The 115,343-nt window shown below is 48.2% G+C and carries 100 protein-coding genes and 1 pseudogene (2 of these 101 running past the window's edge); 46 read left to right on the top strand and 55 right to left on the bottom strand.

Annotation, left to right across the window (positions count from 1 at the left end; all coding sequences use genetic code 11):
* The 5 genes in view from PRUTH_RS17230 to galU are tightly spaced (at most 36 nt apart) and all read right to left on the bottom strand, a layout consistent with a single transcriptional unit that may run on beyond the window.
* On the bottom strand, nucleotides 1–717 hold the 5' portion of the coding sequence (locus tag PRUTH_RS17230) for a VpsD family glycosyltransferase (RefSeq protein WP_151174016.1). Its footprint begins 435 nt before the window's first position; the window shows 717 of its 1,152 coding nt (coding positions 1–717); it begins with the start codon at nucleotides 715–717; its stop codon lies beyond the left edge, outside the window.
* Nucleotides 714–1,259: a serine O-acetyltransferase gene (locus tag PRUTH_RS17225; RefSeq protein WP_138542793.1), complete on the bottom strand. Its 546-nt coding sequence runs from the start codon at nucleotides 1,257–1,259 to the stop codon at nucleotides 714–716. Before PRUTH_RS17225 ends, PRUTH_RS17230 begins: the two co-directional genes overlap by 4 nt.
* Entirely contained in the window at nucleotides 1,259–2,512 is a 1,254-nt protein-coding gene (gene wecC, locus PRUTH_RS17220) for a UDP-N-acetyl-D-mannosamine dehydrogenase (RefSeq protein WP_151174015.1), read from the bottom strand. Before wecC ends, PRUTH_RS17225 begins: the two co-directional genes overlap by 1 nt.
* 11 nt (nucleotides 2,513–2,523) lie before the next feature.
* The gene (gene wecB, locus PRUTH_RS17215) at nucleotides 2,524–3,657 is read right to left on the bottom strand and encodes a non-hydrolyzing UDP-N-acetylglucosamine 2-epimerase (RefSeq protein WP_151174014.1); all 1,134 of its coding nucleotides are present in this window, start codon (nucleotides 3,655–3,657) and stop codon (nucleotides 2,524–2,526) included.
* Between the two features lie 36 nt (nucleotides 3,658–3,693).
* Nucleotides 3,694–4,620: a UTP--glucose-1-phosphate uridylyltransferase GalU gene (galU, locus tag PRUTH_RS17210; protein ID WP_045978959.1), complete on the bottom strand. Its 927-nt coding sequence runs from the start codon at nucleotides 4,618–4,620 to the stop codon at nucleotides 3,694–3,696.
* Between the two features lie 292 nt (nucleotides 4,621–4,912).
* On the opposite strand from galU, the gene PRUTH_RS17205 reads away from it, so the two are divergent.
* From PRUTH_RS17205 to PRUTH_RS17185, 5 genes are all read left to right on the top strand, one after another.
* Complete coding sequence (locus tag PRUTH_RS17205; protein WP_022945834.1) at nucleotides 4,913–5,515, top strand: transglutaminase-like cysteine peptidase; 603 nt, start codon at nucleotides 4,913–4,915, stop codon at nucleotides 5,513–5,515.
* Nucleotides 5,516–5,537: 22 nt separating this feature from the next.
* A complete protein-coding gene (locus PRUTH_RS17200) occupies nucleotides 5,538–7,499 on the top strand; it encodes a bifunctional diguanylate cyclase/phosphodiesterase (protein WP_170269012.1) in 1,962 nt (653 codons plus the stop codon).
* Between the two features lie 17 nt (nucleotides 7,500–7,516).
* On the top strand, nucleotides 7,517–8,005 hold the full coding sequence (locus tag PRUTH_RS17195; RefSeq protein ID WP_151174012.1) for a hypothetical protein: 489 nt from the start codon (nucleotides 7,517–7,519) through the stop codon (nucleotides 8,003–8,005).
* A gap of 14 nt (nucleotides 8,006–8,019) precedes the next feature.
* The gene (locus PRUTH_RS17190) at nucleotides 8,020–9,369 is read left to right on the top strand and encodes an O-antigen ligase family protein (RefSeq protein WP_022945831.1); all 1,350 of its coding nucleotides are present in this window, start codon (nucleotides 8,020–8,022) and stop codon (nucleotides 9,367–9,369) included.
* Nucleotides 9,370–9,515: 146 nt separating this feature from the next.
* Nucleotides 9,516–11,009 (top strand): FG-GAP repeat domain-containing protein, encoded by a 1,494-nt coding sequence (locus PRUTH_RS17185; protein ID WP_170269010.1) that lies wholly within the window; start codon nucleotides 9,516–9,518, stop codon nucleotides 11,007–11,009.
* Between the two features lie 57 nt (nucleotides 11,010–11,066).
* Here PRUTH_RS17185 and PRUTH_RS17180 read toward each other — a convergent pair whose 3' ends face one another.
* The 6 genes from PRUTH_RS17180 to PRUTH_RS17155 form a co-directional block, all read right to left on the bottom strand.
* Nucleotides 11,067–12,515 carry an SLC13 family permease gene (locus PRUTH_RS17180; protein ID WP_151174010.1) on the bottom strand — a complete coding sequence of 483 codons (1,449 nt, stop codon included), beginning with the start codon at nucleotides 12,513–12,515 and terminating at the stop codon, nucleotides 11,067–11,069.
* A gap of 11 nt (nucleotides 12,516–12,526) precedes the next feature.
* A complete protein-coding gene (locus PRUTH_RS17175) occupies nucleotides 12,527–13,474 on the bottom strand; it encodes a porin (protein ID WP_138548839.1) in 948 nt (315 codons plus the stop codon).
* Nucleotides 13,475–13,634: 160 nt separating this feature from the next.
* The gene (locus PRUTH_RS17170; protein ID WP_022945827.1) at nucleotides 13,635–14,990 is read right to left on the bottom strand and encodes a sigma-54-dependent transcriptional regulator; all 1,356 of its coding nucleotides are present in this window, start codon (nucleotides 14,988–14,990) and stop codon (nucleotides 13,635–13,637) included.
* A complete protein-coding gene (locus tag PRUTH_RS17165; RefSeq protein WP_151174009.1) occupies nucleotides 14,987–16,705 on the bottom strand; it encodes a sensor histidine kinase in 1,719 nt (572 codons plus the stop codon). The genes PRUTH_RS17170 and PRUTH_RS17165 overlap by 4 nt, the downstream gene beginning before the upstream one ends.
* 164 nt (nucleotides 16,706–16,869) lie before the next feature.
* Nucleotides 16,870–18,972, bottom strand: a complete 2,103-nt coding sequence (locus tag PRUTH_RS17160; RefSeq protein ID WP_257221086.1) for a YncE family protein — start codon at nucleotides 18,970–18,972, stop codon at nucleotides 16,870–16,872.
* 215 nt (nucleotides 18,973–19,187) lie between these two features.
* A complete protein-coding gene (locus PRUTH_RS17155; RefSeq protein WP_151174008.1) occupies nucleotides 19,188–19,622 on the bottom strand; it encodes an organic hydroperoxide resistance protein in 435 nt (144 codons plus the stop codon).
* A 203-nt stretch (nucleotides 19,623–19,825) separates the two neighbouring features.
* Here PRUTH_RS17155 and PRUTH_RS17150 point away from each other — a divergent pair, with 203 nt between their 5' ends.
* Both PRUTH_RS17150 and PRUTH_RS17145 read left to right on the top strand, forming a co-directional pair.
* Nucleotides 19,826–20,686: an EamA family transporter gene (locus PRUTH_RS17150; protein WP_138589068.1), complete on the top strand. Its 861-nt coding sequence runs from the start codon at nucleotides 19,826–19,828 to the stop codon at nucleotides 20,684–20,686.
* 143 nt (nucleotides 20,687–20,829) lie between these two features.
* Nucleotides 20,830–23,106, top strand: coding sequence for a CHRD domain-containing protein (locus PRUTH_RS17145; protein WP_151174007.1), 2,277 nt, complete (start codon nucleotides 20,830–20,832; stop codon nucleotides 23,104–23,106).
* Between the two features lie 55 nt (nucleotides 23,107–23,161).
* Here the strand turns inward: PRUTH_RS17145 and PRUTH_RS17140 are convergent, their stop codons facing one another.
* Nucleotides 23,162–24,130 (bottom strand): YihY/virulence factor BrkB family protein, encoded by a 969-nt coding sequence (locus PRUTH_RS17140; RefSeq protein ID WP_151174006.1) that lies wholly within the window; start codon nucleotides 24,128–24,130, stop codon nucleotides 23,162–23,164.
* 189 nt (nucleotides 24,131–24,319) lie between these two features.
* Here PRUTH_RS17140 and PRUTH_RS17135 point away from each other — a divergent pair, with 189 nt between their 5' ends.
* Nucleotides 24,320–25,327, top strand: coding sequence for a mechanosensitive ion channel family protein (locus tag PRUTH_RS17135; RefSeq protein ID WP_239408490.1), 1,008 nt, complete (start codon nucleotides 24,320–24,322; stop codon nucleotides 25,325–25,327).
* Here the strand turns inward: PRUTH_RS17135 and PRUTH_RS17130 are convergent.
* Both PRUTH_RS17130 and PRUTH_RS17125 read right to left on the bottom strand, forming a co-directional pair.
* Nucleotides 25,324–25,770: a MarR family winged helix-turn-helix transcriptional regulator gene (locus PRUTH_RS17130; RefSeq protein WP_022945819.1), complete on the bottom strand. Its 447-nt coding sequence runs from the start codon at nucleotides 25,768–25,770 to the stop codon at nucleotides 25,324–25,326. The two genes, PRUTH_RS17135 and PRUTH_RS17130, sit on opposite strands and share 4 nt — an antisense overlap.
* Nucleotides 25,771–26,253 (bottom strand): glutathione peroxidase, encoded by a 483-nt coding sequence (locus PRUTH_RS17125; protein WP_151174004.1) that lies wholly within the window; start codon nucleotides 26,251–26,253, stop codon nucleotides 25,771–25,773.
* A gap of 125 nt (nucleotides 26,254–26,378) precedes the next feature.
* On the opposite strand from PRUTH_RS17125, the gene PRUTH_RS17120 reads away from it, so the two are divergent.
* The gene (locus tag PRUTH_RS17120) at nucleotides 26,379–28,079 is read left to right on the top strand and encodes a collagenase (protein WP_151174003.1); all 1,701 of its coding nucleotides are present in this window, start codon (nucleotides 26,379–26,381) and stop codon (nucleotides 28,077–28,079) included.
* 107 nt (nucleotides 28,080–28,186) lie between these two features.
* Entirely contained in the window at nucleotides 28,187–29,509 is a 1,323-nt protein-coding gene (locus PRUTH_RS17115; RefSeq protein WP_257221085.1) for an iron-containing alcohol dehydrogenase, read from the top strand.
* Between the two features lie 205 nt (nucleotides 29,510–29,714).
* On the opposite strand, the gene lhpI is transcribed toward PRUTH_RS17115, so the two are convergent.
* From lhpI to PRUTH_RS17095, 4 genes and pseudogenes are all read right to left on the bottom strand, one after another.
* Entirely contained in the window at nucleotides 29,715–30,662 is a 948-nt protein-coding gene (gene lhpI, locus PRUTH_RS17110; protein ID WP_151174001.1) for a bifunctional Delta(1)-pyrroline-2-carboxylate/Delta(1)-piperideine-2-carboxylate reductase, read from the bottom strand.
* Complete coding sequence (locus PRUTH_RS17105; RefSeq protein WP_171035467.1) at nucleotides 30,649–31,755, bottom strand: M24 family metallopeptidase; 1,107 nt, start codon at nucleotides 31,753–31,755, stop codon at nucleotides 30,649–30,651. The genes lhpI and PRUTH_RS17105 overlap by 14 nt, the downstream gene beginning before the upstream one ends.
* Before the next feature lie 127 nt (nucleotides 31,756–31,882).
* Nucleotides 31,883–34,854, bottom strand: a pseudogene (locus PRUTH_RS17100) (TonB-dependent receptor).
* Nucleotides 34,855–35,052: 198 nt separating this feature from the next.
* Nucleotides 35,053–35,940 (bottom strand): LysR family transcriptional regulator, encoded by an 888-nt coding sequence (locus tag PRUTH_RS17095; protein ID WP_022945812.1) that lies wholly within the window; start codon nucleotides 35,938–35,940, stop codon nucleotides 35,053–35,055.
* Nucleotides 35,941–36,037: 97 nt separating this feature from the next.
* Between PRUTH_RS17095 and PRUTH_RS17090 the strand changes: the two genes are divergently transcribed.
* The 7 genes from PRUTH_RS17090 (at nucleotide 36,038) to PRUTH_RS17060 (ending at nucleotide 44,450) form a co-directional block, all read left to right on the top strand.
* A complete protein-coding gene (locus PRUTH_RS17090; RefSeq protein ID WP_151174000.1) occupies nucleotides 36,038–37,606 on the top strand; it encodes an NADH-quinone oxidoreductase subunit L in 1,569 nt (522 codons plus the stop codon).
* The gene (locus tag PRUTH_RS17085; RefSeq protein ID WP_151173999.1) at nucleotides 37,606–40,011 is read left to right on the top strand and encodes a YbcC family protein; all 2,406 of its coding nucleotides are present in this window, start codon (nucleotides 37,606–37,608) and stop codon (nucleotides 40,009–40,011) included. The genes PRUTH_RS17090 and PRUTH_RS17085 overlap by 1 nt, the downstream gene beginning before the upstream one ends.
* 419 nt (nucleotides 40,012–40,430) lie before the next feature.
* Nucleotides 40,431–40,928: a zinc-ribbon domain containing protein gene (locus PRUTH_RS17080; protein WP_151173998.1), complete on the top strand. Its 498-nt coding sequence runs from the start codon at nucleotides 40,431–40,433 to the stop codon at nucleotides 40,926–40,928.
* Nucleotides 40,929–41,064: 136 nt separating this feature from the next.
* Complete coding sequence (locus PRUTH_RS17075; RefSeq protein WP_238319644.1) at nucleotides 41,065–41,958, top strand: acyl-CoA desaturase; 894 nt, start codon at nucleotides 41,065–41,067, stop codon at nucleotides 41,956–41,958.
* Nucleotides 41,959–42,205: 247 nt separating this feature from the next.
* Nucleotides 42,206–42,661 carry an energy transducer TonB gene (locus PRUTH_RS17070; RefSeq protein ID WP_151173996.1) on the top strand — a complete coding sequence of 152 codons (456 nt, stop codon included), beginning with the start codon at nucleotides 42,206–42,208 and terminating at the stop codon, nucleotides 42,659–42,661.
* 107 nt (nucleotides 42,662–42,768) lie between these two features.
* Nucleotides 42,769–43,374, top strand: coding sequence for a hypothetical protein (locus PRUTH_RS17065; protein ID WP_151173995.1), 606 nt, complete (start codon nucleotides 42,769–42,771; stop codon nucleotides 43,372–43,374).
* 164 nt (nucleotides 43,375–43,538) lie between these two features.
* A complete protein-coding gene (locus PRUTH_RS17060; protein ID WP_151173994.1) occupies nucleotides 43,539–44,450 on the top strand; it encodes a hypothetical protein in 912 nt (303 codons plus the stop codon).
* On the opposite strand, the gene PRUTH_RS17055 is transcribed toward PRUTH_RS17060, so the two are convergent.
* Nucleotides 44,447–45,555, bottom strand: a protein-coding gene (locus tag PRUTH_RS17055; RefSeq protein ID WP_151172498.1) for an IS3 family transposase whose coding sequence is annotated in 2 segments (ribosomal slippage) — nucleotides 44,447–45,306 and nucleotides 45,306–45,555 — 1,110 coding nt in all. Because the reading frame shifts where the segments join, the coding sequence is not laid out codon by codon here. The genes PRUTH_RS17060 and PRUTH_RS17055 overlap by 4 nt on opposite strands.
* Before the next feature lie 249 nt (nucleotides 45,556–45,804).
* Here PRUTH_RS17055 and PRUTH_RS17050 point away from each other — a divergent pair.
* Nucleotides 45,805–46,284 carry a hypothetical protein gene (locus PRUTH_RS17050; RefSeq protein WP_151173993.1) on the top strand — a complete coding sequence of 160 codons (480 nt, stop codon included), beginning with the start codon at nucleotides 45,805–45,807 and terminating at the stop codon, nucleotides 46,282–46,284.
* A gap of 203 nt (nucleotides 46,285–46,487) precedes the next feature.
* Here PRUTH_RS17050 and PRUTH_RS17045 read toward each other — a convergent pair whose 3' ends face one another.
* Nucleotides 46,488–46,946 carry a lysozyme inhibitor LprI family protein gene (locus PRUTH_RS17045; RefSeq protein WP_151173992.1) on the bottom strand — a complete coding sequence of 153 codons (459 nt, stop codon included), beginning with the start codon at nucleotides 46,944–46,946 and terminating at the stop codon, nucleotides 46,488–46,490.
* Nucleotides 46,947–47,215: 269 nt separating this feature from the next.
* Between PRUTH_RS17045 and PRUTH_RS17040 the strand changes: the two genes are divergently transcribed.
* Nucleotides 47,216–49,405 (top strand): DUF5916 domain-containing protein, encoded by a 2,190-nt coding sequence (locus PRUTH_RS17040; protein ID WP_151173991.1) that lies wholly within the window; start codon nucleotides 47,216–47,218, stop codon nucleotides 49,403–49,405.
* Between the two features lie 46 nt (nucleotides 49,406–49,451).
* On the opposite strand, the gene PRUTH_RS17035 is transcribed toward PRUTH_RS17040, so the two are convergent.
* From PRUTH_RS17035 to PRUTH_RS17025, 3 genes are all read right to left on the bottom strand, one after another.
* The gene (locus tag PRUTH_RS17035) at nucleotides 49,452–49,826 is read right to left on the bottom strand and encodes a hypothetical protein (RefSeq protein WP_151173990.1); all 375 of its coding nucleotides are present in this window, start codon (nucleotides 49,824–49,826) and stop codon (nucleotides 49,452–49,454) included.
* Between the two features lie 3 nt (nucleotides 49,827–49,829).
* Complete coding sequence (locus PRUTH_RS17030; protein ID WP_151173989.1) at nucleotides 49,830–51,515, bottom strand: winged helix-turn-helix domain-containing protein; 1,686 nt, start codon at nucleotides 51,513–51,515, stop codon at nucleotides 49,830–49,832.
* Between the two features lie 346 nt (nucleotides 51,516–51,861).
* On the bottom strand, nucleotides 51,862–52,269 hold the full coding sequence (locus tag PRUTH_RS17025; RefSeq protein WP_151173988.1) for a hypothetical protein: 408 nt from the start codon (nucleotides 52,267–52,269) through the stop codon (nucleotides 51,862–51,864).
* Nucleotides 52,270–52,500: 231 nt separating this feature from the next.
* Between PRUTH_RS17025 and PRUTH_RS17020 the strand changes: the two genes are divergently transcribed.
* Complete coding sequence (locus tag PRUTH_RS17020) at nucleotides 52,501–52,974, top strand: hypothetical protein (RefSeq protein WP_151173987.1); 474 nt, start codon at nucleotides 52,501–52,503, stop codon at nucleotides 52,972–52,974.
* A gap of 36 nt (nucleotides 52,975–53,010) precedes the next feature.
* Here the strand turns inward: PRUTH_RS17020 and PRUTH_RS17015 are convergent, their stop codons facing one another.
* The 8 genes from PRUTH_RS17015 to PRUTH_RS16980 form a co-directional block, all read right to left on the bottom strand.
* Nucleotides 53,011–53,514, bottom strand: a complete 504-nt coding sequence (locus PRUTH_RS17015) for an ASCH domain-containing protein (protein ID WP_151173986.1) — start codon at nucleotides 53,512–53,514, stop codon at nucleotides 53,011–53,013.
* 9 nt (nucleotides 53,515–53,523) lie between these two features.
* Entirely contained in the window at nucleotides 53,524–53,994 is a 471-nt protein-coding gene (locus PRUTH_RS17010; protein ID WP_151173985.1) for an OsmC family protein, read from the bottom strand.
* A gap of 14 nt (nucleotides 53,995–54,008) precedes the next feature.
* Entirely contained in the window at nucleotides 54,009–54,419 is a 411-nt protein-coding gene (locus tag PRUTH_RS17005) for an RDD family protein (RefSeq protein WP_151173984.1), read from the bottom strand.
* A 25-nt stretch (nucleotides 54,420–54,444) separates the two neighbouring features.
* On the bottom strand, nucleotides 54,445–55,275 hold the full coding sequence (locus PRUTH_RS17000; protein ID WP_151173983.1) for an alpha/beta fold hydrolase: 831 nt from the start codon (nucleotides 55,273–55,275) through the stop codon (nucleotides 54,445–54,447).
* Between the two features lie 26 nt (nucleotides 55,276–55,301).
* Entirely contained in the window at nucleotides 55,302–55,967 is a 666-nt protein-coding gene (locus PRUTH_RS16995) for a GntR family transcriptional regulator (protein ID WP_045978931.1), read from the bottom strand.
* Nucleotides 55,968–56,124: 157 nt separating this feature from the next.
* Entirely contained in the window at nucleotides 56,125–57,621 is a 1,497-nt protein-coding gene (locus PRUTH_RS16990; RefSeq protein ID WP_151173982.1) for an aldehyde dehydrogenase (NADP(+)), read from the bottom strand.
* A gap of 10 nt (nucleotides 57,622–57,631) precedes the next feature.
* Nucleotides 57,632–58,633: a 4-hydroxyproline epimerase gene (locus tag PRUTH_RS16985; RefSeq protein WP_151173981.1), complete on the bottom strand. Its 1,002-nt coding sequence runs from the start codon at nucleotides 58,631–58,633 to the stop codon at nucleotides 57,632–57,634.
* A 3-nt stretch (nucleotides 58,634–58,636) separates the two neighbouring features.
* Nucleotides 58,637–59,551 (bottom strand): dihydrodipicolinate synthase family protein, encoded by a 915-nt coding sequence (locus tag PRUTH_RS16980; protein ID WP_151173980.1) that lies wholly within the window; start codon nucleotides 59,549–59,551, stop codon nucleotides 58,637–58,639.
* Between the two features lie 179 nt (nucleotides 59,552–59,730).
* Between PRUTH_RS16980 and PRUTH_RS16975 the strand changes: the two genes are divergently transcribed.
* Both PRUTH_RS16975 and PRUTH_RS16970 read left to right on the top strand, forming a co-directional pair.
* Entirely contained in the window at nucleotides 59,731–61,014 is a 1,284-nt protein-coding gene (locus PRUTH_RS16975) for an NAD(P)/FAD-dependent oxidoreductase (protein ID WP_151173979.1), read from the top strand.
* Nucleotides 61,011–62,219, top strand: coding sequence for a M24 family metallopeptidase (locus tag PRUTH_RS16970; protein ID WP_151173978.1), 1,209 nt, complete (start codon nucleotides 61,011–61,013; stop codon nucleotides 62,217–62,219). The genes PRUTH_RS16975 and PRUTH_RS16970 overlap by 4 nt, the downstream gene beginning before the upstream one ends.
* Nucleotides 62,220–62,275: 56 nt before the next feature.
* Here PRUTH_RS16970 and PRUTH_RS16965 read toward each other — a convergent pair whose 3' ends face one another.
* From PRUTH_RS16965 to PRUTH_RS16955, 3 genes are read right to left on the bottom strand one after another with little or no spacing between them, the layout of a single operon-like run.
* Nucleotides 62,276–62,638 (bottom strand): cupin domain-containing protein, encoded by a 363-nt coding sequence (locus tag PRUTH_RS16965; protein WP_138510519.1) that lies wholly within the window; start codon nucleotides 62,636–62,638, stop codon nucleotides 62,276–62,278.
* Nucleotides 62,639–63,187, bottom strand: coding sequence for a redoxin domain-containing protein (locus PRUTH_RS16960; protein ID WP_151173977.1), 549 nt, complete (start codon nucleotides 63,185–63,187; stop codon nucleotides 62,639–62,641).
* Nucleotides 63,188–63,197: 10 nt separating this feature from the next.
* Nucleotides 63,198–63,779 (bottom strand): NAD(P)H-dependent oxidoreductase, encoded by a 582-nt coding sequence (locus PRUTH_RS16955; protein WP_151173976.1) that lies wholly within the window; start codon nucleotides 63,777–63,779, stop codon nucleotides 63,198–63,200.
* A gap of 117 nt (nucleotides 63,780–63,896) precedes the next feature.
* Between PRUTH_RS16955 and PRUTH_RS16950 the strand changes: the two genes are divergently transcribed.
* Nucleotides 63,897–64,259 carry a winged helix-turn-helix transcriptional regulator gene (locus tag PRUTH_RS16950; protein ID WP_022945478.1) on the top strand — a complete coding sequence of 121 codons (363 nt, stop codon included), beginning with the start codon at nucleotides 63,897–63,899 and terminating at the stop codon, nucleotides 64,257–64,259.
* Here PRUTH_RS16950 and PRUTH_RS16945 read toward each other — a convergent pair.
* From PRUTH_RS16945 to PRUTH_RS16930, 4 genes are all read right to left on the bottom strand, one after another.
* On the bottom strand, nucleotides 64,256–64,648 hold the full coding sequence (locus tag PRUTH_RS16945; RefSeq protein WP_151173975.1) for an STAS/SEC14 domain-containing protein: 393 nt from the start codon (nucleotides 64,646–64,648) through the stop codon (nucleotides 64,256–64,258). The genes PRUTH_RS16950 and PRUTH_RS16945 overlap by 4 nt on opposite strands.
* A 190-nt stretch (nucleotides 64,649–64,838) precedes the next feature.
* Nucleotides 64,839–66,569, bottom strand: a complete 1,731-nt coding sequence (locus tag PRUTH_RS16940; protein WP_151173974.1) for an MFS transporter — start codon at nucleotides 66,567–66,569, stop codon at nucleotides 64,839–64,841.
* 177 nt (nucleotides 66,570–66,746) lie between these two features.
* The gene (locus PRUTH_RS16935; protein WP_151173973.1) at nucleotides 66,747–69,188 is read right to left on the bottom strand and encodes an alpha/beta hydrolase family protein; all 2,442 of its coding nucleotides are present in this window, start codon (nucleotides 69,186–69,188) and stop codon (nucleotides 66,747–66,749) included.
* A 94-nt stretch (nucleotides 69,189–69,282) separates the two neighbouring features.
* The gene (locus PRUTH_RS16930; protein ID WP_151173972.1) at nucleotides 69,283–69,975 is read right to left on the bottom strand and encodes an SDR family oxidoreductase; all 693 of its coding nucleotides are present in this window, start codon (nucleotides 69,973–69,975) and stop codon (nucleotides 69,283–69,285) included.
* Nucleotides 69,976–70,096: 121 nt separating this feature from the next.
* On the opposite strand from PRUTH_RS16930, the gene PRUTH_RS16925 reads away from it, so the two are divergent.
* From PRUTH_RS16925 to PRUTH_RS16915, 3 genes are all read left to right on the top strand, one after another.
* Nucleotides 70,097–71,110 (top strand): LacI family DNA-binding transcriptional regulator, encoded by a 1,014-nt coding sequence (locus PRUTH_RS16925; RefSeq protein ID WP_151174285.1) that lies wholly within the window; start codon nucleotides 70,097–70,099, stop codon nucleotides 71,108–71,110.
* Nucleotides 71,107–72,336, top strand: coding sequence for a glycosyltransferase (locus PRUTH_RS16920; protein WP_151173971.1), 1,230 nt, complete (start codon nucleotides 71,107–71,109; stop codon nucleotides 72,334–72,336). Before PRUTH_RS16925 ends, PRUTH_RS16920 begins: the two co-directional genes overlap by 4 nt.
* A gap of 94 nt (nucleotides 72,337–72,430) precedes the next feature.
* Complete coding sequence (locus PRUTH_RS16915; protein WP_022946616.1) at nucleotides 72,431–73,657, top strand: threonine/serine exporter family protein; 1,227 nt, start codon at nucleotides 72,431–72,433, stop codon at nucleotides 73,655–73,657.
* 132 nt (nucleotides 73,658–73,789) lie between these two features.
* Here the strand turns inward: PRUTH_RS16915 and PRUTH_RS16910 are convergent, their stop codons facing one another.
* Complete coding sequence (locus PRUTH_RS16910) at nucleotides 73,790–76,567, bottom strand: hypothetical protein (RefSeq protein ID WP_151173970.1); 2,778 nt, start codon at nucleotides 76,565–76,567, stop codon at nucleotides 73,790–73,792.
* Nucleotides 76,568–77,055: 488 nt separating this feature from the next.
* Between PRUTH_RS16910 and PRUTH_RS16905 the strand changes: the two genes are divergently transcribed.
* The 4 genes from PRUTH_RS16905 (at nucleotide 77,056) to PRUTH_RS16890 (ending at nucleotide 79,491) form a co-directional block, all read left to right on the top strand.
* Nucleotides 77,056–78,084, top strand: a complete 1,029-nt coding sequence (locus tag PRUTH_RS16905) for a hypothetical protein (RefSeq protein WP_151173969.1) — start codon at nucleotides 77,056–77,058, stop codon at nucleotides 78,082–78,084.
* Nucleotides 78,084–78,425, top strand: coding sequence for a hypothetical protein (locus PRUTH_RS16900; RefSeq protein ID WP_045978916.1), 342 nt, complete (start codon nucleotides 78,084–78,086; stop codon nucleotides 78,423–78,425). Before PRUTH_RS16905 ends, PRUTH_RS16900 begins: the two co-directional genes overlap by 1 nt.
* A gap of 220 nt (nucleotides 78,426–78,645) precedes the next feature.
* Entirely contained in the window at nucleotides 78,646–78,966 is a 321-nt protein-coding gene (locus PRUTH_RS16895) for a hypothetical protein (protein WP_045978915.1), read from the top strand.
* A gap of 180 nt (nucleotides 78,967–79,146) precedes the next feature.
* Nucleotides 79,147–79,491 carry a hypothetical protein gene (locus PRUTH_RS16890; RefSeq protein WP_045978914.1) on the top strand — a complete coding sequence of 115 codons (345 nt, stop codon included), beginning with the start codon at nucleotides 79,147–79,149 and terminating at the stop codon, nucleotides 79,489–79,491.
* 172 nt (nucleotides 79,492–79,663) lie between these two features.
* Here PRUTH_RS16890 and PRUTH_RS16885 read toward each other — a convergent pair whose 3' ends face one another.
* Complete coding sequence (locus tag PRUTH_RS16885) at nucleotides 79,664–80,185, bottom strand: hypothetical protein (protein WP_138542784.1); 522 nt, start codon at nucleotides 80,183–80,185, stop codon at nucleotides 79,664–79,666.
* A gap of 404 nt (nucleotides 80,186–80,589) precedes the next feature.
* A complete protein-coding gene (locus PRUTH_RS16880) occupies nucleotides 80,590–81,111 on the bottom strand; it encodes a hypothetical protein (protein WP_151173968.1) in 522 nt (173 codons plus the stop codon).
* 513 nt (nucleotides 81,112–81,624) lie between these two features.
* Here PRUTH_RS16880 and PRUTH_RS16875 point away from each other — a divergent pair.
* The gene (locus PRUTH_RS16875) at nucleotides 81,625–81,906 is read left to right on the top strand and encodes a hypothetical protein (protein ID WP_138548441.1); all 282 of its coding nucleotides are present in this window, start codon (nucleotides 81,625–81,627) and stop codon (nucleotides 81,904–81,906) included.
* Nucleotides 81,907–81,980: 74 nt separating this feature from the next.
* On the opposite strand, the gene PRUTH_RS16870 is transcribed toward PRUTH_RS16875, so the two are convergent.
* On the bottom strand, nucleotides 81,981–82,376 hold the full coding sequence (locus PRUTH_RS16870; RefSeq protein ID WP_022946614.1) for a VOC family protein: 396 nt from the start codon (nucleotides 82,374–82,376) through the stop codon (nucleotides 81,981–81,983).
* A 20-nt stretch (nucleotides 82,377–82,396) separates the two neighbouring features.
* Here PRUTH_RS16870 and PRUTH_RS16865 point away from each other — a divergent pair, with 20 nt between their 5' ends.
* Nucleotides 82,397–82,666 carry a ribbon-helix-helix domain-containing protein gene (locus PRUTH_RS16865; RefSeq protein WP_053909659.1) on the top strand — a complete coding sequence of 90 codons (270 nt, stop codon included), beginning with the start codon at nucleotides 82,397–82,399 and terminating at the stop codon, nucleotides 82,664–82,666.
* A 108-nt stretch (nucleotides 82,667–82,774) separates the two neighbouring features.
* Here PRUTH_RS16865 and PRUTH_RS16860 read toward each other — a convergent pair whose 3' ends face one another.
* Entirely contained in the window at nucleotides 82,775–83,197 is a 423-nt protein-coding gene (locus PRUTH_RS16860) for an MlaC/ttg2D family ABC transporter substrate-binding protein (RefSeq protein ID WP_306669458.1), read from the bottom strand.
* Nucleotides 83,194–83,373 carry a hypothetical protein gene (locus tag PRUTH_RS19370; protein ID WP_306669457.1) on the bottom strand — a complete coding sequence of 60 codons (180 nt, stop codon included), beginning with the start codon at nucleotides 83,371–83,373 and terminating at the stop codon, nucleotides 83,194–83,196. Before PRUTH_RS19370 ends, PRUTH_RS16860 begins: the two co-directional genes overlap by 4 nt.
* Before the next feature lie 234 nt (nucleotides 83,374–83,607).
* Between PRUTH_RS19370 and PRUTH_RS16855 the strand changes: the two genes are divergently transcribed.
* Nucleotides 83,608–84,138 (top strand): acyloxyacyl hydrolase, encoded by a 531-nt coding sequence (locus tag PRUTH_RS16855; protein WP_138548439.1) that lies wholly within the window; start codon nucleotides 83,608–83,610, stop codon nucleotides 84,136–84,138.
* Nucleotides 84,139–84,190: 52 nt separating this feature from the next.
* On the opposite strand, the gene PRUTH_RS16850 is transcribed toward PRUTH_RS16855, so the two are convergent.
* Genes PRUTH_RS16850 through PRUTH_RS16835 form a run of 4 tightly spaced genes read right to left on the bottom strand, consistent with a single transcriptional unit; the run spans nucleotide 84,191 to nucleotide 90,991 of the window.
* Complete coding sequence (locus PRUTH_RS16850) at nucleotides 84,191–85,195, bottom strand: zinc-binding dehydrogenase (RefSeq protein WP_151173967.1); 1,005 nt, start codon at nucleotides 85,193–85,195, stop codon at nucleotides 84,191–84,193.
* 42 nt (nucleotides 85,196–85,237) lie between these two features.
* Nucleotides 85,238–86,662, bottom strand: a complete 1,425-nt coding sequence (locus PRUTH_RS16845; protein ID WP_151173966.1) for a TolC family protein — start codon at nucleotides 86,660–86,662, stop codon at nucleotides 85,238–85,240.
* A complete protein-coding gene (locus PRUTH_RS16840) occupies nucleotides 86,649–89,798 on the bottom strand; it encodes an efflux RND transporter permease subunit (RefSeq protein WP_138588491.1) in 3,150 nt (1,049 codons plus the stop codon). The genes PRUTH_RS16845 and PRUTH_RS16840 overlap by 14 nt, the downstream gene beginning before the upstream one ends.
* Before the next feature lie 8 nt (nucleotides 89,799–89,806).
* Nucleotides 89,807–90,991 (bottom strand): efflux RND transporter periplasmic adaptor subunit, encoded by a 1,185-nt coding sequence (locus PRUTH_RS16835; protein ID WP_022943684.1) that lies wholly within the window; start codon nucleotides 90,989–90,991, stop codon nucleotides 89,807–89,809.
* A 130-nt stretch (nucleotides 90,992–91,121) separates the two neighbouring features.
* Between PRUTH_RS16835 and PRUTH_RS16830 the strand changes: the two genes are divergently transcribed.
* Nucleotides 91,122–92,069 (top strand): LysR family transcriptional regulator, encoded by a 948-nt coding sequence (locus PRUTH_RS16830; RefSeq protein ID WP_022943685.1) that lies wholly within the window; start codon nucleotides 91,122–91,124, stop codon nucleotides 92,067–92,069.
* On the opposite strand, the gene PRUTH_RS16825 is transcribed toward PRUTH_RS16830, so the two are convergent.
* Complete coding sequence (locus tag PRUTH_RS16825; protein ID WP_151173965.1) at nucleotides 92,066–94,069, bottom strand: GAF domain-containing hybrid sensor histidine kinase/response regulator; 2,004 nt, start codon at nucleotides 94,067–94,069, stop codon at nucleotides 92,066–92,068. The genes PRUTH_RS16830 and PRUTH_RS16825 overlap by 4 nt on opposite strands.
* A 428-nt stretch (nucleotides 94,070–94,497) precedes the next feature.
* Here PRUTH_RS16825 and PRUTH_RS16820 point away from each other — a divergent pair, with 428 nt between their 5' ends.
* Nucleotides 94,498–97,053, top strand: coding sequence for a TonB-dependent receptor (locus PRUTH_RS16820; protein WP_151173964.1), 2,556 nt, complete (start codon nucleotides 94,498–94,500; stop codon nucleotides 97,051–97,053).
* 269 nt (nucleotides 97,054–97,322) lie between these two features.
* Entirely contained in the window at nucleotides 97,323–98,651 is a 1,329-nt protein-coding gene (locus PRUTH_RS16815) for a TonB family protein (RefSeq protein WP_151173963.1), read from the top strand.
* Here PRUTH_RS16815 and PRUTH_RS16810 read toward each other — a convergent pair.
* Both PRUTH_RS16810 and PRUTH_RS16805 read right to left on the bottom strand, forming a co-directional pair.
* Entirely contained in the window at nucleotides 98,648–99,214 is a 567-nt protein-coding gene (locus tag PRUTH_RS16810; RefSeq protein WP_151173962.1) for a hypothetical protein, read from the bottom strand. The two genes, PRUTH_RS16815 and PRUTH_RS16810, sit on opposite strands and share 4 nt — an antisense overlap.
* Before the next feature lie 32 nt (nucleotides 99,215–99,246).
* Entirely contained in the window at nucleotides 99,247–100,668 is a 1,422-nt protein-coding gene (locus PRUTH_RS16805) for a winged helix-turn-helix domain-containing protein (protein ID WP_151173961.1), read from the bottom strand.
* Nucleotides 100,669–100,796: 128 nt separating this feature from the next.
* Between PRUTH_RS16805 and PRUTH_RS16800 the strand changes: the two genes are divergently transcribed.
* The 3 genes from PRUTH_RS16800 to PRUTH_RS16790 all read left to right on the top strand — a co-directional run bounded on the left by PRUTH_RS16800 (nucleotide 100,797) and on the right by PRUTH_RS16790 (nucleotide 106,513).
* The gene (locus tag PRUTH_RS16800) at nucleotides 100,797–103,508 is read left to right on the top strand and encodes a TonB-dependent receptor (RefSeq protein ID WP_170269008.1); all 2,712 of its coding nucleotides are present in this window, start codon (nucleotides 100,797–100,799) and stop codon (nucleotides 103,506–103,508) included.
* Nucleotides 103,509–103,783: 275 nt separating this feature from the next.
* Nucleotides 103,784–105,847, top strand: a complete 2,064-nt coding sequence (locus tag PRUTH_RS16795) for an alpha/beta hydrolase family protein (protein ID WP_045978903.1) — start codon at nucleotides 103,784–103,786, stop codon at nucleotides 105,845–105,847.
* 240 nt (nucleotides 105,848–106,087) lie between these two features.
* Nucleotides 106,088–106,513, top strand: coding sequence for a hemerythrin domain-containing protein (locus PRUTH_RS16790; RefSeq protein WP_138509268.1), 426 nt, complete (start codon nucleotides 106,088–106,090; stop codon nucleotides 106,511–106,513).
* Between the two features lie 82 nt (nucleotides 106,514–106,595).
* Here PRUTH_RS16790 and PRUTH_RS16785 read toward each other — a convergent pair whose 3' ends face one another.
* Together PRUTH_RS16785 and PRUTH_RS16780 are read right to left on the bottom strand one after the other, a co-directional pair.
* Complete coding sequence (locus PRUTH_RS16785; RefSeq protein WP_151173959.1) at nucleotides 106,596–107,018, bottom strand: GNAT family N-acetyltransferase; 423 nt, start codon at nucleotides 107,016–107,018, stop codon at nucleotides 106,596–106,598.
* A gap of 112 nt (nucleotides 107,019–107,130) precedes the next feature.
* Entirely contained in the window at nucleotides 107,131–107,340 is a 210-nt protein-coding gene (locus tag PRUTH_RS16780) for a hypothetical protein (RefSeq protein ID WP_151173958.1), read from the bottom strand.
* A 407-nt stretch (nucleotides 107,341–107,747) separates the two neighbouring features.
* Between PRUTH_RS16780 and PRUTH_RS16775 the strand changes: the two genes are divergently transcribed.
* The 4 genes from PRUTH_RS16775 (at nucleotide 107,748) to PRUTH_RS19185 (ending at nucleotide 110,655) form a co-directional block, all read left to right on the top strand.
* Nucleotides 107,748–108,263 carry a hypothetical protein gene (locus tag PRUTH_RS16775; protein WP_151173957.1) on the top strand — a complete coding sequence of 172 codons (516 nt, stop codon included), beginning with the start codon at nucleotides 107,748–107,750 and terminating at the stop codon, nucleotides 108,261–108,263.
* 189 nt (nucleotides 108,264–108,452) lie between these two features.
* The gene (locus PRUTH_RS16770; protein WP_151173956.1) at nucleotides 108,453–109,256 is read left to right on the top strand and encodes a PhzF family phenazine biosynthesis protein; all 804 of its coding nucleotides are present in this window, start codon (nucleotides 108,453–108,455) and stop codon (nucleotides 109,254–109,256) included.
* Nucleotides 109,257–109,294: 38 nt separating this feature from the next.
* Complete coding sequence (locus PRUTH_RS16765) at nucleotides 109,295–110,356, top strand: hypothetical protein (protein ID WP_238319643.1); 1,062 nt, start codon at nucleotides 109,295–109,297, stop codon at nucleotides 110,354–110,356.
* 122 nt (nucleotides 110,357–110,478) lie between these two features.
* Nucleotides 110,479–110,655 carry a hypothetical protein gene (locus PRUTH_RS19185; protein ID WP_170269007.1) on the top strand — a complete coding sequence of 59 codons (177 nt, stop codon included), beginning with the start codon at nucleotides 110,479–110,481 and terminating at the stop codon, nucleotides 110,653–110,655.
* Here the strand turns inward: PRUTH_RS19185 and PRUTH_RS16760 are convergent.
* Both PRUTH_RS16760 and PRUTH_RS16755 read right to left on the bottom strand, forming a co-directional pair.
* Nucleotides 110,643–111,110 (bottom strand): hypothetical protein, encoded by a 468-nt coding sequence (locus PRUTH_RS16760; protein ID WP_151173955.1) that lies wholly within the window; start codon nucleotides 111,108–111,110, stop codon nucleotides 110,643–110,645. The genes PRUTH_RS19185 and PRUTH_RS16760 overlap by 13 nt on opposite strands.
* Nucleotides 111,100–111,825 carry a hypothetical protein gene (locus tag PRUTH_RS16755; protein WP_151173954.1) on the bottom strand — a complete coding sequence of 242 codons (726 nt, stop codon included), beginning with the start codon at nucleotides 111,823–111,825 and terminating at the stop codon, nucleotides 111,100–111,102. The genes PRUTH_RS16760 and PRUTH_RS16755 overlap by 11 nt, the downstream gene beginning before the upstream one ends.
* A gap of 256 nt (nucleotides 111,826–112,081) precedes the next feature.
* Between PRUTH_RS16755 and PRUTH_RS16750 the strand changes: the two genes are divergently transcribed.
* The 3 genes from PRUTH_RS16750 to PRUTH_RS16740 all read left to right on the top strand — a co-directional run.
* On the top strand, nucleotides 112,082–112,369 hold the full coding sequence (locus tag PRUTH_RS16750) for a hypothetical protein (protein WP_022945058.1): 288 nt from the start codon (nucleotides 112,082–112,084) through the stop codon (nucleotides 112,367–112,369).
* 322 nt (nucleotides 112,370–112,691) lie between these two features.
* A complete protein-coding gene (locus PRUTH_RS16745; protein WP_218939714.1) occupies nucleotides 112,692–114,239 on the top strand; it encodes a pyridoxal phosphate-dependent decarboxylase family protein in 1,548 nt (515 codons plus the stop codon).
* Nucleotides 114,232–115,343: the 5' portion of a lysine N(6)-hydroxylase/L-ornithine N(5)-oxygenase family protein gene (locus PRUTH_RS16740; RefSeq protein WP_151173953.1), read on the top strand. 181 nt of this gene lie beyond the right edge of the window; only the first 1,112 of its 1,293 coding nucleotides appear in the window; it begins with the start codon at nucleotides 114,232–114,234; the stop codon falls past the right edge of the window. Before PRUTH_RS16745 ends, PRUTH_RS16740 begins: the two co-directional genes overlap by 8 nt.

Here is a 115,343-nt window from a genome sequence, read left to right as displayed (position 1 = left end):
AATGCACAAATTCACCTCACGGCTTTGATTTAGCTTCGCCACAATATCTATAGCGACATGAATGCCTTTTTTCCGGTGGATCATTGCACAGGTCACTAAGGTGGGGGTGTTAAACTTCTCTACCGACGCTGTATTTACGGCAAAAAAAGTGGGATTAATGGGGTTTGCAACGACCTCTGCATTTATTCCTGTTTGCTGGGCAATACACTGTCGCAGCTGCTCGCCTACACAGGTAACTTTATTCGCCCTATGGCGTGACAAGCTCGGCAGAATACGCTCATAGAGCAAGTCATTGAGCATCGACACTGACTTACGCCCTAACTTTCCAAACGAATGCACTGTCACCATTTTCGCAATGTGTTTGGGCACGCCAAGCAACAGCGACCAATAGTGACTGTGCACCACATCCGCACGGTGCGCCCGGCAAAACTTGCGCACTTGCCAGCACTGATGAATCACGCCAGGTACTGGCACTCCCGCGATCTTGCCCTTGCTAGGTACAAAGGTCACATGCACTTGTTCGCTTAAGCGATAACGCGTGAAATACTCTGCTGAAGACTGACCAACTTTCAACGCGAGCACTTCATACTGACACCCGGGCGTTGGCGTCGTTATGAGTGCTTGCAATAACTGCTGGCACACACTATCGACGCCCCCGGCGTTATCGCTGCCCCAGTCAATGGTGCTTAACGGTGCAACAATCACTACTTGGGTCATGAATTAACCTGCACTGGATTTGCAATATAGGTTGCCTCACCATGTTCGCGCACCACTTTAGCCGGGTTTCCGACTACGGTGGCATGCGCAGGTACATCCTTGATCACCACAGCTCCCGCGCCTACCTGAGCACCATCGCCAATGTGTACGTGTTCAACCACACTGGTGTGTGGTCCTATGTATACATTGTCACCAATATGCGCTGCGTGACCATGGTTTGAACCAATCACGGTATAAGGGCTTAAATTACAGTTAGCGCCAATTTTAGCGCTGGCATTAACAATAATGCCGGTGCCATGACCTAAGTACAGCCCAGGCCCGACCTGCACTTCCTTGGGCAACTGAATCTGATACCGTACTGATAAATGTTTATGCATCAACCGCGCAAAGCCGCGCACCAGGGTACTGCGAGCACGACACAAGCGAAACCAAAACACATAGTTGAACGAGGGGTTCACTAATAAATGCTTGATCAGTAACACCCTAGAAACCCGCCCGGTTTGCCGATATAAATCGGCCTTAATGAGCTGCTTAGGTGTCATCACGCTAACACACCTCGGGTATCAATCACCACTTTACGGGCAAACTCGGTTTTGTCGGCATTTTTAAATTGCTTATGATCAACCAGTACAACGACGATATTTGCAAGCTCTAGCGCCTGCTCCAGGGAGGTCAGTTCAACCCCTTGGGCACCAAGGTGACTAGGAAGCTCATCGATGTTCGGTTCAACAGCCAAAACGGCACCGATTTGCTGTTGCGCTAAGTCACTGACAATGTCTAAAGCGGGGCTTTCACGTAAATCGTCTATATCAGCCTTAAATGACAGACCAAGGCAAGCAATAACCGGGCGCTTAAACTCATCCGCCGCTTGCTTTATTTGCTCAACCACATAGCTTGGCTTGCCGTCATTGACCAAGCGCGCTTGTTTAATCAGCTTTGCCTGCTCGGGAGCACTGCTAACAATAAACCAAGGGTCGACTGCGATGCAGTGACCCCCCACCCCTGGACCGGGATTAAGGATATTGACGCGGGGGTGGCGATTGGCCAAGCGAATGAGTTCCCACACGTTGATTTTTAGCTTGTCACAGATCAACGATAATTCGTTGGCAAAGGCGATATTCACATCGCGGAAAGAGTTTTCGGTTAACTTAGCCATTTCTGCGGTGCGTGCATTAGTGATAATACACTCGCCGCGAACAAAGTTTTCATACAGCTCAACCGCGCGTTTTGAGCATGCTTGCGACATACCACCAATGACGCGGTCATTGGAAACTAGCTCCTGTAGTACATAGCCAGGTAGTACACGCTCTGGACAATGGGCGATTTTAATATCTGCGTTGTCACCCACTTGCTGTGGAAAGCTCAAATCTGGACGCGCTTCGCTTAACCAAGCAGCGAGTTGTTCGGTGGCCCCAACCGGGGAGGTCGATTCAAGAACCACTAGATTGCCTTTTTCCAACACCGGCGCAATCGCTTTGGCCGCACTTTGGATATAACTTAAATCGGCCTCCACTGGTCCACTGTCATTATCTTTAAAGGGAGTGGGCACCGCGACCATAAACCCATCCGCTCGCTGAGCTTCGGTCGTCGCACGCAGGTTGCCGGTGGCAACCACACCGCGTACCACAATGTCTAAATCAGGCTCAACGATGTGGATTTTTCCCTCATTGATGGTATCCACTGCTTGCTGATTTACATCAACGCCAATGACATTAATGCCACGCGAGGCGACAACGGCGGCGGTAGGCAGGCCAATATAGCCCAAGCCGATAACTGAAACTGTTTCAAAATTCATAGTAACTATCCTTATTGGGCATGAAAGTGAGCGCCGATGGCATCGGCAATACGTTGACTGGCTTGACCATCACCGTAGGGGTTATGAGCACGGCTCATGCGCTGGTAGGCCTGCTCATCAGTCATTAAACGTTCAACGGCAGTGAAAATGGTTTGCTCGTCAGTGCCTACCAGCTCGACTGTGCCCGCCGCCACCGCTTCTGGGCGTTCAGTGGTATCACGCATAACTAATACAGGTTTCCCGAGGCTTGGAGCCTCTTCTTGAACGCCGCCAGAGTCAGTTACAATAAGGTGCGCACGATTCATTAAATAAACAAAGGGAAGGTAATCCAATGGCTCAATAAGTGAGATATTTTCCAAGCCTTGGAGCAGACGATTAACCGGCTCACGCACTTGCGGATTCATGTGCATAGGATAAACAATCCGGCTTTGTGGAAAGCGCTTAGCGATACGCGCCAATGCCTGACAAATACGCTCGAAGCCGCCACCGAAACTTTCTCGGCGATGCCCGGTCACTAAAATCACTTTCTCATCTGCGGCCAATGCCAATTGCTGCTGCAACTGTTCGCTAAGACTTGGCTCGGTATTGACCTTATCGACAACATCCAGCAACGCATCAATCACCGTATTACCGGTTACGTGCACGTTGCTCGGGTCAATATTTTCCTTCAGTAAGTTGTTCTTTGAAGTGTCTGTTGGCGCAAAGTGCAGCTGCGCCAAAGCGCCTGTAAGCTTACGGTTCGCCTCCTCAGGCCACGGCGAATATAAATTCCCGGTGCGCAGCCCGGCCTCTACATGGCCGACGGGAATTTGCTGATAGAACGCCGCCAAACTCGCCGCAAAGGTGGTGGCGGTATCACCATGCACTAAGACGATATCGGGTTTAAATTCATCAAGCACAGGAGCTAAGCCCTGCAAAATGCGACATGTCACATCATTGAGTGACTGCCCTTTTTGCATAATGTCGAGATCATAGTCGGCTTTAATGGCAAAAAGAGCCATAACTTGATCGAGCATTTCTCGGTGTTGTGCCGTGATACACACGCGCGCTTCAAAGCGAGAGTCATTCGCCAAGGTTTTCACTACCGGCGCCATTTTGATTGCCTCAGGACGTGTACCAAATACACTCAGTACCTTAGTGGCCATATAAATCCTCTAATTTTTTAATTCGCTTAACAGGTGTTATGCCGATGCGCTGGCACTGTGCTTGGCTTGCTCGATAGCTAACATGCTTTCCAGTGCAGCTTGAAATTCGCTGCCAAACTGTTGGCTGCGCATGGCATAGTGCACATTGGCAATCATGTATCCGAGTTTAGAGCCACAGTCATGAGAGCGACCCTTCAAATGGAATGCCTCCACGGTTTGAAGTTGGCGAAGCTGATGGAGGGCATCGGTTAATTGGATTTCGCCACCGGCTCCTGGGGGCGTGTGTTCGAGCAGATCCCACGTTTGCGCACTGAGCACATAACGGCCGGTTATCGCCAAACGGCTTGGCGCTTGTTGCTGTGAGGGTTTCTCTACCATGTCACGAATAACAGCGCTGTCACCCGCGTGAATAGTCTTACCGTCAATGTCAACGATGCCATATTTGTCAACATCAGTGGCTGCTACAGGCTCAACCATGATTTGCGAATGCTCACTGTGCTCATAACGTGCAATCATCTGCGCAAGGTTTTCGCTGCGCAAATTACACGCAAACTCATCAATAATCACATCAGGCAGTAACACCGCGAACGGGTTTTCACCAACGATCGGACGCGCTGCTAATACCGCATGGCCTAATCCTAGCGGCTTGGCTTGGCGTACTGAAATGATAGTGACATCGTCTGGCACAATGCTGCGCACCTCTTCGAGCAAGCTACGTTTGACTCGTTTTTCCAACGTTGCTTCGAGCTCAAAGCTGGTATCAAAGTGATTCTCTACTGAATTTTTTGAGGAATGAGTCACCAGCACAATTTCCTTGATCCCCGCCTCAACGGCTTCACGGACCACATGCTGGATAAGAGGTTTGTCCACTAATGGGAGCATCTCTTTAGGGATGGCTTTGGTCGCTGGGAGCATACGTGTTCCGAGACCGGCGACCGGTAATACCGCCTTTTGCACTTTCATATATATTTCCTTTGAAAACGGTGTGAGTGGCAAAACACTCAGTGAGCCCACTCCGTCCTTGGCACTGCACATCTAGTCGATAAGTACTAAACATTGTACTTGTTAACAAATAGATTTCAATAACTAGCACCAAAGAATTAGATTAAGTTTTTATTTCGCGTGTACCTGCTGTACATTTAAGTGATATCATTCTGGGAATGAACGCAAACTTATAAGGGACTGCAAAATTGTAACCGGAATCAAAACAGCAGTAAGATTTGCTGTCGCAGTCGCCTTAAGTTGCACGGCTGCATTGACCTACGGACAATTGTTGCAGCCGCAGCAGCTCGTTGAGTACGTGCAAAATAAAGGGAACATTAGCGCATCAAGGCGGGCCCAACACTGGCTAGAGATGCTTGTTATGCAGCAACATGCAGATGCATGGCGCCAGCTGCAGAGCGTCAACCAGTTCTTTAATGACGTGGTGGCCTACCAAAGTGACGAAACGCTGTGGCATCAAAGTGACTATTGGGCCACACCGGCTCAACTGCTGATCCAAGGTGCCGGTGATTGCGAAGATTACGCCATCGCCAAGTTTTTTACCTTGGTTAGTTTAGGCATCCCCGATGAGCAGCTACGCTTAATGTATGTGCGCCATTTAACGCTTGATCAACCACATATGGTAGTGCTGTATTTTGATGGTCAAGATGATGAGCCTTACGTACTTGATAATTTTGATAATCGTATTGTCAAAGCCAGTGAACGCGAAGATTTAAAACCGATTTATAGTTTCAATGGCCAAGGATTATGGTTGGCTAAAGCGCAAAACCTCAGTGGCCAAGCCACTGGCAGTCGAGTGTCTGCTTGGGAGGAGTTGATTAAGCAGATCGAACAGGAATCAGCGAACAAGGAGTGAAAAGTCAATGAACAAACCAAGGATGAGTTTACAAACTCAAGTCTACGCCCTCATCGTGTTACTGGGAATAATCACTTTTGCAGTGAAGTTAAAGCTTAGTAGCGAACAAACCCAAGCCTTTTATCAGCAACAAATGGCGACTCACGCTCGTGATACCGCGACCAGTTTAGGTCTGGCTATTTCACCCTATTTAAATGAGCGCGATATGATGGTGGCACGCACCATGGTTCAAGCTATTTTTGACTCTGGTTACTATGCTCAGATAGAGCTTAAGGATGATCAAAGTAAGTCGCTTGTTAACCTCAATCACAACCCCGAAATACACGGGGTGCCATCATGGTTTATGCGCCTATTTCAGCTCACAGCACCGACCTACACCAAGGAGCTCAATAGTGGTTGGAAAGTGGGTGGCTTTTTAAGTGTCACCACGCATCCAGGCGCTGCATACATCGAGCTTTGGCAGCAGGTGAAACAAGCGGCAATCAGCTCAGCAATGATTTTAGTGATTGCCCTGAGTCTTGCTTATTTGGTGCTGCGCTCGGTATTCAGGCCACTGCGAAAAGTAGAACAGCAGGCACAGCGCATTGGCCAGAAACAGTTTGTTCAAAACAACGCGAGTCCGAAATCTCGAGAGCTGTTCTCAGTCACAAAAGCGATGAATGACATGGTGACAAGTATTCAGCGTACCTTTGATGCATTAACCAAACAAAGCGATGCCTACTACCGCCAAGCGTATCGTGATGAGTTAACTGGATTGGGGAATCGTCGCGCCTTTGATAATCAACTTAGCGCAGTGACTGAACAGCTGCAAGATGAGCATACCCACAGCGTGGCAATGGTCACCTTGCCTAGCCTGCAATTAATTAATGAACATCATGATTACCGTCAAGGTGACGCCTACGTGCTCGCGGTGTTGGAAGTCATCAAACGCTACCTCGCCCACCTAGGTGACTACCATATCTATCGCATTAGCGGTGGTACATTCACTATTCATATGCCCTACCCTTGCGACTTTGTTGCTGAAACATTATCGCGCTTGCACCACAGCCTTCAAAAAGAGCAACACCATCGTTATGAGAAGGGCTTTGCACATCTGAGTATCGCCTCCGTTAACAGCTGCAGTACCGTGGGCATTATACTTAGTGAACTGGATACCGCCATTTCAACAGCAAGCCCTGACAAGCCGGCAATGTGTCAAACACACAATTTAGTGCAATCGCAAAGCCAGTGGCGAGAGACCATTGTGAGAATTATCGAGCAAGGTAATTTTAGTTACTCATTTCAACCCGTTCGCAAACAACAACAGCAGCAAGCTCATTATTTTGAGACCTTTGTGCGCATTAGCGACCAAGGGAAGTCTATTGATAACCAACAACTATTCGCCATGGCTGAGCGCCTCGGCTTGGCGTGTGAGTTAGAGAAAAAGCTATTCCAAGCTTTTATTAACTTTCGTAATACTCATACGGAGTTAGCCCTTGCAGTAAACCTAAGTAAAGAGGCGTTTTACAATGAAGATTTTATTACTTGGGTGTGTCGTCAGGCTCATCATTACGGGTGCTTACGCCACAACACGGTGTTAGAAATAGGTGAAGCCACCCTATTGGCCGATATCGCCATGGCCAAGAATGTGTTGGCGCGACTGAAAGCATTCAATATTAAAGTGTGTATAGAGCACTTTGGTTCCAGCCTTACCTCATTTAGGTATCTGCGTGACCTCAATATAGATTACGTGAAGGTGGATGCAGCCTATACCAAGGACTTACAGCAGAACGATGATGCACTTGCTTTGTTACGTTCCATTGTCACCACTTGCACAGGAATTGGAATAAAAACAATTGCCTGTCATATCGAAAACGCGGTGAGCTTTGACAAAGCTATGCAGCTGCAGTTTGACGGTCTGCAAGGAAACTACATAAAGCCGCCAATGCAATTAGAAGAAGGCCCCGAACAGGCTATCTTCAACTTTCAAACACGAACATTATAGCGATAAAGGAGTAGATCATGAAAAAGACCGGTTTAGTGCTGTGCATAGGGATGATATGCGCCATGATGATAGGCAATGCGCACGCTGTCGAAGCGACCGCTAAAAGCGATGCGATTATTACTGAGGCTATCGACCAAGGGCAGCCACTCAGTGAACAAATTACCGCACTTATGAGCCGCTACCCAGCATTAAATGCGGCTTTGGTTAATTCTGCTATCACTGCTGTTGGGGCTGATACCCGCGCAGCCAATGAGCTATTTTCCCGAGCCCTAGTCCACGTGGGCGTGACCTCAGATGAGGCCATGAACATCGTTGCAGCGGCGCTCAGTGCGGGCATGAACCCTGATAATGTGACCGCGTTAGCTATTGCCAACAATATGGACGCAACCTTAGTGTCACAAGCAACTGCAGCAGGGCCGGCAACTGCCCCAAACTTCGCACCATCCCCCATCGTCGGTCTCGGTGGTTCAGGCGGGGATGGCGGAATTTCTGAGTCGAACCAATAAGCGTTGATTCTTCAGTGTTAAGCCTGTCTCTGAAGACATCCGAAAGCTCGGATAATCGCCTTAAAGCGCATGGTTCACGTGCTATCTTTGCGCTGCTACTCATCATCTTATTTATAGCCCCCTTTGTATTAGGGGGCTTTCGTCTTTGGGCCAGTGCATTATTGTGCCTAGCTATCGCTGTAGTCAGCGCTTTGCATTGTGCTTATGCTGTGACGACTCAACAACCGCTATGGAATATAAATAAGACGCACCGCTGGCTTATCATCCCCATGCTAAGTTGTGTGTTTGTAGTGGCTATGCAGGATGTACTAAAGTTGAGCGCCAGCCCCGGTGCGACCAGGCATGCTTTGCTGGTCACGGTAGCACTGACCCTCTACGCCGTTTTGCTGCTTACTTACTGCACTAGCTATCAACGATTGCGGGCACTGGTCGTGTTATTGGTGATAACTGGGTTGGTGCAGGCAAGTTATGCCTGTATTTTGGTGTTAAGCCCTGACTTACCTAGCCTAGTCTTACAGTGGCAGCGCAACGATAAAGCCTTCGGTAGTTTCACCTACCAGAACTTTTTAGCTAATTACCTTGGTTTGGTTTTAAGTTTAGGCGTTGGGCTCATCATAGCTCAGCTAAGCACTGGGCAAAATCCTCTCAGCTTTAAACGTCTGATCCAAGTATGGTTAAGCCCCAAATTAATGATTCGCTTAGCATTAATGGTTATGGTTATCGCGCTTATCCTGACCCGCTCCCGCATGGGCAATGCTGCTTTTTTCATTGCCTTGGCCTTAGCCTGTTTATTAGCACTGTTTTTCTACCGCAAGCCCTCAAAGCAATTTAAATGGTTAATTTTTAGTTTTTTCGTGCTTGATTTCATTCTTATTGGCGCACTGTTCGGGGTTTCCCAAGTGAAGGAACGTTTGAGTAACACCGCTTTGCTTTTCGAAAGCCGTGATGAAGTGCTTCGTGACGCATGGACACTGCTGTTCGAACACCCTTTTTTAGGTCATGGTGCGGGGAGTTTCTACACTGTATTTCCAAGTGTCCAACAAGGGCCCTACTCAGGCTATTACGATAACGCCCACAATGACTATCTGCAGTTTTTAATTGAGCTTGGTTGGCCTGCTAGCATTGCCTTGGCAGTGGCGATTGGTGGTTGCTTATGGGTCTCGGTACAAGTAATGAAAAAGCGCAGAACGCGGCTTTATCAGGGGCTCGCATTCGGAGCAATCGCCGCCATTATATTTATGTTATTGCACGCAAGTGTAGATTATTCTCTGCAAGCCATGGCCAATGCGCTCACTTTTATTACCGTGTTATGTATTGGGCTATTATGCAAAACCTTATCACCGCCCGTGCTTGCCCGTAATTAGCGTTTATACACTTACTTACATTTGAATGTTGGCGAGGCATTAAAAGTTATGTCACTGTAAAGAAGTCATCTTGGGCCTGTACTTGCGTGAGTCGCTGGCCCCAAGGTAAATACCAGTGACAATACATAACAATAATGAGGTTTAACGTGACAGGAAGACACTTGCCAATTAAAAGTGCCATCGCCGCACTGCTTTTGCTAAGCAAACCAGTATGGGCTGACGCTTTTAGTGAACACCATCTTGATGTTGACTTTAACATTACTCAGGCCCCTATTAGCGCCGATATTTCGCCTCATCCGGGTAAAGAGATAATCGCTATCGGCCGCAGCAGCGCCAAAGCACAGCAAGTGGCCGTTCTGGCGTTGGTTGACGGGACACTAACCCAGGTGGACCGCTTTGCCATTGGTGAGCAGTATTTTGCCTATGACATTGGCAACGACCCGCAGGGCAAACAGACCCTGTATTTCCTCGCCAAAGACCATGTTGGTCGTTATCAGTATCCACAAGGCCCTTCAGAGCCAAGGTTATTGTCCTATCTCGAAGTCAGCTCCGTATTCCAAATTCAACGCAGTAACTTTATGCGCCGCATGCCATTTATATTTGATTTTAATGGCGATGAAAGTGCTGATGTGATGCTGCCTAACTTTAATGAGTTACAGGTGTGGTTTAGCCAGCAAGATAAAGCGCACAAGCTCTCTAAATTGGCTATTACCGGCCAAAACGTATTAACTCGCGATGGCTTGAGTGTGACTCCGGCACAAACCTTTACCTTAGATATTAATAACGATGAGCGCATGGATATTGCTCATCTCACCCCCGGGCAGCTGCACATTTACACTGCTGCCAAGCGCCATTTTGACCATCAAACAGTGGCCATTCGCGAGGATATTCACGCCATCGACTGGTGGGATCAACTCGATGATGATGGCCGCTCTTTGGACCAAAGCGATCTCAACTACCGTAAGTTGGAACGCTTTGAAGACGTTAACGGCGATGCAATAGTGGATATGGTGGTGCGCTATACCCAAAGCTCCGGCGTGTTAGATAGAAAAAACGACTACGAGATATTTTATGGCAAAAACACCGCTGATGGCGAGCTTCGTTATGGTGTGCAGGCCGATACCACAGTGCGTGCAGAAGGAACGCTCACTGGCCTTGAACTGCAAGACATTGATGGTGATGGTCGCAAAGAAGTGATGGTATCCAGTTTTGAGTTAGGGGTCTCGCAAGTAGTCTCTGCGCTGCTAGCAAGTAGCATTGACCAAGACGTGCTGCTCTATCGCCAAAATGCGCAAGGACACTACCCGGAACAGCCGAGCATGGACTATGAAACCGAAATGGGCTTTAGTATCAGCAAAGGCCGCGCCAGCGAACCCTTGGTGAAACTCGCCGATATTAGTGGCGATGGCATTCTCGATTTACTACTTTCTGAGGACAGTGATGAGCTTATTTATCGCTTAGGTAACAAAGACGGCGGCTTCTCCCGCAAAAGCAGTCAAGATATAGCCTTGCCACAATCCGCAGCACAGATTAGCCATGCCGATATCAATGGCGATAACAAAGCCGACCTTATCGCCTATTATGGCAAACTCGATAGTGCCAAGCTGCACAAGCGCTTAACCCTATTGGTCGCTAAATAACTGGCTACGTAATCACAGGCAGCGCGTTATTTATGGCCGCGCTGCCTGAGAAAACCATTAAAAGTTAAGCACCATCGGCGCTATCACCAGAGTTACCAGCGTGATCAGCACAATAGCAATAATATTCAAAGCAAAGCCTGCACGGATCATATCGGTAATTTTTATCTCTCCCGAGCCAAATACAATCGCGTTCGGTGGCGTGGCCACCGGCATCATAAAGGCGCAACTGGCGGCAATGGCAGCGGGCACCACCCAGACTAAGGGTGTACCAGTAATCGACTCTGCCACCGGCCCAAGTAAAGGCAAAAACCCGGCGGCAGTCGCCGTATTGCTGGTGATCTCGGTTAGGAAAGTAATTAACGCGGCCACCACGAGAACGCTTATCACCAACGGCATAGCACTGGCCCCACTCAGCAGATTAGCGATGTAATCAGCCAAGCCTGAGCTTTTTATCTGCGCCGCTAAGGTCAAGCCGCCACCAAATAGCAACAAAATCCCCCAAGGCACGTTTGCTGCGTTTTGCCAGTCTAGAACCCGTTCTTGAGAGTGCTTTTCTGCCGGTAACATAAACAGTAGCAACGCCGCAGCAATAGCAATACCTGTATCTGATATCGCCAGTCCGGTGACATCACCGAGCACAGGGCGCAACACCCAACTCACCGCCGCTAAGGCAAAGACCGCGAGGACACTTTTCTCGGCCCGAGACATCGCTCCTAACTGCGCTAGTTGATTGCGAAACATGCCTTTGGTCTCTACTTGGCTGGCAGTTTTATCCACTTTATACATCACTTTCGTTAACCACAGCCAGGTTAACGTCAGCATCACTAGAGACAAAGGGACGCCTATCATCATCCAGGTAGCAAAGCCGATTTCGATATTGTAACTGTCGGCTAGATACGCAGCCATCAAGGCATTCGGTGGCGTGCCTATCAAGGTTCCAATACCCCCAATGCTAGCGCCATAGGCAATACTCAATAGCAGCGCCTTGGCAAAATTATCACATTGGCTGCCATTATCCTTTAATAAATGGACCACCGATAAAGCAATCGGTAGCATCATCACGGCTGTTGCGGTGTTTGACATCCACATTGATAAAAATGCGGTCACCGCCATCATCGCCATGATTTGCAAGCTTGGTTTGCTGCCCGCCAGCAATAAGGTAGTCAGAGCAATGCGTTTATGCAGCCCCCAACGCTCCATGGCAATTGACAGTAAAAAGCCGCCTAAAAAGAGGTAAATAAGAGGATGGGCGTAAGGAGCTGCAACCGCCTTAATCGGTGCAATCCCAGCCAAAGGCACAATCACCAAAGGCAGTAACGAGGTGGCCGGAATAGGCACCACTTCGCTGACCCACCAAGATGCCAACCAAATTGTTAAGCCGGTAGTGCGCCACGCGGCCATAGACATCCCCGCTGGTGGCTCGAGCAAACAGGTCAACAACATGACGCATGGCCCGAAGGCCAACAACAGTTGACCCCGAAGTTGAGTAAATTTCGAATCTGACATGCTAAGACCTCTTAGAATTTATATTTTAGTCCAATTGCAGTACTGGTATCGGAGACTTGGTTGAGCTCAAGTTTAGTCGCTAAAAAGTAAAAAGATGTTTGCTTATCAACTACGTAGTCAACACCCGCTGAAAGCTGCTCGCTATCGCTGTCGTGACGAAGCTGGCTGGTATCACGCGCATATTGCAATTTGGGTTGCCATGCGTCACTTGCATAATAGCGCAAACTCACAAGCACACTGTTGCCGTCTTTATCACCGGCTAAATTTTCACTGCGCTGCACCAGCACCCCACCTTGCAGTCGTTGCCATTGATACACCGCATTGACGCGCAACGCTTGAATATCAGCTAGGGCATCGGTGTAGCTTAGGGCTAAATAGTAAGGGGTCTGCTTTAGGGCGCGATCGCCATAACTCAATAAGGCGGCGACGCCGTTCTTTTCGGTTTTAGCGTCATCTTTCGGCGCAAAAGTCAGCGCCCATTGCCATTGCCCCCACTTTGGCGAGGTATAGGTAATGCTATCGGCAATACGGTCTTGACCGCCTATTGTTTGCGCTATGTCACTTTGGGTCTCATTGAATTGGTCAATTTTGCCCTCACTGTACTTAAAGCGGCTGTCATTACGGCCAAATAGCACCGTGCCATAAGCTGATTGCACTCCTAAGTAGGTGTTGCGTGCACTGAATGGCTCGCTGGTGTCGTCGCTTTCAAAGCCTTTCACCTGCACTTCGTATTTATATACCACTTGGGCTTGCGCACTGATATCGTGCTTGCCTTTTACGCCAATGCGCGAGAATGGCGCATCAATATGGGTGCCCTTATCGGTGTAACGCATCACCCCTTTATCGGTGTGCTCAAGTTGCACCTGTGCTTTACCATAAATGCTGTAGTCGCCGGCCGCAGCGCCATGTGCAGCCACCCCAAGTATCACGCATGAATATAATGTTATTGGTCTTATCATAGTGTTGTCCTATTGTTGTCTGCAACACTACACTCAAGAACCTGACCAATTTTAATAACCTAATATAAACAATGAGTTGTCATAATTTAAAGCATGTATAAGGCGTGACATGTGTGGATTCCCGCACATTCTTTTACTTATTTATCACCAATTCCACCCATTAATTAGGCTCGGTATAACTTGCTCGGGTGAGCTGGTACTTGGCCATTTTGTCATACAGCGTTTTGCGTGGGATTTGCAACAGTGCCATGGTCTGTTTGATACTGCCTTGGCTTTGGGCTAATGCATCTTCAATGAGTGACTGCTCATAGTAAGCGACTTTTTGCGCCAAACTCAGTACTTCTTGCTGCGATTCAAGCGCTTGTATTGAGTGAGTGGCTAATTGCTCGCCAAGCAATACCGTACGCTCAGCATGGTTGCGCAACTCACGTACATTGCCCGGCCAATCGTATTGCATCAGTTGCGCACGCAGGGGCTCTGTTAACGCCATACTGGGTTTATGAAAACGCGTGGCGGCGATAGATAAGAAGTGCTGATACAAAAGGGGTATATCGGCTTTTCTTTGCCGTAGTGCCGGGATCGGTACTTTTAAAAGATTGAGGCGAAAGAACAAGTCGGCGCGAAACTGTCCAGTATCCACTAGGGTTTGCAAATCGACCTTGGTTGCCGCAATCACTCGCATATCAAGGTCAATGCTCTGGTTCGAGCCGACGGGGGTGACTTGGCGCTCTTCGAGCACACGCAGTAATTTAACTTGTAAGCTTGCTGACATCGCTTCGATTTCATCGAGAAAAACCGTTCCGCCATTGGCGTAAGCGAACTTGCCTTCGCGTGCCTGATTAGCCCCAGTATACGCACCACTGGCAGCACCGAAGAGCTCACTTTCAATCAGCTCTTCTGGAATTGCGCCACAGTTGATTGCCACAAAGTGGCCTTGGCTGCGATCGCCATGTTCGTGTAAATAACGCGCGACGAGCTCCTTCCCGGTGCCGGTTTCACCTTCGATTAATACATCTGCGGGGGTGTCTCTAATCGCATCAAGTAACTGCATCATCTGCTGTATTTGTGGGGTTTCCCCCAGAATACGCACCCCAGGAGCACAATGATGCTCTATTTGCCGTTTTAATTGGCGATTCTCTAGCACTAGTTTGCGTTTATCCAAGGCCCGTGCCAAACAATCTAATAGCTGTTCATTGACCGGTTTTTCAAATAAATCATAGGCCCCTTGCTGCATCGCCTTTACTGCGGTACTCACATCGGCATAGCCAGTTAAAAACACCACCGGCAACTCAGAGTCAAACTGCTGAACCTGCTGCAAAAACGCCAAACCATCCAGTTTAGGCATATTAATATCGCTAAGCACCACACCGGCAAAGCTACGGTTAAGCTTATGCAAGGCTTTATTGGCATCGTCAAAACACACGACCTGATAGCCCTCAAGCTCTAACAATTGCTTTAAGGAGTCACGGATACTGGGTTCATCGTCAATAACGTAAATAGTCTGTGCATTGCTCATATTTGTGGCTCTTGTTGATGCAAACTAATTAAAAATTCAGCGCCGCCATCGGGGTGATTATGAGCGCTAAGCGTGCCTTGAAAAGACTCGATAATTTGCTTAGAAATGGATAACCCCAACCCTAGGCCATGCTCGGATTTGGTGGTGTAAAATGGCTCAAAAATGCTGCTTAGCGCATGATGCTCTATCCCCGAGCCGGTGTCGATAATGGATAAATACACATTCTCGTCGTCACTATCAGCTTCAATACGCAACCGCTTCACCGCCTGTTTTTCCATGGCTTGGCAGGCATTAGCAAAAAGGTTCACCAGCACCTGCTCAAATTGATAAGGGTCAACCCACACCGTCACATTGGGCGGGTGGTAGCATACCTCAACACCGTATTCTTTGAGTTGCGGCCCTGCAACCAACAAAGCGTTATCTATGGTTTGCGCCAAAGACGTTGCTTGCATTTTATGCTCACGCTTTTGACTAAAAGATTTTAGTTGCGCCGCAATGGCATGAACGCGATTAACTAATTGCTCGATTAGCTGTAAGTTGCTGAGCGCTTTATCATATTGACCACGAGCAATAAGCCGTTTACTGGCGGCAATATACGCACTCATGGCACTGAGCGGCTGATTAATTTCATGGTTAACGCTGGCACTGAGTTGACCGATAGTGGCGAGTTTAGCGGTGCGTACTAAGGCATCTTGGGCTTGCTCCAACTCCTGACTTCGCTGCTTCAACTGCTCGGCAAGGGAGCGCTCGCTGTAAAGCAGTTGCCGATACCCCGCTACTTTCACCAATAAATACTCAACCAAGGCAATCAAGACCAATAAACACATGAGGGTGACACCAAGGCGCGCCACCAAAGTTTCATTAAGGTAATTGCGAGGCACGAGGGTCAATAGTTGATAAGGTGCACGCGCCAAAGCGGTGTCATCAATCACAAAGGTACGCTTGCGCTTTGCAATGTAAACCTGCGCTTGACCTTGCCACTGCCAAGGCGCCGGTGCGATGGTGCGTTCAAGGAATTGCTGCGACTGCTTTAGCTGCTGGCGCTGCGGCGTCGTCATTGGCGACAACGAGGTTAATCGCCACGGTTCAGCGTTCGACATCAACACCACGTGATTCTCATCAACCAATGCAAATAGCGTATCTTGCACGCTATCGAGTGCCGCTTTATCGGCCTCAAACTGGCTGGCATTCACTTTAACAACGATGACGCCGGCCACCTCACCTGCGACTATGACAGCCTGAGAAAAGTAAAATCCGCGCTTGCGAGAGCGCTGCCCTAGGGCAAAATCAATGGCACTATGGTGGCGCATAGCATCTCGAAAGTAGCCGCGAAAAGCAAAGTTATTGCCTTTGTAGCTGTAGGGTAAATGCCAATTACTGGTCGCAACCACAGTGCCTGATGTGTTGAGTAAATATACATCAGAGGCGCCACTGGCCAGTTGCATATCGTGCAGATAGCGGTCGGTATCTTGACTGGCCGCGCGCTTTATATCCAAGGCTTGGTGCACTGCTTTACTGCGGCTCAAGGAATCGACAATACGTTGATAGCGGCTAAATTGCCTATCGATATAGTCACTGAGGTGCGCCCCTTGCACCCTTGCTTGCTGGTGCGCACGTTGCGCCTGCTGCTGCACGGTCACCTGCACGGTTAACACCATAGCGACCACCAGCACTACGCTATAAACAAGAAGCTTAATGACCAGCTTATTTGACACTTATTATTCACTTATTGATGGTGATATTCGCCCTCAGTCTACCAGTGTGACGACCATGATGGTAGCTGCACAACGACGAGCGATGGACGGATTTAGCGCGCATTCGAGCAATAAAAAGGCCGCTAATGCGGCCAACAGGAGACACAGCGATGACGCTGAAAAGGCTATTTTTGTAGCACTAAAGCAATGGACTCTGGCGCCACGAAAGCATAGCTGGCATCTGCACTGACATCCCCACTGACACGGTTGAGGATATTATCCCAGCGCATCACCAAGCCATTGGACTTTTCTGCGAGGTATAAATCGCGCCCACTGAACATAATGTCTACTGGGTTTCCTAACATCGAATTAGGCCCGCTAATAGCAATATCAATGTTGGTTAGCCCAGCGGCCATGGCCGCGCTATTGAGCACATAAATTTTACCGTCGGTAGCATCGGCGGCGCTGCCCACATCTGTCACGATTAAGGCATCGCTCAGCGGGTCGTAGTCAATGCCATGAATATTGGTGGGCGCCGCCAAAGCCATACCTGACATTGCCGGGACAATAAGTCGGTCTTCGCCGGCCAAGGTGCTCATTCCACCATACATCTTAGCGCTAACTTCATCGAACACGGCAATGGTGCCATTGGTTAAGGCCACAAAAGCGCGATCGCTTTGGGCATCATAATCAACATCCCAAGGGCGTGCATCGTTGGCTGGCAGCAAGGTCATCAGCGGCGCCACATTGCCCGACGCACAGCGCGAAAAAACTTTGATACCGCGATTACTAGTCGAGAATTCGGCAACAAACATGAGCTCTTGCTTTGATGCAATATCGATCCCTTTCGGTGAGGTTAACGTGGTGTTGGTGCCACTTACCATACGATCCTGACTCAAGGTGAACATGCCGTTATCACGGGTGTTGGCAATACGGTTTGCGATGATAACACCGCCAGAGCTGCCATCACTGCTATCGAAAGTGGCGTAACCGTTACCCTCAATATCAAAGGTCACGCTTTCAATGGTCGCTTGCGTATCAAAGCCCATGCTCATAGCCGACAGCGGCGCATTTAGTTGCGCTATCATTCCGGTTGTCGGCCCAGCAGTTCCCGGATTAGATGACACCGCAACGCCACGAACTGTGGCTGGTCTATCAATATCTGAAGCATCAAGATGCGTGATGTGTTGTTTGCGAGCAAGAGACTCGGGTTTGCTGGTCATGGTCACAAAATCAGGAGCGATATCACCGCTGGCACCATTGAAAATATTGGTGTACACCAAAATCGCATCGTTCGACTTCTCGGCCACTCGCAAGGTAGCGCCCTCTAAAAGAATATCAACCGGATTACCTAGGCGGGTGCTTGGGCCCGCTATCATACGGCTTACAGGGGTATTGCCATCAGCCATTGCCGCACCTTCAATGACAAACAGCGCGCCATCATCGGGACTCTGCGCACTGCCAACATCAGATAACACTAAACGGTTTTGGCTGCCATCGAAGGCGATGCCATGTAAATTTACGCCAATGGCGTCGCCGTTACTGTCGCTTGGAACAATCGTACGAGCTGGGGTGGCTGTCATGCCTGAAGCAATGTAATTGTCGTACACCGCGACAGTGCCATTGGTGAGTGCAGCGTAGAGGCGGTCATTAATATCGTCATAGGCGAGATCCCAAGGAGCGGCATCGGTGGCGGTTACGGCAATTGGTGCGTTATCACCACTGGCCATCGCACCAAAGGCGCTGATTTGCATAGCGCCAAAGTCAGCAACCAATAAAATCCCGTGTGCGCTGGCGAGCGTCATCCCCTTGGGGTTTACCAAGGTGCTATTGGGGCCAGATATTACGCGATCCCAAGTGCTAGAGAAGCCATTGTTTTGCGCCCGTAGCGATGTTGCGCACAGTGTTTTAATACTGCCAGTATCGGCATCCCCGGCTTGAATAAGCTGATCTTGATGGCCGTATACCAGCCCTTCATTGTTGGTGGTTTCTAGCGTGTATAACAGTTCACCGTATTCATTGGTAACATCAACGGTGCCGGCATTATCGCTGCCATTATTTGCACGTAAGTAGGTGCCTGCTGACAAAGCCGGACGGCCGTCTTCTCCGTCGTTGCCATCGCTACCTGGCGCGCCATCGGCTCCTGGCGCACCATCACTGCCATCATCACCGCTACAGCCAGCAATGAGTCCGGCGCAGGCCAAGGCGATGATACTCAGCTTTATCGCATTGGAGTGGGTAGAAGGTGTGAGCTGCTGCGATGCAGCAGAAGTATGTTGATTACGCATATCCATTCCTCGCAAGTTGTTAAACCGTGTTATAACGTGTCTTCGCTATACTGCTTCACGTCCTAGCCCTGACGTCGCTATCTTTAGTTACATCAGGGGCGTAACGGCTTAACCTCGCAATTGGATGCAAAATTATTCAAATTATCAGCGAAAAGCTGATAACCATCTGATTTAAAAAGGGGTAATGATACCCCTTATTCAGTAACTAAAACGCCTTAAGCGTCTTTGAGTACCAGTTGTACCTCAATATTATCTCGGGTCGCATTTGAGTAAGGGCAGACTTGGTGGGCTTTTTCAATCAATTGTTGCGCTTCATCTGTAGCCATATCTGGCAGATGGATCTCCAATTTGGCCTTGATGCCAAAACCGCCTTCAATCGGCCCTATTGAGACCTGCGCGTCAATGGCGGTGCCCTCAGGTAAAGAGGTATTTCCCTCGTTGGCAACGTGGCGCATAGCGCCGATAAAACACGCTGAATACCCTGCTGCAAATAACTGCTCCGGATTGGTCCCCTGGCCATCATCGCCGCCTAACCCTTTAGGCATGGACAGGGTCACGTCCAAGCGACCATCGTCTGATTGAGCATGGCCTTCGCGGCCACCTTCGGTATGTACTTTCGCGGTGTAAGCAACCTCATTAAGTGTCTTCATACTGTGCTCCTCTTTAGCAGTTGATGCTAAGTGTGATAAGCGAATTACCAAGTTTTTCTTGGGCCTATAATGGGTGTTGCGACGCGAGCGATGGTTTTCAAGACCAATGACAATAAAAATGCGACCAGCAACCATTGGCCATGTTTACCCCACCAGCTCCCTTAGCTACACTAGCGCCACCTCATCAAACACGGATGATTGCTATGTTTTCTCCCCAATACCGTGTGCTACTCAGCGCTATTTTTTGTGTTTTATTGGCCATGGTCACGATTCAATCGGGCGCTTCTATTGCCAAACAGCTATTTCCCCTAGTAGGCCCTGAGGGGACTACAGCCTTGCGCTTAGGCTTCTCAGCCTTGGTACTGTGTCTGGTTTTTCGTCCCTGGAAAGCGCTTCCCCAAGGCACCGAGTGGCGCAGTATTATCACCTATGGCCTGTGCTTAGGCGGTATGAACATCACCTTTTATTATGCCATTGAGCGTATCCCCTTAGGGATCGGTGTGGCGCTGGAATTCACTGGGCCTTTGTGCGTTGCATTGCTGAGCTCAAAACGTAAACGTGATTTAGTGTGGGTGGCATTGGCCATCGCAGGTATTGTGTTGCTGCTACCGGAGATAGATGCGCAAACGGGCCTCGACCCCATCGGTGTTATTCTCGCATTAGCGGCCGGTGGTTTCTGGGCAGGCTACATCCTCTTTGGTAAGCGCACCGGTGGGCAAAGCTCCGGTGGACGCACTGTTGCTTTAGGCATGAGTGTAGCAGCCCTGGTATTAGTCCCCTATGGCGCAGCATTTCAAGGCATGGACTTGCTGAGTTGGCAGGTGATCCCGCTTGGCCTATTGGTCGGTGTGATGTCTAGCGCCTTACCTTATACGCTGGAAATGATTGCTCTTAGAAATATGCCGGCCCAAGGCTTTAGCGTGATGATGAGTATGGAACCGGCCATTGCCGCTTTGGCCGGATTCATGATCTTGGGCGAATTGCTGACGCCATTACAATGGCTGGCCGTAGCCTTAGTGATCACCGCGTCCATTGGCTCATCATTGCAACCTAATAAAACATAACCGGGTCTATTTCGCTGGTTTTGAAAATAAAAAGTTAATCGATGTAAGCAAATTTGATCGTTTCTCATATGGCTTTCGTAATCGCCCTAGTTGGACACGCAGTAAACGTCCCTCTGTGAGCAATCAATTTACAGGAAGCCATTATGAGATACCTACTGTTACTGAGTAGTCTACTATTTGTGAGTGCCTGTAGTGATGACGATGACGACAACGTTACTACACCGCCTCCCCCTCCTCCCGCACCAGAATTTTCTGCCACACAAACTTATGAGCTAACGCTCAGCGCCAAGCAAGAAGTACCGATGAACGATTCTATGCAAAGCGCTGCTGCCACTGTTGAGCTTGATGAGAACCTGATGCAGTTTCGAGCCTCTCTCGATGTCAGTGATGTCGAAGGCTTTAGTGCTGCCCACATTCATGATGGAGATATCGGCGAAAATGGCGATGTCGCCTTCACCTTTAGCGCTGCCAGTGAAGGCATGTTAGAGGTGGCCATCACCGATCTAAGTGAAGACTTAGTATCGGACTTAATGGACGGCGACTGGTACATTAATGTCCACACCGACGCCTACCCAGACGGAGAACTTCGCGCCCAGATTGTGCCTGATACCACCTCCATTATCACCTTTAAACTAAGCGGCGAGCAGCAAGTTCCCGCTAACGACAGCGCCGGTCTTGGTTATGGCTATGCTGCCTTTGACAGCACCAATAATGAGTTAGCGCTGCGCGCAGTAACCATGGGCGTGGATGATGCCACCGCCGCACATATTCATACCGGACGCATAGGTAGCAATGGTGAGGTGTTAGTGGTACTCGAACAAGATGATGAGGTCATGACCGATTGGGTTGCACCTGAGGGCACGCAAATCGACGCCGATACACTCGCTGTTCTGCTCTCTGGCGGCCATTATGTTAATGTTCATACCCCTGACTTTCCCGATGGTGAAATTCGCGGGCAAATTCTGACAGATAACTTTGTTGCCGCGACTTTCCCACTAACCGGTGCTCAAGAAGTTCCAGCGGTTGACACTATGGCATCTGGTGACGGTTATGCCCTAGTCAACACCGACGACTATAGCGTTGAGCTGAAGGTCAACACCACCGGCGTTGATGATGCCAGTGCGGCGCATATCCATACCGGCCGTGTAGGCACCAATGGTGAAGTGTTGGTCGCCCTTGAGCAATCTCTTGACGATGCCGGTACGTGGATGGCCCCTGAAGGCACACAAATCGATGCTGATATTTTTGCTGTGCTGGCCTCTGGCGGTCACTACGTCAATGTGCATACCCCAGCCAATGCCGGCGGCGAATTACGCGGACAAATACTGACCAGTAATTTTGCCTTGGCCACTTTTGCCCTCTCCGGCGCGCAAGAAGTGCCGGCTGTTAGTACGACCGCCACGGGTAGTGGTTACGCCTTGGTGAATACCAGAGATTACAACACCGAAGTACGGGTGGTAACCGAGGGCGTAGATGATGCCACCGCCGCCCATATTCACACCGGTCGTGTGGGCACCAATGGCGAGGTCTTTGTTGCCTTGGAGCAATCCATGGAGGATGCCGGGGTGTGGATGACCCCAGAGGGCACGCAAATTGATGCCGACATTTTTGCTGTGCTGGCCTCAGGCGGTCATTATGTCAACGTGCATACGCCAGCAAACACCGGCGGCGAGTTACGCGGACAAATACTGACCAGTAATTATGCGCTGGCCACCTTCGCGCTAAGTGGTGCCCAAGAAGTGCCTGCGGTATCCACTTCCGCCTCAGGCAGTGGTTACGCCCTGGTGAATACCAGCGACTACAGCACTGAAGTACGGGTTGTCACCGAAGGCGTCGATGATGCCACAGCTGCACACATTCATACCGGCCGTATTGGTACCAACGGCGAGGTGTTTGTTACGCTCGAGCAATCCATGGATGATGCTGGGGTGTGGATGACCCCAGAGGGCACACAAATTGATGCCGATATTTTCGCAGTGCTGGCTTCAGGCGGTCATTATGTCAATGTGCATACACCGGCCAATACCGGGGGTGAGCTGCGCGGACAAATTCTTACTGATAACTATGTACTTGTCGCCTTTCCTTTGAGTGGCGATCAGCAAGTACCCATGGTGACCACAGACGCTTTTGGTGATGGCTATGCCCTAGTTAACACCAACGACTATGGCGTCGAGCTGCAAGTGCTTACCAGCGGTGTCAGTGATGCCACTATGGCGCACATTCACACCGGTAATCTGGGTGAGAATGGCCCGGTCTTAGTCGCCCTGGAGAAAGACATGGAGAACGCCAACCGTTGGATGGCACCAGCGGACACGGCCATTACCGCAGAAATTTTTGCCATTTTAGCCAGTGGTGGCCATTACGTGAATATCCATACGCCTGCGTTTCCAGACGGAGAAATACGCGGACAGATTCAATAAAGCTTACATATAAGGCCAGCAAAGCTGGCCTTTTTTATTTCCTCGCCGTGCTAATTCATTCTTTATCTACCTGCTGGCGCTGCTTAGTGGTTAATTCATCGGCTACGGTTGCCCCACGTTCTCCTCTTGAGCGAGGCTCGCCTATAGTGCTATCTGTCAAGGTTTGTTGCTCAATACTGGCGTTAATCGCTGCGCCCAGAATGACAATATAGGCGCTGATATAGAGCCACATCAACATGATCACCACACCAGCCAGTGAGCCATAGGTTTCACTGTAAGAGGCGAACCGTGAGACGTAAAAAGAAAAGCCAATCGAGGCGACAACCCACATGCAGGTGGCAATGAGCGCACCGCAAGAAAGCCATCGCCACTTAGCCGCTCGACGATGCGGCGCGTAGCGATAAATAATACTCAGTGACAATAAAAAGATGGCAGCCAGCAGCGCCCACGTGATTAATTTTATAGTCCAGTCTATGTTGCGCTCGAAGCCCACATAATTGAGTATTACCGGCAATATACCAATGGTGGCAAGGGCCACCACCGCAATAATGATGGCGCCAAAAGCAAAAACAAAGCGCGTTAATAGGGCAATAAATAAATTGCGCTTTTTACTCTCGTGATAACTAATATTGCACGCAGTGATCATCGCTTGCGCGCCTTTGGAACTACTCCAAATGGTCAACACAAAACCGACAATGGCACTGATGCTTAGGCTTGCTTGAGATTGCGCATTCAACTCTTGTACTTGGCTCATGACCAAGTCTTGGCTCGCCGGTGCAAGTAAGCTCAGCGCTCTATCAAGTTGTTCAACCATATCTGCTGCTGAGAAGAGATAGCCATACAGTGATAATAATGCCGCAAGAGCTGGAAAAATCGCCAACAAGCCATAAAATGCTACCCCCGCAGCGGCGAGGGATAAGTTGTCTTGGCCTAAATTATGGACCAGCCGTTTGCTTATATCCCACCACCCCCGTAGTGGAACATCACTGGGCTTTTGAGCCTGATAACCTCGCTTTTTCAACATATTACTCCGTTATCTCGGCGGCACAGCCGCACCGTCTTCGTACTTTGTTAACTAGCAATAACAGCGCCAACATAGTGGCACTGGATTTGCTCGCATATACCCCTATTCGTTCATTTATGGGCTAAAAACACCATGAGTATTGACCTCACCACTGTGATTTTAAAGGCGGCTGAGCGCATTGCACCGCCAATGCCTGAGCCCTCTTGGCAAGCATTGAGTGAACAGTTTAGGCAGTTTTTACACAATGCTTGGCAAATGTTACCTAATCTCAGCCTTGGCCTCGCAGTCATGATCCTATGCTGCCTGCTCGCTCGCCCTGTGGCCTACCTGTTGATCAAACCTTTGCATCGGTTCAGCCAAAGCCGTTTAGTTCAGGTGGTCATGCGCCGTTTTATCAGTATTCTCATTATGCTGCTGGGTGTTTATGTGTTTCTTCGTCTGGCCGCACTGACTGAATTTGCTGTCGCAGTAATGAGTGGTACCGGCCTTATCGGACTCATTCTCGGGTTCGCCTTTAAGGACATTGCCGAGAATTTCATCTCTAGTATGCTGCTAAGCATACAGCGACCTTTTAAAATCGATGACGTAATCGAGGTGGACGGCCGTTTAGGCGTAGTGCGTAAAGTGACTGCTCGCGCGACCACTTTGGTTGACTTTGATGGCAACCATATTCAGATCCCCAACGCCACCGTGTACAAAAATGTGATCAAAAACTTCACAGCCAACCCCAAGATGCGGGGTCACTTTATTATCGGCGTTGGTTACGACAATAACTTAAGGCAGGCTCAACAGCTTGCTTTACAGTGTATTAGCAGTAAAACCATGGTATTGAGCGACCCACCACCACAAGTGTTAATTGATAATCTCGGTGCATCCACCGCTAACCTGCAGGTTTATTTCTGGGTTGATAGCGAACGCTTCAGTGTGCTTAAAGTGGCCTCGCACCTGATGCGCGAGGTGGTCGATACCTTTACCGAACAGGAGATCAGCATGCCTGACGATGCTCGAGAGCGCATTATTGTTAACCAACCTGACGGCTCAGCCGAGACTACGCATGCACAGCCACAAAAGGCAAAGCCGCGTACTGGCGCCAGCCGCCATAATCAAGCGGTGGATGACATCAGTAGCGACGCCGAAGATATCCGTGAACAGGCGCAAAAATCCCGAGAGCCCGAACAAGGCAACAACATCATCTAGCTGAGTTCGGCTATCAGCGCATCAAGTTGCAGTGCCATGGCATTAAGTTCTTCTCGCTGACACTGCAGAGATTGACTTAGGGTGTCTCGCCACTGCTTAGCGTTGCTTTGCAGCGCCAAGCCCGCCTCAGTAAGCGCTATTTGCAATTGCCGTTCATCATCATCACTGCGCACTCGAGATAGCAGCTCCTGCTTTTGCATCCGTTTTAACAGCGGCGTCAATGTGCCTGAGTCAAGGTGCAGCTCTGCGCCAAGTGATTTAAGGCTCATGGGCAATTGTTGCTGTTCATGGCGCTGCCAAAGCACCAAAAGCACTAGATATTGAGGATAGGTCAGGCCCAGCTCATTCAACATAGGTTGATAGCCCCGCACAACTAGCCGAGAGGCAGTGTAGAGCTTAAAACAAAGTTGGTTTTGCAAATATAAGGTGCTGTTATCTGTCATTTAGGGTGCTAATAGTTGTTCAATATCGGCGCGTATAGCTTCGGGTTTTGTCGTCGGTGCGTAACGTTTCACTACCTGCCCTTGCTGGTCAACTAAGAACTTAGTGAAGTTCCACTTTATGGCCTTAGAGCCTAGCACGCCCGGCGCTTGTTGCTTTAAATAGGAAAACAAAGGGTGGGCATCGGCACCATTAACATCCACCTTAGTCATTACCGGAAACGACACGCCGTAATTAAGTTCACAAAACTCACTTATCTGCGCATCATCACCAGGCTCTTGAGCGCCAAACTGGTTACATGGAAAAGCGAGCACCACCAACCCCTTATTTTCAAAGTCTTGATAAAGCGCGTTCAACCCTTGGTATTGCGGTGTAAAGCCGCACTTACTTGCAGTATTGGCGATCAGTAAGACTTTGCCTCGATATTGCTCAAGTGACACTTGCTCGCCACGGTTATTGACTGCGTTAAACTGATAAATAGACATAAATACCTCGCAATTATATTGTGCACAATATAATTGATCGCAATATAAATGCTTTCAAGTTTTATTTATTGTATACAATATACACTAAGTGTATGGTCTAGCTAAATAATAAAAACTGATTCAGTATGAAGATAATAACGCTCATCCTTTTACTAATACTCATCACTGGGTGTGCATCACTCCCTCGTGATGAATCCGCTCTTGCCCCCGCAATCGATGGCTGGTCGAGCACGCCAAGGTTGGCCGAGGCAAAGCAAGCCGTTATCTTTTTGCACAGCCAAGCGAACCAGACACACCCACAGTGGCAGCAGATTAATGCGGTGCTTTATTTCTTACGCTCATATAGCTATCTCGGCGAACCCGATAAACTCAGCGAGCGCCTGCGAACTAAGCTCGCCAACTCTTTACAACGCTTAGCTAACAAGGCCAAAGAGACGGATAGCGCCGAGTATTATCGCTTTATGGAGCATTATGCGGTGAGCATCTATCGCTTGCTTGATACCCCCGCATTGCACCCTAAGGCATCCTCTTGGATTAGCACGCTCACTGACTTTATTGCCATGCAGCCTGATACTACAACCATTCACGCTGACTATGCGCTTTGGGAAAGTTATCGGGCACTGGCCTTTTTGGCTTTCAGCGCGCGCACCGAAGCGCCGCTGCAACACACACTTGTCCACTCGCCCTCAACCTTGACGGTGCTTAGTGATGCCCTTTCCCGCTCGCAATGGCAACAACAGCATGCACTTTGGGTATTGGGCTATTGGCATCAATTGTTACCTCTGCCACAACAACACGCGCTTGATGCCGCGATTTGGCGAGCAGTGCAACAAAGTACTGACGATGAAAACGAGCAACAGCGATTATTTTCAACTGTATATTTGGTCAATAGTTTTCGTGGTTTGAGCTACTGTAAAGAGGGCTTCCAAGCGCGCTGTGCGAGCCCCAATATTGATGATGTACTACCGATTAACCACCGGTGTAGTGAACGCTTGTTTATCCGCGCCACTTCCCTTAGTAGTGAGCAACTGCAATACAGCTGCCGCCGCTTAATCGCCCAAGAACAAGACTTTCATGAACTATTCGCCAGCGACTATACGCCCGTGGCCAACGATCACAACCATGCCTTACGGGTGGTCATATTCGACAATTACAGCGACTACAATCGTTATGGCCAGCTACTTTTTGATATTCAAACTAACAACGGTGGTATGTACATAGAGGGGACGCCCAGCGATCCGCAAAACCAAGCAACGTTTTACTCATTCCGTGCGTTTTGGCTGGCCGATACTAACCGGGTGTGGAATCTCAATCATGAATATGTGCACTACCTTGACGGCCGTTATAATAAATATGGCGGTTTTGGCCACTTTGCCGAGCACCTAGTGTGGTGGAGCGAAGGCCTTGCAGAACTCATCGCCAAAGCTCAGCACAACCCTCGTGCAATCGAAGTCATAAAAGACACCGATGCCAACGAAAGACCAAGCTTACAGGCTATTTTTGCCACTGATTACAACGATAGCAGCGAGCAAATTTATCAATGGTCATACTTAGCCATGCGTTATTTACAGCAGCATGATATTGATGCGCTGCGCTCACTGCAGCGCCACCTTAGCGGTGATTCTTATCAAGGCTACACGCGCACACTCACACATATCGCTAAGCAGCATCAACCGCACTTTGCCCGCTTTGTGAATGCACTTGCAGCTACTGAGCCCAAGCGGCAACCGAGTGAGACTAAAAACCGACTATACCGATACCTTTATCGTGACTACCTAATGCCCTCACACCTAAGCTACGATGCGCATCACCGTCACTTGTTGTAATGTAAAGCCCCTTTACGCACGGTGCTAAGGTAAGGTGTTAGCACCGTGATTGCCCCTCGCCGCTTTACCGCCATAAAGCTATAACTTAATGTTTTATGGTCAGTTTTGTGAAAACATCTATACTGCTAAGGGTAAGCAATGGTGCGCGCCCTGTATCTGCACAGCAATATCATCTTGGAGGCGAAGTGACGTTCACACATAGGTTATATCGGCTTTATCATTTCGGTCTTCGCCTCGCAGCGGCGCTTTTGCCCATTCGCACGCCGCATGTTTATGCCGGGCAGCAAGCGGTGTCACAATGGCTTTGTGAGGTTAAAAAGCAAAATCTGCGCACCTTGTTAGTGGTCAGCGACCCAGGCATCGTTGCTTTGAATTTGCAGCAACCCATAATTTCGGCATTACATCAGCAAGGGGTTAATACGGTGCTCTACAGCGATGTTGAGGCCAATCCAGGGATACCTTGCATTGAGCAAGGGGTAAGTTGCTATCAGCAACACCATTGCCAAGGTATTATCGCCATTGGCGGTGGTTCGGTGATGGACTGCGGCAAACTGATCGCCGCACGCATTGCTCGACCGAGTAAATCCCTACAGCAAATGCAGGGGTTATTTAAGGTGTTGCGCCCCTTGGTGCCACTTTATGCAGTGCCAACCACGGCGGGCACCGGATCGGAAGTCACGGTAGCCGCCGTAGTCAGCGACCATCAGCGACAAATAAAGTTCGCCATCAATGACTTAAGTTTAGTACCAAAAGGGGTACTCTTGCTGCCTGAACTAACCCTTGGCTTGAGCCCACAGCTCAGTGCGACCACCGCCATAGACGCCCTCACTCACGCGATTGAGTCCTATATTGGCATTAATGCAACGCGCTTTAGTAAAGCAAAAAGCGTGGCTGCCACTAAACTGATCCTCTCTAATTTACCCCTGGTTTACCAACAGCCCAACAACATCGATGCGCGCATGCACATGTTATGGGCGGCCTTTTATGCTGGCCAAGCCTTTACCCGCACCTCGGTGGGTTATGTGCATGCGATTGCCCATCAATTGGGAGCGCTGTACGGCATTGGCCACGGCCTAGCCAACGCCCTGCTGTTAGCGCCAGTGCTCAATGCCTATGGACAGCGCATCGATGCTCACCTCACGGCGCTGGCACAACAAACTTTGGCAGCAAATAGCGATGCTCAAGATATGCGCGCGGCGATTGCCACCTTGCTACATGACTGCGCTATCCCTAATACAATTGCGCAACTGCGCCAAGAAGACATCGCCACAATAGCTAAACGAGCGATTGCTGAAGCCCATCCTGACTACCCGGTGCCCTGTTTTTTTAACCAGCACGACATCGAAACAATACTGTATTCGCTACTGCCACAACAGCAGCACTCCAAGCAAACAAACGAGCAACAGTCGTTGACAGGCCAGTATCGCTGAGCGTGAATGCATAACAACGTCCCCGCGCTTGCTAATATAAAGCCAGCGCGGCGGTGCCGCATGGCTATAAAACATATATGAATTGACTCGGCCGCCGTATCGGTAGGTCAACAAATAAGGCCTGAGGCTCATCAGCTCCATAGGCATAGCCCGTAGGCTACGCCCCCGGGTGATTGTCAGTACTTCGCAGCACTGCACTTTGACTTTAGCGGTCGCTGAGTTGCTGGTACACATAATTGGCCGCAATGAGGTCACTGAGCGCAGTCCCCACGGATTTAAATAAGGTAATATCATTATCACCTTGGCGCGCCGGACGATTGATGCTGGCCAAATCACTGAGTTGACCTTGTATTTGCTCGGGTGAGAATACCCCCTCACTGATGGGGATTAATAGCTCCCCGGCTTCATTGAGGACGTTATCGCGGCTATCCACGTACACGCGACTACGTTTTATCGTTTCGCTATCGCACTCACGAGCATCGCGATGATGATTGCCTATTAAGTCGATATGAGTCCCTGGCGTTAGCCATTGACCACGAAACAGCGGTGCATGACTGCCGGTAGCACAGCAGATGGTATCGGCACTGGCAATAAGCGCTTCACTGGCTGAAGTATGCTCAAATTGACAATGAGCAAACTCTTGGCGCAGTTGCGCGAGGATGGCTTCGGCTTTGGCGGTGTTGCGGGCAACCAGACTGACTTGTTGATAATCTCGCACGCTCAGGTGCGCGCGGATCATACACGGAGCAAGCTTACCCGAACCAAATACCACCAGCTTTTTCGCTTGTTGGGCAGCCAAATAACTGGCCGCTAATGCCGACACTGCTGAGGTTCGCCACAAGGTGATTTCGGTGCCATCCACCAGCGCTCGCGGCTCGCCATGCTGGCGCGAAAATAACATCACCTTGGAATACAAACTGGATTTGCCATGGTGCTCATTATCTGGGAAATAAGTAAAAGCTTTAACCCCGATGACTTGATCATTCCATGCCGGCAGCACCGCGAACGCATCATGGTTATCGCTCTCGGGGCTGAGCGGGTAGACATTGCGTCTGGGCATAGTGGCTTGACCAGCAAAGCCTTGTTGTAGCGCTTTTAACAATGGCGCATAGGCCATCACTTGCTGTACTTGCTGTTGATTAATAATCTCCATGTTCACTCCTTAGCGCGAATTGTTGAGGGGCCTGAGTCAGGCGCTGATAGCCTGTCTCGGTAACGACAATGTCTTCTTCTAAACGCACACCGCCATAGTTGGGAATGTAAATACCGGGCTCAATAGTGATGACGTTGCCACTTTCTAGTTGATAGGGGGCATTGGCTTTAATAAAAGGCAACTCATGAAGGGTTAGGCCAACACCGTGCCCCAACCCTTCGCCGGCATAACGATGATACGGGCTCGAGGCCAACACTTGCTGAGCGGCGTGGTTTAACTCATGGCAACAAATGCCTGCGCAGACCTGTTGCAGCGCTGCTTGTTGTGCCTTGGCAACGGTGTCAAACAAGGTTTGCTGCTCGCTAGTGGGCTCGCCCCACACATAGGTGCGGGTCATATCTGAGCGATAGCCGCTGCGCACAGCGCCAAAATCAATCAATATTAAATCGCCCTCGCATAAGCGCTTTGCTCCCGGCTCACCATGGGGCAAGGCCGTACGCTCGGCGAACAGTAAAATAGTGTCAAAAGACACCCCTTGCGAGCCACGTCGTTGCATTTGATAATCAAGCTCTATTGCCAATTCTCGCTCAGTTATGCCGCTCTCAAGCAAAGTGAGCGTATCGGCTAAGGCCGCATCGGCAATCTCAGCAGCGCCACGAATACAGGCAACCTCTTGGCTATCTTTAACACGGCGTAACCTTTCGACCACCTGCACTGTGGCAACACAGGTATTAGCGCGCAAATGTTCGGCGATATGCTGCCATTGACCAACACTAAAATGCTCTGCTTCAAAGCCCAGAACGCTGTGCTTGGCGCACACCCGGGCCAAACATTGCCCAAGGCTTTCGCGGTCGCGATCGCGCTGGATAACCTCCATCCCTGAGGTTTCCTCTAGCGCACGCAAGTAGTAACGGTAATCGGTGATCAGTAACGCTTGCTCGGCGCTGACAACTAAAGTGGCGCCATGTCCACTAAACCCGCAGAGATAAGCAATGTTTTCACCGCTGTGAATGATAAATGCCTGTACTTGATGACTCTCAAGCTGTGCTCTTAAGCGCGCCATACGGCGCTGAAAATCAAATGTTATCGCCATAATTCCTCGCTCTAGTTCCTCTATAGTGATTGCCGCTAAGGCGCACATATCGCACCTTAGTCGTTAACGAAAAATGCCGAGCACCTAAGGTGCCCGGCGGGGTTGCGTCATAACGCAGTTCAGGGAATTAAAAACGAATACGCGCCACCAATGAGGCGTAACGCGCCGCTGGACGCCAGGTTGTCATGCCATAATCTGGGTTCAGCTCGAGGCCATTGGCACCATATTGCGTGCGCTCTTCGTTAATGGCGATGGCGGTATCATCGTTCAGCACGTTATACACGGTGCCCTTAAGCATCAGCTCTTGACCAAATAGCTCGCCGTAGTAGCTTAACGACATATCTATTTGTGTACTCCAAGGTAAGTTGCCTTTGCTGCCACGCGGTGCTGGCTCACCGTTTTCATCATAATGCGAGGCATGATCGTAGTAGCGGCTGATACACGCATCCCAGGGGTTGCCAGGAGCACAGCTATCAACGCCCTCGGGGTGTACACTGAAATAGCTTTTCGGGCGACCTGAGGTGCCACGGGCAACCAGGCCAAAGGTTAAATTGTCGGTAATATCATACGTTCCCGAGAGCTTAACTGCGTGACGGTGGTCATTCGGCAGGTTGCCATAACCATGGTCCATTAAATCGCCATAGTCATAAGAGGTTGTCCAACCGGGGTCGGCTTGATCGTTGTCGGTTTTCACCAAGCCTTCGGTGTTGCCCCAGCTGTGCGACCAGGTGTAAGAAGCGTCAATGCGCAGCTGCTCGGTGATGGCGCCATCTAAAGTGAACTCAAAAGCCAGGTATTTGCGCTCAGCCTTTGGCAATGCCAGCTCTTGGGCACTTAAGGTCACTTCATCAACTTGTCCATCCCCGTCGAAGTCATAGCTCATTTGCACACTCTCGCCGGGGTTATTGAGCACATAATAGGAGCCTTGACCGACATTATCGGCAATGCCTAATTCAGCCAGCTTTTTCGCCAGCACCGGCCCTACATCTGTGTCCTCGACACTACGCCCAAGCTTGCGATAAATGGCACGTGCTCCAAAGGTCATGTCGCTGAACACTTCTTGTTGGTAGCCAACAGTCCACTCATCGGAATACATAGGTTTAAGATTACTGGATGCAATCAGCCCCGGCTCAGTGATCCCGCGTTGACGCCAGCGTCTGTCGCGTAGCATCGCGCCCCGACTAGGGGAGCCATCCGCAAGTAAGATAGGTTCGCCCGAGCCATTGAGCTCGTCGAGCTCAAAGTATTCAAACCATTCCACCGATGCCGAACCTTGGGTAATGTTCATATTCGCCGACACGGGCTGAAAATAACGCCCATACGTGGCATAGACCTTGGCACTGCCATCGCCCCATAAGTCATATATGGCTTGCAGGCGCGGCGCTATCTGGTTGTCAATATCAACATAGGCGCGCCCGTCACTGACGGTGTTTTCAAATTGGCTATAGCGCAAGCCCAAATTCAGCACCAGCTGCTCGCTGACCTGCCATGAGTCGTTAATGTAAAACGCCAACGCACTGGTATCGGAATCAACGGCCCGGGTGCGTACTCGTCGCTCAATGTAATCTTCACCAGCGGCGGCACCGGAAATATCATTGTCTGCGGCGGTGGCAATGGTCCACCAGCCCATGGCATCACCTTCGCCATTTTGTCCGGAGAAGTAATCCACCTCGACCTTAGTGTAATCAACGCCAAACTGCAGCGCATGGGCGGCTAAGTCCCAGTTAAAATCTAGCCGCAGTTGGTCTCGGGTATATTCCTCTGCCGAGACATTGGCATTGGTGTGCTCCGAAAGCGTAATAAACCCATCGCGTTCGTCCCAAACTCCCGGGTTCGTTGAAGCAACCACATTTTCAACATTCTCGGTAACGCGCCCGGCTACCGCCGACACAGAAAAATAATCACTGAGGTAGCCATTGTACGACAGGCTATACATGTTGCCGCCGTCCTCCCCGGGTGCCGTCACTCCCTGCTGATCGCCAATGCGGTCTTGCTGCCAGTTGTAGCCGTAGGTGTCCGTTTCCCATTCGCGTTTGTTGTTCATCGCCGATAAGCCAACGGCGTGGTCTTCGTTAATAAACCAATCTAACTTGCTGAACCAGCGGTCTTCATCGCGGGAGAAATCACTAAAGGTTGTTTGCCCTGCGCCCTCTGAGCTTTCGCGGCGCGGATTAAACAAAGCATAGGCAAATAAGGTGTCCTCAATCAGGGCGCCACTGGCCCATACTTGCAGCTCACTGAAGTCGTAGGCACTGCGCTGAGTATTGGTGCTGATGGTGCCATTACTTTGGTAAATTGAGTCATGCTGGGAGCGCAGGCTATCCCCCTCCCAGCGCACCTCGGCGCCAGCGCTAAAGTCATTATCACCGGATTTAGACACTGCATTGACAATACCCCCATTGCGCCGCCAAATTCAGGGTTGATCCCCCCAGTTTTGACCTGGGTTTGCGAAATAGCTTCCCAAGGCAGGCGAATAGAGCCAAGCCCAGTGCGAATGCTGGTTACATTCAAACCATTAAAGTAATAGCCATTTTCCGCAGAAGATGCGCCGCCAAAGCTAGAAGCGCCATTAAAACTGCTGCCACCAGCAGCGGCGGTGCCCGGTGCCAGTAAAGCGATACTTTCAAAACCACTTTGCACGGGCATAACCTTGATTTCCTCATCAGAGAAAGTTAACCCAGAAGTCGATGAACCTAAATCGACACGGCGAATGGCAGCACCGGTAACAGCAATGCGCTCCATGGGCTGCGCACCGGCCTGTAGCATTTGCGCGTCTAAGATGATGGATTGACCAATGCTTACTTTCACACCTTGCTCAATGACGTTTTGATAACCCTCTTTGCTTACGGTGACGTTGTAAGTGCCCACCGGCACGTTCCGCAAAATGTACTCGCCATCGGCGTCGGTGCGGACTTCATAAGTTAACCCCTTGCTGATATGCACTAAAGTGATGGTGGCACGGGTAATATCTTCACCGGCGCTGCTGACTATGGTGCCTTTAACGATACTGCTGCCATCCACCGCCATTGCCGGCGTAGCGCTGGCTACTGCAAGGGCCAAGGTACTAACTTGAAAAAGACGATTTAACGATGCCTGCATGCCCTTGCGGGAGCGGCGCTTTGATGCTGTTGCCATGGTTTTATCCTGTTTGATGTTGTTGTTTTATTGCTCAAGGCGAACACACCATATCGCTTTTACATATTGTATACAATATTAAATATACACAAAATGCTTATATACTTAGTCAATTCTCTTATGAGTAAGAGATCATCGCGGTTATAGCGGCGGTCGGGGTCGTTAGGGGATCACCGCAACCTGCTCAAATAGCTGAGCGAGGGCATCGGGCATAAATTTGCGCTGTGCGGTGATGGCGTAAAAGTGCTCGTAAGCATCCGGCAGGCTTTGATACTGACACAATATGCCTTGCTCTATTTCATCTTTTACCACCACCGGTGGTAGCACCGCCAGCGCACCGCTGTCCCGTGCCAATAGCCGAAGCATCGCCATATCATTTGCTTGTGCTTTAATATCGGGTTTGTACTGCCATCGTGCGCACAAGGCGTTAAAAGAGTCACGAATTTCTGAGTTTTCGCTCGGCACCACCCACTGCACCTGCTCGTACCCCAAGGGAAAATCACTGTCTATTTTAGTACTCGGCGGCCCGACTATCGCCAAGGCTTGACGGGATAGCAACCGGCTCTGCCAGAGATCGTCTTGATGGTTTGGGCTGATGGCGCGATTGGTTAGCACCACATCCAGTTCATGATCAATCAAACCATTGAGCAATCCCTCCATGCGCCGCGCAGTCAAAGAAAAGCTCACATCTTGATGATTCAGTAGTGGGGTAATAAAGCCCTCGATAAAGTTCCGCGATAAGGTGTTAAGCACACCAATCGACAAATGCTGTTTCTCTTGCTGTACTCCTTTTAATAAAAACGACGAGAGCTCTTCACCTTTATTAAATATATCATCGGCATAGGCCAATACCCGCTTACCCATATCGGTTAACACAAGGTTGCGACCTTGGCGAGCGAACAACTTAATTGCCATTGATTGTTCGAGCTGCTTAATTTGTACCGATAACGCTGATTGCGATACGTGCAACTCCTGCGCTGCTTGGGTTAGGTTTCCCAAACGAGCGACACGCCAGAAGTAATACAGGTGATGATAGTTGAGTCGATTCATTATACTTATACAAAACAGAACGGTTCGTTAAATTATATATATTTTTTTTACTTTTGCATCTTTGCCATACTAGCTGCACTCAACCAAGGAGCCATCGATGAGTGACATGTTAATTTCTGTTTTACTGGCCTTTATTCCTGTGAGCTTGGCGCTAAGTTCTTGGTATATAGGGACGCAGAAGCGTGCCAACAATGGCAACGGAGCGTTTCGCCTTATCTCTCTACTTGGCTTAATTTTCGCCGCCACAGCGGTGCTTTACAGCCAATTTGATGCCACTCCCCTTAGCGTATTAACACTGTCCCCAGCGCGCTTAATCGTCCTTGGTCTTATCCTTTTCATGAGTTTGATATTAATAAAGTTTTGCCGCAATTACATGGCCGGTGAGCAGCGAATCAACTTATTTTGGCGACGCTTAATCGCTACCTTAAGTGCGGTCTCCTTAGTGGTAATTAGTAACCACCTTGTGCTGTTTTGGCTGGGCTGGGTGGCCATTAGCCTCGCCCTCCACAGATTGCTGATGTTCTATCCTGACAGACCGCGTGCGGTGATGGCTGCCCATAAAAAGTTTATTGTCGCACGCTGCGCAGAAACCTCGCTGTTAGTGGCCTTTGCTCTGCTTTATTGGCATCACGATAGCTTGTTAATCAATGAAATTACCGCTTCTTATGTTAACAACACGGTGCCATTGACACTTACCGAACACTGCGCTGGGTTTTTTATTGCCCTAGCGGCCTTGATTAAGTGTGCACAGCTACCCATTCATGGTTGGCTAATGCAAGTAGTTGAAGCTCCGACCCCGGTTAGTGCGCTTTTACACGCTGGGGTTATCAACCTAGGCGGCTTTTTGTTAATCATCTTCGCGCCCCTATTTATGCAAGCCACCGTGGGACAATGGTTAGTGCTTATCGTTGCCGGACTCACCACAGTGATCAGCGCCCTTGTGATGACCACTCGGGTAAGCGTGAAAGTACGTTTGGCGTGGTCCACCAGTGCACAAATGGGGTTAATGCTGGTTGAATGCGCATTAGGGCTGTTTGAGCTCGCCCTGCTGCACCTTGTGACCCACTCAGCCTACAAAGCACACGCATTTTTAAATTCAGGCAGCGCCGTGCAAGAAGATATCGCTCGGCGGCTGTCACCAGGGCGCTCACCCAATGGCAAAGACTGGCTTGCCAGTGGCGTGTTCTCCTGCATTGCCGTAGCTTTGGTATACCATTTTAGCGGTTACTACGGCGCCATCAGTGTATGGGCCTTGGTTGCCCTCGCCTTGAGTGTGCTTATTGCTACTCGTCGTGGGCTTATCACCAACGGCCACTTTGTCACCATGGCACTGTTAGCTTTGGCTCTGGCCAGCTGTTATGCAGCCCTTAAATCGCTATTTGCGGTTGCTGTGCCCGCAAGTAACTGGCGAGAGGCCCCCTTGAGTGCTGCCGATCTTTGGACCTTATTACTGATTGTCAGTCTGATGTGTTGCAGTTATGTTTTACGCTATCAAAACCATAAACCTAGAGTGCAAGCACTCTCGGCTATCTTGTTCGCAGGTTTGTACTTAGATGAATGGCTGACTCGACTCACTCTGAGAATATGGCCTACGCGCTTGCCTACCCGGCAAAATGCTAAAACAGCCTCACACTCGTCCGCCAGTTCAGCTAAGGAGAACTTTTAATGAGCGCTCAGCAACCCTCGCCTTCACCGCTATTTAGCTTGAGCACCACGCAGCAACAAGCTATTACTCAAGCGTGCCAATACATAGCGCCGAACTGGCCGTTAGATCAGATGATAGCGGTTAATCCGTTTTGGGAAATGCGCGGCCTTGCCATTGAAGATGTGGCTGCCCGGCTGGCAACCTTGGCCAATGTCGACTTGCTCATGCCTCGTGCGTATTATCGCCAGCGCTGGGCTGATGGCGACATCACCGATGCGCATTTGGCCATGGCCAACAGTCAACTAGGCTATGACTTCACCCCCGAGCAACTACACAGTGCTTTGGAAATCGCGCTGCCACAACAGCATTGGCACAATATCGCCGATTTACTAGACGCCCACCGCCCGGCCCACAAAATGGCGTGGCGGGATGAAATAATCCATCAGATCAGTCAGTTTTGCGCCGCCCATTACCAGAAATTAAGGCCAATGCTGTACCGTGACGATGTCTCGTCAATGCCAGACTTATACCAACACTGGCTCAGTGTTATTCGTGCTGACAAAGGCATCAGTATCGTCATGGATGAAGCTGGTTTGCATGAATATTTTCAGCAACTACCGGAAACGGCTGATGAGCTATTATCGCAAAGCCTGCGCTTATTAGAGCTTGATGATGACATGCTTGAGCCCTATGCCCATGCCTTATTGCTCGATATGAACGGCTGGGCCTCATGGGTGGCCTACATTCGCTGGCAAGGCCGGCTCTATCAACAACCGCAAGACGACATGCTACAACTGCTGGCGATCCGCATGGCTTGGGATGTGGTCATTTGGCGCTATTTAAAAGCGCAACACACTAGCACATTCGCGGTGTTACATGAGCAATGGCAATGTGAAAAACAGCACCTTCCTGAGCGAACACAAGCGTTTAAAGCAGCGCAAAAACCTTTGTGGGTGTGGGCCAAAGCGTTAGAGGTCAATTATCAGCAAAACTTGCATGCCACACTCAAAGCAGCAGAGCCTGCTCCCCCTAGCGAAAGTGCGCTACAGGCTGTGTTTTGTATTGATGTGCGCTCAGAAGTGATGCGCCGTGCCTTAGAGGCACAAAGTGAGCACATTCATACCTTTGGTTTTGCTGGCTTTTTTGGCTTGCCGCTAGAGTATCAACCGGCGGACAGCGCGCTCAAACGCCCACAACTTCCGGGGCTGCTTAAACCTGTTATCAAAGTAAGTGAAGCGCAGGCGCCTAAAGGTGCAAAACGCAAACGCCACTTCAGTGCTCATTGGCAAGGCTGGTCAAAGGCGGCGCCGTCGTCATTTTCGATGGTGGAATCCGCAGGCTGGATGTACGCCCTGAAAATGCTGAAAAACTCATTTAAACGAGCCAAAAAAGCCGCACACAATGAGCACATTGAGTGGCAACTGCATAAGGACGACCATAACCTAAGCTTAGCGCAGCAAGCTGAGTTCGCCTACGGCGTACTCAAAGCCATGGGCATACAACGGTATGCGCCCAAGGTGTTATTAGTGGGTCACGGCAGCCACACCACTAATAACCTTCACGCTGCCGGCCTTGAGTGCGGCGCCTGTGGCGGACAAAGTGGCGAGGTGAATGTGCGTGTGTTAGCGCAATTATTGAATGACGAAAAAGTACGTGAACAGGTGGCAAGCAAAGGAATCACTATTCCTAGCGTTACCGAGTTTGTTGCCGCGCTGCATAGCACCACCACCGACCATATTCAGATTTTTGATAGCGAGTTGGACAAGCAAAGCCGTCAGTGGCTCGATAACGCCACAAATACAGCTCAGCGCGAACGGTTGGTCAATATTGCCCCTGAGCTTAAAGAGCACAGCGATAAAGACATCGACAAAGCCTATTTAAACCGCGCCGGCGACTGGTCGCAAGTGCGCCCGGAATGGGGGCTGGCAAATAATGCCGCCTTTATCGTCGCACCGCGTAGCTGGACACGCAATGCAAACCTGCAAGGGCGTAGCTTTTTGCACGACTACCACTGGCAACATGATGAAGCCTTTCGCACTTTAGAGCTTATTATGACCGCGCCAATGATAGTAACCAATTGGATCAACAGCCAATATACCGCATCGGTCACCGATAACTACAAATACGGCAGTGGCAATAAGGTATTGCACAATGCGGTAGGCGGTAACATAGGGATCTTTGAGGGTAACGGCGGCGACTTACGTATTGGCCTGGCGATGCAATCTATCCACAATGGCGAACGCTGGATGCACGAGCCACTGCGTTTGAGCGTGTACATCGCCGCGCCACGAAAGCCTATTGAGTCTATTTATGCGCGCCACGAAAGCGTTAAAAGCCTGGTTGATAACCGTTGGCTCAACTTAATGCGCTGGGACGACGATGGCCAGATTGAACGCTTTTGTGACGGCGCGTGGCAAACCTGCTAAGCATACACGCTGTTGTGCCATGAGTGCATAACAGCCAAAAGCAAGAATAGCTGCGCTACTTGGCTTTTCGGAGTCGCTCAGTGGTGATGCGCACCAGCATGTAAATTTGGAATAAGTGAAGTTGTCCACTAAGGTCAAAATGAGGCTCGTTATACAGAACAGCTTTTGGCTCGAATAAGTAGAAAATCAGGCTAAAGCACTGAAAATATTAAAGTTACTATTTTACATACCGTGCCATTGTTAGGCTCGGATATCTCAATGCTCGTTTCCCACCACCCTATTCTATTTAGACATTACCAATCTACTCTGGTAACTTTATGAATTTATGGACAAATATTAAGTGTGCAACTAAGTGTTTATTATTTAAGTTTCTGGCTTAACCCGAAATGCACGCTAATACACTGTTAGCTTGTAAAAGTATGAGCAAGAAACGGAAATCTAGATTCAAAGAATATGTAGATCACCCGAGGTACGGTGATAAGCCCATTTACTCAGGGGAAAAATTTACCCTCGAGGAGATATTGCGTGCTCATTGGAGATATTCTGAAGATTCCATATTTCCTGAAACGGCCATTAAAGCTGATATAGAGAAACAAAACTACTCTATCTATCCCAGACCGATATATGTAGATATTCAGAAAAAATGTGAATCGTGTGGTAAATGGTTCCTGTTCTTTGCTAAAGAGCAGAAATATTGGTACGAGTCATTAAGGTTTTATATCGATGCTGACTGTGTGAAGTGCGTTAATTGTCGTAAAAAAGAACAAGAAGTTAAGCATCTTATGAGTAAGTACGAGCAGTTGCTTACAAAGAGCGAAAGATCAGAAGCTCAAACTAAGGATCTAAAAAACATAGCACTAGAGCTTTTCCAGCTAGGTTATATTAGAAACAAGAATAAAGTAGATAAAATAAGCTAACAAATTGGTCAACATGACGCCTGGCGGCGCATGTCACCAAGGCGTTAACTGTATCTGGGAAGTTATGCGAAATACTGAAAGAGTCAATTCAGAAAGATCGGAAAGCGCATTTGAGGGTGACGTAGTATGGAGCCCTTTGAAATCAATTTGGTTTCTTTCAAATCTATTCGCTGCGTTATGCATCGCTCCTTTCGTATTTTCATTTTCAGCTCTTATCGTATTTGTCTCGTTGACTGCTGTAACACTCTGCTTTGGACATTCCCTGGGAATGCATAGATTGCTAATTCACCGATCTTATGAATGTCCAAAATGGATGGAATATTTATTTGTCTACTTGGGTGTGCTAGTTGGTATGGCTGGGCCAATTGGAATGATGAAGCAGCACGACTTAAGAGATTGGGCGCAACGCCAGAAAAAATGCCATGATTTCTTATTGCATGGATCAAAAATAGTTAAAGATGGTTGGTGGCAGCTCAACTGTGACCTCAATTTGAAATATCCACCTGAGTTTACGATCGAAGATGAAGTGTCAAAGAATAGGTTCTACCTTTTTATTGAAAAATATTGGTTGCTTCAACAGTTAGTCTTCGCAATTCCTCTATATCTATTGGGTGGTTTACCGTGGCTAGTATGGGGTATTTCTGTACGGGTTGTCATCTCTGTCGGTGGTCATTGGCTTATTGGTTACTTTGCTCATAACCACGGGCAACGGACTTGGGCAGTCGAAGGTGCGGCTGTTCAGGGACACAATATTCGTATTGCCGGTTTTCTATCAATGGGTGAGGCGTGGCACAACAATCATCACGCATACCCCGGCTCAGCTATGCTTGGTTTATACAAAGATGAACCGGACCCAGGTTGGTGGGTATTAAACGCTCTTCATAATCTAGGGGTCGTTAAAAACATTAAGCTACCAAAGGAATTACCTCATCGTTCAGAGTTAGTCACAGAAGCTACAGACCTTGAGCGTCGAATAGAGCGTGTTCCTGAAGAGTGTAAAATTGCAAAATTCATCAGGAGAAACAGTTAACAAGCGGCTAGGACTTACCCATACTGCTGGGCATTAGCTAATGAATTTATATGATCGATAATCAACAGGCTGGACGCTAATTGACAGTAATAAGGTAACTCATTTTCCCGCACATCAGTGGTGAAGTTTTATCCAGTAAGCTTTTTAAAAAAGCACAAAATACTATTGACTTTACTCCTTCGTCGCTTATTCTGGCCAATCAAATTTTTTATTATTAACAGGACGTTAGTGCCATAAGGACTTAGCAATGAGAAAAACAGTTACATTATCAATTTTTAGCTTTTTTTTGATATCATGTGTCTCAACGACTCCCCCTACTTCTCCTAAAGAGCAAATTCAGTATATTGATTTGACCTCAGACGATAAAAAGGAATTAGTTAATGAGTATTGGATATTAGAAAAAAGACAAGACCCCAAATACCCAGTTGGTGCTGCTAAGGAAGGTCTATCTGGCTGCGTAGAGCTTGTTGTAGGCATCAAGGAAAACGGGAAAGCGGGAGGTTATAAAGTCAAAAAGTCATACCCTGAAGGGGTCTTTGACAAGCATGCAGCAGCAGCATTAAATAATTGGCAGTGGTCAGCTTCAGATAAAAATACTGATAAAGCGCCAGTACTAACTACAATCAAGTTGGACTTTATGGTCAATAATTCTAAAAATAAAGCTGAAGCACAGAAGCAATGTGGATTCCCGCATAAGCAATAACCCTAACCACCTTCTAGGATAAAATACAGTTGGCTTTGCTTCTTCGTGGCTTATACTAGCCAACTATATTTTCATTATTAACAGGACGTTATTTTTCAGGAGAATAAGTGGACTATTCAAGTTACTCCATCCCAGAATTACAAGAAAGTTTAAGCAACATTGATAAGCATGCCTACCCCGATAGATATCAAAAACTGCTTAATGAGTTGGAAGTAAGAAAAGAAGATGTAGAACAATACCAGCAAAACGAAGAAGACAAGTTCCATATCACAGTAAATAGCCGCTTAAACATTCTTGCTTGGCTTCAAATCATCACTTGCATCGGGTTTTTATATGTTGGTGTTGCTAGTTTATTTGAGCAGGTGACATTATTGAATGTCGCAATCCTCCTAGTGGCCTCAATACTCAATGGGTTAGCGGGTTATTTGCTGCTAAAGAGGAAAAAGTCAGGGTTTCATTTGTCTTTGTTCAACCAAGTTGCTCAGTTGCTGTCATTGAATTTGGGCTTCATCTATTACTCATATTCAGGCCTTGGATACCTAGCGGTTGTTTTACAAGATGGAATATCACTGAAAGCTTCATTATTTGACCCCTCACTTCATTTATTATGGGGGAGTCATTTAGGTTTTGGCGTTGGTTTAGACTTGGTTTCATTATTTTTTGTGGGTCTATTATGTAGCTGCAAAAATGAACAAGACGCCTGGAAAAAATAACAAACTCTAACGTTCACTCGTAAACTCACAGGAACAATTACCTACCGACCCGGTGCATAGCGCAAGTATCGCCAACGAGCGATTCCCCAAAAAGAAGCGTCGGTACATCATGTCAAATTTAACGCTGTCATTTAGCAGTTATTTCAAAAAGATAAGGATATATTGTGGTTAAAAATCATTCCCTTTCAATCATATTTTGTGCAGTACTAGCCGGTTGTGGTGGTTCAAGCGATAAAGCTGAACAACAAGAAACAGTAGACGAACCATTAGATAGTAAATTTTACGGAGTATGGTCAACTGGTCCGTTGGTTCACGTGGCTATTTCAAAAGACTCTATAACAACCTTTGCCTTAGATGAAGAGCGGGGTTGTTATGAATCTGGACTATTTCAGGTAAATAGCAGTACTGCATCATCATTAACTGCAACCGACATACAGTCAGGCGAACGAGCAACATCTAATTTTCAGTTACAAGGTTCGGATTTAATTATCGAAGAAGATGGATATATGCTCTCTTTTTCAAAAGCTAATTCCTTTAATCCGTACCCTGGGTGCGAAAATTTCTACGGTGTAGAAAATGTTGAGGTCAAGCTAGAACTTTCATATTTACCCTCTTATATAACGATTAACCGAAATGCCCAAAAATATGGGTATGTCGAATATGACTATGGAATTAATTTTGATATCAATAAAAATGGTGTGTTGGACTCTGGTGATATCTCTATAAACGTCAAGCACTACAAGGGAGCGGATGACTATACAGATAACCATGAAATTTCGATTGCTGAATTAGGGAGTAAAATTTGGACTCTCTTACCACAGCACCAGACAGATTCTATAACGTCCACCACTGATAGTAACGAAGATAATAATACTGTGCAGTTAACTCAAACAGGTAACAGCTTAATTTTAAATTTTGATACTAACCAAAGTTCCTTGCTGGCTCACATAAGTGAGGATACTCCTGTGCAGGTAAGTACATACCTTAGTTATCCACAACCTGAGCCCGAAGTGTTAGAAGGTTGGCAAGACGGACCTTGGAACTGGTCAAGTAAGATCTGTCCACTTCCCCGTTAATGACACAGTTCTAAATTAGAATCTTCCAGTTTTGCTCGGTAAGCAGCCGGTGGCAGGTTTCCGAGACTTTCATGGGTTCTTTCTTCGTTATAATCCAATCGCCAGAACCAAGCCATATCTCGCACTTGGCTGAGATTCTCAAACAAGTAGGCATCAAGAAACTCTCTGCGGAATGAACCGTTAAAGCGTTCAACAAAGCCATTTTGCTGCGGCTTGCCAGGCTGGATATACATCAGCTCAATGTGATTGGCCTCGCACCAATCAGTCAGGGTGGCCGATATTAACTCTGGGCCATTATCTACGCGCAGCTGATTCGGTAATCCGCGCTCAGCCTTAAGCTGCTCTAACACGCGTACGACACGGCTAGCGGGCAACGAGGTATCCACTTCAATTGCAAGGCACTCTCGCGTTCCTTCGTCCACCACATTTAACGTTCTGAATCGTTTACCGCAATACAATGTGTCATGCATAAAATCGAGCGCCCATTGGTGATTGGCTTGCTCCTGCACTTCTAAGGGCTGAACAATTCGCTTGGGTAGCACACGTTTCGTTCTTCGTTTTAGGTTCAGCCCCATCTGGCAATACACGCGATAAACGCGCTTATGGTTGAAGGGAAAGCCTTTGAAGCGCATTCGGCCAAAACACTTCCAGAAGCCTGCTCGTGGCGACTTCTCAAGCTCGGCATTGATAGCATCAATGACAGCAGCATCTGCTTTACGCCAGTCTCGTTCAGGGCGATAAAAGGTCGAACGGCCAATGCCAACAAACAGACAAGCCCTTACGATACTTAGCCCCGCACCAACCATTACGCTGACGCATTCTCGTTTATCCGCTGTCACCAACCCTTTTTTGCGAAAAGCTCCTTAATCGCATGATTTTCCAAACTAACATCTGCAAACATCTTTTTAAGCTTGGCATTTTCCTCTTCAAGCTCCTTCAACCGTTTGACGTCAGAGGCTTCCATCCCACCGTATTTGGACTTCCAGTTGTAATAGGTTGCACTACTGATACCGTGCTGACGGCACACTTCCTCAACCTTCCTACCCGCATCGACTTCTTTTAATACTGCGATGATCTGAGATTCTGTATAGCGTGATTTTTTCATAGTCGTCTCCTGCATTAATCATTACAGAAAACTCTAATTATGTCTGTCTCAGTTTATGGGAAGTGGACAGATCCATAGAGATTTCCTTCCAGAGCAAGGTTTTACTCAACCTAGCCTTTACCCTGAAATGGTCATTGATGATGCAACCACAGATTTAACCGAAGGAGAGTCCATGTGGGTCGACATTAAATCAGTTCAATTTAAATTTACAAAATAACTAACGAAAGTGTGAAGGCAAAGGAGCGAATAGTGAAATCTGTAACTTTCTTAATTGTTTCATCAATCATTTGCCTTCCCGCATTTGGAAAAAACCTCTGCGAATATGACGATAAAATAGTCTTTTCTTGTGAGGTAGGGACAAAAAACATTTCTGTGTGCTTAACCTCTACTGGCTCAGTTAAGTACCTTTTTGGAACTCGGGATAACATTGAACGCCAATTGAGTTCTCCTATTTTCAGTAGCGCGGCTTGCTCCGGAGGGGCTGTTAATAGGGTAAGGTTTAAAACCGGAAATACCAGTTACGTTGTTTATGATGTTATGTGTAACTCATATCGGATCAACGATACCCTCTGGAGCAAATCAGAATCCGCAGGAGTGATGGTGCTCAATGGGGATAAAGTCCAAGTTAAAACTGCTTGCACTGACTTTGATGATAGTTTGTTTGGCATTAATACGGCTCTATTGCCTAGGACTATTGAAAAAGAAGACTTTGACCATGAACTCCCATAGGTGCAAAGTTTAGGCTCCCTTTGGTAGAAGGGTATTAAGCTTGTGGAGAGTATTGGGTTACGATTCGCGCACTTGGGGAGCCGAAAAATGGCTTTACCAAACAGTTATTGCTACGCTCGGCTTTTATCGCCCTACTCACCTCACCCCTTATGACTCAGTGCTCGCAAGTATCTAAAATATCATCTGCTTTACAGTACCTGTGCTCAGAAGTTCTTTGTGTAATGCAACAATTGAAAAATACGATCTCTAACTATACTTGCCCGATAACCACCACGAGAAATCGCTGCGGAGCTACCAAAACTTTTACGGTTCCAAGTATTCTTAATAAACTCAAATTCCGCATCACGATACTTTACCCAGTTCAACTGCGCAGCCATCAACTCTGAACGTCTATTATCTGGTAATCTGGACGTCATTTCTTGCGCAGCTTTCTCAAGCTCTTCATTCAAAAAGTTCAAGTAATGGTTATAGGCAACAAGATAGTCACTTGTACTATTTTTAGGGTTTTCAATCGCTAACAAATAGCTAGCCTCGCGTTTTACAAATTCTCCAATTAAGTCTGGTGCATCCGGATTATCGATTGCATGTGCCTTTACAACCCCCATAGACAGCCAAAATGCCAGAACAAATTTATAAACTATTCCTTTTTTGGTTTTTATCACTTTGCATAAACTCCTTTACTGTAGCTTTACCATTGTGCCTATCTTGTGCTTCTCAAGCCACGGTTAACTTCCCTTGATATTGATACTCGGCTTTTAAAGCAATCTCTACTTTTTATAAAGCTTTCTGATAAAAATTATTTATATTCAGCCTGTTAGGCATTGCTTTATCACCTTTAATCACAACTTTGTCACTTAATTTCTCGTCTTTATCACTTTTATTTGCGCTCATTCGCGCATCATCCAGTGGTGTTTTACAACGAGAAAAAAAGATGAAAGACGCTCTAACCATTCAACGCTACTTTGTTAAGTTACTCATATTATTTATTTGCTTAATAGGTGCGCCAGTACAGGCAAAGTGGCAACAATTCACCCAAACCGATACGCCCATTCCCAACTTAAAAAATAAACCCAAAATCGATGGCAAATTCGCTGCGGGTGAGTGGCGAGATGCAAAACGCATAGAGGACTTTGTCGTTTTTCGCCCAAATATAGGCGAGCGCCCCGATTATCCGGTACAAGCTTATATCAGCTACGATAGCGAGTTCTTTTACGTAGCGGCGAAGATCAGCCAGCCTGAGCAAACTCTCACCGACAGGGTGCTCACTCAAGGTGAGTACATGTGGCATGAAGATTACTTCGGTTTGGTGTTAGATACCAACTTCGATAAATCTGATGCCTATCTTTTTCATGTCACCCCCTCCGGTGTAAAAGAAGACGGCCTAGTCGATGGCACCCGCTATATTGGCGAGTGGAAGACCCTTTGGTATGCCAAAACCAGTATTGAGGCACAAAGTTGGTATGTGGAAATTGCTATTCCCATGCAGTCCATCTCATTTGAAAAAGATGCCGAAAACTGGGGGCTACAGCTTCGCCATAGGGTTGCGAGCCCGAACACTCAGGTGTACTGGAACCTCAATAACCCCAGCAATTATGCCTGGCATACCAATCAATTGGCGCCCATTAGCGGTTTAACGGGCTTAGAGCAAGGGCTTGGAATTGAAGCAAAGCCGAGCTTGGCCTATAAACGTAACCAAAGTGAGAGCGACTTAGCGCCATCGTTGGACCTACTCTATAAACTGACCCCAAGTCTCTCGGGAATGTTAACCCTCAACACCGACTTTTCCGGCACAGAAGTGGACGAAGTGCCGCTTAATACCACGCGCTTTAGCCAGTATTTTACTGAAAAGCGCGATTTTTTCTTGCAGGATAGTCAGATCTTTCGCTTTGGCGGTATGGATGATAACTACGCGAACGGCATGGCGTTTTACTCCCGGCGCATCGGACAAGGTAAAGACTCGAACTTACTGGATATCAACTGGGGGACCAAGCTCACAGGGCAAATCGGCGACACTCGTTTAGGGATATTAAGCGTCAATCAAGATAGCGATACTTCGCGAGCACAACAAACGCAACTAAGTGTAGCGCGATTAACTCATCAAGTTGCCCCTGCGCATCAGCTTGGCGCCATTTTAACTCATGGCAGCCCAGATGATTCGGGGGATAGAACCCTAATAGGTGCCGATTACCGCTACCAAAGTACGCTGTTTAATGACTATCCTCTAGTTGCCCATGCCTTCTACCAGCAAGCGGAGCTGGCAGATAAAGTGCAGCCTAACGATGCTGATAAAGCATCATATGGCGCCTCGCTGAGGCTGCTAAACGACGCTTTTTATTTACGCGGGCGCTTTCAATATATAGGTAAAGACTTTAACCCTGCTTTGGGGTTTGTGAATCGCAGAGATTTACGCTACTACGAGAGCGTGAGTCATTATCGGATACGGCCGAAATCGGGTTGGTTAGCTCAGCATATTAATTATTATCAGTTCACTGGTTTTTATTATCTAAGGGAGAACACTGAGGGGCATCGCCAAGGGCAAAGCGTATTTATAAGGCCGCTTCAGGTTGAAACCAAAGGTGATAACTTCTTTTTTCTCAGTCACAACCGCTATCAAAAAGTACTCGAGCGACCATTTAACTTTACCGATAAATTGACCTTCACAGCCGGAGAGTATAACTACAGCCACAATGAGCTCTATTTTAGAACAGCGAACAGTAAACCTTTTTACGTCACCGCCAGACTCGCAAAAGGGATGTTTTACGATGCCGACTTTGAACGACTCAGCACCACCCTTAATTACCGCCCGAATAGGCATTTGTATTTGGAACTGAGCCGCGATATGTATTACTACGATACCGACACCGCCGCTGATAAGCTCTTCAACACTCAATTACGCGTGAATATCGCCTTTAACACTGAATGGTCGTGGAATAACCTGCTGCAGCATAACACCCAAGCTGACAGTTTTTCAGTTTTCAGTCGAGTGCGTTATGAGCCGTCGCCAGACGCCGTGTACTTGCTTAGCCTTAACCGGGGCTACGATTTGCAGCAGGGCTGGCACCAACGGGAGCAAGTGTTTGACGAAACCGCTATAAAAATGGCCTACACCTACAGATGGTAGCGCCACGAAGCTAACAGCTCCCTCCCCCTTTTTAAGCCATAACCTGTTATTGCGCGTGTGTTGTATACAGATCACTGCTAAACGCACGCGTACCACCATAGACAATTTGCCCATTTTCAACATCAAAGCCATAGTAAGCATTAACTGGTTGCTTAGTTAACAGCTGCAAAGAGGCTGAATTTATCTTGTAGGAGGAAAGCTGCGCCTCTTTATAGTTATTTAAATACAACACCCCGTTATCAATAATGGCATTCGCATAGCTTGCCACTTCTCCTATCGGCTCAGCCTCGGGTAGCCGGCCATCAAGAATCTCGGAAAAGGAAAAACGATACAACTCATTGCTTTGATTTATGAGGTAAGCAAATTGTGGCTCGCTGTTATCGACGAGAATGCGTACCCAAGGAGCGTCTAGCTCAGCCAATAACTACATCTGTCGGTTGTAAATCCTCACTCGGCGCTGGTGCTGATTCTTCACCGTTAAAGAAAACAACGTCGGGTTAAGCCAAGACAGTGCAAAGCCATAGCCATCTATGTGTGCTCGTTTGGCTATACCGTGCTCTACAATATCCACCAGCCAGAGCTGACGATTATCATGATTAACTACGGCCAGCCTATCGTCTGGTGAAACCGCCAGCTCATTTAATACCATATGCTCGGACATAGGCACTATTTGCTGTGCTCTTTGTCCTGGGGCCTGAAAATAAATATGGTCGCTGCCAGCACGATTGGAAACAAAGTAAATACCGGGTTGAGTATGAGCGAATGCCGGCAATCGCTCATTGCCATTACTGTTGTCCAGCTCAAATCCAGGGTTTTGCCAGCGAATATCTATGTTTTTATCGTAGGTTGAGTAGATGTAATCTTTCTCATTGGGGTGGCGCGCCAGCGCGCAACATAGTCTATCGCCTAAACTGGCGATTACCTGAGACTCACCGCTTTGAATATTCAGCATTTGTAGTTGTGCGGGTTTTGATGCGGAAACATAAATAAGCTGATGCTGCGCATGGCCCCAAATAGCTTGATTCAACTGCTGCGCAACATCAATCAAAGGCTCTGCCGCCCCAGTAGCAAGGTCAACCTGGTAAAGTCGACTTTGCCCTTCACTATTATTGGCAACCAATAACAAATTTTTGGCTCCGGGCTTTAAGTCAAGATCAACTAAATGCCATTGCTCGGGCAACTCAACAGCCACCGGCTCAAGGCCTTGGTTCAGATTAATTCGATAGAGCCTATTTCTATGCTCATGGTTGCGGGCATGACCAAGCAGCCAAACCGACTCGGTTTGTGTATCAAAAGTGTATCGGTGCGATATTAAGCTCTCGCAATCAAGTATTTGTGCACTTGGTGCAGTCAGTGCTGCACTTTCACGACTAAACGGCACCTTGAACCAGCCGCATTGGTCTTGGTAGTAGCCTTTAACAATCAGTGCGTTGGCGGTTTGAGCAATAAGGGAGTCAAAATAATAATCTTTACTTTCAATAACCGCACCAACATCGTCATTGTTGTTGTCCAAGCGCTTATGCCATAACTCATTACCATTGGCATAGGTATTATTGATAAAGGTTACAGTGTTCCCTTTTGGCGCCACCACTGGGCTTCTTTTAGCCCCGTCAACGCGGGTTAGTACGGTATTTTCACCGTAATTTAGGCCGCCGTTCTCTCCGCTTTGCCAAAGTAACAACAATACAACCACCGCACAAATTAGTACGGGCGCCGCAGCTTTAACGGCAAGGTTGCGGCTTTTGGGCTGGGTGTTGGTGTTAATTTCATCCACATGCCCGTTTGTGTTGAGACTATCTTGAGTGCGTACAGTGGCAATAAAGCGGTAGCCCTGCTTTGGCACAGTTTGAATATAACGCGGCGATTTAGGATCATCGGCCAATGTTTTTCGCAAGCTGGCAACAAGCTTATTAATAGCGTTGTCGGTGACTATCACCCCTTGCCAGATGGCTTGTTGCAATTCGTCTCGGCTAATAATTCTGTTTGGGTTGGCAAGAAAAAAGCGCAACAGCGCAACCATTCTTGGGTCTAAGGAAACGGAATATTCTTGGTTCTTTAATTCATGGGTGCTGGTATCAAACCGATACTCGCCAAAGAAAATACATTCCATTGATGGCTCGAATTGTTCTTTTTATTGATCCCTAGTCTATAAGGAAGGCGGTTCAATGCAAGCTTAGGTTGTAACAAAATCCTCGGTGTAATCACGCGCTTAGGTTTCAGCACTGAGAATCACGCTTTGGCCTGAAATAAGCGTGGTTACAAGCTTTAATCAGCATTGCGGCAAGGCTTTTGCTCATGGCAGTAGGGAGTTATATTGGTTCTTTAAAGTAATTAAGCCCTAGCTTATTGCGATTCTTGGGTTGGTAAGTAGATAATTGGACAGGCATAAGAGTAATTAAAATTTTAATCTGCTTTCGGTAATAATGAGCGAAAGTCTATAAATCCATTTAACTATTCTATTTTTCCATACACTGGGGTAAATCACCAACGGAGATAGGTAGCCCAGCAATACAATTAAACTTTCCCTTTGCGGAGTCAAACGCAAAGGAAAGCCCATCATCTACCCATTCAAAGTCTTCAAACCAACTCCCCCCTGACCTATCGTGATTGATATTTACAACCTCGTTGCTTGGTACGCTAACTGAACACACCTTATTGCTACTTGTTAAACCAGCGTGGAGGCCGCCTTCATAGTTTTCAATGATAAAACAGGGTTCGTACTCTGAGTTAAAACTAATTACCCTAAAAGTTCCTTTTCCTTGCACCCAATGAGTTGAAACAAAGTTAATACTTTTTGGGATAACGCCTGACTCTTCAGCACACAATGAAAACGAAAAAGGAATAATTAACAATAAAAATCTCACACCATCTCCACTTAAAAAAGCACCTTTAAATATGCATTAAACTAAATTTAAAATAACCGCCCTTAACAACCAAATCCATCTTAAACCTTACCAATATTCATATTTATCGATGATTTTAAGCATTGCTTGCCCTATACATTAATATATTGGAAACTATGAAAAAGACATGTGTTGCGCGAACGGGACCCAGCCATTAGGCTGCCACTGCCCCCAATTACAAGGAAGGTATCAATGTTAGAACAGATAACCCAATGGATAGAGCATACCAACAATGAGTTTACACTGCAGAGGCAGAGTTGTTATCAGTTAATGGATAACTTTGCTGATTTTTATCCTACGGCCTTTCTACATAATGCCTATTTTGTTGTCGTCGATACCCTTCCTAAACCCGACTTTCCAGAGCTTCGGCAGCTTGGGCTTGGCACTTTTATCGATATGGATGCCGTTGGTATCACTTATAACAACACCTATTACTTGCAGCCTCATGTGGCAAAAAACCTCCGTGTTCACTTTCACGAGTTAGTACATGTCGCCCAATGGCAGCACCTTGGTATGGCGCAATTTATTGCTCGCTATATGCAGGAAATTCAAAGTGTCGGGTATATGGATGCGCCATTAGAAAAAATGGCCTACGCCTTAGATAATCACTTTAGCCTAGATGGTGCCCCTTTCGATGTGCCGCGCTATGTAGCCCAGCACCTGTAGTGCGACAATGCAGAGCACACATCGGTGAGTGAAACGCTAGCTTTTTAATAGCACCTCAAAGCTCGTAAATACGATGGGCATAGAGGGAGTAAACACCTTCTCACTGCCTGCGAGTACCCGCTGGTAGTAGTCTTGGTGTTCGCGGCGCCAATACGCTAATGATCCATCGCCTTCGCCTTCTAAAGCAGCGTGAGCCTCAGTTACGGCGGAAAAGCTAAGCACCTCCACCGCACATATGCGGATCACGCACTGTGCGTGCCCCTGCCAATTGGTGACAATATGAATATCTCCAACTTGCGGTAGCGGCTCTGCGGCAGCTTCTAACTCCCACAAACTCGGAGCTGTGGCTTGTTTTCTTCCTTGTAATACCCACCGCGCGCAGGCATTGGCGTCGTGTTCATTATCGCAGAAATGCCAAACACCTTGCAGCCGAGCCTGCGCTCGGGGCTCACCCACAAGGGTATCCAGGTAGCGCAGCCATAGTTCTGTGACCGATGAGTGGGCGTGCTCAGCAACTTCAGTATTCGCTCTTTCGCTCATCACAGCTCACTAGGTTAGCGTGCCCACAACCCGCACCTCTGTAAGAATGGAATTGGCAATAAAACATTGGCTATGGGCCTTTTCATGTAGGGCATCTAGCTGCTGCTGTGAGGGAGTCGTGTGGTCGGCAAATTTAACCTCTGGAAACAGGGTTATTTCCGTCATTGCCAATTTACCAGCTTGGTTTTTTGCCATCACGCCTTGGGCATGATCATGATAAGCACTGATCTCCAACCCTGCTTTGCTCGCTAAAGCTAAAAACCACAGCATATGGCAACTGGATACCGAAGCAACGAAGGCCTCTTCGGGGTCCACGTATTCACTGACCGAGTAGGGTATGGGCACCACTTGAGGTGACGACGAGGCCATAACCTCAATTCCGCCATCAAATTGCCAACGATGGCCTCGGCTATACGTGTTATCTAAAAAGCTCTCACCCTGAGGGAGAGACCATATCACCTTAGCTGTGTATTTTGACATGACTGCCCCTATTACTAATTATGTTCGCCAGTACGTTTAATAACTCGTGTTTTCGCTAACATATCATGCAAACCTTGGTTCTTTTTTGAAATAAACAGGGGCAGTAGTAGCACTATATTAAACGAAACTAACATACAAAAGAGTATCGACCTCAAAAACAACTGCCATATTGACGCCTTTTCTTCGCTAAGCTCGTCAACAATAACCAGCTTAAATATGCGCTTGCCAAGGTTAATGTTGAGCGCCCAATAGACAAAAAAGCCAACTGGTACACAAACAAACATCACCAGTTCGACAGCCGGCGGCTCTTTTATAGTGCTAGTAAACAACAAGAGCTCGAGCAGGCCAACAAGGGCTGCTACTACGAACGCTGCATCAATGAAAAATGCCGGTATTCTTAGCGCGGCGGTTTTATTGTCTTTCATTATCACTTTCCCTAGTGTGTCATTATTATTTTATCCGTACCCGCTTTATCAGGGTTTGTATATGCTCCACTACCCACTGCGGCTGCTCATGGTGGATAAAGTGGTAACTTTTATCGGTCAGTATCGCCTCTCCTTGTGGGAAGGCTTGGGCCCATTGGCTATGCAGGTCGCCCCACATTGCTCGGCCTTGATCAGTAAATAAAAGCAGTGAGGGCTCTTCATAGGTTTTCACCGAAGCAATAACGGTTACTGGAATATCGGGTATGTCTGGGTAGTCTGGCAATGGCCGCTTGGACCAAAAATCTAAATACTGATTAGACATGCCATTTTTCATATCATCGCGCTTAACTTGCGCGATTTGCCGCTCAGCGGTGGCCAAGTCAATTTGCCGCATAATATCAACGTCATGCTCGGAGGCCGGATCAATAAGCATCAGTGCCGCTATTTTATCGGGATAACGCGCAGCGAAGGTGCGCGCGATGTACGCACCATAGGAGTGCGCGATATAAACCACCGGCTCAGTAATAGCTAATGCTTGCAGCAGAGCCAGCGCTTCTTGAGCATACTGCTCTGAGCTATAGTGTTTTTTTACCGCACTGGAGCCACCATTACCGACGCGAGAGTAGCGGATCACGCGGGCATGCTCGGCTAACGCGTAAAAGATAGGTTGCCAATCATCCAGCCCGGCAGAGCCGCCGGCTTCAAGTAGCAAGGTAACATCGCCGCTCCCTGCGATTTCATATTCAACGTCATATGCGCCAATTTTCACTGTGGGGTAGTCGCGCGAACCGGCATAAAGCTGGGCGCTGGTGCAAATAAGTAGCAAGCCCAGCAAGCAGTGAGTGAATCGTTTCATTGTTTCTTCCTTGAGCAGATGGCTTGTTAATCCTGCGCTTCCATGGTTAATAACAGCTCTTTAATATCGTCTTTAGCGCCACTGATGTGGCGATATAAAAACGCACAGGCATCGTCTACGCGTTGCGCGCGGCACAGTTTAAGTAACTCACGATGCTCTTCCGGTGCGGTATCTAACCCCCCGGCAAGAAGAATATGCATGCGCACGTAACGCTCTGAATTTTTGCTAAATTGCTCAACTAATTCACGGGTTTGCGGGCGCTGCGCACGGCTATATAATTTGGCATGAAATGCGCTGTTAAGGTGCCCAGTTGCGGCTTGCGTATCCCCTGCTGCCATCGCCGCTTCTAAATCTTGCAATAGCACCTCGGCTTCGCTGAAATCAGCATCGGTGAGCTTAGTTAGAGAATGACGCAGTAGCTCGGCTTCTAACAGTGCCCGTAAGTCAAAAATTTCATCCACCTGAGATGCACTCACCTCGGTTACCGTTGCTCCTTTGTGGGCCTCAAAGTTCACTAACCCTTCAGATTCAAGCTGCAGTAGAGCCTCTCTCACGGGAATACGGCTAACATTGAGCTCTTGTGCCAACGCCGCTTGGCGCAGTGGCGCACCTGATTTTAGCTCGCCAAGTAAGATTTTTTCGCGAATTGCTTCAGCAACTAGTTGGGTACGGGTTTTATGCTCAATTGCCATATAAGAGTGTTGGTAGGTGGTCCATGGAATACAGTATACCACCCTATATTTATCTTGCGAGTGCTATCTATGTACCTGTTTTACAATTAGAAAAATGCGGACAACAGAGGGAGTGTTGGCCGCATTGGGGGACACTTAAAACGAAAACGTTATCGGCTCAGCGCTGCACACACAGTGGCCGCAAGAACCGCCGCATCGCCTCTAACCCAACCGAGGTCGAACGCACATCGGTGGCAGCCGGGTATGGGCCGCCATGATTCATTGATTGGCACACCTCTACACCGGTAGGCATTTGCCCATAAATCAATCGCCCTACCTTATAACTTAACCGTTCAATAAGCGGCTGATGCTGGGCTTGTTCACCGTAGATTGAAGCGGTTAGCTGTCCTTCTAAGGCATCAATAACATGCATAAGCTGCTGCTCATCATCGTAACGAACAACAAGAGCTGCCGGACCGAACACCTCTTGATGCAGCATCGGCGTATTGATAAAACCCTCAGCGCTGCAAGTAAACACCTGTGCTTGCGCGTGGAATGGCGCACTTTTATGCCCTTGTGCCAACAATTGTACACCGTTGCATTGGGCTAACGCTTTGGTATCACGCTCATAGGCGTCAATAATACTTGGGCTAAGCAGGGTATCCGATGGCGCATCGCCTATGTGCTCGCGTACTGCCGCAATAAGCTCATCGCTGCCGTGTGTTGGCACTAACCATAGCCCTGGGCTGGTACAGAACTGGCCATGACCCATCAGCAATGAAGCACACAGCTGTTGCCCTAAAGTACGCGCACTTGCCAGCGCCTGGGGTAAAATAATCTGTGGATTGATAGCGCCAAGCTCACCATAGAAAGGGATCACCTCTTCACGGCTATGTATGGTACTCATTAACGCCTTGGCCACGGTTAAAGAGCCAGTGAAACCCACCGCCTTAATTTGCTTAGCACTGACGAGTTGGTGAGCAATACTATGGTCGGTACCCTGTAACATGGCAAAGGTTCCCTCAGGCATCTGACAGCGGCTTATTGCTTTAGCAATGGCTCGGGTCATCAACTCGCTGGTTCCCGGGTGTGCTGGGTGACTTTTGACTATCACCGGGCAGCCGGCGGCTAACGCCGCTGCGGTGTCTCCCCCGAGAGTTGAAAATGCATAAGGAAAGTTAGAGGCGCCAAAAACCGCCACTGGCCCCAGGGGTAAAAAACGCAAGGTGGTGTCAGGCTTAGGCAACGGGGTGCGATTTGGCTCGCCAGCATCGTGATAGTGCAAGTGCAAAGGCGCCAAATTGTCTTCTAAGGCATCAGCAAATGCGCGTAGTTGATTCATCGTCCGCCCACGCTCACCTTGTAACCGGGCCAAGGGCAAATTGGTTTCTAGATGAGTGGTATTGAGTAACTCATCGCCGAGCGCTTCAATTTCATCGGCAATAGCGTGCAAAAACTCACTGCGCTGCTGATACGAGGTGCCCCGATAGGCGATAAAAGCGCGCTCAGCGCTCGCACAAGCACTCTCTACATCCTGCAAAGAGGCATTGTAAAAGGGTGTGGCCATGTCCTCATTGCGCGCCGGGCAAAAGGCATGAAATGCCTGCTGTTGCTCACTTTGCCACTGGCCAGCGATAAAGCTAAGGCCACTCAGGCTTGCTGTGTAGTTCTCCATCTTGGTCTCCTTATAACACTTGAAAGCCGAAGGCGTAGGGGTCGTCATCGTCAACCACAATGCAGTTGTGACCGGTGACGCGGGCCCAGCCCTCGATACTAGGAACAATGGCGGTGCGCCCTGCGATTTCGGTCACCGCCTCGATGCAGCCAATAAATTGGCTGCCGATGTAGCTTTCATGAACAAAGGCTTGCCCGATAGGCAAGCGCCCCTGCGCATATAACTGTGCCATGCGCGCGCTGGTCCCGGTGCCACAGGGCGAACGATCTATGGCCTTGTCGCCATAAAACACTGCATTAGCGGCATCGGAGCTGGTGTGTTTGGGCTGTCCGGTCCACAGCACGTGGGATGCCCCGCGCATGGTGGGGTCTTGCGGGTGGATGCACTCGACTTGGGCGTTGACAATATCGCGGATCAACGGGCTGTAGCGCAGTAAAAACGAAGCATTGCAATGCTCTATGCCTGCAAAATTAGCTTGCGGCTCAACAATGATGTAAAAGTTGCCGCCAAAGCTAATATCCACGCTTAGCGCCCCCAGCTCAGGCACCTCAATAGTAAGTTGCTCAAAGGCCAAAAAGGCAGGCACGTTATAAAGCTTGATTGCTTCGACCTTGTCGCCACTACGACGCACATGAGCATCTACGCGCCCGGCCGGCGTATCTAAGCGCACCCGATGTGGGTCTTGTGGTGTCAGCAGGCCATTTTCCAATGCAAATGTCAGGGCGCCTATGGTGCCGTGGCCGCACATAGGTAAGCAGCCCGAAGTTTCAATAAATAAAATCCCGGCATCGCCATCTGCTGTGGTCGGCGGATACAAAAAAGCCCCGGACATCATGTCATGCCCGCGCGGCTCGAACATCAGCGCTTGACGGATCCAGTCGTAATGCTGCAAGAAGTGTTGTCGTTTCGCACTCATACTCTGGCCGCGCAGCGGTGGGTGGGCGCTTGTTACCAAGCGCACCGGGTTACCACAGGTATGGCCGTCAATACAGAAAAAGGTCCCCCGGTTCATAGACTAGTCCAGGTTGTACTTGCTTAAGTCGATACGATTGGCAATGGCCGTGTTATAGAGGCGCTCCACTTCAGCTTTTTGTTCTGTGGTTAGCGGCAAGCGCGGTGCGCGCGTGCGCTCACTGCCTCGTCCAGCCAGTTGTTCAGCGTATTTAATGCATTGCACTAAGGTGGGAATAGTATCTAGACGCAGCAGTGGCAAGAACCATTGCCAAAGCTCCCGCACCTCCTCATAACGCCCCTGCTGAGCCAATTGGTAAATGGCCACAGGCTCACGGGGAAAGACATTGGTAAGCCCCGATATCCAACCCGTGGCGCCGAGCATCAAGGACTCAAGAGCGATGTCATCAACACCACCAAACACCACAAAACGCTCACCAAACGCACTAAGCAGCTCGGTGATACGGCGTGTATCTTCAGTCGCCTCTTTTACCGAGACGATGTTTGGCTCAAGCGCTAAGGTGTGCATGCCGGCAATAGACACATCGACGCCATAGGTCACCGGGTTGTTGTAAATCATAATAGGTAACTGGGTCGACCTAGCAATGCGCTGATAGTGATCAATGGCCTCGCGCTCAGTGCTGCGGTACACCATGCCCGGCAATACCATTAACCCATCCACTCCTGCAGCTTGCGCATCGGCGACAAATTCAATGGCAAATTGCGTGGTTGTTTCAGCCACCCCGGTTAATAGCGGCACACGTGTACCAACCACCTCTTTTGCCATTTCCAACACTTGGCGCTTTTCTTCACTGCGCAGCGAGCAGTTCTCACCGACGGTGCCAAGCACAATAATGCCATGCACCCCCTCATTAATAAGGTTATCAATCATCGCTGCGGTGGCTTTAAAGTTGATGCTGTCGTCATCATAGAATTGCGTGGTGACTGCCGGATAAACACCCTTCCAATTTACGTTCATATTAGTTCCTCTGTTGTCGTTATGCTTGCCATCATAGATATATTGTATACAATATTCAACATGCAAAATTAACAAAACCTGTGTAAGCCAGCTAAATGAGCGCACTCGTAAACGTAATAGCATGAGTTATAAGCAGTTTAATTTTATAAAAAGAAATATCTAAGAGGTGAAAACGAGGGATGCAAAGTCAGGCTCAACATCATGCTGCTAACAACCGCGTTGCGGTGCTCGGTGCCGGCGTTATTGGCTTGAGCTGTGCGTATCAATTGCAGCGCCAAGGCTATCAAGTCACCTTGTATGACCCTGAGCCGCCGGGCAGCCAATGCTCTTTTGGCAATGCCGGCCACTTTGCCACCGAACAAGTGTTCCCCATGGCCTGCTCTTCATTACTCCCTAAGCTGCCTAAAATGCTGCTCAGCCAGCGCTCTGCCCTGCGTATTGCGCCCACATACCTACCCCAGCTACTACCATGGCTTGCTCGCTTTGGGGCCAATATGATGCCGCATCGTTATCGTCGCCACACTGAAGTCTTGAGCACCTTAAACAGCCATGCCCTTGGCGCGTGGCAGCGCTTACTCGCAAATGATTACCACCAGTACGTACAACACCAGGGTTCGCTGTTAACCTTCGAGAGCACGACAACAAATAAAATAAAAGCCGTGGCTGCGCAGTACTCGCACCAAGGCGTGGACGTATCGATACTCAAGCGTGCTCAGGTCAATGAGCTAGAGCCCGCTTTAACTGCCCATATCGACGGCGCGCTTTATTTTAAAGCCGTGGGCCACAGCACCGACCCTGGCGCATTAAGCCAATACTTATTCAGCCAGTTTTGTGCTTTAGGCGGGCACTACCGCGCCGAGAAAGTCACTTCCTTGACCTGTGCGCATTCACATTGTCGGGTGAGTACCGCAACCAGCCGCGAGCTTTATCGCAAAACGGTTGTTTGTACCGGCGCATGGAGTAAAGTACTGTGTCAGCAATTAGGCTATGCCCTGCCGCTAGAGGCGGAGCGCGGCTATCATTATCAGTTATCCGAACACCTCGGGCTCAAACGCCCGGTGGCCAGCTTTGAGCGACAGTTTATTATGACGCCCATGAGTGCAGGCCTGCGACTGGCCGGCACGGTTGAATTTGCCGGTTTGCAAGCGCCTGCAAATATGGCGCGCGCTCACGCTCTATTGGCTCATGCGCGGGAGTTGCTGCCGCAACTAGGCACTGAGTTTGACGAGCAGGCCTGTTGGCAAGGGGCGCGACCCTCTTTGCCAGATTCATTACCGGTCATTGGCGCAGCTCCCAGGCATCCAAGTCTATTGCTGGCACTGGGCCATCAACATTTGGGGTTAACCCAAGCAGCCATCACCAGTGAGTTGATTGCTGCACTCATAAATCAACAACCCACCGCGATGAATATCGATGCCTTGAGCATCGCGCGGTTTCAAGGTAACAGGAGCAAAGCGTTATGAAAGGCATTGGCTATCAAAACCAACAACAAGCCTTAGCACAACTGAGCGATATGACCGGCGATATCAGCGCCATTGAAGAGCACGAATATCGCCAACGCATCGCCAAAGCCCAGGCTTTTATGCAGGAAAATGGCATTGATGCCCTTTATTTAAATGCTGGTACTAACATGACCTATTTCACGGGACTAAAGTGGTATGCCAGTGAGCGCTTGGTGGGCGCGTTACTGCCTGCCCAAGGCGAGCTGGCCTTCGTCGCGCCTTTTTTTGAAATAGGCTCGTTGCGAGATTACCAGGTGATTGATGCCGATATTCATGGTTGGCAAGAAGAGCAAAACCCTTATGCATTGATTGCCGAGGTGCTAAAAGGCATGGGTTGTGGCGACGATGCGGTGCTGGGCATTGACGAAAGCGCGCAATTTTTCATCGCCGATGGTATTACTAAAGCGGCGCCACAATTAACGCTGGTCAATGCTGGCGAAGTCACAGCCCATTGTCGCATGCACAAATCCACTCACGAGCTTGCCCTTATTCAGCGGGCAATGGACATGACCTTAGAAGTGCACAAAGCCACGGCGTCGATGTTACATGAGGGGATCACCACAACTGAGGTCGAGGCATTTATTAATGCAGCGCATAAACAAGTCGGTGCCAGCGGCAACTACTTTTGCATTGTGCTCTTTGGCCAAGCCACCAGCTTCCCCCACGGAGTGAAAGACCCACAAACACTGAAACAAGGGGATATGGTGCTAATTGATACCGGTTGCCAATTACACGGTTATCTCAGCGATATCACTCGCACCTATGTGTTTGGTGAGGCAAGCGCTCGACAACAACAGTTTTGGCAGTATGAGAAAAACGCCCAGTTAAAAGCGTTTGCTGCCGCCCAAGTAGGCAACACCTGTGGCGATGTAGATAAAGCCGCGCGCGATTATCTCAGCGCCCAAAGTCTGGGGCCAGACTACCAATTACCTGGTTGCCCCCACCGCACAGGGCACGGCATTGGTTTAGATATCCACGAATGGCCTTATTTAGTCAAAGATAACCCTCAGGTGTTAGCAGAACATATGTGTTTTTCTAATGAGCCAATGCTGGTGGTTCCCGGCGAATTTGGTATCCACTTAGAAGATCACTTTTACACCACGGCTGAGGGGCCAAAGTGGTTTACTGAGCCGGCACACAGCATTGATAACCCATTTGGGTTGTAACAAAGAGGTCGCAGCCGATGTCAAATTGATATCAGCTGCGACCATAACCCCCTCAGTCATTGTGGCTTTTGTTCGACAATAATCGCCACTACGGGGTGGGCACTGAGGTTTGTGACGCGATGGCGCCAAGACGGATGCCACATGACCTCACCATCGGCTACAGTGACCTCTTGCACACCATGCTCGGTTTCAATAGCAAGAGTTCCGCCACGCTGAAAATAAACCGTTTCACTGTGATGGCTGTGCCACTTATCTCGTTCATTGGCGGCCAGCGTCATTTTCAAGGTCAATACTTGGTCATTCTCAAACAGCACTTGATACTGCGCTGGCGCAGCGTTATGCGCTGGTATCGCCGCCTTAGCTACTCCTTGCAGGCTTGCCAACAGCGTCATCATGGCAATAACTAACTGAGTATTCATTTAGTCCACCTCTTTACGCATGCCCCGAATGGGGTAGTTATTGTTAACATCACGTATCCATTTGAGGCCGCTAACCAAGGTATTGAGCTCGGGGCGTACAAAGGGGTTGTTAGAAATATCCACCACGTGCAAGCGCTGCTGAGCGTTGACCACAAAGAGTCCGGGCTCGGCAAAGGGGTGATCTGTTTCCTCTGGCGAGCGAGGATCCGAGACATACAACCCCAAAGCCCGCATCTGGGCAAGGCTTAAGTTATAGGCAATGGGGAAAGTCACAGTCAACTCCTCAAGGTGTCTTTCAAGTTGTTCTTTGCTATCAGCAGAGACCGCAATAACATCAACCCCCAGACTATGTAGTTGCTCAGTCACGGCCGATAACTGGGTAAGATACTTGCTACACATGGGACAATGTCGGCCCCGATAAACCACCACCAACTGCCAGTCATAAGGTGATCGGGTATGCCCTAATTGCACTTCAGCGCCCGCCAACGTCGGCACTTTAATAACTGGAAACTCGCTGCCAGCGTGTAACTTTTGCGTATATTCGTTCATGGCGAGCTCCTTAAAAATGTGCTTCTAGGTGATCTTGAAAGCGCGCAAAATCGGCCTCAGGCTGAGCATTTTTCATCACGTCAAAGGCGCTAAATGTCGGCATTGGCGTCATATCAAAGAACTTAAAGTTCATATGCATGGGCATTAATAAATCGTCGATGCTATGACCGTCAAAAAACTCTTCAGGGTCATTAAAGGCTTGTTGCGGCGCATTGGCCGTCACCGACAACATATAACGAGTACCGCCTAAGGTACCGCCACGGCCGTAGTTTTTTTGCGGTGCATCGGCACTGCGTCCATCGCCATGACACAGTGCTCCGCCCATACCAGCGGTATACACTTCATCCATATACTTTTTGAATGACCAGGGGACCCCCATCCAATTCAAAGGCATTTGCACTAACACGATATCGGCCCATTGGTGCTGTGCTAGCGCAGCTTCCACATCAAACCCTTCTGAGGGTTTGCTTATTTGGATGTTGTAACCTTTGTTTGCTAATAGTGTTTGTGCTTTATCAACAAAGCTTTGGTTGAGATTTCCCGGCGAAAACGGGTAGTGATGGTGTGCATTAATGATCAGTACGTTACTCATATGCAAGGCTCCTAGGTGAATGTTTAACTTTAAAACCACGTGGTTTATAATAGTGACCTAGAAACCAAAAACAATTAGTATACTTTTAGTAACCTAACAAAAAGACGAGGGTCTATCATGCAAAGTTCTGTAAAAACAGATAGTAAGGGCAGAAAAAAAGTGTTGAACGCGTGCACCGAGCCTTGCGCTATTGAAAAAGGGATGCGCCTTATCGGCGGAAAGTGGACGGGTTCAGTGATCTATCACTTAAAAGATGAGCCAGTGCGTTTTAATGACTTAGTACGCATGCTAGGCGGAGCCAGTAAAAAGATGATTGATCAGCGCCTTAAAGAGTTAGAAGCCAACAACATGGTTATACGCAAAGTGATCAGCACGCGTCCTGTGGCAGTAACTTATGAGCTTAGCGAGTTTGGCAAGTCAGCCTTGAGTATACTTGAAGAACTCAGGCAGTGGTCGGAGTCGAATAATCTGCCAAGCTAAACGTTATCGTCTTGCTTTTTCAGCCAGGCTCTCGCCTCATTAATATCGGTAAAAAAGGCCACTTTTTGGGTCGCTAATGCGGGCGTGCGCTGCATCAAAATATGCCTATTCATGGTGCTTTGAATGACAAAGGCTTTGGCTATCAGTGCTTGCGAGTTCAACCAGTCATTGTAATTATCGAGGGTTTGATAAGCTTCTGGTGTGCCTCCTTCGAACCCCGTGTTATCAATTAGCATTGAGAACTTCGCACCGTCAAAACCCGCAACAAGCGCTTTTACTTTACGTGCATATTCTTGTACGCCGAACGCGTTAAAGCTGCCAATAAAGCGCGCCTCTATTACCCCATCCTGGGCGCTAACTTGCGATGTACCATGGGACAAACTTGTCATTATTATATTATTTGCCAATGAAACCTGAGCAATTATTAACACTCTTTTCATAGATAAACAATGACTCAGATCACTGCTCCAACCATTGCCTTCGATAACCACTGACCTTTGTAGCCTGTGCAGGTGAGCAGCACAACTTAGGGTATAAAAATAGATTGAACCTTTAAGCTTAGTGATAAGGCTACTTGTGTTATTGCTGCTTTGCCGAGCTATGAAAGCAAATAAGTGCGACTGCCGTGAGCGCAGCTATCCCGGCAAACAGCCCCCACATTAGTTCTGGACGCCCGAGCGCTAAGGTAAGCTGCGAGTAACTCCACCCAGATAAAAACCCGGCAAACAAAAAGCCCAGAGCCATGGAAACAAAATAGTAACCCATGTAGAGCGCCGCTTGCTGCTTTGGGGCAATGCTGGCTACGTATTCTTGGCTTTTTGGTGAAGTGAGCATCTCTGCCAAGGCGATAAGCAAAATAACGCAAACCACAGCCCAACCACTGGCATGCATATCCATCGTTATGAGGTAGCAAAACGCCATAGCCATCACCACTAATCCTGCGCTTAATACATAAAATGTTTTAAAGCGCTGACACAGTGCGCTTACCGCGATTTGCAGCAACACGATGGCGGCAAAATCTAAATTAATAAGGTACTCTGGATTGACTTGCCGATATGCCGAAAGCGCATCGACCATGACCGTAAGTTGCACCGTACTGAGCTGCGCTTGTTGCTGAGCCAACAGTGACAAGCGCTCCACCAGCACCGCCAGCTCTGCGTTGGGAACATTGACTTTGTAATGCACCCACTGCAACCGTAACGCCTCTAAATCGATGTTGCTTGGGCCTTGTTGCAGCTGCAAAAACAATGCATTAACGGCTTGTGCTAAGGCATCTTGATCGACATGGGCAAAAAAGTTCACCGCCGAGTCACCAAATACTGCCAGTAGCGCCAGCACATCGCCGGTATCAACGTAGTCGCGAATATACAAAGGCAAGGTATAAAAAAGCTGGTTATAGACGGTCCAAAATCCCGTCAGAATCAACAAGTACAAGGCAAAACGCGGGTTACTAATACGGATAGGTTGTCGCCACCAAGTCTTGGCGCTCATTGTTGCCACGGGTAGCCTATCCCAGAGCAAATTGGCCCCAACCCACAGAGCAATCAAGAGAAATGCACTGCCATAGCTGAGCCATTGTACACCGGCGCTCATCAGCACGATTACACTCAGGGCAATGAGCAGAGCAAACCGGGCATTGCCCAGGACCTGCTGCGCCTGCTTCAATATCAAACTGAGTGAGGCGTGTTGTTGACGCAAAGCAGGCGGATCACGATAAAACAACAACACCGGAATAAAGTTCAGCACTATCCATGCTGCCGACATAAGAAAAACCGCATCCCAGCTAATCGCTCGCATCGCTCCAGCAACCATAGGGCCTATAAAACCGCCAATATTAACCATGGTATAAAAAACGCCAAAGCCCACGCCCCGGTTATGATCATTGGTGCTGTGGGAAATGGTACCAACCACCACAGGCTTAAAACAGGCCGCCCCCAATGCCACCAACGACAGCGCAGCAAAAAACGGCCAAAAGCTACGCGCCTCCCCTAACAGGTAATACCCTGGCGCCATCAGCATAAATGACACAATAAACATCTTGCGATAGCCCACTCGATCGCCCAAGGCCCCTGTTAACACCGGCAATAAATACAAAAAGAAGGGAATAATGCCTTGAATAGCACCGCGTTGACTATCGCTAAAACCGACCCCTCCATGACTTTGTGGTGTAGTCATATACACCGATGAAACAGCGAAAAAGCCATACCAAGCGAGGCGTTCAAATACCTCCATTAAGTTAGCAATGTAGAATCGAGCACCGAAGCGCCAGTGTTTGGTTGCGGGTTGTTGAGCTTGCAGCGAAGTGGTCATAATGATGTCTTTTTATTATTGTATACAATATACATATCATACTTATAGTGTGCTTCTCAACCACAACCAGCGCCTCTGACCAGCGAAGCAAATATCCAGCGACTAACACACCGTCTTACTGACGCTTACAGGCATAAAAAAACCCGAGATAAACTCGGGCTTTTAGCATGGTTTCAGTTATTCGCTAGGGGTATTGAGCAGATACTTATCTAGCCACTGCTCTTGCTCCCATAAAACATGAAGCAGGCTCTTACGGGCACGGTAGCCGTGGGCCTCGTAAGGCAGCATTACCAAACGAGCATCCTTACCTAGGCCCTTCATCGCCGCATACATACGTTCACTTTGCATGGGGAAGGTACCGCTGTTGGGATCTTCCTTGCCATGGATCATCAACATCGGTTCGTTAATCTTATCGACATGGAAAAATGGCGACATGTTGGCGTACACGTCTTGCCCTTCCCAGAAGTTACGCTCTTCACCTTGGAAGCCGAATGGCGTTAGGGTGCGGTTATAAGCGCCACTGCGGGCAATTCCTGCTTTGAACAAGTCGCTATGGGCAAGCAAGTTAGCCACCATAAAGGCGCCATAAGAGTGCCCGGCGATAGCGATGTTGTCTTTATCGGCGACGCCTTTTTCTACCAGTACATCCACCGCTGCTTGGGCGCTGGCTACTAACTGTTTACGGAAGGTGTCGTTAGGCTCTTTGCCATCCACGCCGACAATGGGCATTTTCGGGTCATCAAACACGGCAATACCTTTAGCGAGATACGGCATTGGGCCCCAATAGCCGATATAGGTGAATTCATAGGGCGACTCCCGCACCTGAGAAGCCACGCCTTTATCTTTATACTCAAGTGGATAGGCCCACATCAGTACCGGAATGCTGCCCTGTGAAGGGTCATAACCTGGAGGTAGATACAGAGTACCCGAGAGCTGAACACCGTCATCGCGCTGATAACGCAGTTGCTCTTTTTGCACCCCTTTAAATGCCGGGTACGGGTGCGGGAACTCGGTCAGCTGAGTTAACGCATTATTGTCTAAATCACGAATAAATAAATTAGGCTGCTCGGTTTTTGACTCACGCACGGTGATAAAACGGCGCCCTTCATCATCAAGCATCCCCACCACGCGCTCATAATAAGGCGCTTCACTTTGCCACAACCGCTGGGTGCTGTTGGTTTTTACATCATAGCGGTCTAGAAACGGAATATTGCCCTTTTCTGAAGCACCATTACCGCGTAAAAACACATAGCGGTCGCCGATGACTTTCATTACTCGAGCGCCGAGGTCGTTGGTGGTGTAAATCGGATTACCGGGGTCTTTGTAGGCGTCGTTATAGCTGCGCTCTGAGAAAAGCACCGGTGAGCTGGATGCATCGTCAGGTTGAATAACCCAAGTACGTAACATGCGATCGCTAAAGCGCCATTCACTGAGGGTTGCCACCGTATCGTTACCCCAAGTAATACCAGCGAAACGACGCTCTACTTTAGTAAACAGCTTAGGTTTACGCTTAAACGGTGCACTCAAGCTATAAACGTAATCATGGTGCGGCACATCGGTTTTCATATCGCCGCCATCTTGAGCCTCAGCCCAGATCACCGTTGCCCCTTTATCAGCACGCCATTCAAAGTCACGAGGGCCGGTGCGCACACTGTCAAAGCCCTGGGGAATATTATCCGCCAGTGGCTGTTGCGCCAGCTGTTTACGCTCATAGCCACTCATGCCCCAGACAGACCAAGTCGCGGCGAAGCGATAATAAGGCACCTGATAAGAAAACGGCTCATTCAATGCGCCAATCAAGAGATTGGTGCTATCGGGTGAAACACTAAAGCGACGAAATAACGCGGGTTTACCTACTTTTGTCGCCTTGCCATCGAGGCTAACGCGATACAGCTGCCCTTGCCCGTAAAACTTGAATAACGCTTCGTCATGAGGGCTGGTGAGCAAGTTTTGATAGGTACGGGCCGGTGCTTTTTCCCCTGTGGTTTGCTGGATCACCGGCACCACGGTACTGGCATCATCTTCAGGGGCTTGTTTATCGGCATTGATAGCATGGTTGATAATCACCCCGCTGGCATCGGGTAGCCACTGATAGGGCTTAGCTGCCACCACTGAGTTCAGGGCTAAATCTGAAAGCTGCTGCAGTGCCTGGTTTTCAATATCATAAAACCACAATGTGGCGCTATCTGGAGTTTCCCACACAAAACTAAGGTAGCGACTATCACTGGACCATTGCGGTGAGCGCATAATACCCTCACCTAAACCGTCGACTTCGATACTCTTGCTGCCATCCACTGCCTTAAAGCTTAACGCCGTGTATTTATTACGTACGCGAGAGCGAGAGAAGTTCTTTGGATTTAGTTTAATACCAGCGAGCTTGAGCTCCGGTTTAGCCAATGCTTGCAAGCTTTCAACTCGACGACGCTCAAGTAAGGCCACATATTGGCCATCAGGAGATAACATCGACCGGGGTGCAAGTTTCGCTTCTACGACTTGCGCCAGCTCTGGCGAGGGCATTTGATAGCCCGATTGTGCCGCAGCCTGTGAAGGGGCTGCATGAATGTTGAGGCTTAGCGTACAAGCTAAGCCCAACACACTGGCAATAAAGCGTTTTTTCATTATTTTTCCTTTATTGTTATGGATTCCTGTTAATGTCTTAAAGGTATTCTAATGCCTAAGTGTTACTGAGCAACTTTTTGGGTCCAATGCCCGGTTACCAAGGTAAATGCTCTGCGCGATAGTTATAAAAACCGCCGCTTTGCGACATCTGCAACGAGTCGATGACTTGTTTTAGGCCACGGGCCGAGTCACTGGCATCAATAAGCGCATGGGGTCCGCCCATTTGTGTACGCACCCAACCCGGATGTAAGGACACCGTTTTAATGCCGTGTTCACGCCAGTCATTACTCAGGCTTTTCACCACTGAGTTCAACGCAGCTTTAGAGCTGCGGTAAATATAGCCACCGCCTTTAGTGTTTTCGGTGTGGCTGCCTACTTTTGATGACAACGCAGCAAACACGCCGCTGTCGGCGCGCGCTAAATGCGGGAAAAAGGCTTGCGCCAGTTTAGCCGGTGCTAACACATTAATGTCCATGACCTGTTGCCAAGCAGCAAAGTCAAGATTAGCTAGGCTGTAGCCTTTAGGGCCATAGATGCCGGCGTTACTGATCAGCACATCAATCGCAAGGTCACGGTAGTGCTCTGCAAGCGCCGCGATTTGCTCATTATCGCCGATATTTAACGCCTCAATGCTGATGTTACTGTGCGCTTGCGCCAGTTGTTGTAAGGCCTGCGCCTGCTCTGGATGGCGGCAGGTTGCGATTATTTGCCACTGCTGCTGACAATACTCTTGTACTAGGGCTAAGCCAATGCCGCGATTGGCACCGGTGATTAAAACCTGGGGCATAAATGTCTCCTTGCGCGTCTGTCATAGGTCTATGCCCAGCGTAACAAAGTCATCATCACAAGGCTGCTATTTAGGTCAATTTAAGCTAGTATGGCCCGTCATATTGCAGCTGTATTACGCCATGATAAAAAAGCACCCCAACGATAAAATCACCATATTTGATGTCGCCGAGCACGCAGGCGTATCAAAATCAACGGTCTCCTTAGTGCTCACCCACAGTGACAAGGTCAGTGATAAAAGTAAGGCAAAAGTCGAGCGCGCCATTGCCGAGTTGGGCTACGTATACAGCCGCGATGCGGCGTCGTTGCGCTCAAGGCGCTCTCGTTTAGTGGCTTTGGTGATTAATGATTTAACCAATCCGTATTCGGCGCAGTTAGCGGTGGGCTTGGAGCAATATATTTATGATTTAGGGCTCGTTCCCATGTTGGTTAACACCGGCGAGAGTTTTGCTCGCCAGCAACAAGTGGTCAACACCCTAAAAGAGTATAATGTCGCCGCATTTGTTATGTGCCCTGCGCCGGCAACGGATAAGCAATGGCAGAATGAGCTGATCCAAAGCGGCTTCCCAGTTATTAATATCATGCGCGAAATTAGCTTAAGCAGCGCGCCATGTATTTTGCCTGACAATCGCAAAGGCACATTTTTAGCCGCCGAACACCTCCTCAGCCAAGCGGTGCAGGAGCTAGCATTTATCGGCGGCAATAGTGATATCTCTGATTATCATGAGCGTCTCGCGGGGTTTGAACAAGCGCTCAGTGAGCACCCAAGCGCTGTACACAGCCACATCATTAACTCTGCGACGACACGCCAAGGCGGGCATCAAGCCTTTCAGAAACTGCGCCGCCAAGCACCCTCGGTGCAAGCGGTGGTGTGCTTTTCCGATGTCATCGCCTACGGCTTTATTGAGGCCATGCGCGAGGTTGGCTTGACCCCAGGGAAAGACATTAAAGTGGTGGGCTTTGATGATTTGGATGATTCGGCGTTGATGACCCCAGCGCTGAGCTCAGTGCGCATTGACGCTGCAGAAATCGGCCGACGCACCACGGCGGTGTTAAAAGAAATCATGGCAGGTAATAAAGCCCCTGTGCGCACCTTGATAGATGTTGAATTACAAGTACGGGAGTCAAGCCTATGACCCAAGTGTTAGTGATTGGCTACGTGTGGCCAGAGCCGAATTCATCGGCGGCGGGCAGCCACATGATGTCGTTATTAAAGTTGTTTCGCAGTCAAGGGTGGCAGGTCGAGTTTGCCTCTCCTGCACAGCGCTCCGAACACATGCAAGATTTGACCGAATATGGTATCACCTGTCGCGATATCGCCCTTAATTGCAGTAGCTTTGATGCCTATATCAGCGAGTTGCAGCCGGATATTGTTATGTTCGACCGGTTTATGATGGAAGAGCAATTTGGCTGGCGCGTGGATAAGTTTGCTCCCGAGGCACTGAAACTGCTCGATACCGAGGACTTGCAATGCCTGCGCGGCGCTCGCCATGAAGCGCACAAAGCGGGCCGTGAGTTTAGTCATAACGACCTACACGGTGATCTAGCCAAAAGAGAAATCGCCGCCATTTTACGCTGCGATTTGAGCTTGATTATCTCCAGCTACGAAATGCAGCTGTTAGAGCAGGTGTTCAAGGTTGATAGCGCCTTAGTGCATCATTTGCCGTTTATGGTTGATACCGCCGCGCTGCATTCGCATTGGCCGAGTTTTGAGCAACGCCAACACTTTATGACCATTGGTAATTTTCGCCACGCGCCAAATTGGGATGCGGTGCTGTATTTACAACAAATTTGGCCTCTTATTCGCAAACAGCTACCTAAGGCTGAGTTACATATCTACGGCTCATACCCACCGCCTAAGGCCACTGCATTACATAATCCGAAAACCGGTTTTATCATCAAGGGCTGGGCCGAAGATGCACATCAGGCCATGGGCTCGGCACGGGTATGTCTTGCGCCGCTGCGCTTTGGTGCGGGCATCAAAGGCAAATTACTCGAAGCCATGATCACCCGTACACCTTCGGTTACCACCGCCATTGGCGCTGAGGGCATGCATGGGGATTTGCCTTGGAATGGCGCCATTTGCAATGACGCGCAGCTGTTTGCCGATGCCGCAGTTAAGCTTTATCAACAACCCAGCGAATTTACTGCTGCACAACGTCATGGCGATGAGTTGCTGCAACGTTTTTATAACGGCGAAGCTCTCGGTAAGCAACTGATCACGGCTCTTGAAGGGATACGCGCCGATTTAGCTGGCCATCGCCGCAATAACTTCACCGGGCAAATGCTCAAACACCACACCATGCGCAGCACCCAATATATGGCGCAGTGGATTGAAGCGAAAAATTCATTTAAACCTTGATAGAAATCAGTAGACAGTTAACCTTAGATCAATAAAATGCGCGAGCGCCTGCAATGCAAGGTGCTGTTTTATTTTAAAGATTTGAGGTCACTGCGTGGAAGACGCCCAATTTAAAGAAAAGCGTAAATTTATCGTTAAGCTCGGTAAAATGCTGCATAAGTATGGCACCCCAGCCTACCGCCTAGAAGCGCATTTGATGGAGGTGGCGACCTACTTGGAACTCAAATCCTCGTTTGTAATGTCGCCCACCTCGGTGACCTTTGTGATTTGGACAGAAGGCCATGAGAATGAATACACTCATGTTGCTCGCGTCGACCCCGGCGATCACGACCTTGGCTCCCTCGCCAATACCGATGAAGTGGTAAACTTGCTGCTTAATGGCGAGCTCAGCATTAGTGAGGCTGATCAGCGCCTTGACGACATAGCCGTGATGCCCGCGCCTTATAATAAACTTACCACCGCAGGTGCCTTTGCCATGACCGGCGGTGCCTTTGCTATGCTGATGGGCACGAGCTGGAACGATGTGCTGTGGTCAGCATTGCTGACCTTGGTGGTGTATCTATTTGTGTTATGGTCCGGGCGCTCAAAGCGCGTGGCACACATGCTAGAGCCCTTAGTGGCGGTAGTCTCGGCGCTTATCGCCTGCGCCGTCAGTGTCTACCTCGACCCTTACATCAATATCCGCTTGGTGGTGCTCTCCAGCATTATTGTGTTTATTCCCGGTCTCGCCCTGGCGCTCGGGCTCGCCGAGCTGGCGGCACGGCATCTGGTATCGGGCACGGCACGGGTTATGGACTCTTTCATGTTGCTGTTTAAGCTGTATTTTGGTGCTTTTATCGGCATTGGCCTGGGCTTTGCGCTGTTTGGTCAGGCTGACTTTGTGGCCCCGCAACCGCTGCCGAAATGGACCGCCTGGCTCGCAATTTTACTGTTATGCTTATCTTTGGTAGTTATTTTTCGCACCAAAACCAAACATGCACTGTGGTCTATCGCCTCGGGGTTTATTGCCTATGGTGCCAGCATTGGCTCCGCCGCCTACTTAGATTACACCCTCGGCACCTTTGTCGGTGCCCTAGCCGTAGGCATTTTTAGTAATCTATTTAATCGCATTGCCAACGCCCCCGCTTCCATTGTGGCTATGCAAGGGCTAATCGTACTGGTGCCGGGTTCAAAAACCTATATTGGCTTGAACTCCCTAATTGAAGGACAGGACTTCGTGTATGCCGATCACATCGGCCAACAAACCTTTTTGATTTTTATGTCGCTGGTCGCCGGGCTTATCTTCGCCAATGTAGTCCTGCCACCGAAAAAGAGTCTGTAACAACTCAGAGTATAACGAAGAGGTGGTGTGCTGTCAGGCTCACCACACTTTATGGGTTGGGCGCTCGCCCTTAGAGGATTTAGTTTTATGAGAAAGCGTCTACACCGAGACGCTTTCTCTGATGGTAAGCAATTATCGCAACGTATGAATTGAACTGTTTACGACGTAATTGTCATTTAACATTTGAGTTCCCTCTAATGTGCCATCTGAAATCCATAATTTATGGTTTGCTTCAAATAGTAGCTTATTGTCTACAACCGCAGTATTGGCATTACTTGTAACAATGAAGTTGCTATCAGGTATTACCGATTCATCAATAAGCAACTGCAAAGAATCATTCTCCAGAAGCCATATACCTGATTCACCAAGGACGTAGATATTTTCATCATTAGCGACCATACCAAGGAGCAGGCCTTGTTCTGATATCCGCGTTAGCGTCTCATCTTGAGAGCTAAAGGTATACAAGCCTGCGGAGTCACTGCCTCCTGAAACTAACATATAAACCTGAGAGTCAACTTCATAAAAGAGCAGATCGTCAGCATTAAAACTACCATCTAAACTGAAAAGTACCTCAGTTGAGTTAGATTCTTCTTTATAAACCAGCACCTCACTAACACTTTCGGATGGGTTCAAGAAGTATGCACTGCCATCACCACTCAAAAGGAATCGAACCTCTCCGAAAGCTAAGTTTTCTTCACTATAAATACTCTCCATTGAACCATCAGTGCCAATACGATACAAATGCTGCTCTCCTCCTGCCGCTTCGTTGCCTATGTCTATCAAAAGCTTCTTGCGGACATAAAAGAAATCATTTGTTGTACCTATAATATCATTGATACTGCGCTGAAACTCTTCGCCTGATGTTACTTGGGGGACCTGACCTGATACAAACTCACTCAAAGGTTTAGAGTCATCGTATAAATTAAAATCACCGCCTCGACTATCTAACTTAAGGAAGGTATCACTGATTGCGGCTATGCTTGACGTTATAAATGTCGCATCACCAACTAACTCAGTCTCTACACCATCAGTACGGTAGTATTGAAACTCTTTAGCTCCCATCGACGTATCCACCCAAGACTCAAAATACCCATACTTTTGTGTCTTAGTGATTTCGTTGGTGAAACTTATGGATTTTCTTTGAAAGGTACTTTGTTCATCTCCGTTAACATTAAATTTATAAACGTCTCCATTAGCATTCATATCGATCGCGTAAACACTTTCATTGTCCAAGGCAATCATGGTGTGGTCGCCAAGTAGAGCTGTAGATTGATAGTCGAAGCTTTGTGTTCCTGTAGTACTTGAGGGGGCAAAAGAATCGGCGGTAAGTTGGCTAATATCCAAGCCATTAGCAGCCCAAAGTTCAGTGCCTTCAGTATCAGTGTAACCATTGTAAAAGAGTGTATTGTCTTGGACAAAAACATCTTTTATTGTCTGTTGCACAGCAACTTGGTCCGCATGCTCACCAGATTCACTGATAAAATAAAGGTCACTGTCATGGCGAATATAAAAAGTATTGATCGTTTGGAAGATCTCAAGATCCCCTGATGCGGCTTCCTTCAGGGTAAAGGTGTTTTCTGCCACTCCCCCAGAGCGCCATAAATATTCACCATTATCTACAGGCTGAATAACGACTGCATAATCATCGTGACATTTAACACTATCTTCTTTCACCTGAGTTAAAAGGCGTTCGTTGGCACCCGTTTCTCTATCGTAAGAATAGAAGTCATGGTTAGGGAACTGTTCCACTGAGTAAAAGTCGACCTTATCTGTTCTGCATAAAAACGAGCCTTGGTCAACGTAATAGTCTTCATTCTCCCTGTTGAATAAAACATCATATTGTTCTTCGGAAATTTCGAATGTTCCACTTTCAGTTCCATCTGTACGCCAGTACTGATTCGAACTCCTGAAATAAAGTAGTCCTTCTTTTTCCCCTAAAAACTCGTGAGTTCTAAAATTCTGGGCAGGTCTATCACTCTCTAGCAAAGACTCGACCGTGTAGCGAGTTGCTATGTATGACCCCATATTGATGTTTGCTATTTTTAAGAGCAACTTGCCATATCTAACAACCTCAAAAGTGTCATTGGTCCCTGTGCCATAGTCTTTTTGGACCTCATTTTTAGGATAAGATCTAACTTTGGTTAACTTGCCTTCCTTGTTTCTATCTATCTCCCATAAATAACGCTCTTTACTTGCATTTTCGGTAATAACATAGAGGCGGTTTTCTAATTCAAACTGCTCAATACACTGACTATCCTCTTTGGTAAGTGCAGAGAGTGTACCTAAATGTGACGTATTCTCTGTTACGTAGTTGTAGACATAAAGTGTATCAGAGTAGTTTGCACCAACATCTCCACGACAAAAAAACAACTCGTCTGAAGTTTTTACCAAAGACTTGATTTTTTCACCCTCTAAAGCATCAGCCTCTTGAGTATTTACATCCACAACTAAGGAAGCATTATTCATAGCTAAGTTGGAAATACGCGGCTCATTTCCATAATTAACATCCCAGCCCATAAACGCTATTTGTGATGCAGTCTTTGCTTTAAAGCTGACAACGCTTTCTCCTACAGTAACTGTAGCTTCGACCAATGTGGTCCTTGAGGTTGGGGTTTTCACTCTGACTTGTAGCGTTTCTCCTGCAGCAATGGTGCCATTTGCTGTGGTATATTCGCCTCCATCAATACTATATTCACCATTTTCAATTGAGACTGATACACTCTCATCAATACCTTTAATTGAAACAGGTTCTGATTCAACCCACTCATTTAGAGGTGCGCCATCGACCGTTGGAAATGTAAGACCGTCAGGGGTCTTATCTAAAGGCTTTTCGTCATTGTCTGATGAGCTGCCACAAGCGGCAAGTGCGAGAGTAATGGCCGAGATTAATAAACTGTGTTTTAGTTTCATTTAAACACTCCATGTTTTGTTTTGATATTGGTACAAGCTTGCCTTATTTATAAATCAAATCCAAGTCAAAGCTATTTAACTTTTGGTGTTAGCCGGCTAGCAAAGCGCTATTGTAAGGAAATATAATAACTGTCTTCATGGTTCATAACTGGGAACTCACAGAAATAACCTTATTGTTGACGCGTCTATAAATTTGATTCTCATTGTTTTTATGAAGCTTTCGGTACTTATGGTGGTTATATTTCGGATATGGCCCACATCTCATGTTATTAAAGGCATGGAGTCTGGTGGTGCCTATTTATGAAGTAACAAATTACGAATCAGCTCAGCAGGTCACTCTTTTTAATAGTGCATCGTTATTGGAGACCTTTCTCTAATTGCGAGAAAGTTATAGTGCTTGCACACTAATAGGCTCAGGTACTATAATTACTCTCTTAAAGAGGTAGCACCTCATAAAAACGGACTTGATAGAATGGGAAGGATTTACCATGGCTCTAGAAATTGTGATCTGCTTCGACCCTGTGACTAAAGAAGTAGTGAAGTGTAAAGAAGGAAAGGGTAATAAAGCGTTTGAAAGTGATAACTCGCATCTCAAATCTACTGAAATAATAACCTCAGGCACTCCTTATATAGTTCGCTCTGATTACTCAGGTCCTCTTCCTCCTCCAAGCGGACAACAACAGGCTATTTTCCGAGAACTGTCGATGCTACCGGCCCAATCCCGCCGTAACATTGCTGCTATGCTCCGCGACTATAACAGCGATCTGCTTACAGCTCTGTCAGATTTCCAATCAGAAATATTAGTGCCTTATATGAAACAAAATAGCCATGGAATTTTAGGTTCCGGGGCAACTTCAGTCGAAGCAAGAAGCAGCAACTTTGTGAAGCTGGCAAACAAGTACTCCGAATCATTAAAAGAAATACGCAGGGCTCATAAGTCCGGGGTACCGAAGTATCATGTTGTTGCGCTAGAACAAAAAGCTTTCTCTATTTATAAGGAGCTACAGACAACGTTCAGAGCTGAATTACAGCGTTTTATGAATATAAATAAAGCAAGCAAGCGTGGCACTATTTGGTCAAACCCCAACCGGGGAATCAACATTGCGAAAAGCACTAGGCACTCAGCAAACCTCAATATTAAGACCACAAAAGAGTTCCAAAAAATTAAAAGGCTGGAGCAGTCTGCTAAATGGCTAGGCAATACGATGATATTGCTAGATGGGGGGTTGAGAGCTAACAAGGTCTATGAAGACTATGAAAATGGTAAGGACTGGCATAGAACTCTAGCCACCGAAATGACCGCTTTTGGTGTTTCCACTGCGTTCGGAATTGGTATAGCCACTGTGGTTACAAATACTTTATCTGCAACTTTAATGTTGACGCCGTATGGGTGGGTTATTGCTCTTGGCATCGGATTGTACTTAGGTTTTCAAGCTTCAGTGCTTGGCAACAAATATGGGAAAAAACTAAGCGAGCATGTATACGATAGAAAAATGCCATCTGGAGTCAACTTCTAATGACCATAGAGGGTATTATAAACTTGATGCTCATCATCTTTATGCCACTATTTTTGCTAATGATGGTTGTATTTCAGCGCGTCTCGGCGGCTCATATTAGCAAAGGCATGGAGTCTGAAGGGGTGCCGCCACCGAGCTGGGATAAAGGGCTGGGTGCTAGTGCTCCCTGCTATGCCATGGCCATTTTCTTCAGGCGCTGGCGTGGCCCAACGTTTATGTTTGATGGCCGACTTGTTCCCAAATACGCCAGAACTATTGACAAAGTACTAGCCGCTATCTATTTATTTTCTGTCATTGGTGTTAGTGCCACTCTAATCTTAGCAGCTTATTTTGACCACTAGTAACTAGCCGTACTCAATATGGCTGGCTTTTTAAGAATGATTTTTTTTGTTACCCTTGAGACCGATAAATTTTCTTTTCGCCCTTATGCTGTACAGTTCCTGTTAGCAGGATATGTGAGCTGATAATCCAATTCAACCTTATCTTTTTCGAATAAGGATACAATACACATCAAAGTGTATATTAACTTAGAACTTTGGAAACCTGATTAAAGCATCACTAATGAGTATTGAAGGTTTTGTACATTTAATGTTTATAGTTTTTATGCCGCTGTTTTTATTGATGACGGCACTATTCCATCGGGTCTCTGCCGCTTATATTAGCAAAGGTATGGAGTCTGAAGGGGTGCTGCCACCGAGCTGGGATATATGTTATGGCTATTTTTTCAAGCGCTGGCGTGGCCCAACATTTATGTTTGATGGTCGACTCGTTCCCAAATATGCTAGAACTGTAGATAAAGTGCTGGCATGTATCTATCTTTTTTCCACGTTGGGTTTTGGCATCGCGTTGATATTGGCTGCCTATTTCGACGTTTATCAGTAGCTTGCTGTCGATATGAGCAGAAAAATGCTTTTTATAAACGCAGCAATTGATTGTTAAAAATTACTCATCCATTCCCAGTTGAAATATTCGTATATAACAAACAAGTTTTTTCTGTGCGCTTACCAATAAAGTTCAAGGGAGTGCGATTATCATCTAAGCACGCTTTAACATCGGTGATTTATGAAAATTGAAGCTTTAATAAACTTATTGTTTATAATTTTTGTGCCGCTGTCCATGCTTATGACGGTTATATTTCAGCGTGTTTCTGTTGCTTACATAAATAAATGCATGAAATCTGATGGCGTCTACCCTCCCAGTTGGGATAAAGGGCTGGGGGGAAGCGGGCCATTTTATGTGTGCGCTATTTTTTTCAAACGAGGGCGAATTCCCACACCACTTTTCGATGGTCATCTAGTACCAAAATATGCCAGAATAATAGATAAAATACTGGCTGGCGTCTATTTATTCTCTGCTATCGGCTTTGGTATCACTGTAGTGTTGATCGCCTACTTCGACCCATACTAGTTATAGATACCTATGGCGACCATTACAAAGGGCTATAGAATTGCCGACACAGGTTTAGGGGCCTTGAAAATCGAACTAATCCAAATAAAACTCTTTTTGCTCACCACTTCGTGACGCAGGATAATTATCTATTGCTGTTTATATCAGCAATGTGAAATTGCGCTTCCAAGAATTACCATTCATCTGTATTCAGGGTCTCTAAAAGAGAATTGAAATCAAAAACGGTGGTACCTATTTGCTTTTCTAATTCATCTCGAAAAGGTTTGCTTTGACTTTCATAGTGAGCCCTCACTTTTAAGAAGTTTGTAGATTCATATAAAAGCTCAGCGCTTGCTTTAGAATAATCTGAAACAGCCAGCCCTAATTCGTTGCGCGTATAAGCTAATTGGCCAATAGCATACGCAAGCGACTCTCGAAGGCCACCTTCACAATGGTTCTTATTTCGTATGTTTAAGTAGTAGAGTGCTTTTAAAAGATCTTCTCTCTTGACCTTTAACTTTTTAAAGACGTTAGTTTCAAGCACCACAGGTGATGATTGAGCTTGCTGTTTGCACTTTGTAATCTTGGCAGATAAAAGTACAATTTTCGCTTTCACATCTTCGTCTAGCACTCGCAGTATTGCGTTATTATTGGCAAAGCTTTTCGTTGTCGCCACTAATAAAAAAACGAGTAAAAGGGAGTAAATTTCACTCACCCTCATCTAAAACTCCTAATAAAATATGAGTGACTCAGGGTTATTGTTCACTTTTTAGTGCCCCCTAAAATTCAGAATTTTCTCACTAAATCTTCTTAGTAACTACGCCATCATTGACTTAGTATAAAGATTTTCATTTGCCTTACTGACCTGATATGCCGCCAGAAAACATTCTCAGTCAATATACCTTAGAACATACCGACTGTTGAAGAAGCTGACAATAGGCTTGCAGATTATACCCTTAGTGATAACTGACTTTTATTCACGCAATAAATTTTAACTCTTTGAATCGACAATCAAATTTCAACAACTCTGACCCCTTGATGATCCGACCCCTTGATGATCACACAGGATAATTTCCCATTGCTGTTTATATCAGCAATGTGAAATTACGCTTCCAATAATTACCATTCATCTGTATTCAGGGTCTCTAAAAGAGAATTGAAATCAAAAACGGTGGTACCTATTTGCTTTTCTAATTCATCTCGAAAAGGTTTGCTTTGACTTTCATAGTGAGCCCTAACTTTTAAGAAGTTTGTAGATTCATATAAAAGCTCAGCGCTTGCTTTAGAATAATCTGAAACAGCCAGCCCTAGTTCGTTGCGCGTATAAGCTAATTGGCCAATTGCATACGCAAGCGACTCTCGAAGGCCATCTTCACAAAGGTTTTTATTTCGTATGTTTAAGTAGTAGAGTGCTTTTAAAAGATCTTCTCTGTTGACCTTAAACTTTTTAAATACGTTTGTTTCAAGTACCAAAGATGATGATTGAGCTTGCTGTTTGCACTTTGTAATCTTGGCAGATAAAAGTACAATTTTCGCTTTCACATCTTCGTCTAGCAATTTCAGTATTGCGTTATTATTGGCAAAGCTTTTCGTTGTCGCCACTAATAAAAAAACGAGTAAAAGGGAGTAAATTTCACTCACCCTCATCTAAAACTCCTAATAAAATATGAGTGAATCAGGGTTATTGTGCACTTTTTAGTGCCCCCCTAAAGTTCAGGATTTTCTCACTAAATCTTCTTATTAACTGCGCCATCAATGACTTAGTATACAGTTTTCCATCTACCTTACTGACTTGATATGCCGCCAGGAAATATTCTCAGTCAATATACCTTAGAGCATACCGACCGTTGAAGAAGCTGACAATAGGCTTGCAGATTATACCCTTAGTGATAACTGACTTTTATTCACGCAATAAATTTTGACTCTTTGAATCGATAATTACTTATCAATGACTCACTCTCTGTAAAATTATATTTAAAGTAGGTCTATCGTGATGGATATAAAAAATACGAAATGCAGGTTATGGAGAAAGTTACCGCATTTCTAGTCAGGCTAACTTTTCGATATTGGGTTTATTTATTTAGCAGAATTAAAGAAAGCTGCTAACTTAACAATACTCAATTAGTATCAGATAGATTTTAGGTTGGCTTGTTAATGAAACGCTTTACACTTATAACGATAGGATTCCTAGCGCTTTTAGGATGTGCCAAGAATTCAGGTGTAATCCCTTATGGTGAAAATACATTTATGGTCTCTAGGCAAGCAGCCACTGGTTTTTCGGGAATGGGCAACTTGAAATCAGAAGCTCTTGAGGAAGCCAGCGCACATTGCGCGAATTCGGGTAAGCAAGTGAAGGTTTTGAAAGAGATAGATGCTGAACCACCCTATATTCTCGGTAATTATCCGCGAACAGAAATCCACTTTCAATGTATTTAGCTTTTGCTCACACAGTTGATGGCAACTATGTTGCCGCCAAAGTTTAACGAGCCAAGTCTGTGCTTGGCTCGTTCCTACCTGTACACCTCTGAGCGTTCGATCACTTCAATATCATAGCCGTCAGGGTCTTTGATAAAGAAAAACTTAGCGACTAAGTCATCACCATTATAAAAGGACTTAATTTCTTTGGGTTGATAGCCTGCGGCGATGGCTTTGCCGTGCAGCGACTCGAGATGCTCTTCGGCAAAAGCGAGGTGGCCATAGCCGTTACCCAAGTCATAATCGCTATCACTGTGATGATTCCAGGTCAGCTCTAATTCAAAGCTGCTGTGTTCATTAGCTAAATAAATAAGTGAGAAATCAGCAAAATCGACCCTTCTTTTCACCTGCAATGCGAATACATCGTGGTAAAATTGAATCGAACGTTGCGCGTCTTTCACGCGGATCATGGAATGAATCATTTTGGCCATTATTTACCCCTGAGAAATCTATGTGTGAACTCTATGCATCAACTCCCCCCGAGCGCTACAGTGTTAAAAAGCGCTCTATTCGTATTCAAGGTGTGGTTACCAGCCTCGCTTTAGAAAATGAAATTTGGCATACCTTGGAACGCATTGCTGCCCAAGAGCAGCTGCCCTTAGCGGAATTTATTTCCACCTTGTATCAGGAGGTGATTGAGCGTCATGGCAGCATAACCAACCTTGCCTCAATGCTAAGAGTCACGTGTTTAACGTACTTAGACCAGTGTAAACAAAGCTGAGTCGCTAAGGGTAGTAAAGGAATACTACATTAATAATAAAAAGCGGGTGAGCGCCTTATCGGGAGCCTCATGGGTAAAAGGCTACTCGCTCACCCCAAAGGGAAGGGATTAACTTTTCGCTGAGAGCTCTTGATTGACCTGGTCAATACCCACTTCGCTAATACGTGCAATGATCTCTTTTTGCTTCGCGTTGAGTAAAGAGATGCCCTCAGCTACGAGGTCGTACACACGCCAGGTGCCAGATTTATCGCGGCGCAGCTTAAACACAATATCTATGGTTGGCTTACCGGGCTCAACAATTTCGGTTTTTACCGAGGCATAGCCATTGTCACCGTGGCCGTTAGGTTTAATAAAACGCACTTCTTGGCCTTTATAACTCATCAATGCATCGGCATACGTCACCGTTAAGTAAGACTCCACCGCATCGATAAACGCCAGCGCCTGCCCCTTATTAATCTCGCGCACGTGTTTACCCAATAACTTAAACGACACAAACTTAGTATCAATGTGCGGTATTAACCGTGTTTTCACGACTTCTTTAAGTTTGGCTTTTTGTCATCACCTTGAGCATCGACTGCGGCGATATCGACAAAGAGCTTATCGCCCACTTGCTTGAGCAGAGAAAATGGCGTATTGGTTTGCGCAGCATGAGCTGAGCCAAACGCAACAGCAAAAAAGAGTAATAAAAAATAACGATATGCTTTCATAGTGCATTCCAATGAGCTGTGAATGGTGAAATTCTAGCGCAGCGGCCTTCGCAAAGTAAGAAACAATAATGCACAGCATTGGTTCCAAAAATGCACATATCAATAACACCAGTAAAATCAGATAATTAAGGTTTTTGTGCCATAAAGGCACAGTTGTTGTGCACGGGTGCGCATTGAAACTAAAGGGGTGGATATAGATATTACCGCTACTTTTTAGCAGCTAAACACAGACGTATGAAAGCAGTAATCATCCCATTAACCTTAGCGCTAAGTTCGCTCGTTATCACGCCTGCTCAGGCAGGGCCTCGCCATGGTGTTGCCAGTCACTACATTCAAGGTGAGGGTGATGTTAAAGGCATAAAATTGGCCTATCAGTACTACGTCAACGACTATTTACCCGAGCAATTCTCCCAGTTTGATGTGTACTTCGAGAGCAGCATCAATTTTTGGCGTTACGGCAAGGACAATCAACACGATCAAAATGTGGTGGTGGCACTATCACCGGTGTTTCAATACCCGATGACCACATTCAAAGGACGACCCTTGGTGCTGGAGTTTGGTATTGGTGTATCACTACTTGACGACACCCAATTTGCTGGCAAAAACGTAAGCACTCACTACCAATTTGAAGACAGAGTTGGGGTGGTTTATAAAATGGAAAATGCCGATATTGGTGTGCGCTATATGCATTATTCGAATGCGGGGTTTAAAAGCCCGAATCCTGGCCTGGATTTTATCTCTTTTTCTTACACTCATTTCTTCTAACAGCAAAAAGGGCGCTAAGCGCCCTTTTATAAAACAATTTGCTACACCCGCATTAAGGCTGAATTTTGACCACTGGGCGCAATCGCGCACTGTGATTGTATAAGGTCGTCAGCGCATCTCGCACTGCCGCTTCGGCAAACGGGATCACTTCCAGATCGGGGGCAATAATCGCTCCCGATTGCACGCCTCCAATCAACTGTTGCCCCATAAAGCTAAGCTTTTGCTGTGCGCATAAGCTGTTCGCCAGCCAAGCACCGCCGAGGGACACCACAGAGATGTTCGGTGCGCGGCGGAATAACAGTTCTTGGGGAATACTAGGAAAGCCATTCAAACAGGCGATGCGGCCACAAAAACGCAAATGCTCTAAGTCACATAAGAATGAATCACCACCACAGGTGTTAAGGATGGCATCAAAGCCGCCCGGACCCAGCTCATGTTTAATATTGCACTCCAGCCCTTCGCAATTGGCATCAAATACCACATCGGCCCCCAAAGCTTTCAGCCGCTCATGCTCCCCTGCTTCACTGTAAACGAACACCATAGCTCCGCGCAGCTTGGCATACTGAATAGCAAAATGCGCCACCGCCCCGCAGCCAGAGTCAATCAACAGACTGTCTCCTTCTTCAAGCTGCAGCTTGTCGAGCGCTGCTAAGGCCGTCATACCGGCATTGGGCAAGGTTGCTGCAACCTCACTCGGCACCTCAGCGGGGACTTCCGATACCGCATAGTTAGGAACGGTGGCATACTCTTTGAGCATGCCTTGCGAGCCGAGGCTGGCGTTAAACATCACCCGTGCGCCCTTGGCGGGAAACACGCCTGCGGGCGCGTTCAGTACCGTTCCCACCGCATCTAGGCCCAGCACATGAGGATATTGCCAATGGCAAAAGCCTTCTGCTGCCAGCTTGGCGTCGATGTGGTTTAACGCCACATATTCAATCGCCACTAACAACTCATTGTCATCAGCGACGGGAACGCTCTGCTTATTCATGCAAAGGGCAAATTGCGGCGACGGTTCATTGATCACCATCGTTGTCATTTGCTGTGCTGACTCTGCCATAACTCTGACTCACCTCTTAAATACTGTTCATGCGCAGAACCCCTAGATGACCGGCACCTTGTGCAGTGCGCGACTCCAACGCCCACTGAGCTCGGAATATACGCCAACCTGGGCATTGAGCCAAGTGTCACGCGTGATCAGGGTATCCTGCTGTGCTATTAAAACATCTTGACGGGCGTCCAACAACTCAAGGTATGGCAACTGCCCTTCCTCGTATGCAGCACGCGCTTGTGTATAAGCCTGTTGCGACGCTTGTAAACGCGATTGCGCCAAGTTCAATGTTTGCTGTTGTTGGAAAACGGTTTGCAGCGAAAGTTCCGCACTGGCTATGACATTACTCAAGGTTTGCCGATAGCTATGATACTGCGCCTGCGATAGGGCTTTTTGTTGCTGCAATTGTGCCAATAGCTCAGGGTAGCTAAACAGCGACCATTGCACTTGCGGCGTAACCTGCCACTGCCCCTGAGTCTGTTGAAAATGACTGCCACCTACGCCCAACACACCGGCAAACGCACTAAGGCTTACATCGGGGTACAACGCACGTTGAGCGCTGGTGCTCAACGCCGCCTGTTCGGTTAATTGGGCAACACTGCGGCGTACATCGGGGCGTTGCATAAGCGCTTGTTGTGGGTCTAACAAGGCGAGGTTGAGCGCCCACTGTTGATATTGCGCCTCGCTTAGCGCCGTTAGCTGGAGCTGCTGCGCGCTGCTATCGAGAATCATAGCTAAGGTGGCACGCTCGGCCAGCATCAAGGCTTGTAGCTGTGGCAGGCGTTGTTTGAGCTGGAAGTACTGTGAGCGGGTGCGATTGAGTTCAAACTCGGTCGCTACGCCCTCTTCGACTTGTACCGCCAGTATATCCATACTTTGCGATAACGCCTCAAGTTGCCGCTCGGTCAGCTGCTGTTGTTGGGCAAACCCTTGCCAACGCATATAGCTGCGCACCGTGGTAACCACCAGCTCTTTACTGAGCTGTTGATGTGCCGCAAGTTGGGCATGGGTGCGGGCACTGGCAGCATCAGCAAGCGCGCGCAGACGTCCTGATAAATCCAGCTGCCAATTGAGCACACCGCGCGCACTGGCCTGTTCCTGCACGCCACTATATGCAGTTTGAACGTTCTTACCACGCTGCGCTTGAGCATTCAGGCCACCATTGGGCCAGTAGGCAAACTCACTGACATCCAAATTGGCCAATGCCGCCTTAATACGTGCGCTGGCGGCTTGTAAGTCTTGGTTGCGCACCAACACGCTATCCACCAGCTGGTTTAGCTCATCACTATGCAGTTGCTGCCACCAACCGATTTCATCCGCACTGCGCTGCGCCATCAGCACCTGATTGCGCTCAAGGCGCTGCTGCGTTTGTTTGTCTGCCTGTTGCGCCTGAGCAATAACACGCTCGCCGGGAGCAGCGCAGCCTGCTAAGGCTGCGATACTCAGGGCAATGACACTCATTTTAGTTGTGTTCATGATGCGCTCCTTTTTGCCCTAAGGTCACCACATAGTAAAATACTGGCGTAAATAGTAGCCCAAATACAGTCACGCCAATCATGCCAAAGAACACCGCATTACCCATGGCATGGCGCATTTCTGCACCGGCCCCAGAGGCCAGTACCAAAGGCACAACCCCCGCTGTAAAGGCGATAGAGGTCATAAGAATCGGGCGTAAGCGCAAGCGACATGCTTCAATAATGGCCTGCCAATGACTGCGCCCTTGTTTGTGACTATCGCGGGCAAACTCCACCATCAAAATGGCATTCTTAGAGGCCAACGCCACCAATACAATTAAGGCGATTTGCGTGAAGATATTATTGTCGCCACCAAGTAGCCACACTCCCAGTAATGCCGAGAAAATCGTCATCGGTACAATCATAATAATCGCCAACGGCAAGCGTAAACTTTCGTACTGCGCCGCCAACACCATAAATACCAACAGCACCACTAAGGGGAATACGTAGACCATGGTATTACCGGCAAGAATTTGCTGATAGGTGACTTCGGTCCACTCATAGGCGATGCCGTTAGGCAAGGTGTCGCTGAGCACCTGCTCAATGGCCAACTTCGCTTGATCTGAGCTGTAACCCGGTGCCGGACTGCCGTTTAGCTCGGCACTGGGGTAGCCGTTGTAGTGCATGACACGATCAGGGCCGGTGGTAGGCGTGACCTTTAATACCGAGCCTAGAGGCACCATGTCGCCACTGCGATTACGCACTTTAAGCTGGGCGATTTGCTCGCGTTGCTGGCGATAATCAGCATCGGCTTGGGCTGTCACCTGATAGGTGCGACCAAAGACATTAAAGTCATTCACATACAGTGAGCCCAAATACACTTGCAGCGCATCAAACACCTCATTGAGCGGGATCCCCTGCAGCAGTGCTTGCTCGCGGTCGATATCAATGTTCATTTGCGGCACTTGAATCCTGAAGCTGGAGTATAACCCCGTTAACTCCGGTTGCTGACGCGCCTCGGCGATGACTTTTTGCAGCGCGGAAAAGAGCGCCTCAAAGCCTTTATTTGCTCTGTCTTCAAGCTGCAACTTAAAGCCACCTGTGGTGCCAAGGCCTTGAATGGGCGGCGGTGGAAACACTGCAACATAGGCTTCATCAATAGCCGCAAAACGCTGGTTAAGCTGGGCTGCGATAGCGTGTGCCGACATGCTCGGATCACTGCGCTTATCAAAGTCATCAAGGGGCGTGAACACAATGCCGCTGTTGGTGCTATTGGTAAACCCGTTCACCGATAACCCAGGGAAAGACACGGTATTAGCCACACCGGGAACTTGCAGCGCAATTTTCTCCATTTGCTGCACCACTTTGTGGGTACGCTCTAAACTGGCCGCGTCGGGCAATTGCGCCACCGCAACCAAATATTGCTTATCTTGCGCCGGAATAAACCCACCCGGGACTTGCTGAAATAACCCCACGGTGGAGCCCACTAATACCACGTACACGGCACCGACGACCACACTCATGCGCAATAGCTTTTTAACCAGTCGCTCATAGCCGTTGGCGCCTTTGTCAAAGAGGCGATTAAAAGGTTTAAATAGCCAAGTTCCAAATAACCGCTCCAACAGCTGTGTTAGCTTGTCAGGCTTGGCATCATGGGGCTTAAGCAATAAAGCAGACAACGCTGGCGATAAGGTTAAGGAGTTAAACGCCGAGATAAGCGTGGAGATAGTAATGGTTAACGCGAACTGCTTATAAAACTGACCCGATAGCCCGGTGATAAACGCCGTGGGAATAAACACCGCACATAACACCAAGGCAATGGCGATAATGGGCCCGGTCACTTCGGTCATGGCAATGCGCGTGGCCGCCAATGGGCTATGGCCATTTTCAATATTACGCTCGACATTTTCGACCACCACAATGGCATCATCAACAACAATGCCGATGGCCAGTACCAGCCCAAATAACGACAAGGTGTTAATCGATACACCGAGCCACTGCATCACCGCGAAAGTACCAATGAGCGAGACCGGCACCGCAATAAGCGGAATAATGGATGCACGCCAGGTTTGCAGGAATAAGATCACCACCACTACAACCAGTAGAATCGCCTCCAGCAAGGTTTTGATCACCGCATCAATCGAGCCGCGCACAAACACGGTAGGGTCGTAGGCAATATCGTATTCTACGCCAGCAGGAAAGTCTTGTGACAGGCGCGCCATGGTTGCACGAACATTATCAGAAAGTTCAATGGCGTTCGAACCCGGACGCTGGAAAATCGGAATGGCTAACGCCGGTTGCCCGTCTAGCATCGCCCGCAGGGCGTAGTTGTCTTGCCCTAACTCGATACGAGCGACATCGGCTAAGCGGGTAATTGCGCCGTTGTCATCAACACGCACCACCACCTGCTCAAACTCGTCAACGCTGGATAATCGCCCTTTGACGTTTAGCAACACTTGAAACTGACTGCTCGTTGGTGAAGGCTGCGCGCCCAGGCTACCCGCTGCGACTTGCTGGTTTTGCTCACGCAGCGCCGCAACCACATCCATAGCCGTTAGCTGACGCTCGGCCAGCGCACTGGGGTTGAGCCACACGCGCATAGCGTATTTACCACCACCAAACATCTGCACATCGCCAACACTGCTCAGGCGTGCCAACTCATCCTTGATATACAAATCGGCATAGTTCGACATGTACGAGGTATCGTGGGTCTTTTCAGGAGAATAGAGGTGAACCACCATAGCCAAATTCGGCGAGGACTTTTGGGCCACCACGCCTAAGCGCTGCACTTCTTGCGGCAATCGCGGCAAGGCGCTATTCACTCGGTTTTGGACCTGCACCTGAGCGCGATCCAGATCTGTTCCCAAGGCAAAGGTCACCGTCAGGGTGAGGCGGCCATCACTGGTGGCTTGAGAAGACATGTACAACATGTTCTCAAGGCCGTTTATTTCCTGCTCTAACGGCGTGGCAACGGTCTCAGCGATCACCTTAGGGTTAGCGCCGGGGTATGTGGCATTGACCACCACCGTAGGCGGCACTACCTCAGGGTATTCACTGACCGGTAGCTGAAATAATGAAATAGCCCCGGTGATCACAAACACCAAAGACAACATGGCCGCAAAAATCGGCCGGTTTATAAAAAAGTGTGAAAAATTCATACGCTCCCCTAACGCGCTGCGCTTAATGCATTATCAGCGCCCTGCGCCGGTGCCATAACAAAGCGCGTATCGCTAAAGTTAAGCGGGATTTCGTTCACCGACACCGTCATACCAGGGCCAACACGCGCAGGACCATTGGCAACCACCAATTCACCCGGCTCCAGTCCTGATTGGATAGCACGAAACTCACCATAACGCTCACCGAGCTGCACTCGGCGGTATTGCAAGGTGTTATCGCCATCAACGGTCAGCACAAAACGGTTTTTCAAATCGGTGCCGATGGCGCGCTCCGGAACAATGGCTGTTGGGCTGGCCCCTTGTGCCGCTAAATTAATGCGCGCAAAAGCACCAGGCTTTAACTGATGAGCGACAGCGTCAAATACCGCACGGATGCGCAAGGTTCCGGTTCTGGCATTAATTTCATTGTCGATAAAATCAATGCGCCCGGTGATAGCCTCGCCCTCTGCACTTTTACGCAAGTTTTGTAGAATAACGCGCGCCTGAGATTGCGCGTTAATACCGGCAAAATCTTGATACCAAGTGCGCTCGTCAACATTAAAGTAAGCATAAACACGGTCGTTAGAGACAATACGCGTTAACACATCTTGCCCTGCGGTGATGTGGTTGCCGGCTGTGATTTCGGCGCGGGAGATAACGCCATTAATCGGCGAGCGTATGGTCGCAAACGCTAAATCGAGCTCGGCGGCTTGCAGCTCAGCTTTAAGGGCACTGCGCTCGGCTTGACGCTGCTTTAAAATAGCATCGCGTTGTCCTGCTTGCTCGGTGGACATGGCATTTTTTGCCAGTAGACGCTGCGCCCGCTGCGCCTCACGCTCGGCCTGTGCCAATGCTGCTGAATTGCTGATCAATTGCGCTTTTAAACGGTCCACTTGGGCGGCAAAAGGACGTGGGTCAATTTGAAATAACGGCTGACCTTTTTGTACCTGCTCACCCTCACTAAAAAAGGTTTGCGTAATTTGCCCAGACACCCGGCTTTTCAGCGCCACTTTGCTCGGCGCCTCCAACCGAGTGGTGAAACTGTGCCAACGCTGCGCGGGTTGCATTTGCACGCTGGCCACATCGATGGTCATCATTGGCCCCTGAGGGGTTGCTTGCTGGCTGGCTTGCTCCGAGCAGCCTGCTAGTATCAAGGCAGCACTTAATAGTACCGCTGTTGTTTGCGCCAATCGCATAGTTTATCTCCTTGTTCGAAAGTACTGTCGATCCTAAGGAAAGCGATTGATGATAAAAATAGTGGTTTTATAAAAACATTAATGCCAGAATGGCACCAATAAATCATCGCACTGTCATGCAGGCCGCACTATGGATACCACAAGCCGTTTAATTATGCTGCTCGAAGTGGTTGAGCAAGGCTCTTTTTCTAAAGCCGCAGAGATGCGCAATATCGATCGCTCGGTGATCTCAAAGCAAATTAGTAAGCTCGAAGATGAACTCGGTGTGCGATTGCTCAATAGAACCACTCGTTCATTTTCGCTTACGGCAGCGGGCGCAGAAATGGTGAAAAAAGCCAAAGAACTGCGCTTGCTGCTCAATGACACCGTGCAATTGGCGGAAAACTACCACCAAGAGCCACGCGGTTTGCTGCGTATCACTACCTCCACTATTTTGGGCCGGCGCTACATACAGCCGGTGATCAATGATTTTCAAAAGCGCTTTCCCCAGGTGAGCATTGATATGCGTTTGGACGATCGCTTAGTGGATATGGTTTCTGAAGGCTTTGACTTGGCCTTTCGCGTAGGTGAGCCCCGCGATTCATCTTTGATTGCACGAAAGCTGGCTCGTAACCGCGTGCTACTGCTGGCTACTCCGCAGTTTGTCAATGCCTATGGCGAGCCGCAAAGTATGGAGGAGTTGGGTAAACTGCCTGCGGCCACTTATCATAGTGCGCACAAGCGCGTCGATACTATTAGCTACATCAATGATCAGGGTGAGCAGTGTGAACAAGGGATCAATGCGGTCTACAGCGCCAATGATGGCGAGGTATTGCTGGATAAAGTGCTCTCGCATACGGCCTACGTGTTAGCGCCTGCTTTTTTAATTAACGACGAGATTAAGAGCGGTAAATTAGTGCCGTTGCTGCCCCATATTACTCTACCCGATTACAGTGCCATGTACGCCTTGTACCCACACCGTGATTTACCGGTGCGAACACGGCTTTTCCTTGATGCTGTGCGCCATTACATTGGTGAAGGGGTGCCACGTTGGGAGCGTAATATTCCCGGCTTAGATAACTTGTATCAGGGCCGTTAACGCCCGTGTAATGCATCGGTAATTTGCGTAAAGCCAACTGGTTTACCGATAAAGCTGTCCATTCCCGCCTCCAAGCAACGCTTTTTATCAAGCTCGGAAGTATTGGCTGTGAGCGCAATAATATGGGGCTGCTTTATATCTGCGTTACCGCGTATTTGTGCCGTGGCGCCAAAGCCATCTAGCACCGGCATCACGCAGTCCATAAAAACCACGTCATAACCGTCCTGTGTGTTACCCACCAACTCCACCGCTTGCTCGCCATGCTCGGCAAAATCGGCATTTAATCCCAGTTTACCTAACAACGCTTTCATTACTACGCGGTTCATCTGGTTATCATCAACCACTAAGATGCGTAAATCAGGGTTGATCCCTTGGGTATCAGGCAGGCTTCGCAGCTGCGTGGCAATCGGCTCGCCCTTCGCAAGCTTGATAGTAAAGGCGAACTGACTGCCCTGGTCGGGCTCACTCTCAACCTCAACATGGCCACCCATTAACCGGCACAGCTCATAGACAATCGACAAACCCAGACCGGTGCCGCCAAATTCACGGGCTATATGCGAACCACCTTGGGTGAAAGGCGTAAACAATGCCTTTTGTACTTGTTCATTCATGCCCACACCGGTATCTACAACCTGGGCCTGCAAGGTGTAACCTGTATTACTTTCAACAAGTTGGGCACTTAAGGTAATGCTGCCTTGATGGGTAAACTTGAGGGCATTACTGAGCAAGTTGGTGAGGATTTGTTTGATTCTCATGCCATCGGCTTTTACCCAAGCTTCGTTACTGACATCGAATTGATGGTTCAGGGTAATGCCTTTTTGCGCGCACAAAGGTTGATAGACAGAGATCACATCATTAAGTAATAGCCCGACATTCAGGTCTTGATGCTCTAAGTGCATCTGCCCTGCATCTATCTTCGAATAATCAAGTACATCATTGACCAAGCGTACTAAGGTATCAGCACCACTGAGCGCGAGCTCAACACGCTGTGAGATCACCTGTAAATCTTCCTCTCCTTGCATCGCTAGCAACATGCCGTTAATGCCATTGATGGGGGTTCGCAGTTCATGACTGATTTTTGCTAAAAAGGCACTGCGGGTACTCAATAGGTGCTCGGCTTGCTCACGTTGCTGCGCGAGGGCTAGACGTGTGTTGACAATATCCGTGATATCTTGAATTGCACCATTTATACGCACGCATTGACCCTGTTCACACTCTGGTTTGCCCTTTATCGCCACCCATTTTTGTTGACCATCTCGGGCAGTCAATGCAACCTCACAGCTCCAGGGTTGGTGCTCAGCAATTGCATGATTGATGTGCTGTTCAATTTTGTCCCGCTCAGTTGGCACGTAGAATGATAGCGCTTCACTTAAGGTCGGTTGAAAATCATCAGTGACACCATGAATGACTTTGGTTTGTTTTGACCAATATAAGCTATCGCGCACTAAGTCGACCTCCCAGGCACCGATTAGCGCCAGCTCACTCATGGCTTTAAGGGATTGATGTTGCAGTCTAAGTGCTTGAATGTCTTGATACCTGGCTATCTCAATACCTATCCACTGCCCGAGTAAGGTCACGTAATCGAGCTGCTCACGAGTAAACGCTTGATGGTGAATATTTGGCGAGGAAAAGTTGATGGTGCCATAGACTCGACCCGCCACCTCAATAGGTGCACCAATGTAACTTTCCAATTGGAAGTTGATGTAACAAGGGTGGGTTGCGATATCGCTATTTCCTGCGTGCTCAAACGCCAAAGCGGACTTGGCATGCAGTGTATGCGTGCAGTAGGTTTCACCGAGGTTAAAATGTGTTCCTACAGCTAATGAATCATCAGGGGTAATAACATGCTCAACAATGTAGTCTTTACCATCAATTCGGCTGACAATAGCGATATCCAGAGCAAATTCATCAAGGCCAAAGCGCATTAAACGATGCACTTTTTCAAAGAAGCTGAGCTGTTGATCTGAGGTGATCTGATGTAGTCGAGCCAGTGTGCTCACGCAAATCCTTAGCAGCATTAAGCGAAAAAATAGCGGAGTATCCCCGCTGGGTACTCACTCTAGTATCACCAATAACAGCCGAATTATCTACCTCAGTGTAAAAATTCAGCCTTTGTTCGCAGCTAGACATAAAAAAACGCTCAAACCACGAATAAGTAAACTTAATTTATTTACCGGACCCCAAAATAAGCTTCAACTAAAAATAATTAATAATTATAGAGATAAAAAATAAAACCCAGTAATTCATAACTTTTCATAGTGATTCAAGACTCAAAATGCGTACTCGACCTAGGTTGATGGCAGACAAATGATAACGCTGTCATTTGTCGTGTTTGTAGCAGTCAAATAATAACTAAATGCGCTCCTTCGGGCAGTGTGCCGCCACAGGCCGAGCACAAGGGAGCACAACAACACCAAGGGGAAAGTTTATGAGTCATCAACTCACACCCGTCGCTTGGGCCATTGGCCTTGCTTGCATTGCGGGGTCGTTTAGCAAACCGGTGCAAGCGCAACAGCCGCAGGCCACCAGCAGCGATATGGAAGTGATTCAAGTGCGTGGTATTCGTTCCAGCGTAGTGCGTTCGATGAATACCAAACGCTATGCCAATGCGGTCGTCGATGCCGTTACCGCAGAAGATATTGGCAAATTTCCGGACCAAAATGTTGCCGAGTCGCTGCAGCGTATTACTGGCGTATCCATCACTCGCAGTTACGGTGAGGGCGAGCGTGTCAGTATTCGCGGTACACCAGAAAGCCAAAACCGGACGTTGCTCAACGGCCAAGCGGTGGGCTCCGCCGATTGGTGGACCAACTCAGCACCCAGTCGTGGCTTTAATTACACCATGCTGCCCTCAGAGATTGTTTCTGGGCTGGAAGTGTATAAATCACCAGAAGCCGACCTAGATGAAGGCTCTATTGGCGGCACCGTGATCGTGAAAACACGTAAACCATTGGACTTGCCCGCCCACAAGATTGCCGGCTCGGCATTAGCGCAATACAGCGAGGTATCCGGTGAGACCGATCCGCAGCTATCGGTAATGTACAACTATAAAAATGAGCAAGAGAATTTCGGTGCGCTATTGTCGTTAATTCGCCAAGAGCGCAACCTTCGACGCGATGGTATCGAAGCTTGGAGTTGGATAGACAGAAACATTACCACCACAGCGGGCGATACCTATAGCAATGTCTACAGCCCAGGAGGCGGCGGCTCAGCGATGTTCACCCAGGAACGCGTGCGCACGGGTTACACACTGGCATTGCAATATCGTCCCACCGATGAGCTCGACATCAGTTTCAACGCTTTAGATTTTACCTTAGATGCCGACAACACCAACCAAAACTTCCTTTGGTTACCCGGATACGGTGGCTCTAACTACCTTGATGCTGAAGTCATCGACCACCCCGTTGTTGGCGATATGCTGGTCGCTGGGACCTTAGGGTTATCTCCTGATGGCAATAATATCTTGGATGAAACTAAGGTACGTAACTCGCAAATAGATACGCTTTCTTATGACTTAAAAGTGGTGCACCAAGGTGTACTTTGGAAAAGCAGTGTACACCTTGGCTATACCGAAGGCAGCGGCGGTAGCCAAGCTGACCGCAGTGTCGGCTGGGAGGGTAACTATCAGCATAGTTTCGATACCAGTCTGGTTGAGGATGTACGCACTGAATATGGCGCCGATCCAGCGGATGGTCGTAATTGGGACTTAGGTTTTTTACGCTATGACAGCAATGATGCCAAAGATGACGAAAGCTACATTCAATTCGATTTTGAACGCCCTATTGATGTAGCGGTATTTAGCGCTATTAAACTAGGTGTAAAGTATCGCGACCATACGCGCTTTAATACGAAACACACCACCGATGCGCGTACCGATCTGGGTTGGAACCTTGGCGACTATGCCAACACCATGCCCAGTGACTATCTTGACGGTTTAGGCAGTCCCGGCACGCTCACTAATTATGCCATTACTGACTCTGACAGAGTCCGTCGCGAGGGCGATGCCCTAGACTGGCAATACCGTGTCCTAAAAGCCAGTACTTTTGAGATAAGCGAGAAAATAACCGCAGGCTATGTCAAAGCCACGATTGATGTCGAAGGTATGCGCGGCAACTTGGGAGTACGCTTGGTTCAAACACAGCAAGACTCGGGCGCCTACGCGGGTGCCGAAGGCGCACAGGTGTGGACACAACAAGATAAAGACTATTTCGATATTCTCCCAAGTATCAACTTGGCTATCGACCTGAATGACGACTTGTTGATGCGCTTTAGTGCAGCGCGAGTGATGTCGCGCCCGGATTACGCAGACTTGAGCTCGGCCACCTCCTATAACAAGGAAACCCAGACCGGAACCGGAGGGAATCCTGACCTCGACCCTTATCGCGCTGATCAGTTTGATACTGGCTTAGAGTGGTACTTCAATGAAGCAGGGCTACTATCTGGCGTGTTCTTTTACAAAGACATTCAATCGTTTATTGATAGCACACCCAACTTTGAGGTACATGAAGGAGTTGAAATATTAATTAGCCGCCCCGTTAATGGTCGTGCTGGGCGCATTCAAGGCTTAGAACTTGGCTACCAGCAAGAGTTGTATCAAGGTTTTGGCATCGGTGCCAACTACACCTATGTCGACGGTGAGGCGAAAAATGATGAGGGTGACGATGTTACCATTCCTGGTAACTCAAAACACACCATCAACCTCAGCGCATACTACGAGAGTGCGCGCTTTAGTGGCCGTATTTCATATAACTATCGCACCGGTTACGACACCGGCCGAGATTGGCCCGGGTACATCGATGATTATGGTCAAATTGACGCCAATCTGACCTACAACATTAATGATAACGTCGCGGTGGTGTTAGAAGCCATTAACCTCACCGATGAGCATACGTTCAGCTATCAGGAGGAGGATGTAAAACAAGCCCTGACCTCGGTCTATGCCGATGGCCGACGATTTACCGCCGGCGTACGCTTTAACTTTTAGCCCCTTCCCCTCAATATCAACTCTGCCACTTATCGTTGGTATTGAGGGTGTTAGCAGCCATGCGCGGCTAGCACAGGCCCGCCAAGGAGGCCATCTCCACGACCATAGGCAACGGGCCTTTATCCCCTAATGGGGAAGCTAATAGCCCTTTGGCAAGGTGCCAATGATTATATGCTGTTAGCTTTTTTTTCACTTAGTTTGTACAATTGAGTCGTTTTAAATCGCCAGAAGAAGCGCTTTGTTGCTGATATTAAAAGGCTTTGCTTATATTGCGCCGTACTAACCTCGCCTCAACGACCTTTGTTATATTGTTGGTATCGCTCAGTTATGCGCTGCCGGTACGTGGCGATCTTGCTAGTGCCACCAAAGCCTACCAAGCGCAACAATACACTGAGGCGTATCAGCAATTTAAAACCCTAGCGACGCTGGGTAATGTCGATGCACTCTATAATTTAGCAGTGATGAATTTACACGGCCAAGGCCGTGAGCAAAACCTTAACAAAGCCTTTAGTTACTTTGTGTTAGCCGGTGATTATGGCTTGTCTGCAGCCGATAACCATGCCCGCCTCATTGCGCAACAATTAGAGCATAACCCCGAGCACAGCGAGATCTTCACGCAGTTGGCGCATCAATTCGATATTAGGGAGCATAACCGTCGCTTGGGGTTCGAAAACAGTGACCTTGGCAATACCTCCACGCTCAGTACGACCTATCAAGTACAACCTAACTACCCCAGCCATGCGATTGAAAAAGGCATAGAGGGCTGGGTTTGGGCCGAGTTCGATATTGACGCCAGTGGCGCGGTAAAAAATACCGTGGTTATTGATGCCTACCCACCCCATGTGTTTGAAGAAAGCGTCCTTGCGGCGCTAAAGCGCTGGCGTTATGTCCCGCCCGAAAGCCAAAATGCCCGTCGCGGGCGTTCCTTGCTGTATCACTTCAATACTCATAAAGGTGAGCGCTATCGACAAAGTTTCACTAGCCAACAACGCCTTTATGCAGAAGAGATCAGTGCGCTTGTCGAGGCGGCAGAGCAAGGACAAAGCGACATTCAGTACCGCATTGCCACTTGGCTCAGCTCTGAGCAGTACAATGTCAGTCAATTACTTAAAGCGCACTGGCCAGATAACGATGCCAACATCACCTTATTGCGCGCCAGCGCGCAAAATAACAACGCTAAAGCGCAGTACCGCTTAGCAAAAAAATTGCTTAACAACAGTGATCCACGCACTCGCCAGATTGGCCTAAATTGGCTCCGTGTGGCCGCCAACAATCAACTGAGCGCTGCGCAATGGACCTTGAGCTTACACACCACCAACTCCGAGCGCAAAATGTGGCTCAAACGCAGCGCCAAGCAAGGTCATTTACGCGCTCAGATTGACTTGGTGCAGCTACTACTTGAGGAGCCAAAAAGCGCTGAGCAAGACATAACTTTTTGGCTGAACCAAGCACAACAACAGGACAACACGCACCCTGACTTATTGTGGGCTCAGGCCCTATTTAATAAGCATCGCGGCCGACCCTATCAGCAGCTTATGTCGCAAGCCCGACAACAAGCACAGTCACGAGGCTGGTCTGAGGCTGCATATCAAGATTAAAGGGTATTGATGACGATATCGTACTCAAAGTCAGTAACTTGGTTGTACACTAAACGCGAGCCATCGCTGGATGTCGCCAAAGACAACGATACATCGGCGCCGTAACCATAAAAACCAAGCTCGCCAATATACGTATTCTGCCTTGGATTGTGTGTGTAACGATACAAACTCAGCTGATGCCCTTGGCGAATCACATAATAAATGCCCCCATTGAATATCGCCGGTCGATAGATACGCATTGAATCAGCAATCATATCGCTGGGGATAAAGGCGCTAATACGTGCTTGCCACACTGCTAAAGGCTCATTTTGCGGCGCTAGCTTATCGCTGCTAGGGGACGCCACCCGAGAGTCTAAATCATATTGCCATACCTTCCATGGCACGTTTTCATCATCGCGGATATGATACTGGATGTGCTTATCATTGGCGCTAAACTGCGCCATCTTCAGGCCATATTGGGGATCCACTATCTGCACCAGCGTGCGCGAGAACACATGCAGTAAATACAGGCTATTATCAACATTGTGTATCAATAAGTAGTCGCCATCGTGGGAGTAACGCATAGATTTAATGCGGGTATTAGCAGGGAATGAAGCTAATAAGCTTGGTGAGCTTTGCTGCTGGCGCTTTGCCAAATTTCAACGGGCAGGTTCCTAGGATCGCCTGCTTTGGCATATGAGGCGTAAGCCAGCTGCTCGCCATTGGCTGACAAAGTGGGGATCACATCGAGGCGTGTTGATGAACTTAACTGGGCTGAATGAAGCGTCCCTGGAGAGCGCCACGTGGCGGCAAAAAGGTTGACTCCAAAACTCCCCTCATTATGCACCACTCGCGTGCCCGCTTCGCTATGACTTACACTCAAATCCTGACCTAACGCAGCGGTGTCGCCAAAGCTTTGCTTCCCACCATCTAAGGTAACCAGGTGCAGCTTTTGCGCACCCACCCAAAGCCCATTTTCAGACCAGGTAAGACTTTGAATGGGGTGAGTGGAGGTAAACAACTGTTGTTGTGAGCCGCTATCGATATGTCGCACCCAAACCTGAAACTGATTTCGTTCGCTGACCACATACGCCAACTGATTATCCTGGCTTAACGCCGCCACTATGCTAGGCAGCTGAGCAATAACTTGGCGCTGGGTTAAGTGCGCTCGGGCCTGCAATTGCAAGCGATACGTCACCAGAGCAATCTCACCTTGGTGCCATTCAAATAGCCATACCGTGTCGGCACTGGGCCAAAACACCGGGCTGCCTCCCACTCGTTGCTGACAGTGCCCTAAACTGATGTCTTTTGCTAGACGCCAAAGCTCAACGGGCTGCGATGTCGGCAAAAGACGTAAGTCACAGCCAAATGCATCAAGGCGCTCATACAGCAGCCAGTGACCGTCTTTGGAAAAGGCCAACGCCTGTTCACTATACCCTGAAGTGCGAATGCTGTGGTGGGCATGGCTGTGGGTGTCGTAAATCATTAAATCAAAATGTCGGCGGTTTTCAGCACGTTGCGAATAGGCTAGATAACGGCCATGATGTGAAAGCGTTAAATGGGTCTCGCCACCGGGAGCTGAGGAAGCCCGGTATTGTTCACTAAAGTGCTGCACTGAAGAGCCTTTCGGCCACACCCACATTAGGATAACAAGGGCCAGTGTCAGTGCTGCCATCCCGAGCCAAGGCAACCGCTTATTAAACGCAGAACGCTGAATAGTTACAGGCGTAACCTCAGCAATAAGTTGATAGCCAATGCGCGGGACGGTTCTAATAAATCGAGGTTGCCCCTTATCATCGGCTAACTTTTTGCGCAGCTGGGTGACCAATTGGCTCAACGAGTTATCGCTCACCACCACATCGCCCCATACCGCATTGAGAATATGCTCGCGACTCACGGCCTCGCCCGGACGCTCGGCAAGTACCCGCAACAGCGCACATTGCTTTGCCTCCAAAGGATACCAACGACCCTGGCGACGCACGCGCATGGCCGCAAAGTCGACAAGGATATCGCCGATATAACATGATTGATTTGCCACAGCCGGGTTATTCAAAATGTTCGCAAGGTTAAAAAGTGGTTAATGATTGCCAAGCACGATATGATACCTCAACTTTGCGCTTTTATTAGTCGCTTAGCTTGATTTTACTGAGCATGGTGAGGTTGAAGATGCGTGCCCTAACACCCAGTCGTCGTTATTTATCTTTCGCTAGATTAACATTTTATTTCATCTTAAGCGTCCCTTTTTTGGCATATGCCGAGCAACAAGCCCAGCCTTCGCGCACTAAGGTGAGCATCAAAGGCTTAGAAACCATTGAAATTCGGGGCTTTCGTGACAGCGCTGTCAAATCACTCAGTGAAAAACGGCACCACGATGGTGTCAGCGAAGTGATCAATGCAGAAGACATCGGCCAGTTTCCAGATAAAAATGTCGCCGAGGCCCTGCAACGATTAACCGGCATTTCCTTGTTTAGAGCGCAAGGAGAAGGTGAGCGTATCGGTGTGCGCGGCACCACCGCTGAACAAAACCGCACTTATTTAAACGGCCAATATCTAGCAAGTAGCGATTGGTGGATCTCCAGCTTACCTAGTCGCGGCTTCAACTTTACCCTGTTACCAAGCGAAATTGTCCACTCGGTGAGTGTATTAAAAACCCCACAAGCTAAGCATGACGAGGGCTCTTTAGGCGGGGCCATTAATATCACCACCCCTTCACCCCTTGATAACTATGGGCCAAGGACCGTGCTCGCCGCGCAGCTGCAATATAACGATCTTAGCCGCGCCTTCGACCCTCAATTTACGCTCCATAGTGAATGGCAAAATTCCGCTCATACCTTGGGCGTCATCGTGAGTTATACCCATAATCAACGCAGTGTGCGTCGCGATGGACTGGAGTCTTGGGGCTGGGATGACCGCCATTTCAGCCAGCAAGGCACACGCTTATACCCCTTGCTTGAAGAGCAAAACCCGGCTCAAAGCATCCAGCTTTGGTCACCCGGGGGCGGTGGCTCAGCGGTATTTCAGCAACAGCGGGAGCTAAATACCTTGATGATTGCCGCGCAGTACGTACCCAATCCGCGTTGGCGATTTGCCTTGACCTCCTTGTACTCGCATTTGGATGCTGACAACACCAATCAGAATTTTCTTTGGCAACCCAGTAATGTGTATGCTCGCGGTGGCCATCTCAGTGATTATCATGTTATCGATAATGTGCTCGCCTACGGCGCATACACCCAAGTGCCTGCAGATAACCCCAGCTCGCAACCGTTTAACACTGCGATGGAAGCTATATGGAGAGATTCTGCCATCGCCACCACCAGTAATACCCTCACAGCCACCTGGCAGCGAGGGTTATGGCAAGCTCAATACCAACTCGGCATGAGTCGAGGCAGTGGTGGCACACGAGAAGACCACACCACACAGTTTTCGGCAAATACCGCATTTCGTGTCGACACTCGCCAGCGACAAAACATCATCGCTGAATATGAGGTAGCGGCCACCGATGCACAGCAGTGGTTACTCAGTGACATTCGCAATGACGCTCAGGATGCCGAAGACGAACAGTGGTATACCCAACTTGACATCACTCGCGCGGTGGATCATAGCGTTATTAATAAACTAGAGCTGGGTATCAAAGCCCGCGACCACCAACGAAGCTTCGCTCGCCGGCGCTCTATTGGCGGCGATTACACTGGTTTAGCCGGAGATTTAAGCTGGCGTCTAAGTCAATTTTCAGCGCCCTTCCCTGAGCGCTATTTACGCCATATTGGCAGCAGCGATACTTTGAAACGTTACGCCTATGCCGATACCCAAGCGCTGGCAAAGCAATATCGTAGTATTGACTTTCAGCAGTACGAAGAGCGACCCAGCCGCTTTGAAATTAACGAGCGTTCATTGGCCGGTTATACCCAGATTCAGGTAGGGGCTGACACCTGGCAAGGGAACCTGGGGGTGCGCTTGGTGGCCACCGAGCAGCAAGCCGAAGCCTATGCCGGCCCAGCCCACTCGGGCGGAACCCAGTCAGGCCGAACCCATTCGGGCGGAACCCATTCAGTGGCAAACGCCAGTACTGTGCAACTCGGGCAATGGCAACAAAGCCGACGCCGCTACTGGGATTTTTTACCTAGCTTAAACCTCAGTAGCCACTTAAGTGACAACTTACTGCTACGCCTTGGTGCGGCGCGGGTGATGTCTCGTCCGCAGTATCATCACCTTATGCCCTCAACCAACTACAACGTCACCCAAGCGCAAGGCCAAGGCGGCAATCCACAGTTGGACCCTTATCGCGCCAACCAATTTGATGCCGCCTTAGAGTGGTATTTTAATGATATAGGTTTGCTCTCTGGCACCGTGTTTATGAAGGACATTGCTTCGTTTATTGAATTCGAGCGCCGACAGGAGGAGCATGAGGGCATTTTGATGACCATAGATAGGCCCACCAACGGTGCGGGCGGCACCATAACCGGTGCAGAACTCGCATTACAGCATGAGTTTTGGTACGGCTTTGGGGTGCTGGCCAATTACACTTATGTACAAGGCTCTCGTGAAGCTCACTCTGCGGGGACACTCAATGCCATCCCCGGGACGTCAAAGCATTCGGTGAATTTTTCTGTTTATTATCAACAGCCATTGTTTGATGTTCGCTTGGCTTACAACTACCGGACCCGCTATGCCACCGGCGTAGGCGAAACCTTCATGGATAACTATGGCCAACTTGACGCCAGCGTTCGCGTCAACCTAACCGAGCAATTACAACTGAACCTAGATGTAATCAATCTCAATAATGAAATCACCTACCTGTATGAGCGTAGTCACTTGGCGCCCACTGGCATTTACGAAAATGGTCGGCGTTTTTACACGGGCCTGCGCTACACATTTTAAAGGCAAAATGTAACTTTCTGTCAACTTGGGTAATAGTATGTAAAACACGGAATTATTAGTCGTTTAGTGCGTCTTAGAGATAACTAATAAAGAGAGTGCGCAATCGTACTCGCTAATGTTTTTAGCCATTGCATAGATAGTAAACCCAATCCCAACCTTAGGGGCTCCAGCATGGGGCCCTTTTATCGCAGCCAGTGTGACCTTGAGCGCAAACACTGGCTTTCACTTGTTGCTTTTGTACAATAGCCAAAGCTAATAACAAGTGAAGGACTAACATGAAACTACTGACAACAGCGTTAGCGCTGGCAACAGCCATGGGCACCAGCCTATCGGCCCAGGCCAGTGATACCATTACCGTTGAAGATATTCCGAAAATTAAAAGTGTGATCCAAACCGCCATCAGTCCAGATGGCGAGCAGGTTGCCTTTACGCGCTCTTTACCACGCGAGCTGTACGTTGATAAAAATGGCTACAACTACAGTGAACTCTATGTGGTTGATGACGAAGGCGTAGAGCGCCCTTTTATCACCGGCAAGGTAAATATTAAAAGCATTAGCTGGTCAGCAGACGGTCAAGACATCTATTTCCTCGCCAAACTAGGCGAAGACAAACACACCGCCTTGTACCACATTCCGGTAGACGGTGGTCAAGCTCAGCAAGTGTTTGCCCTGAAAGGCCGCTCAATCTCCAGCTACGAGCTTAGCCCAACAGGTAAGCAAGTCGCAATCCTGGCCATGCCAAGCAAAGATAAGTCGGAAAAAGAGCTAAAGAAATTAGGCTTTATGGCTGAGGTGTATGAGCAAGGGCTGAAAAACAAGCAACTGCATTTAATTGATCTAGCCAAAGCTGACAAGCCGCTAGACCCTGAAGCAATCGACATTGATGGCTATGTTAGCGACATGAACTATGCTGACGATGGCAGCAAATTATTAGTCAAAACTCAGCCGACGGCATTGATTGATGATAAATACATGAAGTCGCAGTGGCACTTGTTTGATGTCCAAAGCAAGGCCGTTACGCTGTCGTTTAAAACGGAAGGGAAATTAGGCGATGCCGAACTTTCTCATGATGGTCGTTATGTAGCTATTTTAGGCGCCGAAGATAAACACGACCCCGCCACCGGCCGTTTATATTTAGCCGATACGCAAAGTGGCGAGATTAAGGAGTGGTTACCTGATTTTATGGGCCACATTGCCGATATTGAATGGGCCAACACCGAAAACACCCTTAACTTTATTGCCGCTGTAAGCCCTGAAACCTTTGTTGGGCAAATTGAGGTAGGCGATGAGGACTATGACACCTTGATTGAGCAAGGCGAATTTATTGCCAGTCGTTTGAGCGTGTCTGACTCGGATAAAACTATCGCGCTACGCGCAAACACCGCCAAGCACCCGAACGAAGTATTTATGATCCGTGGTGATGAGGCAACGCGCCTGAGCGATTCAAACCCATGGCTCAACGATAAGCGTTTTGCCAAACAGCAAGCGCTTAGCTTTGAAGCGCGCGATGGTGTAGAGATTGGCGGCGTCTTGGTATATCCATTGGATTATCAAGAAGGTCAGCGTTACCCACTGATCATGGCCGTGCATGGCGGTCCAGAAAGTCACGACAAGAACGGCTGGGTAACCAGTTATTCTGATCCGGGACAAATGGGCGCGGCGCGCGGGTATGCGGTCTTTTACCCGAACTATCGCGGCTCTACAGGTAAAGGCGTTGCATACTCTAAGCTGGGCCAAAATGACTACGCTGGCAAAGAGTTCGACGATCTTGTCGATATGAAGCAATACTTGGTAAAAATGGGCTTAGTCGATAGCGACCGTGTTGGTATTACCGGCGGCTCTTACGGTGGTTATGCATCAGCCTGGGGCGCCACTAAGTTAACCGAGCATTTCGCAGCCAGTGTGATGTTCGTTGGCGTGACCAACCAGCTTTCTAAGTTCGGTACTACCGACATTTCCAACGAAATGTACTTAGTACATGCACGCTCTTACCCATGGGAAAAATGGCAGTGGTATTTAGAACGTAGCCCAATTTACTGGGCGGGTCAGTCAAAAACACCGCTATTGATTATGCATGGTAAAGACGATCCCCGTGTACACCCAGCGCAATCAATGGAGCTATATCGCTACATGAAGGTGCAAGGCAAAGACGTTCGTTTAGTGTACTACCCAGGTGAAGGTCATGGTAACCGCCGTGTCGCTGCGCAGTATGACTACAGCCTGCGCTTAATGCGCTGGATGGATAATTACCTGATGGAAGGCAACAAAGACATGCCTGATTACAAAATTGACCACGCCAGTAAATTAAAAGCAGTTAAAGACGCCAACAAAGCGGACTAAGCTGTACTCCTTGAGAAGCCTGCATCACGCAGGCTTTTTCATCTTAACAATTAACGTTCTGTTGTATGACTTCCGCCCGCGTGCCTAAATGGCGACTTAATGTGGTGAATTTTCCATTTTTACTTGTAAAAGCTACATTGCCTCACTTCTTTAAAATAAAAAACATTTACTAATCATGCACTTGAAATATGGCATTTGACTTGCTCTGTGTAGTTGGTAGCAAAGTAAAAAGGAGACACTATGACCATATTTGAAGCACTACGTCATGACCATGACACCCAACGTAAGCTCATTGATAAATTGATCGAGACCAGCGGTGACACTAAAACACGCCATGGCCTGTTGGAAAAACTCAAACATGAGCTGCAAGAGCATGCCAAATTTGAAGAGCGTTACTTCTATGACCCACTTATTTTTAAAGACCTAACTCAAGAAAAAGCGCGTCACAGCATTGCCGAACATCATGATATTGACGAACTGATCGAAGAGCTTGAAAGCACAGATATGAGCTCACCTGCTTGGCTGGCAACGGCGAAAAAGTTACACCACAAAGTGCACCATCACCTGGATGAAGAAGAACAAGAGGTATTTCAATTAGCTGGGCGTGCCTTAAGTGATAAACAAAAACACGATTTGGCGCAAAAATACGATGCGAATATGCACTAAGCCGTAACAGTGATGACGCCGCTGCATCTAGACAACTAGGTGCAGCCCTATCCAAGCTAGGCGATAAACTCACTTACCCTTGCTATACATCCACCATTGAGAAGTGATGGCTGGCGATGTTAAAACCCTCACGCAGATAGAATCGATGTGCCGCAAAGCGTTGAACGCCCGAGTCTAAGTGAATTTGCTCACATTTATTAGCCCGCGCGTAAGTTTTAAACCAATCCAGTAAAAATTGACCTACACCACGCGAGCGATGCTTCGCATTAGTCACCAAATCCTCAATATAGATATGTTTACCCCAAGCCAGTTTTTCACCAATACTGAACCCTGCCACCGCAAGCACTCCTTGTGAGGATTTCACATACACAAGCTGGTAATGATGTAGTTGTTGCTTGTCAATTTGCGCAGATAAAGCATCGAGAGAATACTGCGGGCGAAGCTGTAATAACACTTCCAGCACCGCTTTATAATCAGCATCCTTTTCAAGAAATTTAACTTCCATGATGTCTTCCTTATTTCAGCGAGATTTTAAGTTGTGCATAGAAAATTTTGATAATAGTGACTATCGCCTGTGTGCACCGAGCACTTATTTGGACACCGGCGCTGTATACACATTAGCGGTTTATCAAACCGTACAACACCAAAGCGAGTCCACCGGCGCTTTGCAACGCGATTATGAGCCAATACAACACAGGAAAGCGAGCTTTGGATACGTCAAACCACACCCACCAATCGAGGAGCAATACGGTGTCAGTTTCCTCCTTGCGATAGTCCCAATAAGTAATCGCGAGCACGACCAACCCCAGAAATATTAAAAAATACACGTCAAAATCCTTTAAGCCGACTAGAAACTCAATACCGAGCGCTCAGGTGTGGTTGCTTGATCCTAAAATGCCCCACCTTCATGCCATTGATAGCAAATTTAGCCAAACGGTTCTAGCTTTAATAATTTAAACGCGGTAGCGATGACACAAAGCTAATCTAGACGAAGGATTCAATAGCGATGAGGAAATACGCCCCAGTTTATTAACCTACCAATGAGTTTCTATTTTGGTGGCAAGTGATGACTATTTCTGATATTAATCTTGTATATTAGAAAGACGTATCTTTTAAATTGAGTCGCGAACCTAACTCGACCACAGCAGTTTGAAACTACGGTTAAAGAGTCACGAGTGTCTAAATTTCTTACACCACCGAAAGATCCAGCTTACCACTTAGAGATTCCGCAACCATGATAATCTGTAGACACGCCCACCCCCGTAATCGCATATACTCATTACTTGTCACACTAGTCCTTGGGGTATTCAGCGTCGGATGCGCCGCCAACGAATGCGTTTACGAGCAAAAAGAGAACCAAAAACAACTGTATGCAGCTAATCCAGCTATTAGCGTTCAGCAATGGCAGGAGTCGAGCAACGAAGTAAAAGGGGTGTTGGCTAATGGCAATTTATTTTCAGTGAAGCATTGGTCATGTGAGCATTATGGCAAACAGGCATTGATGGTTCTTGGCCCGCATATGGACACCGCTGCAAATCAATTGAATGCTTCTGTGTTACAGCTTGCAAAACTTGCTCTTGATGAGCACGAGTTAAAACTGCTCACGCAATCGCTGCAAAACAGTAAACTGCGTCTCGCTGATGCGCCACTTCAGCATAATATCGTCAGTAATGAATTTGATGAGTTTTACGTTCAAATCGCTATCACCGACAGCCTCATCATCATTGAGATTAAGCTATATCACAGTTAAGTTTCCTTTTTTGTGCAGCAAATGAACTGGTGCGGAGCACTCAAAGCCTCTTCGCTGTATCACCCCTTTATAACTCACTTTCTATCTAAGTAAGCTCCGCTGCAAAGCGCGCACTTCAGGCCTAAGCTTGCCTTCACTGAATATACTGATTACTCTAAACGCAGCGATTTTAACTGGGTGATTTAGCCTATGCAGCTTTGCATGTACATTATTGACGCCTTCACTCGAGAACAGTTTGGCGGGAACTCTGCGGCGGTGGTGGTACTTGATTCACCATTACCCGGTGCGCTCATGCAACAAATTGCCAGTGAAAACAACCTCTCGGAAACCGCATTTATCATTGCTAACCCAAGTGGTGGCTATGCCATACGCTGGTTTTCACCGCTGATGGAAATTGACTTTTGCGGTCATGCAACTTTAGCCTCGGCTTTCGTGCTATTTGAATACTTTCAGTGTCATCAGACCATACGCTTTACCACTCAGCAGGTCGGTGATTTAACAGTATGGCGCCACCATGATGGTTGTATTGAGATGCGCTTTCCCAACCTTGCTCCTACAGCAGTAGAGGCTCCTGCGGCGTTGTTGGCAGGTTTATCACGCCCTCCGAAGCAGGTGTTGGCCAACGCGCAGGCCTATTTTGCGATATATGACGATGAACACGACGTGCTCTCATTGCAAAGTAACAGTGAGCAGTTAAAAACCTTGTCACCACGAGATGTGGTGGTGAGCGCCAAAGGCAGTGATTGCGACTTTGTCAGCCGCTATTTTTGGCCCGCTAACGGCGGTGATGAAGACCCTGTGACCGGCTCTATCCATGCTGGACTCACTCCCTATTGGGCAGAGCAACTAGGTAAAACCAAGTTTCACGCAAAGCAAAAATCCATCCGTGGCGGTGAGTTATTTTGTTCATTAGATGCAGAGCATGTTTTGGTCAGTGGCTACGCTGTGCTTTACGCGCAAAGCACCCTGCATATAGCCACAGCTGCAAGCTGACGGTGGCCAACAATCGCTTATTTGGTAAGTAATACCCTATGGTGTTAAGACGTATCAAAGTCGCGCGCTGGCGCGCAAACAAACATATACAGCGGCAACAGAGCCAGTGGCAGCCGCATAAAATGCGCCTATTAAAACGTTGCCAGACGATTTGGTTTAACCTTGGCAGCGCACAAAAGCTCTACCTGCTTGCCATTCTCTGCTTAGTGGTGCTGCAATCAGGCTGGCTGGCCACTGTCATCACTATTATTGCTTTAGTGGTAGAGTTTTGGCCTAAGTTTAACCAGCTGTGGCACTCACTGGCAGGTAAAGCTCTGATTTTAGTGTTCTATGCCACCATCGCAAACTTTGTGCTCGCCAGTGCCAGTGGCATTGTCAATGAAGTCACTGGAGTGTCGGCCAGCCACTTCAACTACACCCATAACTTTGCCACGTTGTTGTATCTGCCCCCTTGGGCGCTGGGGATCACCTTATGTACCTTGTTGTTGTTACAGCTTTTTCTACCATTTTATATTGTCGCACTGCTGCTTATTAAACCCTTTGGCTCGCAACGCATTAAATTTATCAGTCAGAGCTATTCGCCATTAATGACCGCGTTGGTGCGGTTCTTTCTCGCCAGTGTGGTGATTGTTAATATCATTTCCTTCGTTGATGACAAACCTGCTGAGGCTGTGCTCGATGATATCACCGCTAGCTTTAGCGAGGGTAAAGCCTTAGTCGATGAGTCGCCTGCTCGTCAAGAGCAAGCGGTGCAGCAACTGAGCGAGAAAATCCAACAAGATTTACCCACCCAACACTCGGGCGCAAAACAATCCGACAACAGCGCCGAAGTGCAGGTTGAGGGAGACACCGAGGCAGCAAAAAACATCCAGCAGTTTTTACACACTAAGGGCTATTTTGAGCGTAGCAAGCGCCTTATTGCCATGTTCGCATACAGCTACGAAGCCGATAGTTTCTCCCGCTGCAAAAAAGCGAACAGCGTCAAAGCGGTGGAGCTTAACGACTACGAAATCGTCGAAATTGCGCCGGATGATAGTATGCCCTATGGCTACCGCTTTCGCGTCAGAGCCTGTCAGTCACCTGGGATATCTCCGCCCTAGTAGGGACGAGTTGAAAACCTTAGGTTTTAGTCAGCACGGTTTATTACCGCAATGCAGGGTTATTGATGACCATTGCGCTGACTCAGCGCTTTATAGCCTACTTACTGAGGAGGTTTTAGTGTATGAGCACTCATCAGGATAAAGGTAAACGCGCTTTTGTCATTGCTGCGCTGTTAAGCTTTCTTGGAGCACTGGCGCATTTACTGACCATTTTCGCAGGAGCGCACTGGTATCATACCACGGGAGCCGGTAAGGCGATGGCGGTCGCAGTGCCAGTGCTAAGCGATTACTGCTTGTAGGTGACGTGCAGGGGGATATCAATAAACCTCGCGAGGTCTTCTCCGTCGCGTTCCAAACGTTTTTTAAACCCTTTAGGAGCGAGGTTGAAACGATCGCCGTTAGTTAGTTGTAAAAAAAGCCGCGCATCATGACGGTCTAGCATCCGTTCATCCACAACAACCGCCTCGATATCACCAAATTGAATATGTTTCGTTTTTATTGGAAACAGCATCTTCGCGCGTATAGTCACGGCCTGTTTACGCTTATCAACCCACACCGCATAACTGCCAAACAACCCGATAAGGCCAAGTGTAGTGACCGATGCCCAGACAAACAGTGGCATATCACCACGGGCCACTGAGAACAAATTCGCCGCGCCAATCAAGGAAATAAATACACCAATAAACCGAGCAACGAAGATTTTACTGCTTTTGTTTAGCACCGCTAATTCATTAGAAATTTGCTTAAAAGACACGATGTAACTCCTTGGCAATAAGGCCGACCACTAGCAAAAAAACAAATGGCCCGAAAATAAACTTAGCGAGCGCAGTTTTATCCCAAAAATACAGTTCTCGGCCAACGCGAGGGGGTGTATCAGTAGTCTGGTTTTGCACGGTTTCCGCTTGCACTTCACTTTTGTCAGTGCCGAAAGAAACCGTTTGCTCCGTAGCCGTAACACTCTCTTTCACGCTCAGTTGGCAGCCGAAGTGCTGCGCAAGAAAGCTGGCCGCCGCTTGGGTGTCAGCAAGTGTCCCTAGCGTATATCTTTGCCCACATAACGCAAACTGATAGTGCGTGACCATGCTAGGGATGGGTTGCACCACAATTTTAACGTTTGCCAAATGACCCATAGGCATGGGAGTGCCTGCTCTGCCCGCGAAACGTGACTCTATATATGCTTGACCTTTCGCTGCATCGAGCACCAAATACTGGCTCTTAAGCCAACAAAAAAGGCAAGGGATCAATAAAATAGGTGCCACCACCGCATAAAACAGTGAATCATCAAAAACCGCGACCACGGCCGCTGATATTGAGAAAAACAGCAACAAAAAACGAAAGGTCACAATTACATGGTGCGTTTTTGTTTGCAGCGCGACACGCTCAGGTAAGAGATCCGCTTTAATATGATGACGCGCACCTTTGGATAGTTGGCTATACTGCATTTGCTTATTACTTCCTTGTTTACTCACTGTATTACTTTAAACGCTCTGCATCTTTGATTGAAGCCTTTTTATCATAAAAAGGCCTGCTTGATATCACTGTGGTTGGGTTGCTCTTTTAACGCATAGCTAGCAATCCACCCAATCAGTGAACAGTGAGCATAAGCGCAATCACCAGCACGTGAGTGGCAGCGAAAAGAGCGGTTCAGCTGTTATACCCCTTTGTTTTCGTTTACAATTAACATAATGTAAACACTCGGTCATGAATTAATAAGGATATCGCCCTATGGAAATGGCAGATTTAACATGGATACACTTTCTCGCCATCGTCGGTGCGGTGATTACCATGCTTTCAGGCATAGCACTGACATTTTATCGCCTGCATGTACTCAATGCCGACTTTGGTCCTAACTCTATAAAAGCACTGGGAGTGATGGTGTTTTTACCGTCGCTGCTGATCCTTGCCGTGCTCACCGACTTCGGCAGTGAAACCTTAGCGGCATTACTCGGTACCGTGGCAGGTTATGTGTTATCGGGCTCAGAGTCCAAGCCCGAACAAGGTCCTCACCAGTAAGTTCTAAAAATAGTAGCAGTGCCCTGTGCGCTGCTATCTCCTTTACCTCTAGTTACCTCGCCGATCACGCTGACACAACGTGAATTTTTATCACTTTCTCCCGAACGAAGCGTCTCGCTTGGGCCCTTACTCGCTTGCACCTGGCAGGTAGTCACCCCTTTAAATAGCCGGATTTACTTTAGAGCGGATGCATTATTCGAGTATGAATAATAGACATGTAACAAAAATGTAAGTTAAATTAATCCTTTTTTATTATTGCCAGTGATAACCATTATCATTACGATCCCGTTTCTAATCTTTGTACCTTAAATGGAGTAGCGTCGTGAATCAATTAGCCCCTGTGCTTGATAGCCAATCAGCTAGCAATAGTCATAGTGACCCAAGTCACCCCTATATTTTTAACGAGAGTAACCTGCTGCATTACGAGATGGCTTCTATGCAAACCATGTCGTTAATCCATCAGGCCATACGCCGTGCTAAAAAGGTTCATTCAGGTGTTAACCACCAGCAGCTTAGCCAATTGGTTGCCGATATAGATTTAAGTCAGCCATTACATAGCGTGGATAAAGCACTGGATGAAATAAAAGCACTGTACTTAGATCATGCAGTCTATTTTCACCACCCTAAGTACGTGGCGCATTTGAATTGCCCCGTCGCCTACCCTGCGGTGATAGCCGAGCAATTGCTCAGTGCCATTAATTCTTCGTTAGATACCTGGGACCAAAGCGCTGGCGGTACCTTAATAGAGCAAAAGCTAATTGACTGGAGTGTGCAAAGAATAGGCTTTGATAGTCACGCTGATGGTATCTTCACCAGCGGCGGCAGTCAGTCCAACCTCATGGCATTATTACTGGCGCGAGACGATGCGGCCAAGCGTTTGCATGGCCATGTCATACGTGATCATGGCCTGCCAGCACAAGCCAAGCACTACCGTATTTTCTGCTCAGAAGTAAGCCACTTTAGCATTCAAAAATCGGCAGCCCTATTGGGACTTGGGTATAACGCAGTGGTACCAGTGAGTGTTGATAAGCACTTTAAAATGGACTTAGATGCGCTCAATGCGGCCATGTGCCAAGCCCGAGCACAAGGTGACATTCCCATTGCCGTCATCGCCACGGCAGGGACCACCGATTTTGGCTCAATCGACCCATTAGCGAGCATCGCTGAGCGCTGTCAAAAGCAGCAGGTATGGATGCATGTCGATGCCGCCTATGGCTGTGGCCTGCTCGCCACCGATGATTACACCCATTTACTTAGCGGCATTGAGCATGCCGACTCGGTCACCCTAGATTACCATAAGTCTTTCTTGCAACCGGTGAGCAGCAGCGCATTTATCGTCGCCGATAAACAGCAATTCCAACATTTAACCCATCACGCTGATTACTTAAACCCGTTCAGTGATTGTCCGCAAGCAGCACCTAATTTAGTGGATAAAAGCCTGCAAACCACTCGCCGTTTTGACGCTCTGAAGCTGTGGTTGACGCTACGCATTATGGGCAGTGAACAGGTTGGCCGCGTGTTTTCAAGTGTGATGGCTTTGGCGCGCAGTAGCTTTGTGACGTTAAAACAAGATCAGGAATTTGAACTCGTTCACGAGCCAGAATTAAGCACACTGGTGTTCCGTTTTATTGACCCCCAACTCGATGACGAGCAGCTCAATACACTGAATTATCAGATTAAAGACGAGTTATTCAAACAGGGTGAGTGTGCCATCGCACGCACCAAATTTAGGGGTATTAATTACCTCAAATTCACTCTACTCAACCCCAACACCGCCATTGAGGACATTAAGACCATTGCCGCCGAAATTAAAGCATGCGCCTACACCCTCAAAGCGCGCTTATTCGAAAAGGAGACAAACTATGAATAAGGTGTATGACTTCATCGCTATTGGCCTCGGCCCTTTTAACCTCAGCCTAGCCTGCTTAAGCGACCCAATTGAGCAATTGGATGCCTTATTTCTTGAGCAGCGCCAGTGCTTTGATTGGCACCCAGGGTTAATGCTCGACGGCGTCACCTTGCAAACTCCTTTTATGTCGGATTTGGTGACTTTGGCGGACCCCACCAGCCGCTTTAGCTTTCTAAATTATGCCAAGCAGCAGGGGAAATTATACCAATTCTATATTCGGGAAAGCTTTTTTTTACTGCGTGAACAATATAACCAATATTGCCAGTGGGCAGCGAGTGAGTTACCCAGTGTGCGCTTTGGCCACTGCGTTCGCCGTGTCGAATTTGATAATAGCCAAGATTGCTACCAGTTAACCGTTGATACGCCAGAAGGTGAAAAGCGCTTTTTTTGTCGCCATCTCGTACTCGGCACCGGTCCTTCGCCGTACTACCCACCTGCTGTGCAGCCCGATGCAGCCAATGTCTGTCATGCCACTGAATATCTGTATCGTCGCGATGCCCTCAACCAAAGCAAGAGTATTACCGTGGTGGGCTCAGGGCAAAGTGCCGCAGAAATATTCTATGACTTATTATGTGATATAAAACAGCAAAACTACCACCTGCAATGGGTCACCCGCGCTCCGCGCTTTTTCCCCTTGGAGTACACTAAATTAACCTTGGAGATGACCTCTCCTGAGTACGTCGATTACTTTTACCAATTAGACGACGCCACTAAAGAGCAACTGCTTGCCAATCAGCGTAACCTCTACAAGGGCATAAACAGTGAGCTGATAAACCAAATTTACGACAAGCTTTATGAGCTTGATGTTCAAGGTATTCAGCGGGCGCGGTTATTTACTAACAGCGAACTCCTTAAACACCAAGGAGAGAGCCTGCAATTCAAACATTTAGAGCAGCAACGTAGCTTCACCTTGCACAGCGAGCAAACGGTCATGGCCACCGGCTTTAATTATCAGTTACCCGATTTTCTCAGCGGCCTAATGGATGAGCTCTGTTGGCGCGACGATGGTCGTTTCGCCGTTAATCGCAACTACAGTATCGATAAACGCCAACGCGTATTCGTACA

The organism is Pseudoalteromonas ruthenica (assembly GCF_008808095.1).
GTDB classification, from domain to species: domain Bacteria; phylum Pseudomonadota; class Gammaproteobacteria; order Enterobacterales; family Alteromonadaceae; genus Pseudoalteromonas; species Pseudoalteromonas ruthenica.
Note: the sequence above shows the minus strand (reverse complement) of the source record. Positions and strands in the feature narration are given on the sequence as shown.

What these genes read in the sequence shown, in the direction of transcription:
- PRUTH_RS17225 (WP_138542793.1), bottom strand. Translation starts at nt 1,259, where the DNA reads ATGACACCTAAGCAGCTCATTAAGGCCGATTTATATCGGCAAACCGGG.
- wecC (WP_151174015.1), bottom strand. Translation starts at nt 2,512, where the DNA reads ATGAATTTTGAAACAGTTTCAGTTATCGGCTTGGGCTATATTGGCCTG.
- wecB (WP_151174014.1), bottom strand. Translation starts at nt 3,657, where the DNA reads ATGGCCACTAAGGTACTGAGTGTATTTGGTACACGTCCTGAGGCAATC.
- galU (WP_045978959.1), bottom strand. Translation starts at nt 4,620, where the DNA reads ATGAAAGTGCAAAAGGCGGTATTACCGGTCGCCGGTCTCGGAACACGT.
- PRUTH_RS17200 (WP_170269012.1), top strand. Translation starts at nt 5,538, where the DNA reads ATGAGTTTACAAACTCAAGTCTACGCCCTCATCGTGTTACTGGGAATA.
- PRUTH_RS17195 (WP_151174012.1), top strand. Translation starts at nt 7,517, where the DNA reads ATGAAAAAGACCGGTTTAGTGCTGTGCATAGGGATGATATGCGCCATG.
- PRUTH_RS17180 (WP_151174010.1), bottom strand. Translation starts at nt 12,515, where the DNA reads ATGTCAGATTCGAAATTTACTCAACTTCGGGGTCAACTGTTGTTGGCC.
- PRUTH_RS17175 (WP_138548839.1), bottom strand. Translation starts at nt 13,474, where the DNA reads ATGATAAGACCAATAACATTATATTCATGCGTGATACTTGGGGTGGCT.
- PRUTH_RS17170 (WP_022945827.1), bottom strand. Translation starts at nt 14,990, where the DNA reads ATGAGCAATGCACAGACTATTTACGTTATTGACGATGAACCCAGTATC.
- PRUTH_RS17160 (WP_257221086.1), bottom strand. Translation starts at nt 18,972, where the DNA reads ATGCGTAATCAACATACTTCTGCTGCATCGCAGCAGCTCACACCTTCT.
- PRUTH_RS17155 (WP_151174008.1), bottom strand. Translation starts at nt 19,622, where the DNA reads ATGAAGACACTTAATGAGGTTGCTTACACCGCGAAAGTACATACCGAA.
- PRUTH_RS17150 (WP_138589068.1), top strand. Translation starts at nt 19,826, where the DNA reads ATGTTTTCTCCCCAATACCGTGTGCTACTCAGCGCTATTTTTTGTGTT.
- PRUTH_RS17145 (WP_151174007.1), top strand. Translation starts at nt 20,830, where the DNA reads ATGAGATACCTACTGTTACTGAGTAGTCTACTATTTGTGAGTGCCTGT.
- PRUTH_RS17140 (WP_151174006.1), bottom strand. Translation starts at nt 24,130, where the DNA reads ATGTTGAAAAAGCGAGGTTATCAGGCTCAAAAGCCCAGTGATGTTCCA.
- PRUTH_RS17135 (WP_239408490.1), top strand. Translation starts at nt 24,320, where the DNA reads ATGCCTGAGCCCTCTTGGCAAGCATTGAGTGAACAGTTTAGGCAGTTT.
- PRUTH_RS17130 (WP_022945819.1), bottom strand. Translation starts at nt 25,770, where the DNA reads ATGACAGATAACAGCACCTTATATTTGCAAAACCAACTTTGTTTTAAG.
- PRUTH_RS17125 (WP_151174004.1), bottom strand. Translation starts at nt 26,253, where the DNA reads ATGTCTATTTATCAGTTTAACGCAGTCAATAACCGTGGCGAGCAAGTG.
- PRUTH_RS17120 (WP_151174003.1), top strand. Translation starts at nt 26,379, where the DNA reads ATGAAGATAATAACGCTCATCCTTTTACTAATACTCATCACTGGGTGT.
- lhpI (WP_151174001.1), bottom strand. Translation starts at nt 30,662, where the DNA reads ATGGAGATTATTAATCAACAGCAAGTACAGCAAGTGATGGCCTATGCG.
- PRUTH_RS17105 (WP_171035467.1), bottom strand. Translation starts at nt 31,755, where the DNA reads ATGGCGATAACATTTGATTTTCAGCGCCGTATGGCGCGCTTAAGAGCA.
- PRUTH_RS17095 (WP_022945812.1), bottom strand. Translation starts at nt 35,940, where the DNA reads ATGAATCGACTCAACTATCATCACCTGTATTACTTCTGGCGTGTCGCT.
- PRUTH_RS17090 (WP_151174000.1), top strand. Translation starts at nt 36,038, where the DNA reads ATGAGTGACATGTTAATTTCTGTTTTACTGGCCTTTATTCCTGTGAGC.
- PRUTH_RS17085 (WP_151173999.1), top strand. Translation starts at nt 37,606, where the DNA reads ATGAGCGCTCAGCAACCCTCGCCTTCACCGCTATTTAGCTTGAGCACC.
- PRUTH_RS17080 (WP_151173998.1), top strand. Translation starts at nt 40,431, where the DNA reads ATGAGCAAGAAACGGAAATCTAGATTCAAAGAATATGTAGATCACCCG.
- PRUTH_RS17070 (WP_151173996.1), top strand. Translation starts at nt 42,206, where the DNA reads ATGAGAAAAACAGTTACATTATCAATTTTTAGCTTTTTTTTGATATCA.
- PRUTH_RS17040 (WP_151173991.1), top strand. Translation starts at nt 47,216, where the DNA reads ATGAAAGACGCTCTAACCATTCAACGCTACTTTGTTAAGTTACTCATA.
- PRUTH_RS17030 (WP_151173989.1), bottom strand. Translation starts at nt 51,515, where the DNA reads ATGGAATGTATTTTCTTTGGCGAGTATCGGTTTGATACCAGCACCCAT.
- PRUTH_RS17020 (WP_151173987.1), top strand. Translation starts at nt 52,501, where the DNA reads ATGTTAGAACAGATAACCCAATGGATAGAGCATACCAACAATGAGTTT.
- PRUTH_RS17015 (WP_151173986.1), bottom strand. Translation starts at nt 53,514, where the DNA reads ATGAGCGAAAGAGCGAATACTGAAGTTGCTGAGCACGCCCACTCATCG.
- PRUTH_RS17010 (WP_151173985.1), bottom strand. Translation starts at nt 53,994, where the DNA reads ATGTCAAAATACACAGCTAAGGTGATATGGTCTCTCCCTCAGGGTGAG.
- PRUTH_RS17005 (WP_151173984.1), bottom strand. Translation starts at nt 54,419, where the DNA reads ATGAAAGACAATAAAACCGCCGCGCTAAGAATACCGGCATTTTTCATT.
- PRUTH_RS17000 (WP_151173983.1), bottom strand. Translation starts at nt 55,275, where the DNA reads ATGAAACGATTCACTCACTGCTTGCTGGGCTTGCTACTTATTTGCACC.
- PRUTH_RS16995 (WP_045978931.1), bottom strand. Translation starts at nt 55,967, where the DNA reads ATGGCAATTGAGCATAAAACCCGTACCCAACTAGTTGCTGAAGCAATT.
- PRUTH_RS16990 (WP_151173982.1), bottom strand. Translation starts at nt 57,621, where the DNA reads ATGGAGAACTACACAGCAAGCCTGAGTGGCCTTAGCTTTATCGCTGGC.
- PRUTH_RS16985 (WP_151173981.1), bottom strand. Translation starts at nt 58,633, where the DNA reads ATGAACCGGGGGACCTTTTTCTGTATTGACGGCCATACCTGTGGTAAC.
- PRUTH_RS16980 (WP_151173980.1), bottom strand. Translation starts at nt 59,551, where the DNA reads ATGAACGTAAATTGGAAGGGTGTTTATCCGGCAGTCACCACGCAATTC.
- PRUTH_RS16975 (WP_151173979.1), top strand. Translation starts at nt 59,731, where the DNA reads ATGCAAAGTCAGGCTCAACATCATGCTGCTAACAACCGCGTTGCGGTG.
- PRUTH_RS16970 (WP_151173978.1), top strand. Translation starts at nt 61,011, where the DNA reads ATGAAAGGCATTGGCTATCAAAACCAACAACAAGCCTTAGCACAACTG.
- PRUTH_RS16965 (WP_138510519.1), bottom strand. Translation starts at nt 62,638, where the DNA reads ATGAATACTCAGTTAGTTATTGCCATGATGACGCTGTTGGCAAGCCTG.
- PRUTH_RS16960 (WP_151173977.1), bottom strand. Translation starts at nt 63,187, where the DNA reads ATGAACGAATATACGCAAAAGTTACACGCTGGCAGCGAGTTTCCAGTT.
- PRUTH_RS16955 (WP_151173976.1), bottom strand. Translation starts at nt 63,779, where the DNA reads ATGAGTAACGTACTGATCATTAATGCACACCATCACTACCCGTTTTCG.
- PRUTH_RS16950 (WP_022945478.1), top strand. Translation starts at nt 63,897, where the DNA reads ATGCAAAGTTCTGTAAAAACAGATAGTAAGGGCAGAAAAAAAGTGTTG.
- PRUTH_RS16945 (WP_151173975.1), bottom strand. Translation starts at nt 64,648, where the DNA reads ATGACAAGTTTGTCCCATGGTACATCGCAAGTTAGCGCCCAGGATGGG.
- PRUTH_RS16940 (WP_151173974.1), bottom strand. Translation starts at nt 66,569, where the DNA reads ATGACCACTTCGCTGCAAGCTCAACAACCCGCAACCAAACACTGGCGC.
- PRUTH_RS16935 (WP_151173973.1), bottom strand. Translation starts at nt 69,188, where the DNA reads ATGAAAAAACGCTTTATTGCCAGTGTGTTGGGCTTAGCTTGTACGCTA.
- PRUTH_RS16930 (WP_151173972.1), bottom strand. Translation starts at nt 69,975, where the DNA reads ATGCCCCAGGTTTTAATCACCGGTGCCAATCGCGGCATTGGCTTAGCC.
- PRUTH_RS16925 (WP_151174285.1), top strand. Translation starts at nt 70,097, where the DNA reads ATGATAAAAAAGCACCCCAACGATAAAATCACCATATTTGATGTCGCC.
- PRUTH_RS16920 (WP_151173971.1), top strand. Translation starts at nt 71,107, where the DNA reads ATGACCCAAGTGTTAGTGATTGGCTACGTGTGGCCAGAGCCGAATTCA.
- PRUTH_RS16910 (WP_151173970.1), bottom strand. Translation starts at nt 76,567, where the DNA reads ATGAAACTAAAACACAGTTTATTAATCTCGGCCATTACTCTCGCACTT.
- PRUTH_RS16905 (WP_151173969.1), top strand. Translation starts at nt 77,056, where the DNA reads ATGGCTCTAGAAATTGTGATCTGCTTCGACCCTGTGACTAAAGAAGTA.
- PRUTH_RS16900 (WP_045978916.1), top strand. Translation starts at nt 78,084, where the DNA reads ATGACCATAGAGGGTATTATAAACTTGATGCTCATCATCTTTATGCCA.
- PRUTH_RS16895 (WP_045978915.1), top strand. Translation starts at nt 78,646, where the DNA reads ATGAGTATTGAAGGTTTTGTACATTTAATGTTTATAGTTTTTATGCCG.
- PRUTH_RS16890 (WP_045978914.1), top strand. Translation starts at nt 79,147, where the DNA reads ATGAAAATTGAAGCTTTAATAAACTTATTGTTTATAATTTTTGTGCCG.
- PRUTH_RS16875 (WP_138548441.1), top strand. Translation starts at nt 81,625, where the DNA reads ATGAAACGCTTTACACTTATAACGATAGGATTCCTAGCGCTTTTAGGA.
- PRUTH_RS16870 (WP_022946614.1), bottom strand. Translation starts at nt 82,376, where the DNA reads ATGGCCAAAATGATTCATTCCATGATCCGCGTGAAAGACGCGCAACGT.
- PRUTH_RS16865 (WP_053909659.1), top strand. Translation starts at nt 82,397, where the DNA reads ATGTGTGAACTCTATGCATCAACTCCCCCCGAGCGCTACAGTGTTAAA.
- PRUTH_RS19370 (WP_306669457.1), bottom strand. Translation starts at nt 83,373, where the DNA reads ATGAAAGCATATCGTTATTTTTTATTACTCTTTTTTGCTGTTGCGTTT.
- PRUTH_RS16855 (WP_138548439.1), top strand. Translation starts at nt 83,608, where the DNA reads ATGAAAGCAGTAATCATCCCATTAACCTTAGCGCTAAGTTCGCTCGTT.
- PRUTH_RS16850 (WP_151173967.1), bottom strand. Translation starts at nt 85,195, where the DNA reads ATGGCAGAGTCAGCACAGCAAATGACAACGATGGTGATCAATGAACCG.
- PRUTH_RS16845 (WP_151173966.1), bottom strand. Translation starts at nt 86,662, where the DNA reads ATGAACACAACTAAAATGAGTGTCATTGCCCTGAGTATCGCAGCCTTA.
- PRUTH_RS16840 (WP_138588491.1), bottom strand. Translation starts at nt 89,798, where the DNA reads ATGAATTTTTCACACTTTTTTATAAACCGGCCGATTTTTGCGGCCATG.
- PRUTH_RS16835 (WP_022943684.1), bottom strand. Translation starts at nt 90,991, where the DNA reads ATGCGATTGGCGCAAACAACAGCGGTACTATTAAGTGCTGCCTTGATA.
- PRUTH_RS16830 (WP_022943685.1), top strand. Translation starts at nt 91,122, where the DNA reads ATGGATACCACAAGCCGTTTAATTATGCTGCTCGAAGTGGTTGAGCAA.
- PRUTH_RS16820 (WP_151173964.1), top strand. Translation starts at nt 94,498, where the DNA reads ATGAGTCATCAACTCACACCCGTCGCTTGGGCCATTGGCCTTGCTTGC.
- PRUTH_RS16810 (WP_151173962.1), bottom strand. Translation starts at nt 99,214, where the DNA reads ATGCGTTACTCCCACGATGGCGACTACTTATTGATACACAATGTTGAT.
- PRUTH_RS16800 (WP_170269008.1), top strand. Translation starts at nt 100,797, where the DNA reads ATGCGTGCCCTAACACCCAGTCGTCGTTATTTATCTTTCGCTAGATTA.
- PRUTH_RS16795 (WP_045978903.1), top strand. Translation starts at nt 103,784, where the DNA reads ATGAAACTACTGACAACAGCGTTAGCGCTGGCAACAGCCATGGGCACC.
- PRUTH_RS16790 (WP_138509268.1), top strand. Translation starts at nt 106,088, where the DNA reads ATGACCATATTTGAAGCACTACGTCATGACCATGACACCCAACGTAAG.
- PRUTH_RS16785 (WP_151173959.1), bottom strand. Translation starts at nt 107,018, where the DNA reads ATGGAAGTTAAATTTCTTGAAAAGGATGCTGATTATAAAGCGGTGCTG.
- PRUTH_RS16775 (WP_151173957.1), top strand. Translation starts at nt 107,748, where the DNA reads ATGATAATCTGTAGACACGCCCACCCCCGTAATCGCATATACTCATTA.
- PRUTH_RS16770 (WP_151173956.1), top strand. Translation starts at nt 108,453, where the DNA reads ATGCAGCTTTGCATGTACATTATTGACGCCTTCACTCGAGAACAGTTT.
- PRUTH_RS16765 (WP_238319643.1), top strand. Translation starts at nt 109,295, where the DNA reads ATGGTGTTAAGACGTATCAAAGTCGCGCGCTGGCGCGCAAACAAACAT.
- PRUTH_RS19185 (WP_170269007.1), top strand. Translation starts at nt 110,479, where the DNA reads ATGAGCACTCATCAGGATAAAGGTAAACGCGCTTTTGTCATTGCTGCG.
- PRUTH_RS16750 (WP_022945058.1), top strand. Translation starts at nt 112,082, where the DNA reads ATGGAAATGGCAGATTTAACATGGATACACTTTCTCGCCATCGTCGGT.